Here is a 115,343-nt window from a genome sequence, read left to right on the forward strand (position 1 = left end):
ATCATTAAGAGAATTGAAGAACAACTTGTGTGGATTTTTACTGGTTGATTAATCGAAATAATTTTCATTGATTGATTGGTTTAAATTACTCGAAGTTTATTTGAGCGAAATTTAAGTCAGTAATTGATGAGCCAGAATTGGTACCTTGTCTTTAAATAAGGTACAAAATGATTTTAACTGAAGAGTTTGATCATGGCTCAGATTGAACGCTGGCGGCAGGCTTAACACATGCAAGTCGAGCGGAGAGAGGTAGCTTGCTACTGATCTTAGCGGCGGACGGGTGAGTAATGCTTAGGAATCTGCCTATTAGTGGGGGACAACATCTCGAAAGGGATGCTAATACCGCATACGTCCTACGGGAGAAAGCAGGGGATCTTCGGACCTTGCGCTAATAGATGAGCCTAAGTCGGATTAGCTAGTTGGTGGGGTAAAGGCCTACCAAGGCGACGATCTGTAGCGGGTCTGAGAGGATGATCCGCCACACTGGGACTGAGACACGGCCCAGACTCCTACGGGAGGCAGCAGTGGGGAATATTGGACAATGGGGGGAACCCTGATCCAGCCATGCCGCGTGTGTGAAGAAGGCCTTATGGTTGTAAAGCACTTTAAGCGAGGAGGAGGCTACTTTAGTTAATACCTAGAGATAGTGGACGTTACTCGCAGAATAAGCACCGGCTAACTCTGTGCCAGCAGCCGCGGTAATACAGAGGGTGCAAGCGTTAATCGGATTTACTGGGCGTAAAGCGCGCGTAGGCGGCTAATTAAGTCAAATGTGAAATCCCCGAGCTTAACTTGGGAATTGCATTCGATACTGGTTAGCTAGAGTGTGGGAGAGGATGGTAGAATTCCAGGTGTAGCGGTGAAATGCGTAGAGATCTGGAGGAATACCGATGGCGAAGGCAGCCATCTGGCCTAACACTGACGCTGAGGTGCGAAAGCATGGGGAGCAAACAGGATTAGATACCCTGGTAGTCCATGCCGTAAACGATGTCTACTAGCCGTTGGGGCCTTTGAGGCTTTAGTGGCGCAGCTAACGCGATAAGTAGACCGCCTGGGGAGTACGGTCGCAAGACTAAAACTCAAATGAATTGACGGGGGCCCGCACAAGCGGTGGAGCATGTGGTTTAATTCGATGCAACGCGAAGAACCTTACCTGGCCTTGACATAGTAAGAACTTTCCAGAGATGGATTGGTGCCTTCGGGAACTTACATACAGGTGCTGCATGGCTGTCGTCAGCTCGTGTCGTGAGATGTTGGGTTAAGTCCCGCAACGAGCGCAACCCTTTTCCTTATTTGCCAGCGAGTAATGTCGGGAACTTTAAGGATACTGCCAGTGACAAACTGGAGGAAGGCGGGGACGACGTCAAGTCATCATGGCCCTTACGGCCAGGGCTACACACGTGCTACAATGGTCGGTACAAAGGGTTGCTACACAGCGATGTGATGCTAATCTCAAAAAGCCGATCGTAGTCCGGATTGGAGTCTGCAACTCGACTCCATGAAGTCGGAATCGCTAGTAATCGCGGATCAGAATGCCGCGGTGAATACGTTCCCGGGCCTTGTACACACCGCCCGTCACACCATGGGAGTTTGTTGCACCAGAAGTAGCTAGCCTAACTGCAAAGAGGGCGGTTACCACGGTGTGGCCGATGACTGGGGTGAAGTCGTAACAAGGTAGCCGTAGGGGAACCTGCGGCTGGATCACCTCCTTAACGAAAGATTGACGATTGGTAAGAATCCACAACAAGTTGTTCTTCATAGATGTATCTGAGGGTCTGTAGCTCAGTTGGTTAGAGCACACGCTTGATAAGCGTGGGGTCACAAGTTCAAGTCTTGTCAGACCCACCATGACTTTGACTGGTTGAAGTTATAGATAAAAGATACATAACTGATGATGTAAGCTGGGGACTTAGCTTAGTTGGTAGAGCGCCTGCTTTGCACGCAGGAGGTCAGGAGTTCGACTCTCCTAGTCTCCACCAGAACTTAAGAGAAGTTCGGATTACAGAAATTAGTAAATAGAGATTTCGGTCTTGGTTTATTAACTTCTGTGATTTAAGTATCACGGTATTAAGCATGACCTGACGAAGGCGTGTTTATTCATTAACAGATTGGCAAAATTGAGTCTGAAATAAATTGTTCACTCAAGAGTTTAGATTAAGTAATTAATCTAGATGAATTGAGAACTAGCAAATTAACTGAATCAAGCGTTTTGGTATATGAATTTAGATTGAAGCTGTACAGTGTTTAAGTACACAGTACTCTAAACTGAAATGTTGAAGTTACTAACTTGTAGGTAACATCGACTGTTTGGGGTTGTATAGTCAAGTAATTAAGTGCATGTGGTGGATGCCTTGGCAGTCAGAGGCGATGAAAGACGTGATAGCCTGCGAAAAGCTCCGGGGAGGCGGCAAATATCCTGTGATCCGGAGATTTCTGAATGGGGGAACCCACCTACTTTAAGGTAGGTATTGCAACATGAATACATAGTGTTGCAAAGCGAACGAGGGGAAGTGAAACATCTCAGTACCCTTAGGAAAAGAAATCAATTGAGATTCCCTCAGTAGCGGCGAGCGAACGGGGATCAGCCCATTAAGTTATGTGTGTTTTAGTGGAACGCTCTGGGAAGTGCGAACGTAGAGGGTGATATTCCCGTACACGAAAGGGCACACATAATGATGACGAGTAGGGCGAGGCACGTGAAACCTTGTCTGAATATGGGGGGACCATCCTCCAAGGCTAAATACTCCTGACTGACCGATAGTGAACCAGTACCGTGAGGGAAAGGCGAAAAGAACCCCTGTGAGGGGAGTGAAATAGATCCTGAAACCGCATGCATACAAGCAGTGGGAGCCGACTTGTTCGGTGACTGCGTACCTTTTGTATAATGGGTCAGCGACTTATATTCAGTAGCGAGGTTAACCGTATAGGGGAGCCGTAGAGAAATCGAGTCTTAATAGGGCGTTTAGTTGCTGGGTATAGACCCGAAACCAGGCGATCTATCCATGAGCAGGTTGAAGGTTGGGTAACACTAACTGGAGGACCGAACCCACTGTCGTTGAAAAGCCAGGGGATGACTTGTGGATAGGGGTGAAAGGCTAATCAAGCCTGGTGATAGCTGGTTCTCCCCGAAAGCTATTTAGGTAGCGCCTCGGACGAATACCATAGGGGGTAGAGCACTGTTTCGGCTAGGGGGTCATCCCGACTTACCAAACCGATGCAAACTCCGAATACCTATGAGTACTATCCGGGAGACAGACTGCGGGTGCTAACGTCCGTAGTCAAGAGGAAAACAATCCAGACCGCCAGCTAAGGCCCCAAAATCATAGTTAAGTGGGAAACGATGTGGGAAGGCATAGACAGCTAGGAGGTTGGCTTAGAAGCAGCCACCCTTTAAAGAAAGCGTAATAGCTCACTAGTCGAGTCGGCCTGCGCGGAAGATGTAACGGGGCTAAAACTATGTGCCGAAGCTGCGGATTTGACATTAGTCAAGTGGTAGGGGAGCGTTCTGTAAGCCGATGAAGGTGTATTGAGAAGTATGCTGGAGGTATCAGAAGTGCGAATGCTGACGTGAGTAACGACAAAACGGGTGAAAAACCCGTTCGCCGAAAGACCAAGGGTTCCAGTCCAACGTTAATCGGGGCTGGGTGAGTCGACCCCTAAGGCGAGGCCGAAAGGCGTAGTCGATGGGAAATTGGTTAATATTCCAATACTTCTGTGTAATGCGATGAGAGGACGGAGAAGGTTAAGTCAGCCTGGCGTTGGTTGTCCAGGTGGAAGGATGTAGGTATGTATCTTAGGCAAATCCGGGGTACTCTATACTGAGATCCGATAGCAAGCTGTACTTGTACAGTGAAGTGGCTGATACCATGCTTCCAGGAAAAGTCTCTAAGCTTCAGTTACACAGGAATCGTACCCGAAACCGACACAGGTGGTCAGGTCGAGTAGACCAAGGCGCTTGAGAGAACTCTGCTGAAGGAACTAGGCAAAATGGTACCGTAACTTCGGGAGAAGGTACGCTGTTGTTGGTGATGGAACTTGCTTCCTGAGCTGATGACAGCCGCAGAAACCAGGCCGCTGCAACTGTTTATTAAAAACATAGCACTCTGCAAACACGAAAGTGGACGTATAGGGTGTGATGCCTGCCCGGTGCTGGAAGGTTAATTGATGGGGTTAGCGTAAGCGAAGCTCTTGATCGAAGCCCCAGTAAACGGCGGCCGTAACTATAACGGTCCTAAGGTAGCGAAATTCCTTGTCGGGTAAGTTCCGACCTGCACGAATGGCATAATGATGGCGGCGCTGTCTCCAGCAGAGGCTCAGTGAAATCGAAATCGCTGTGAAGATGCAGTGTACCCGCGGCTAGACGGAAAGACCCCGTGAACCTTTACTGCAGCTTGACACTGAACTTTGACCTTACTTGTGTAGGATAGGTGGGAGGCTTTGAAGTTGGAACGCTAGTTCCAATGGAGCCGTCCTTGAAATACCACCCTGGTAATGTTGAGGTTCTAACTCTGTCCCGTTATCCGGGACGAGGACCGTGTCTGGTGGGTAGTTTGACTGGGGCGGTCTCCTCCTAAAGAGTAACGGAGGAGTACGAAGGTGCGCTCAGCGTGGTCGGAAATCACGCGTAGAGTATAAAGGCAAAAGCGCGCTTAACTGCGAGACCCACAAGTCGAGCAGGTACGAAAGTAGGTCTTAGTGATCCGGTGGTTCTGTATGGAAGGGCCATCGCTCAACGGATAAAAGGTACTCTGGGGATAACAGGCTGATACCGCCCAAGAGTTCATATCGACGGCGGTGTTTGGCACCTCGATGTCGGCTCATCTCATCCTGGGGCTGAAGCAGGTCCCAAGGGTATGGCTGTTCGCCATTTAAAGAGGTACGCGAGCTGGGTTTAGAACGTCGTGAGACAGTTCGGTCCCTATCTACCGTGGGCGCTGGAAATTTGAGAGGATCTGCTCCTAGTACGAGAGGACCAGAGTGGACGAACCTCTGGTGTACCGGTTGTGACGCCAGTCGCATCGCCGGGTAGCTATGTTCGGAAGGGATAACCGCTGAAAGCATCTAAGCGGGAAGCCTACCTCAAGATAAGATTTCCCTAGGAATTTATTCCTCTAAAGAGCCGTTCGAGACTAGGACGTTGATAGGTTGGATGTGGAAGCATAGTGATATGTGAAGCTGACCAATACTAATTGCTCGTGAGGCTTGACTATACAACACCCAAGCAGTTGTATATAAAGCATCAATCGATTCATAAATCTACAAACAAACTTGATTTAGTTACTTCACTAGATAAAATGAACAAGTCAGATTCAATCAGCCCAATCTGTAAAGATTTGGAAAACGCTTCGGCAATCAATAAGACCAAAGCAAGTATCCATAAACAGTTGTGCTGGCGACCATAGCAAGAGTGAACCACCTGATCCCTTCCCGAACTCAGAAGTGAAACCTCTTAGCGCTGATGGTAGTGTGGGGTTACCCATGTGAGAGTAAGTCATCGCCAGCTCATTATTCAAACACCCCGGTCTCGAAAGAAACCGGGGTGTTTCTTATTGCGCGGAAGAAAATAAAACTCACTTCCAAAACCAAATTTGCATAGTTGTCCTGCTTCAGCGATATGTGGATATTAAAGTGCAAAGTTAATTTGATTAAACAACTCATCTTTTTTGGTTGTTAAAATAGATTTTTAGAAGAATAAATTAATAATTTTCTCATGAAATTCTCAGTCAATATATAGGATAAAACTTGACTATATGCTATAAATAATAAATAGGCATGATTTTTGCTTGTTTATTGGAAAGAGAAATATATGAAATTATCTGTTGGATTGAAAGTTGCGAATTCATTATCGTTAACGCCTCAATTGCAGCAGGCAATCCGATTACTGCAGCTCTCAAGTTTAGAATTAGAGCAAGAAATTCAAATTCAATTGGATAGTAATCCATTACTTGAAAAAGTGGAAGATGAATCACTAGTCGAAAGTTTATCTACTTTAGAAAACAAAGAAAGTAATGATCTTACAACGGAGTTAAATGCAGATCATTTACCTGATGACTTACCTGTGGATACTGAGTGGGATGATATCTATACACATCAGTCGACGGCTTTAGGTACTCCTGAGTTTGAAGAGCGTGAAGATAATCGCCAAGTTCAGATGACACTAAAAGAACATATGTTAGAGCAAGTGAACTTGCTGCATTTCTCAAAAATAGATCAGTTGATTGCTTATTGTATTATCGATGCTTTAGATGATAAGGGCTTTTTAGATGCTGAATTACAAGAAATTATTCTCGCTGTACAACATCTATTAAATGATATGGATATTGAGGAAGAAATTGAAGAAGACGAAGTCTTAGTTGTTTTAAAACATATTCAGCGTCTTGATCCAATTGGAATAGGATCCCGTAATCTTGCTGAATGTTTAAAAATCCAATTGGATTTTTTGCCAAAAGGAACTGAATATTTAAAAGAAGCACAAAGTTTACTCCAGTATTATGAGTTATTAATTGCAAATGATTTAAATAAATTATTAAAACAAACAGGCCTATCGAAAGATGAATTAAAGCTTTCGGTTGACTTATTAAAAACATTAAAGCCTTATCCAGGTATGGATTTTCAAAAGCAAGAATCGGAATATCAAATCCCTGACGTCGTGGTTGCTAAAAAAGATCTACATTGGCAAGTCCAATTAAATCCGGATATCATGCCAAAATTAAGAATCAACTCTTTCTATTCGAGTATGATTCGCAGAGCTGATCAAAGCGATGATAATTTATATCTGCGTAATCAAATGCTTGAAGCTAAAAACTTCATAAAAAGTATCGATGAACGGCATAAAACTTTATTAAAAGTTGCTACTTGTATTGTTGAACACCAAAAAGCATTTTTAGAGATAGGTGCTGAGGCAATGAAACCCTTGGTGCTAAGGGATGTGGCTGAAGAAGTGGAGCTTCATGAGTCTACTGTTTCACGTGTCACTACAAATAAGTACATGCTGACACCACGTGGGCTTTTTGAGTTGAAATACTTTTTTTCTAGTCATGTGGGGACAACCACGGGAGGAGAAGCTTCTTCTACTGCAATTAGAGCTATGATTAAAAAATTGGTTTCTAATGAAAATCCACGTAAGCCATTGTCTGATAATACTATTGCGGCTTTATTAAAGGATGAAGGGATAGAAGTGGCTAGAAGAACTGTAGCAAAATATCGTGAATCGTTACATATTCCATCGTCATCCGAAAGAAAAGTCTTGATCTAATTTTTGAAGTATGACTATTCTAGATGTTCATTATGACGAAATAATGAAATTTCAATTTCACCAAGAGGAGCTGCTAAAATGATTTAATTGTCCAAAGTCATCTTTTTTAGATCACATTAAATCGTTTTAGTTCTTCTTTATTAACCCAAAAAGGTGAGGGATAGAATTATGCAAATAACGATTCGTGGACATCATTTAGCAATTACACCAGCTATAGAAGAAAATATTAAAGCAAAATTTAATCAGTTAACGAAACATCTTGATCAGGTGAATAGTATGCAGATTAAATTAACGAAAGATCATCAGATTGATAAGCGCTCACATAAGGGCAGCTCGAATCATGTGGCAGAAGCAATAGTTCGCTTACCTGGGATTGAACTATTTGCTCAAGCAGCAGCAGATGACATGTATACATCTATTAAAAAGTTGACTGAAAAATTAAAAAAACAATTGTTAAAATATCGGAAAATGCAATGTACTTATTCACAAGTTGCTGTTTCTATTTGATAAGTTTTTAATAATTGAGAGAGGCTTGAAATATAGCCTCTTTTTTATTGATAAAATATAAACACGTACTGAATTCTTGGAAAAAGTTATAGTAAAATACTTCGTTTTACACCGTAGGTTGTGCCAGAGGTCTTTGCAATGAATAGTGAACAGCTCACTCAAATTTTAAAAGAAGCTTTTCCTGATGCGGAAGTAGCAGTGAGCGGACAGGCTGGAAAATTTGACCTCCGTATTGTGGATGATCAATTTGAAGGTAAGCGTACTGTTGCTCGTCAACAAGCAGTTTATGCACCATTAAATACTTATATTGCAAGTGGCGAAGTTCATGCCGTAACAATTCGTGCGATGACCAAAGACGAATGGCGCAAAGCAAGCCTTTTCGGAGCTTAAATATTAATGGATAAATTTTTAATTACGGGCGGTGTTAAGCTCGAAGGGGAAGTACGCATTTCTGGTGCTAAAAATGCGGCTTTACCATTACTTGCAGCAATGATTCTTGCTGATTCACCTATTACTTTAACCAATGTTCCAAATCTTAAAGATGTAAATACCTTGGTAAAATTAATTGGTGGATTAGGCGTCACAATTAGTTATGAAAATGACACAGTTAAAGCAGATACCTCTACTTTAGATAACCAGTTTGCTCCTTATGAACTGGTAAAAACCATGCGCGCATCTATTTTGGTGTTAGGACCATTATTGGCACGTTATGGAAATGCTAAAGTTTCGTTACCAGGTGGATGTGCGATTGGATCTCGACCAGTAGATCAACATTTAAAAGCCCTAGAAGCATTGGGTGCACATATTGAAGTTGAAAATGGGTATGTCCATGCCACTGTAGATGGTCGTCTCAAAGGCGGTGAAGTGATTTTTGATATGGTCACTGTAGGGGGTACTGAAAATATTTTAATGGCGGCTGCTTTAGCGGATGGTGTAACTACAATTCGTAATGCAGCACGTGAACCTGAAATTACTGATCTTGCTCAAATGCTTATTAAAATGGGCGCAAAAATTGAAGGTATAGATACAGATACACTTGTTGTTACTGGTGTTGAAAGTTTACATGGCTGTGAATATGCAGTTGTTGCAGACCGTATTGAAACAGGTTCGTACTTAGCTGCTGCGGCAATTACAGGTGGTCGCATTAAAACTACTCATACAGATCCATCGTTACTTGAATCTGTTTTAGATAAGTTTGAAGAAATGGGTGCGGAAGTCACTCGTGGTGATGACTGGATTGAATTGGATATGATGGGCAAGCGCCCTAAAGCGGTAAGTTTTAGAACATTACCTCATCCAGAGTTTCCAACCGACATGCAAGCGCAAATTATGGCCGTAAATGCAATTGGTCGCGGTTTTGCAACGATCTCCGAAACTATTTTTGAAAATCGGTTCATGCACGTTCCTGAATTGTCACGTATGGGTGCTAATATTCAGGTCGAAGGTCATGATGCTGTGGTGACTGGAGTTGAAAAATTGCAAGCTGCTCCTGTAATGGCAACAGACTTACGTGCTTCATTCTCTTTGGTCTTAGCGGCTTTAGTTGCTGAAGGTGATACATTAATTGATCGTATCTACCATATTGACCGTGGTTATGAGCATGTCGAAGAGAAACTTCAAGGTTTAGGTGCCCAAATTAAGCGAGTAAGTTAATGAATGACGTAAGAAACGATGATCCTAATTTTGATGTAATGGGTAATTTTGATCATGGTTTGACCTTAGCACTCAGTAAAGGGCGTATTTTAAAAGAAACTTTACCTTTACTTGCAACAGCAGGTATTAACTTGCTTGAAGACCCAGAAAAATCTCGTAAGTTGATTTTTCCTACAACACATAAGCAAGTTCGTATTTTGATTTTACGTGCGTCTGATGTGCCGACCTATGTTGAAAATGGTGCTGCAGATTTAGGTGTAGCAGGTAAAGATGTACTCATGGAACATGGTGCTCAGCATGTTTATGAGTTATTGGACTTACAGATTGCAAAATGTAAGTTAATGACTGCTGGCAAAGTTGGAATGGAACGTCCAAAAGGCCGTTTAAAAATTGCAACTAAGTACGTCAATCTAACGCGTCAATACTATGCAAGCTTAGGTGAGCAGGTAGATGTTATTAAGCTTTATGGTTCTATGGAATTAGCACCACTTGTCGGTTTGGGCGATTATATTGTTGACGTCGTTGATACTGGAAATACTTTACGAGCAAATGGGCTTGAACCATTAGAAGAAATTTGTAAAGTATCCTCACGTCTTATCGTTAATAAAGCGAGCTTTAAGCGTAAGCAAGTTTTATTAAACCCAATCATTTCCCAACTTGAACAAGCTGTTCAATCACGTTAAAAGTAATTTCCTATCATGCTTTTGCGATAGTTGTAGATATGATGCCCACAAGGCCTTAGAAAAAGAGTAAACTTGGTTTTTCTTTTTCGCCTTGTGGGTAAATTGATGCGACGTTTATCGACTCAAGATCAGAACTTCAAACAGATTTTTGCAGAGCTTTTAGCTTTTGAAACTGTTAATGATCCTAATTTAGTTCAAACAGTAGATCAAATTATTGCTGATGTTCGTCAGCATGGTGATGATCATGTTTTAAAACTTACTCAACAGTTCGATCGACATCCAGCGCATCAATTTTCCGATCTAGAATTGTCTCAACAACAACTTAAAGCTGCATTTGATGGCTTAAATCAAGAAATTCGTGAAGCCCTGCAACTTGCGGCTAATCGTATTCGTACATTTCATGAAGCCCAGAAACAAGATAGCTGGACTTATATAGATGATTTGGGGAATACACTAGGACAAAAGGTGACACCACTTGACCGAGTTGGTATTTATGTACCTGGTGGACTAGCCTCTTATCCTTCATCTGTGCTTATGAATGCAGTACCAGCTCATGTGGCCGGCGTACCTGAAATTATTATGGTAGTACCTGCACCAAATGGTGAATTAAATCCACTTGTTTTGGCTGCTGCTTATCTAGCTGGTGTGAGTCGAGTATTTACTATTGGTGGGGCGCAAGCTGTTGCAGCTCTAGCTTATGGTACTCAAACTGTTCCACCTGTAGATAAAATCACTGGTCCTGGAAACCGATTTGTAGCAGCTGCTAAACGTGCTGTATTTGGTCAAGTCGGTATCGACATGATTGCTGGGCCTTCTGAAATTTTAGTATATGCAGAAGGGGTGAATAACGCTGAGTGGTTAGCGATGGATGTATTATCTCAAGCTGAACATGATACGGTTGCCCAAGCTATTTTTATAACTCCAGATGAAGCTTTGCTAGAAGCCGTAGAGGCAGCAATTGAAAAGCACTTAAATGACTTGCCTAAAGCTGATATTGCACGTACGTCTATTGAAAATCGTGGGGCTTTAGTTTTGGTAAAAGACCGTGCAGAAGCTGTTGATTTGATTAATCAAGTTGCACCAGAGCATTTGGAGCTATGTTTAGATGATGCCGAAGCAATGAGCGAAGACATTCGTCATGCAGGTGCAATCTTCATGGGACGTTATACACCTGAAGCAATTGGTGATTACTGTGCTGGTCCAAACCACGTATTGCCAACATCCGGTACAGCGCGCTTTTCATCACCACTTGGTGTATATGACTTTCAAAAGCGCTCTAGCTTGATCATGTGCTCAAAAGAGGGCGTAAAAACATTGGCTAAAACCGCTGATATACTTGCTGTTCAAGAAAATCTTGATGCTCATGCGCGCTCGGCTCGTTATCGTTATCAATAAGCTTTAAGCCTTTCAGTATTTTAAATGATTATTCAGGGCTGATTTTCAGCCCTTTTTTGAGATAAGACTATGACTGTATCTACAGCACAAATGCGTTTTTGGAGTCCTGAGGTTCGTGAATTAGAGCCTTATGTGCCAGGTGAGCAACCGAAAATCCAAAATTTATTAAAGTTAAATACTAATGAAAATCCGTATCCGCCATCACCAAAAGTAGTAGAAGCGGTTCAAGCTGTGCTACATGATCAAGCTGATGCACTGCGCTTATATCCAGATCCAGATGCAACTGCCTTAAAACAAGCGATTGCTACGCAACAGAATATGGATGTATCTCAAGTTTTTGTAGGTAATGGTTCCGATGAAGTGCTTGCTCATATTTTTAAAGCATTTTTCCTTCAAGATGAACCTATTTTATATCCGGATATTACTTATAGCTTTTATCCAGTTTATAGCCAATTTTTTGGAACAAAAACAAAAGAAATTCCACTTAATGAGAATTTCGAGATTGATGTTAAAGATTATGCACAACCTAATGGTGGCGTGATTATTACCAATCCTAATGCACCAACAAGTATTGCACTCAGCTTGGCAGAGATTGAACAAGTACTACAGGCAAATCCAGATCGCGTAGTTGTGATTGACGAAGCTTATGTCGATTTCGGTGCTGAGTCTGCTGTAAGTTTGGTAAACCGTTATGAAAATCTTGTGGTATGTCAAACAACTTCAAAATCTCGTTCTTTGGCAGGTTTACGTGTCGGATTTGCTGTTGCTCAGTCACACTTGATTGCAGCACTTGAAGCGGTAAAAAATAGTTTTAATTCATATCCAATTGATCGCTTTGCTATTGCTGCGGCTGTTGCTTCTTTTGAAGATCAGGCTTACTTTGAAGAACAGTGTCAAAAAGTTATTACGAGTCGAGAAAAGCTGGTTAGTGATTTAACTGAACTTGGTTTTAATGTTTTACCATCAAAAGCGAATTTTATTTTTGCTTCACACCCACAACATGAGGCTGGGCAACTAGCGCAGGAATTACGTGCGCAGGGTATTATTGTTCGCCACTTTAATAAGCCTCGCATTAATCAGTTTTTACGTATCACAGTTGGAACTGATGAGCAAAATGCACGTTTAGTTCAAACTTTGAAGCAAGATATTCTTTAAAAATTATTCTGCTGTGCTGTTCATTAAGTTCAGCATAGCAGAGATTTTATCTAAGCTTTCTTGATATTCGGCCTCAGCTTCTGAGGCAATCGTAATACCACCACCTGCCCAAATAGAAAGCTGGTTTTGATATTGTTGAAAACTACGAATAAGAATATTCCAACGACCAGTACCATCAAAATTAAAATATCCTAAAGTACCGCAATATGCTCCTCGCGGTGAACCTTCTAACTCTTCAATAATTTGCATTGCGCGAATTTTAGGAGCGCCAGTAATTGAGCCACCTGGTAAAGCACTAAGCAACATTTGCATAGGATTAATATCATTTTTAAGTATAGCCGTGACTTCACTTACCATATGATGAACTTGATTAAAGCTTTCAATTTCGAATAACTTTGTCGTTTTTACCGAACCTGTATTGGCATAAATACTCAAATCATTACGTAATAAATCAACAATCATGACATTTTCTGCCTGATCCTTTGGCGAGTTTTTTAATGTTTGCTTTGAAATTAAATCTTGTTCTTTATTTTCATATCGAGGCATCGTGCCTTTGATTGGTCTGGTTTTAATTTGTTTGTCTGTACTGAATTCAATAAATAATTCAGGAGAGCAGCTTAATAACTCAAAGTTATTTAATTTTAAATAACCTGAATAAGGTGCATTGGTTAAACTCCATAATTCTTCTGCTTTATTTAATAAAGCTCCTGTAAAAGTTGTATTAAATTCTTGCGTAAGGTTAATTTGATAGCAGTCTCCTGCTTTAATATAATCTTGTATTTTGTGAAAAGCGGTCAAATATTCATTTTTAGACCAACGGGGATAAATATTTTTATCTAGTTTAAAAATATTTTTTCTTAAATGATCAGAAGATCTATGTAGTAATTCTGTAATGTAATTAAAAATTTCTGAACTATTTTTTCCATCACTAAAAAAATACCATTCATTATTTATTTGTTTTAGAAAAGAGTGGTAAGAACCTATAAATAAGGAGGGTTGTTGGTGTGATTGATTTTTAATAAATTGATGTGCAGAAAAATCATAACTAATGAATCCAATATATCCACCATTAAAACTAATATTTTTATTTTTTGATTCTTCAGTATGAAATTGAGTGAAGTCTAAAATACTTTCTACATTAGGTGAGTTTATATACTTATTAAGGGTATCTTGCTCGAATATAAAATTTTGATGACCTTGAGTAACTAGATATTTTTTTGGCAGAAAGCCAATAATAGGATTGTTATCATCATAAAGATATACAAGTCCAGTTAAATCTTCTAATTTTTTTAAAATATCGGCAGCTGATAGAGTACTTTCTAAAGAGATTTTTTTCTTTAACTGAGACATTTTAAACATGACAAGTTTGGAAGAGGTCGCCTAGTTTACTACAACTTATAGTTCATCAGTCATCTAGGCGGTAAGAGTTTAACTTTTCGTCGATAAAATCATCTATTTTTTCGTTACAACTTAAGCATAATTGGTTTGCATATTTAAGAAAGTGTGACCCTTGTACCGTTTATCGGGTAATTGGCAAAAAATGCATTACAGTAGTTGAACAAAAATTAACGTAGCTGTAATTTAGTAATTGCTAAGCAAAACTACTCAAGGATTGGAAGTTTCGGTTGCCATAAAAGAAAAATGCAACTTGAGACAGTAAGAGTGGTTAAGTCAAAAAATAAATGCTCTTGGGAGAGTGCTCAATGAAAATGTTCACTAAACTTGCTTTAGTTTCTTCTTTAGCTATCAGTGCAAATGCAATGGCAATGCAGTCAATGGACGATGCAGCGCTTAGTGCAGCTACAGGTCAAGATGGTATTAATATCGGTATTGCTTTAGGTTCTGGTGGTATTTCTATTGATAAACTGTATTTACACGATAATGATGGTTTAGCGTCAGCGACTGGCATTACTGGTGCTTCAGGTACTGCTGGTGCAATTGCGATTAGCGGTGTTACTGTAAAGCAACAAGGTACTGGTAATCTTTTAGATTTAAAAATTGATACAAATGGTGCTTCAGGTTCAAATGGTGCTTTCTTAAACGTTGCAGCAACAGTAGGTGCTGTTGATGTACATGTAGGTTCAATTGGCGTGGGTACTTCTGGTACATTAAATACGACTACTGCTGTACGTGGTATTACTGAAACAGCTCCGACTGAGATTATTTCAGGCTTAGATTTATCTTTAGGTCAAATTTCTGCGAATGTTCAGTTAGGTTCTACTCCGCAAGGCGCGATGATTAAAGTGAACTCTAGCCTGCAAGGTGGTTTAACACTATCTAACTTCGGTATTAATGATGCTGCTGGTGGTGGTAAAATTGTCCTAGACAAAGTAATGGTTCGTGGCTCAGGTAATACAACTGGTGATATGAATATAGATGCTAACATTTCTGTTGTTCCTACAGGTTTACGTATCCAAAATAACAGTACACAAGGTATGAACGTTTATGCACAAGGAATTCACCTAGGTGCACAGACTAATGCTTCAATTGGTGATTTAGAAATTCAAGGTTTAAATGTAGGAACGTCTACAATTACTATTTCTGGCCACTAATTTAAAGATTGATAAAAAAGCGCGTTTATACGCGCTTTTTTATTTCCATAATAAAACTTAACTTCATTTTTTTATATTTAAATCATATTAATTTATATAATAAAAAAGAATGTAAAAAACAAATGAGAATTAATTATCAGTTTATAAATGTAAAACTATGCATTCATCAAAAAGATTAAAAAAAAGCTGTTTTTTACAGAAAAAAAAGGTATCTTCAACACACAGGGATGTAGAGCTATTGCTCTAAGAATAAAATGAATAAGGCCGGTTAGGCCACCATTTAGACCAAGTGCTTATGTTAGAGATAGTTTTAGGCTCAGCATTGATGTATTACTTTGCGACAGAAGCCTTCGAAATAGAAAAAAAGCCGCCGGGAACTGTTTATTATACAGAGACTGCCGATTCACGTAATTTATCGTTTCATCGAAATCATATCGAACCAGTTCAGATTAAACCAGCTGTGGAAGATCAGTTTCGTGGCATTGTTCGACAAGCTTATGATTATAGTTGTGGGTCTGCTGCGCTTACAACTTTATTAAATGGTTATGTAGGAACCAATTTAACTGAACAGCAAACAATGAGTGGTTTGCTACAGTATGGTGAATATCAACGTATTATTGAGCGTCGAAGTTTCTCATTACTTGATATGAAGCGCTTTGTCACAGCGATTGGTTTAGACAGCGGGGGGTATCGTGGTGAGTTTTCCGATTTAGTTAAACTTGGACAACCCGCAATTGTGCCTATTTCATATGCAGGCTTTAAACATTTTGTCGTATATAAAGCTTATAAAGATGGACGAGTGTATGTAGCTGATCCGGCTTTAGGGAATATCAGCTTTGACGAAAATCGTTTTAAACAAATTTGGGATAATAATACTTTATTTGTTATTTCTGTTCCTGAATCACAGCGTAAAGATTTATTGGCATTAAAAGAGTCAGATATGCGCCATGTCGAAGATGCAACAGTCAATAAATATGCTTTTGTTGATGTTCAATATCCAACATTTAACTTTGATCGTTTAGCAAATAAAGCTTCGACCATGAGGCGTGTATTGGATAGTGATAATAAATCTCCAACATATGGGCAGCCGATAGAAACCTATATGCGTCTTTATTACAAGCGTAAATAGTCAAATTTAAAGTTAGTAAAATAAATAAATTGGGTGGGAAAAACATGAATAATCGATGGATGAAGATGAGTGTGTTGGCCTTAAGTATGAGCGCCATTACAGGGACAATCTATGCCGAAGATCAAGTACAACAACTGCAAGTAGAGGGAGCACAAAGCTCTGGGTTTACTGATGCGGCAAGTTCTAGTTCTGCAACAACAGATGCTAGCACACAAACGTCGAGTGTAGCTGATGCTAATAGTGTAGCTCCTGCAGCTAATACTGATGCACATCAAGCTGCAAGTGCTTTACAGAAAAAAGAAGGTGATGCTAGCCAAGAGACTAATTTACAAGAAGTATTTACTTCAAATGAACGTCAATATTCTTTAATCAAGAAGGGCGTAATTTCTTCTTATTATGACCTTGATTATACTTATTATCGTGACAGTATATTAGACGTGGCATTAGGAGACGATAATTCTCGCATTAGTCGTTTAAGAATTAGGGAAGATGCTCAACATACTTTGACAAATAGTTTTACGGCGCAATATGGCGTTTTAGATAATTTAACACTTTCAGCAACATTACCTTTTGTTGCTAAATCTGATATTGCTAGTGATTCAACCACAGCGGGTTTAGGTGATATTTCTTTGGGAGCACGTTGGGAACCTTTCCCATTAAAGCAAGGGCGTTTACCACTCGTGCTTTTTGGTAGTGTCTCAACTAAAACAGGTGATAGTCCTTATGAGGTGGGTTTAGATGAGCTGTCAACAGGTAAAGGTTATTACTCAGTTGGAGTAGGGGCAAGTACTCGTAAATATATTGATCCTGTTGTGCTATTCGCTTCTGTTTCTGCCAATTATGGCTTTAAAGAAAGTGGTCTTAACCAAGCACGCGGTTCACGTATTTTAGAATCTTTTGATCCAGGGATTAGTGGTGGTTTTTCATTTGGTTTTGCGTACTCATTTAACTATGACGTGTCTTTGACAATGTCTTATCAGCAAAGTTTTAACTTTAATTCTGAGTTCCAATTCAATAATGGTGAATCTTATAAATCACCAGACCAAAGTAGCGCAATGATGGCTTTTGCTTTAGGCGTACGTGTTTCGCCAGATACCATTGTTAACGGTACGGTTGGCTTTGGTTTAACTGAAGATGCACCTGATGTTTCACTTGGTTTGTCGTTCCCGTTAGATATTTTAGGTTTTAATAAAAAACGAAAATAAGGAGATAAGCAGGTGAAATATCCTAAATTATGTCCTTTAACGGCGGCAATTGTTATCTCCGGTTTTTCTAGCTTTGCCAATGCTCAATTAGGACAAAACTTAGCTGTTGATATTCGTTCACTAGCGATGGGGAATGCTGTAACTGCAGATCCTCCTGGTATTAGTGCGGTTCATTTTAACCCTGCGGCCTTAGCAAAAATTGATGGGCTACAAACCGATGTACAGGGGATTTTGGCTAACTTTGATATCCAGCGTGAATTTTCAGCTCCTCCTGGCTATAACATTTTTGGTTATTCCGATGACCCCCTTGTTTGTAATGATGGTCCGGAAGTTTCCGCCAATATTTGTACAGATTTCAAAGGGACTGTGCATGGTGATGTGGAATACGCAAGCCTATATGTGCCGATTCTCAAAAAAATGGTTGATCTCGGGCCAGGGTATCCTTTAGTTGCACCTACAGCCGGAATTGCCTATAAACCACCTGGTTCAAAAGTTACTTATGCAACAGCAGTATATGCACCATTGGTCGCTGGGTTTGGGGCAGAGAATGGTAACCCTGGCAACTATATGGGCCAGCAAGTTGCAGTAGAGCGAATCACTTATTTATCACCATCTTTTGGTTATCAAGTAAATGACCATTTATCACTTGGTGCTTCTGTGGGGATGTCTTACAACGCAATCGCACTGAAAACTGATCTACGTTTTCCCAATGAGATGATTGGTGTATTGCGTATGGTTGATGAAGTGGTATGTGCGCCTTTTAAAAATAATAGTGACATGATTACGGACTTACTGTTATTTGGTATGTGTAATGCCCAAGAAGGCATGAATCCATTTAATAAAATGGGCGCATTACAAGTTTCTTTAGAACAATCATTAAGTCCAAGCTATAACTTAGGTTTACTCTGGGAACCAACTGATGACTTTGGCTTTGGTATGGTTTATCAAAGTTCTGCCAAAATGCGCTTAAAAGGCAAGTACATGATTGATAATGCCAGAGCACCGCAAGAACTTATCAAGGGTCTTAACTCATCTGCTACAGGACAAATTTTAGCTGCAATTCTTGGTTTACCTAGCAATATCCCTAATATTGAGTCTGGATTAGTTGCAATGGATCTTGAATATCCGGCACATTTCCAAGCGGGGATTAAGTATAAAATATTACCTGATTTGCAAGTAAACTTTGACGTTGGATGGACGGATTATTCGGCTTGGGATAAATTTAAATTCGAATTTGATCGCCAAATTTCGTTATTAAAAGTAGCTAAGCTTTTATCTAATGACGTTACCGATAATTCATTGGCACTACCATTGAAATTTACTTCGCCGTGGAGCTGGGGAATTGGTCTTGAATACTCAGCAACCGATCGTTTGAAATTGCGAGCTGGTTATGAGCCTCGAGCTAGTTCGATACCTGATGATAAACGTAATACTATGGTTCCAATCAATAATGCGCAATTATTCGGTCTTGGTTTAGGTTATCGTTTCGATGCAGATACAGATCTAGATCTTTCAGTAGGTTTTTTACGTAGTCGTGACAATATTCCTGCCTGTTCGAGTACATTATCCAACAAGTGTGGTGTCGATAATATTTTATTAAATCCTTATTCGGGCCTAGATGTAAAAACGAATACTAAAGTTACAGTACTTGGTTTGAGCTATAGAACAAAATGGTAAAACAATATAAATCGATGTTTCGACCTAAATTTGCTATCTCGATTTTATGTATTGCGGTAGCTAGTATTTCTGTATCGTATGCAGATGGTTTCTATACAATCATTGGTCCTGATGGCCGTCCAATGATTGTACCCAGTAAAAAAGTCGAACAGAAGCAATCAAATATTAGAGTAGAAGCACCGAAACAAGTTGTACAGCCGCGAGTAGATGCTAAACCTGTTCAAGAAGCACCTAAAGAAAATATTCAAAATTCAAAAGTGCCCCAAAAGTTTGAACCACACGTTAATAAAAAATTAAATACTGCACCGACTGCACCGACTGCACCGACTGCACCGACTGCACCGACTGCACCGACTGCACCGACTGCACCGACTGCACCGACTGCACCGACTGCACCGACTGCACCGACTGCACCGACTGCACCGACTGCACCGACTGCACCGACTGCACCGACTGCACCGACTGCACCGACTGCACCAGAGCGTCCTGTAACGGTTACTGAAGCTCAGAAGAATGAAGTTAAAAAGCAAAGTAGTACTGTTAAAGAACAAAGTACTCCAGTTAAAACTCCTCCATCTGTAGCAAGTACTTCACAAGCTATTTCTACTCAAAATTTATCAAATGATCCATCTAAGTTTACGACTGTTGATGGCGTAGAGTATGTAAATAATGAGTATTTAGAAGATCAAGAATTTAATCTTGAAGGAAAAAAACGCTTTTATGTGATGCCCGATGGTTTAGGGCGAACAGAGTTTATTGAACGGAAAAAGGGGGTGAGTAAATCCACTTTAGAACAATTCTTCAATAAACAATCTCAAGATGATCAAGCAGCAATTATTTTAGCACCAACTTATATACGACTATCTCAAAAAGACTTAGAAACGACTTTTGAACAAGATAAGTGTTTTGTTCAAGGCTACAAAAAGTCAATCAAAGTACTTGGTGATAAAAAAGACGTAAATTTATGGCCTCGAAAGCCATTAAAAGAAAAGTTTGAATATGAGTTGGTAAAATTAGATCCATCTGTACAACATTTACAGCTGATGTCTTTTGCAGCGAGTAATTCGACACCTCTATATTATTGGCCTTTAGCTATATTTTTAGATGAAAAAGGTTGCATTTTAGAGGGAGCAAGTGGTTTTAAGAGTAAGTCTTATCCTTCTACAATATTACAACATGCATCAATTCAGGGGACTTTAAAAGTACCACCTCATGCACGTTATATGATGTTAACTCCTTTATCTTCCTCTGTAGATGTAGAGGAACATGAATTATCTAATCAGGGACAGATTCAAATTTCGGTATTACGCTAAAAATTAAGTAAGAATGGGTAGAGTATCTAATGAATAAAAAATTATTATGGCCTTTTGCATTAACCACGTTAGCAATCATGTTGAATGGGTGTGGTGGCGGTAGTTCAACAATTAATGAAGATCCTACAAGTGGGTCTGGTAGTTCAAATGCAAATGGAAGTTGTGATGTATCAAATAGTGACTGCTTACAGTTTTCACTCGATTATCCGGTTGCTGGCCTTAATTTTACCTGTAGTAGTGTTGCAAATCAGAGTTTTGTCACTAAAGCATCAGGCAATAGTGTTGTGGGTACATGTAAACTTGGTGATACAGCAAACTTCTTTTTACAAGGTACTCAAACAAAAACTAAAATTGACTTGGGTTCTGTCAGCTTAGATAACATTTCAAAAATTAAGGTAGTTGTTCCACCACGTTTGAAAATTATGGATATGGCAACAGCTTTAACGGGTGTTGCACCAGTTTCATTAAGTCAAGATGATCCAACCATCGGTGTAGCCATGGCTTTGGTTAAACTTTTTCAAAGCGTTGGTTTAGAACGTGGTGATAATGTAATTGGGGATATACAGCCAACTCAAGTTACAGAAGATAAGAAAAACACATTAAATGTTGTACTTCAAAATATTACTGCTACTGAATGGAAAAGTGGAGCATATGCCAGTATTTTGAAACCTTGGTTAGATGTTAGTCAGATTGATAATAATCAAGCTTTTGCTCTAGTAACGCAATTGGCTCATTTAAGTTTAGTTGGTTTATATCAGTCGGATTACTTGACCTTAGCTCAACCAAACTTAATTTCAGAAAATTTTTATGGATGTAATTTAGCTAATTTAGCCGATTGTCCAAAAAATGCTGCTAATACGCAGCATGTTATAGGTAATTTATTCTTACTTTCAGATCGTCAAGGCTATACATTTGGTTATGGCTTACAGTGGAAAGGTACGAGCACGACTACAAATAATTCAACAGTTACAGCTGTTATGGAAGTATTAACTAAATCTAAGCCAGCTCAACTTACAGCAAATGCTCAAACCACATGGCTTGATCCATTACAAGCTGAGATTAAGTCAACACAACCATTCCATTTAAAAGCTTCAGCTAATAGCAGTGAAGATTTACTGATTTATCAAGGTAAATTATTAAATGATTCATTTATTGCTGGTCGTGAAAGTTTGTATTTAGGGGCAATAAATAGTAAAACACCAAATCCTCAGCACTATGCGCTTTGGCGTCAAAGTATTGGGAATCAAAGCTATAATGGTTCTCTAGATATCTATAAAGTGACTCCAGCAAGTTATCTTGCAAAAGATATCTTTAGAACTTCTAAAAATGTGAGCGCTGGGCAAACTTATATTTTCCCGTTATATGGTACTTTAAATATTAAATTTGATACCGCTGGAATTTCACCAATCGATTTAGGTATTGTGATTGATGAAAATGGTGATATTCGTACTGATATTAAACCTAATGCAACAGCAACGGATATGTCTGGTCAGTGCGGTGTGGTTTCAGATAATACTTTAATTGATAACAATGGCATTCAACAGTACCGCATAGGAACAACAGGTGGTACTGAGTCTGCTTCAAATGATAAATCAATTACAGTAAAAATGATTTTTGCTGAACCGAAGCTAGGCAATCTCAATGGTATTTTGGCGGGGTTAAACTCGAACGTTGTTCAAGGTACTACTGCAACTGGTAGTCAAACCTTAATTGTAAGTGGGGCAAAAATTAACGTTGCTAACTTATTACAAGGACAGGTAAATGGTATTAACCTTACAACTTATGATAACAAGACAGTTTCGTGGTTAAATCCATATGCCTTCTATCAACGAGTCTATAATAATATTAAGGATGTGAGCCCTGCTCCTACAGAAGATGATAAAGCTTTAGCTCAGAGGATGAGTGGGACGATAACGATTCGGACGGCTGATTGTTATCAAATTAAGACAAAATAAGAACCTGAAAAAAGACCGCTTTTGCGGTCTTTTTTTTATTATCTAATTTATTAACCTGTATGGTCTAAACGAGTTCCTAACGTTTCTAAATGGGTTGGAAAAACTAGTTTTTTACGATCTTCAAAATAATGTTTGAGTGTGTGTTCGACACTCGGGAAAGCTAGTTCTCCCCATGGAATTTCATGCTCTTCAAACAGGCGACTTTCTATACTTTCTTCACCTGCACCAAAAACTCCATCTTTTAACTGCGCTTTAAAAAGTACATAAATTTGCCCAATACGAGGAATATTGTACATACAATAGAGTTGTTCTATTTCAATCTCCGCTTCTGCTTCTTCACGTGTTTCACGTGCCGCACCTTGTTCCATAGTTTCGAACAGTTCCATATAGCCAGCAGGCAATGTCCATAAACCATAACGAGGTTCGATAGCTCGACGACAGAGTAGTACTTTGTCTTCCCATAACGCTAAGGCACCGCAGATTACTTTGGGGTTTTCATAGTGAATATTGCCACAATGAGTACAAACACGGCGTACTTTATGATCACCTAAAGGAATTTTTTGTTCGGTTTTATGCCCACACGCTACACAGAAACTCATAATTATCATCGAGTATAGAGATGACTCAGCATAACTGAATTTTTAGACTTACGCATCAACTCTATTCCCTAAGTTTTATTTTCAGATATGATGAAAAGAGAGACAGAATAATAGGTGAAAGGTATGGAAGAGCACTTGCTAACACAAAAGTTACAGCAAAGATTGCGCTTTTCCACCCGCATACAAGAAGCACAAGCAGCAGTACTGATTGCGATTACAAATGAAAATGATCCCAAGGTACTACTCACACGCCGTTCAATACATATGAACAACCATGCGGGGGAGGTTTCTTTTCCGGGTGGAAAGCGTGACCCCAGTGATACCAGTAATATTGTTGTAGCGCTAAGAGAAGCTCAAGAAGAGACAGCTTTAAACCCTTTTGATGTACAGTTATTAGGTGATTTGCCAATGCAGCGCGCAAGAAGTGGTTTGTCTGTAAAGCCAATTGTTGGGCTTATTCCACCAGAGGTTCACTTAATACCTCAGCCTACTGAAATTGATCGAATTTTCTTTGTGCCATTACAGCAACTTATAGAGACGCGTCCGACACCCTATGAAGTTCGATATGCCCATCAGTCTTTGTATTTTCCAAGCTTACAGATTGATAATGAAATTATCTGGGGCTTAACTGCGCGTATGTTGGTAGCTCTATTTAAATATGGTTTAGGCTATCAAAAGGAATGGCCATTTTTACTCAACTCACCAACGTTTGGAATGCCAAAATTTTCTCATAAAAAATAAAGATCAGGATTGATAAATTATGATGTATAGCTATCAAGGACAGCACCCAAAAGCATTACATGAACCATGGGATGGCTGGGTTGCTCCAACAGCAACGCTCATTGGACAAGTAGAATTAGGCCGTCAGGTCAGTATTTGGTTTGGTGCGGTAGTACGTGCTGATAACTGTGTTGTTCGGATTGGTAATTTTTCTAATATTCAAGAAAACTCGGTATTACATACCGATGCAGGCCTTGAATTGAACATTGGTGAATATGTCACAGTCGGACATAAAGTCATGCTGCATGGTTGTACGATTGGTGATAATAGCTTGATTGGTATGAACGCCGTCATTTTAAATCGAGCTGTAATTGGTAAAAACTGTATTATTGGTGCTAATGCTTTAATTCCTGAAGGGAAGGTGATTCCAGATAATTCAGTGGTGATGGGTTCACCTGGCAAAATTGTCAAAACTCTAGATGAAGAAGGTGCTGCAAAAATACGCTTGAGTGCCCTACATTATGCTGAACACTTTAAAAGCTATGCAGATTTAAAAGAATTTCACTTTTAAATTTTCAGTAAGATATTTTCAATGCCAAGCACTCGCTTGGCGTTTTTATTTAGATAGGAACAACTCGCCTATCAGGGCCGAGTGGGGTATCATAACTTCCGTTTTTAATCTGATTGAATACTAAGGTTGTGCATGAAACTGCTGGCGTTGGAAACTGCAAATGAGCAATGTTCCATTTCATTAATTGATGAAACCCAAGAACTATTTTTCCAACTCGATACGCGAGCGAAAGCACAAACCCAGACCATTTTGCCAATGATTGAGCAGGGCTTACAGCAAACTGGACTAGACGTTGCTGGTTTAGATGCAATTGCCTTCAGTCGTGGGCCAGGTTCTTTTAGCGGTGTTCGAATTAATGCTGCCGTTACTCAGGCTTTAGCTTGGTCACAAGATCTACCTGTGGTTCCAGTTTCTACCTTGCAAGCTCTCGCGCAAGCGGCTTACCGACTTGAAGGTTTAGAGCAGGTGACTGCGGTACTCGATGCCCGTATGAATGAAGTTTACATTGCAAGTTTTGTTCTAAACGAACAAGGTATCATGCAGTGCATTGATGAAGAAAAATTAATGAACTACGAGCAAGCCGCTGCTTATGTAAAGCATTGCTTAATTGGTTCAGGTGCTAAGCTTCTTCAAGCCGATGCAGAGCATCAAACTATCACAGCTACTGCACAAGACATTGCTTCGATTGCACGTGTCTATGCTGCTCAAAAACAGTGGGTTGATGCAGAACATGCTTTACCGGTTTACTTGCGTGATGATGCGTGGAAAAAAATAGCAGATCAGGGTAAAGCAAAGTAAAGGCAGTACTCATGCATATATATTTTGAAGTGGATTTTCAGGAGCAAGCACAGCACTACCAAGCTGTGCTTTGTTCTAGAGGTGTGACTACTGACTTACAACCCATTGAAAAACTCAATGCTCGTTTCTTACGTTTAAACCCTGACTTAGCACTTTGTGTAAATGAAAATGGGCTTTGGTTGTCTGCAAATGGTATGAAAATGCAGCCTGACTGGAAAGCGGAAATTCCGCGTTTAAAACGTGCCAGTCTTAAATCTGAGATGATTGCTCGAGCTTGTCAGCTGGGCGAAAAACCAGTAATTGTAGATGCTACTGCAGGTTTGGGTCACGACAGCTTACTTATGGCGTATTTAGGTGCTCAAATTCAGCTTGTTGAACGCCATCCGATTTTATTTACTTTACTTGAAGCTTCAAAAGCTCAAGCACAGCACGATTCATTTTTAAATCAGTTTATAGATCGTATTGAACTGGTGTTTGCTGACTCTGCAAGCTATTTACAGCAATTAGATCAAGAAGCAAAAACGGTTGATGTGGTTTATTTAGACCCGATGTTTCCACAGCGTGACCAGAACCAACAAGCGATTAAAAAACAAGCCCAAGTCAAAAAACAGATGCAGCTTTTGCATTTACTTTTACCAGAAGATGGTGAAATGGATTTAGGTGATAATTTGCTTGAGTTAGCTAAGAAAGTTGCCAAGCGTGTGATTGTGAAACGCCCACGACATGCGATTTTTTTAGCAAATCAAGAGCCAGCCCATCAGTGGCAGGGAGATGCTTGTCGTTTTGATGCTTACTTTCAGTAAGCTTATGTAAGGTTAAGTTTTATTGCTTGAATAATGCACAAATATATGTGATATAGTTCAAAAGCATGATTGCTAAAATTCTTAGCAGGCATACACTTATGGTGCCTGACAAAAACGAAATTTTTGAAACCTTTTTATGATTGATCTCAAACCTTCCATTAACTTTTGGCATGATTTTAAAAGTAACCAGCTTGCCGGAATGTGGTTATTTTTGGGGTCAAGACGTTCCTTACAGATCGTACATCCTTCTATTCTTCAGCTTATTGTTTGGGGGATATTAGGTGGATGTACCAACTCGCTTTATAGCTGGCTTGTTGCTGGTCAAACGGGTGATTTCAACTCGCAAGGTTTAATTGGGTACGCACTTTGGCCTTTTATCGCGCTTATTGTTGGTATTTTTCTATCACAGCGTATTAATCAGCCACGTTTAATGTTAGTTCCAGCTTTGCTCTGGCTGGTTTTAGATACCAATATTTTATTAATTCAATGTTTAATTCAATATTTGGGTTCTAACGGTTATCTAAACTTCATTCCCGATGCCATTTATAACGGTATTCTACCAAGCCTATTTGTGGCACTTTTTGTATGGCAAAGTTTAGCTGTCATTTGGGTTTTCTCACGTGAGTTGAAATGGCCTTGGTGGGAGCGGGCATTGGTTATGGTTGCAACTATTGCGACCATGGTGGTCTGGCAGCTTTCTGTAAAAGATCAGCCTATTTGGAAAGTAGAAGACTCTCCACCTACGTTTGCCGAAGATGCTTTTTATGCACAAAGTAAGTTACTTCATGATGCTTTAGAGCAAGTCCAATATGGTGAGATAGCTAAAAGTCATTGGTATTTTTTGGGTGTTGCGGGCGATAGTTACCAAGACGTTTTTAAATCGGAAGTGGTTCGTATTAAAGAACAATTCGATACGCGTTTTGGTACAGTTGGGCGTTCAATGATGCTGGTCAATAACCCAGATACCCGAACCGAAATCCCGATTGCATCTAAAACCAGTATAGAGTTGGCTCTACGCCGTATGGGCCAACAAATGAACCGCGATAGTGATGTACTATTTTTATATATGACATCGCATGGTGAGCAAAACCATTTTGAAATTGAAAATGCTCCTCTAGATTTGGGACAGGTCGATCCGAAATGGTTACGTGAAACGCTCGATAAAGCTGGTATTCGTTGGCGCGTGATTGTCATTTCTGCTTGTTATTCAGGAAGTTTCATTCCCGCTTTGCAGTCACCAGATACTTTAATTATTACGGCATCTGCGGCAGACAAAACTTCTTTTGGTTGTAATAACGAAGCTGATTACACCTATTTTGGACGAGCTTTCTTTGACTTGGCGATGCGAGAGCAGTCTTCTATGAAAGATTCTTTTAATGCTGCCAAGCAAACCGTGACCAAATGGGAAGTGGCTCAAGGAGTAGACCCTTCAGAACCGCAATGGGTGATTGGTAAGAATATGGAACTTATGCTACCTCAGTTGGAAAAATATCTTTTCCCACAGCAAAGTACAGGTAGTGTAAATATTGCTCAAACACAAACAGAGGCTAAAAACGATGCAACTCCTGCAAAAAAACCGTTGCTTTGAGGGTGAGCAGCGCATTTACCAGTTTGATTCTCAATTATTAAAAGGCTCTACTAAGTTTGGTGTTTATTTACCACCAGCAGCTTTGGAAGGGAAAGCCTGTTCAACTTTGTTTTATCTCGCTGGGTTAACGTGTACGGAGGAAACCTTTGCCATTAAAGCACATGCGCAGCATATGGCAGCCCATCTTGGTCTGATATTGATTACGCCTGATACTTCACCTCGTGGCGAACAAGTCGCAGTAGGTGACAATTGGGATATAGGACAAGGTGCGGGCTTTTATATTAATGCCACACAAGCACCTTGGTCTGAACATTATCAGATGGAAAGTTATTTAATTGATGAGTTATATCCACTCATTTTAAAAAGTTTTCCAATAAATGCTCAACAAGTTGGTATCTTTGGGCATTCTATGGGGGGCCACGGCGCACTAACTTTGGCTTTTAAATATCCTGAAAAGTTTAAGTCAGTTTCTGCTTTTGCACCGATCTGTGCACCAAGCGAATGTGCATGGGGCGGAAAAGCATTTAGCCATTATTTAGGCGCAGATCGTGAGAGCTGGTTGGACCATGATGCCACAGCTTTAGTCTCAAAAAATGGTGCAGTTTTTAGCGAAATTTTGGTTGATCAGGGATTAGATGATCAATTTTATGAACAACTTCACCCTGAAAAATTTAAGCAAGCATGTTTAAAAGTAGGACAGCCTTTAACTTTAAGACAACATGCGGGCTATGATCATGGTTATTACTTTATCCAGACCTTTATGGATGAGCACTTACAGTTCCATGCGATCCAATTAGAAAAGGTCGCTGGCTAATTAGTGTTGCCATTCCACCTCAAATTCTTGTTGAGCCATACGGTTTAGATGATCAAGGACAACTTTTTCCAAGTGGTCGTGGTCATCTAACTGACTATCAATAGCAACATTTAACTGCTCTGTTTGAGGTGCAAGTGTAATGGTTGCTGTAGGCATTAAGATTTTAAAGTCTTGCTCAGTTTCTTGTACTTCAAACTTATGTTTCCAATGGTTAACGAGACGTTTTGCAATGCGTTTTCCATCATTTGTTAATAGATGAGTCGTACTTTTCATTATCAATCCTCACATTGGTTTAATGTGCCTTAACAAATTCGTATGGCACTTGGCATTCTATAATAGCAACGTTACGTTGCAAGCTTGAAATGTTGTGATTTAGGCAAGGAAGAGCGGGTCAAGGAGGTTCTTTTTTGTTATAATTTTCAGCCTCTCCTTAAATTTCTAGCCAGGTCATCCACCTATGTCCAAGCCTTATTTGATTGCTCCTTCTATTTTATCTGCCGATTTTGCTCGTTTAGGCGAAGATGTAGACAAAGTGTTAGCTGCAGGTGCAGATGTAGTGCATTTTGACGTGATGGATAATCACTACGTTCCAAACTTAACTTTTGGTGCTGGTGTATGTAAGGCTCTAAAAAACTATGGTGTTAAAGCTCCAATTGATGTGCATTTAATGGTGTCTCCAGTTGACCGTATTATTGGTGATTTCCTAGAAGCTGGTGCAGATATCATTACGTTTCATCCAGAAGCATCTGACCACATTGATCGTTCATTACAACTGATTAAGTCTGGTGGTGCTAAAGCAGGTTTAGTCTTTAACCCAGCAACGCCGTTACACCATTTAGATTATGTGCTTGATAAAGTAGATCAAATTTTAATAATGAGTGTAAACCCTGGCTTTGGCGGACAAAAGTTCATTCCAATGACTTTAGAAAAATTACGTGCAGCGCGCAAAATTATCGATGCAAGTGGCCGTGATATCCGTTTAGAAGTAGATGGTGGTGTGGGCCCAGCAAATATTCGTGAAATTGCAGAAGCGGGTGCAGATATGTTTGTTGCTGGTTCAGCAATTTTTGGTCAACCAGATTATAAAGTCGTGATTGATCAAATGCGTGCAGAGCTTGCTAAAGTAGGGACGAAAGAGGTTTAACAGCTTTTTTGTGCTTGGATAAGGTGAGATGTGTTTTTCGCCACTCACAGCATAGCTGTTCGTCTTGCGCTTGGGAAAGTGTGGTTAATCTTCGCCACTCACAGCACAGCTGTTCGTCTTGCGCTCAGGCAAAGCAGTGCTTTCCTTATCTTCGCTCATGTGGATAACTTTGTTTATAACTGTATGGATAACTGTGTTGATAACCGTATGGATAAGATGTTGGTAAAATAAACAAAATTAGATCAACCGTTTATTCTCTAGACAAAAGCTATGAAAAAAGAACGTTTTGGCGTTCTTTTTTTACGCATATTGAATATTTTATTACCTGATTTTTTATTGAGCTTTACTAAAAAATAACCTGTGCAAAAAACGAGATAGAGCTGTGTAAAGCTTTTAAAACATAATAGATAGAAAACTGTAAAAGTGTCATGAAAAGTAAAGCTAAATTTGCTTTAATAAGTTTTTAGTAAGAGATCTTGATAATTAATGTCGGTAAAAATTTTAGCGGTAGATATGGATGGGACTTTTCTTAATTCTAAGAAGCAGTACAACAAAGCACGTTTTTTAAAACAGTATGAACAACTAAAACAAAATAATATTCATTTTGTGGTGGCCAGCGGTAACCAACTTGCAAAGCTTGTGACCTATTTTCCAGAAATTAATCATGAAATTGCTTTCATTGCAGAAAATGGGGCACATGTTGTTGATGCAGGGCAAGAAATTGCTTTTGCCCATTTAAGCAAAGAACAGTTTGGTAAGATTCTAAAAGCGATTGACTCTGTGTATACCTCGACTATGGTGATCTGTGGAAAACAGAGCGCTTATGTACATAGGAGTATGAATGCAGAGGACTACGCTAAAGTCGCTCGATATTTTGAGAAGCTGACAGTTATCGATGACTTTTATACGTTAGATGATCTGGTGTGTAAAATTACTTTTACTGCTCAGGAAAACGAAAGTTTTGCAATTTTTGAACATTTTCAGAAGCAAAGTTTTGTGGCAGATAAAATATTGGTTCCTGTTTCAAGTGGTTTTGGTTTTATCGATTTGATACTTCCGGACCAACATAAAGCACATGGTTTGAAGCTATTATTGCAAAAATGGCAGATTGAAGCTAATCAAGTGGTTGCGATTGGCGATAACAATAATGATATTCAGATGATTAAAGCAGTTGGTTATGGGTTTGCGGTTGAAAATGCTATTGAAGCTTTAAAAGCAGTAGCACCTTATACAACGGTAAGTAATGAACGAGAAGGTGTATTAGAAGTGATTGATTTAATTCTTCAGCATCAAGCTCCGTTTGCTTAATGACCATAAAAACAATCAATTAAAATGTAAAATTGTATCTGTTTTAAAACTTGGTTATGCTTATATCCCATAGGTAAATGGATTGCTCAAGGCAATAAATGATGACGCTGCAACACTTACGCAAGTATGCTTGGTTTGTGTTCCTAATGACTTTGGTCATTGGGTGGAGTGGCGTGTCTGTTGCTCAGATGCCTATGCAGCATGATCTTCATACAATGCCATGCCATAGTCAACAAATGACACATCACACGATGCATGTTCAAGCTGATGATCAGGCGATATGTCATCAATCTATGGTTAAAGTTTCTCATCAACATGGTGAACACTGCCAAGACTGTAACCCAGTCCATTGCCAAATGGTGAATCTGGCTTTACAGCAAGCTGTACCAGATATTGAAACATCATTTATTCCTATTTCATCTCAATTTAGTAGTATTTATCAGGCTCAACATTTAGCCGGATACTGGCAAGAAATCTTACGTCCTCCAAAAGCTTAATCCTTTCTTACTTATTTTTTAGTTCAAAGGATTACAGCAATGTCTCATAAAACAATTAGCAGCCTCGTCGCTGTATTTGGTCTATTGGTTTCACCATGGACCCTCGCGGCAATTAAGGAATATCACCTTAATATTAATGAACAACAGGTCAATGTTACGGGTCAGCCGCTCAAGCGAATTACCGTAAATGGCAAGTTTACAGCACCACTCCTTGAGTTTGAGGAAGGAGATGAGGCTGTTATTCACGTTCATAACCAATTAAAGAATCAAGATACCTCTTTACACTGGCATGGCTTATTACTACCTGGGTTAATGGATGGTGTACCGGGTTTCAATGGTTTTAAAGGAATCGCGCCAAACGGAGATTTTGTTTACCGTTTTAAGGTGAAACAAAATGGCACATATTGGTATCACGCCCATAGTAAAGGCCAAGAGCAAGATGGTTTATATGGCCCGCTCGTGATTTATCCAAAAGGAAAAATACCCGTAGCGGCGCATGAAAAAGCTGACCGTGATTATGTGGTGATGCTTTCAGATTTTCATAACTCTTCTAGTGATAGTATTTTAAAGAATTTGAAGAAATCTGCTGAGTATTATCAAAACCGCCGTGAAACCGTATCTGATGTTTGGAAGCAAGTTAAAGCACAAGGCTTAAAGGCAACTTGGCAAGATCGTTCGATGTGGAATCAGATGCGAATGTTAAAAACAGATATATCTGATGTGACGGGTTATACCTTCTTAGTTAACGGCAAGACACCAGTGCAAAACTGGACAGGTAACTTCAAAGCTGGCGATAAGGTTCGATTACGATTTATTAATGCATCGGCAATGTCTTTTTTTGATGTCAGAATTCCAAATTTAAAAATGACAGTCGTGAGTGCAGACGGACAGCCAGTTAAACCTGTTGCAATTGACGAGTTTCGTATTGGCACAGCGGAAACTTACGATGTCATTGTAGAACCTAAACAAGCAAATTATCAGATTGAAGCAGAGTCTATTGACCGTAGTGGTTTCGCTATCGGTACTTTGCATGATGAAAATACGCAGGTTGTTGGGCCAATTCAAATACCACAGCCGCGTCCGCGTGCTTTGTTAACTATGGACGATATGGGCATGAATCATGGTGGTAAAAGTGATCAACATGCTGACCATCAAATGACTATGCAACATGACATGTCATCAATGCCTAAAATGAAAAAAGAGGCGGTTCAAGATAGTGTTAACCATCATCATGACATGAAAAATATGTCATCTGAAGAACATGATCACTCTATGATGCAAATGAAGCATGACATGTCAGCGATGCCTCAAATGAAACATGATATGCAGGCAATGTCGTCTAGCGAACATGACCACGCGATGATGAATATGAAGCATGAGATGCCTGCGCAATCTGAGAATAAGCCTAAAAAGGATGAGCCCGTTTATGGCTGGGCAAATGCTTCAACACCAGAGGATATGAAAGCGCTGCAATATAGTGATTTGCAATCTTTAACACCTCAGCCAGACACACGTGCGCCAGAACGAGAGCTTGTTATTCGTTTAGGCGGCAACATGGAGCGTTATATCTGGACCATTAATGGCAAGAAATTTAGCGAAGCTGAGCCATTGCAAGTTAAGTATGGCGAACGTATTCGCTTGAAGTTCGTGAATGACAGCATGATGGCTCATCCAATGCATTTACATGGCATGTTCATGCAATTGGAAAATGGTCAGCAAGCTGAAAACTTGCCAAATAAACATACCGTTATTGTTCCACCAGGAAAGACAGTTACTGCGTTATTAACAGCCGATGCTTTAGGAGAATGGGCGATTCATTGCCATCTGCTTTATCACATGAGTGCAGGGATGATGAATAAGTTGATTGTGGCTCAAGTGAATGATGGAGCAGTAGATGCATCTCAAGCACCTGTTCAATCTGAAAATGAAAAAGGAGCTAGTCATGCGCATCACTAAGTTATTTTCTCAAATGATCTGTTGCGGTGCTTTCTCTAGTGTACCGGTTCTTGTTTTGGCACAAGAACCCTTAACGCATGATCATTTACGTGAACATGGTGGACAGGTTTATCAAGCAACAAAAATTGATACTGGCTGGACTCAAAATGAAGAAGGGGAAGGACGTTTTTCGTCTGAATTAGAAAGCTGGGTAGGGACTGATGAAAACAAATTATTCATCAAAGCCCACGTTGAAAAAGCCGAGTCAGAAGATGCTAATTATGGTGGTTCAGTACTTTATAGCCGCAATGTTGCCGATTATTGGGATGTACAGGCTGGTGTAAATTATGAACGTTTACAAAGAGAAGCTGGAAATCAAGATCGCTGGGCAGGTGTAGTGGGTTTACATGGCATGGCGCCTTACTTTTTTGAAACCGATGCCTATCTTTATGCAGGTGAAGACCAGCTATGGAAGTTAAGCTTAGAGACTGAAAGAGACTTACTCTTTACTCAAAAGTTAATTGGTAAACCTTACTTAAAAGCAGATGTTGTATTACAGGATGAGTCTCGCTATGCCATTAAAACTGGTCTGTCGAGTTTACAAGCCGGTTTTCAAACCCGTTATGAAATCAATAAAAAGGTCATGCCATTTGTTGATGTCGGTTACAGTTATGAAAAAGGTTTTAAACAAACTGCTTGGCAAACAGGAACCGACTCTGAACATGGTTGGTATTATGGAGCTGGGTTAACACTTAAGTTTTAATTGCCGAACAAAAATTAAGCTTAATGACATGCCATTGGTTTATACTGATGGCATTGTTTTTTGTGTCAGTTATGGTGCAAAGATGGCTTTAGAAAAACAAGAGAATCAAATAAATGTAAATAAAAGCTGCTCAAGCTGTGGGTGCTCAAGCGTAGCAACTCAGGACTATTCTATGCCGAGTGAACCTATGGTGAATAAAATCCAATGGGTGAGTTATTACCATATTCCTCACATGGATTGCGCAGCAGAAGAGCAAATGGTGCGAATGGCTTTAGCACCTTATGCTGAACATATTCAAGAACTTGAATTTGATTTACCTACTCGTCATTTAGCGGTATATCACAGTACAGAAGCTGAAAAAATTACCCAAAGTCTGCAACGCCTAGGTTTAGGGGCAGAGTTACAGCAAACTCAACCTCACTATGAACCCGTTGAAAAGCCTAAAAAGGTACGTGTTAGCTCTTCAGCCAATGCAGCACAAAAACAGGTTTTACAATGGTTGTTACTTATTAATGCAGTGATGTTTTTTATCGAATTTATGGCAGGCATCATTGCGTCATCAACAGGATTAATTGCTGACTCACTCGATATGTTTGCCGATGCGGCAATTTATGGAATTGCTTTATTTGTGGTGGGTAAAAACCTCAATGCTCAATTAAAGGCTGCATATATTTCCGGATGGTTTCAGTTTGGCTTAGCCATGATTGTGTTAGTTGATGTATTACGTCGTTTTATATACGGCAGTGAACCTGTTTCAATTCTCATGATTTTAATTGGTGGTTTAGCGCTTGCAGCCAATGTTAGTTGTCTTTATTTAATGAGAGATCATAAGGAGAGTGGGGCACATATGAAGGCGAGTTATATATTCTCTGCCAATGACGTCATCGTAAACTTAGGTGTCATTATTGCGGGAATATTAGTTGCAATCACTGGCTCTCGTTATCCTGATTTAATTATTGGATTGATTATTGTTTTGTTTGTTTTAAATGGTGCTCGGAAAATTCTACAACTCAAAAATGTATAATATTTTCTGATAAAGGCAAGCTTGAGTTCGGGTTTGCCTTCATTTTTTATTTTAAAGTAAACTGAGTCTTCACATAAGGAGGAACGACCTCCCCCATAATGGGTAATCATGTCGGGACGACCTGACACTATAAAAATTAGTGAATGTTATGGCTTGGGCTATTTTAATTTTAGCAGGTGTATTTGAAATCATTTGGGCATATTCTATGAAAATGTCTGAAGGTTTTACACGTTTAACCCCTAGTGTTATTACCGTAGTTTTTATGATTTTGAGTGTAGTTCTACTTTCAATATCAATGAAAACTTTACCTCTTGGTACTGCTTATACGGTTTGGACAGGCATAGGTGCAATTGGATCATTTTTAGTGGGTATATTTTTTCTTCATGAGCCTATTGGTGCAATGAGAATGATTGCCGCTGTACTGATTGTATCGGGACTGGTTCTAATGAAAATTTCGTCTCCATCTTAAAAGGATAAAGTATGTTGCTGTCTTATAAGTATATCAATTCGCCTGTTGGGCAATTAAAACTAGTTGCGAATGAAAATGCTTTGGTGGCAGTACTTTGGGACAATGAAAATCCAAAACGTGTTCGACTGGCAGAGCTGGTCGAACAAGCTGAGCATCCGGTTTTATTAAAAACTGAGCAACAGTTAAAAGAATACTTTGAAGGCAAACGCCGTGAATTTACATTGCCATTAGATTTTGAAGGTACACCATTTCAAAAACAGGTATGGACCGCATTACTCAGCATTCCTTATGGCGAAACAAGAAGTTATAAAGAGATAGCTGTTCAAATTGGCAATGAAAAAGCAGTACGAGCAGTAGGGGCTGCCAATGGTAAAAACCCGATTTCAATTATTGCACCTTGTCACCGAGTCATTGGCGCGGGTGGTGCTTTAGTGGGTTTTGCTGGTGGTCTTGATAAGAAAGATATTTTATTAAAATTAGAGCAAAAATAAGCTATTTTTAGCGCTCGATTTTTTCAGGCTTTTCTAATAAGCTGTCAATACTGATATTTCATATAAAGCGGGTTTTATGACCTCGCTATTTTCTGAAATATTGATCTTTTCATAACAAACTCTGGATGTTCTAAAAATGGCTGTCGGCGACGTAACAATGCCACAAATGCATGTGGTAAAAGGTGTAAAAATTGGCTCAACAGAAGCATATGTACGTTACCAAAACCGACGAGATTTAGTCATTTTTGAGTTTGCAGAAGGTTCAAATGTTGCGGGTGTATTTACTCAAAACGCCTTCTGTGCAGCACCTGTTCATGTCTCTAAAGCGCATCTTGCCCAAGGCAATCCTCGTTATTTAGTAATTAATACAGGTAATGCCAATGCGGGTACTGGACCTACAGGCTTAAAAAATGCTCAAGCTACTTGCGCGAAGTTAGCTGAGCTTGCTGGTGTGAACAGTTTTGAAGTACTTCCGTTTTCTACAGGGGTGATTGGTGAGCAGCTTCCAATGGAACGTTTACTTGCTGGTCTTCAACCTGCATTAAATAGCGTACAAGAGGCTGCTTGGAATGATGCAGCAACTGGCATTATGACGACAGATACAGTTCCTAAAGGTGCATCTGAACAATTTGAACTTGATGGCATTACTTATACCATGACCGGTATTAGTAAAGGTGCTGGAATGATTCGTCCAAACATGGCAACCATGTTGAGCTTTGTTGCTACAGATGCGCCTATTAGCCGCGATTTAGTCCAAAAGCTATTAAAGACAACGGTTGAGCATTCATTTAACCGTATTACCATTGATGGTGATACTTCAACAAATGACTCTTGTATTTTTGTGGCGACTGGTCAGGCTGGTGGCACTGAAATTACATCAGACAGCGATGTGCGCTACGCAAAAGTATTAGAAGTGCTTGCTCGTGTCATGAACCGTTTAGCACAGTTAATTATACGTGATGGCGAAGGTGCGACCAAGTTCATTACTGTTGCTGTAGAGGGTGGTGGTAATACTCAAGAGTGTTGTGACATTGCGTATAGCATTGCACATTCTCCACTCGTTAAAACTGCACTGTTTGCATCTGACCCGAACTGGGGACGTATTTTAGCGGCAATTGGCTATGCTGGAGTGAAAGACTTAGACGTGTCTAAAATTCAGGTATGGCTAGACGACGTACAAATCTGTAAAGATGGTGGTGCAGCCGAGGACTATACTGAAGAAGCGGGCGCACGTGTTATGGCACAAACCGAAATTACCATTCGTGTTGACTTAGGTCGCGGACAAGCCAAAGATACAGTCTACACATGCGATTTATCTTACGACTATGTCAAGATTAATGCAGATTACCGTTCGTAAATATTCAGTTATAATCAAGCCTCGACAAAGAGGCTTTTTTATTAGCCCCAACTTTTGATATTAAATGATTCAATCTATTAAATCATTTAAGCAGTAACGTTATATGCGAGCAGGTATGCCAGCATAAAGGATAGAGAAGACGTTTTATGAGTGATGCGACTTTAATTGCCAACGATGCAAAAAACATTGTACAAGCGCATTTAGACCGTTTAGGTGAGCCAAAAGACAATCGCTTAAGTGAAGAAGCAAAACAACAAAAGTTTGCACAGATCGAAGCAGAGCTCAAAAAACGTGATGCTGTCCTTGTTGCTCATTACTATTGCGACCCTGAAGTACAAGAGCTTGCTGAAAAAACAGGTGGATGTGTTTCTGATTCTTTAGAAATGGCCCGTTTTGGACGCGATCATGCTGCTTCTACACTGGTTGTGGCTGGTGTAAAGTTTATGGGAGAGACAGCTAAAATTCTATCTCCTGAAAAAACAATTTTAATGCCGACACTTGAAGCGACTTGCTCACTCGACTTGGGCTGTCCAGTTGATGAGTTCACAGCATTTTGTGATCAACACCCTGACCATACTGTAGTTGTTTATGCAAACACATCGGCTGCTGTTAAAGCACGTGCAGATTGGGTCGTAACTTCAAGCTGTGCGGTTGAAATTGTTGAGCACCTAGACAGCTTGGGCGAAAAAATTATTTGGGCACCAGATCAGCACTTAGGTCGCTATATTCAAAAGAAAACCGGTGCTGATATGTTGCTTTGGGATGGTGCATGTATTGTGCATGAAGAATTCCGTGCACGTGGTATTGCCAGCATGAAAGCACTGTATCCAGACGCTGCTGTATTGGTACATCCAGAGTCGCCAGAATCGGTTGTAGAAATTGCCGATGCGGTAGGTAGTACGTCTCAACTCATTAAAGCTGCACAGACTTTGCCAAACGAAAGACTCATTGTGGCAACAGACCGCGGTATTTTCTACAAAATGCAGCAAGCAGTACCCAATAAGATTTTAGTTGAGGCGCCAACAGCGGGTGAGGGGGCAACTTGTCGTTCATGTGCTCACTGTCCGTGGATGGCAATGAATGAACTTGACGGAATTTTAGAAGTTTTACAAAAAGCTGATCAGGAAATACACGTCGATCCAGCGCTAGCTGAACGTGCCAAAATGCCTTTAGATCGAATGTTAGCCTTTAGTGCATCGTTAAAACGTTAAAAAACCTCAAAATGCTTGTTAAATATACATTTGATAAGGATTTTTAACTTTTTTTTAGAATAGGTGTTGACGTCTGAGGGCGTCGCGCCTAGAATGCACACCGTACCGCACGATGTGCGATACAGCAAAAGCTGAGATAGATCGGAGCATAGCACAGCCTGGTAGTGCACCTGGTTTGGGACCAGGGGGTCGTAGGTTCGAATCCTACTGCTCCGACCACTTAAAATAATATTTTAAGATCGGCGAAGTATCGCATGATAAGCATCATCGGTTAAGCGCCTGTAGCTCAGTTGGATAGAGCATCCGCCTTCTAAGCGGATGGTCACAGGTTCGAATCCTGTCAGGCGCGCCATTTGGTAGCTTGGTACATAGAACTTATTTGATGGTGGATGTAGCTCAGTTGGTAGAGCCCTGGATTGTGATTCCAGTTGTCGCGGGTTCGAATCCCGTCATTCACCCCAATTTCGGAGCATAGCACAGCCTGGTAGTGCACCTGGTTTGGGACCAGGGGGTCGTAGGTTCGAATCCTACTGCTCCGACCATATTTAAAAGCGTTCAAGCTTTGAAAATATCCCAAATATTAAAAACAATTTCTTCTAGCCTTAAAGGTGGAAGGATTTTTTTTTGTTTTATATATCTAAATTTAATTCATACACGCTCCAATATTTGAACTTATTTATATAAGCTCTGTTCTCTGTTATTGATATTTCTGCCTTAACTCATCTTTTTCTTGATCTGACAAAAATGCGATTTTAAGACCATTTTCTTGAGCTGTATAAATTTGCTCAGGGCTTAAACCAGCTAAAGGGGCAGCAGTTAAATATTCATGTTGTATCTCAATGCCTTCAACCGCTGGATCATCCGTATTAATAGTGGCAAGTACACCATGTTCTAAAAAATTCTTTAATGGGTGCTCTGCTAAAGAAGATACTGTGTTGGTTTGAATATTTGAGGTGAGACAAGACTCAATCCCAATCTTATGTTTCGCTAAATAATCTAAAAGTTTTAAATCTTGAACTGCTTTAACGCCATGTCCAATTCGTTCGGCACCTAATTCTTCAATAGCTTGCCAAATACTTTCTGGGCCGGCAGCTTCACCTGCATGTACCGTAATGTGCCAACCTGCATCACGTGCTTTTTTAAAGTGTTCAATAAATAAATTGCCCGGAAAACCAAGCTCATCTCCGGCAAGATCCAACGCTTTAATATCATTTTTATGGGCAAGCAGGGCATTTAATTCTTTTTCGCAGGCTTCCTGACCAAAAGTACGGCTCATAATGCCAATTAAATTCGCTTTTACCCCGTAAGCTTGACTGCCTTCTTTTACGCCTGCAATAACTGCTTCAACAACGCCTTCAAGTGGAAGTTGATGTGTCATTCCCATATAACCCGGTGAAAAACGTAGTTCTACATAGTCTAGGCCTTGTTGTGCTGCATCTTGCATGTTTTCAAAAGCAATACGTTTGCAGGCATCTAAACTGGCTAATACTTTTACGCCCCAATCGAGCTTAGATAAAAAACTTAATAAGTCTGGTTGGTTATCCATCACTTGTACGTGTGGTCGTAAAGTTTCAATGTCGTAAGCAGGCAAATCTAAATGGTATTGTTGGCCTAATTCTAAAATGGTTTGAATGCGGATGTTGCCATCAAGGTGGCGGTGTATATCTGTAAGGGGGAGTGTTTTTGTAATCATAGACTTCTTCTTATCTGTTCGTATCAGTTCATCATGCCCGTTTAGAGCTGCTGTTAAAAGTTTGGATTTGCTATGTTTTTGTGAAAAGCATTGAGTTGAGTTTTTTGAACTTACTATATTTGTATAAGTTTTAATTTTGATGACATTGTTCTGGCCTAAGAAGACAACGCAGTCTGTGTAAGATACAAGCACCAAGATTTTTATTGTTTTTAATTTCGCTGAGCCTGTTTTGTTGACTCTTCAAGAGTGGATTGGCTGAAGAATGGTCATTGGTATTTTGCCTTTTAGTTGTAAAGATGAATAAAGGCTTGCTAAAGACCAAACCGATAAAGCGATTAATTTATCTGTAGAAATCTATTTCTGGCAAGTAAATGAAAAAGAAGAAATAGGAAGCACTCAAATGAAGTCGGTACTTTGTCATCAAGCAACATTACAAGTCGTGGATCAACCGAATTTAACACCTGCAAAAGGGCAAGTTTTATTGGAAGTGGTGCGATGCGGGATCTGTGGTTCAGATTTACATATGCAGCACCACTGCGACCACATGCATGATTTGGCTGCACGTGTAGGGTTTAATGGTTTAGCGAAGTCCACAGACCCGTTTGTACTAGGACATGAGTTTTGCGGCAAGGTTTTAGACTACGGTCCAAAAACACGTCATAAATTTAAAGCCGACACACTCGTTTGTGCAATGCCGCTTTTAAATGTAGATCAGCATGGTTATTTGTCTACAGGACTTTCCCCAAATGCTTCGGGCGGTTATGCTGAGCAAGTATTGGCTCAATCGAGCTTGATGTTTGAAGTACCGAATGGTCTAGATGCAGATAGTGCTGCCATGACTGAACCTATGGCGGTTGCATTGCATGCTGTTCGTCGTAGCCGTGTGAAAACTGGTGAACCTGCGATTGTAATTGGCTGTGGTCCTGTTGGGCTAGGTGTCATATTAATGCTTAAAGCAGCTGGGGTTAAAACTGTAGTTGCCAGCGACTTTTCTCCAAACCGTCGTAAGCTTGCCGAGCAATGCGGTGCCGATATTGTGGTAGACCCTAAAGAGACATCGCCATTTGCTAACTGGAAAGAGTTTGGTTTACTTGGCAATGTTTCGGATGCTATTAACATGGGCATGGGGTTGTTTGATAAGTTACAAGCGACTCGCTTACCTTGGTGGCATGGATGGCGCATGATTGATAAATTAGGTGCTTTGCCAAAACGTCCTATTATTTTTGAGTGTGTGGGCGTACCGGGTGTTTTGCAGCAAATTATTGAAGGAGCACCTTTGTTTTCCCGAATTGTTGGGGTGGGCGTCTGCATGCAAAGTGATAAAATAGAACCCGCACTTGCAATTAATAAAGAGTTAGAAATTCAGTTTGTGTTGGGCTATACACCGCTTGAGTTTCGAGATGCGCTGCATATGATTGCAGAAGGTAAAGTGAACTGCTCACCGCTCATTACCGGTGTTGTTGGTTTAGAGGGTGTTACTAGTGCATTTGAAGCATTACGTGACCCTGAACAGCATGCCAAAATCTTAATTGACCCGAAACGTAGCGGTTCAGATATTCAATTAATGAAATATTAATTTCAAAGCCATTAACGCTTAACTAAAAAGGTTGTGATTTGATTAATCACAACCTTTTTTTGTGAGTATTGGGCGTAAATGAAAGCTACTGAGCTAATTCGTATTAGTCTTTAGTTGTTCTAGTTCTTGGTAAATCCACTCAACAAATTTTTGAATAGTCGGTGAGATGTCTTGGCTCGAATGGATGAGGTAGTACTTTCGGCTGCCTTTTAATTTTTTATTGGAAACAATCACCAGTTCCTTTTTTTGTAGTTCAGACTCAATCAACATTTGTGGAATTAAAGCCATTCCCATGTCATGACTCGCAGCAACCGCAAGCATTGAAAATAACTCATGGCGTTGTCCATCAAAAGGTTTCGGGTGTTGCATCTGATGAGTCAGAAACCATTCTTGCCAAATACTAGGCCGAGTGGTTTGTTGCAGTAGGGGAATTTTCAGCAGATCTTCAGAGCTTAAATCATAGGTATTTTCATTAATCATCACAGCATCTGGAAAATACTTTTCGATGAGTCTTGGTGAGCATACAGGTACAATTTCTTCATCCATTAAATAATGCGCTTGTATGCCGGGCCAGTGGTCAATTTGCTGCTGCGTACCTGCAAAAATCGCAGCATCAAAAATATTGTCATTAAATAAAAAGGGCTTGGTACTGGTTTCTAAATGAACCGTAATTTCAGGGTGTTTTTGATTTAAAAGATGGAGTTTGGGTAATAACCATCGCGTTGCGAAGGTAGGAACTACACCTAACTTTAATGTTCCACCTAAACCTTTATGAGAAATCACATCGGCCGTACATTTCTCTAGCCCTAATAAGTAGGGTTTAATACTTTTAAAGTATTGTTGTCCTGCAATGGTGAGTTCAACACCATGCCGAGTACGTATAAAAAGTTCAACACCCAAGAAATCTTCTAATTGCTGAATTTGGCGAGATACCGCGCTTTGGGTAATACATAACTCTTGCGCAGCGTAGGTATAACTTAGATGTTTTGCTGCACTTTCAAAGCAAATCAGGCCCTGAATAGACGGGATGCTTCTTCGCATAAATAAAATCCTTTTATTTGTCGTCATATTTCAAAACAGCATATGACCTACATGCAGATATCAAAGTTTAGTATAAAAATAAGCCATTTTTAATGAAATACAACGAATTAAATATCTAAATTTAAACCTTCTTATTTTAAATATGCGTAAGTCGCATATCTGCATGAACATTTATCGTTTGATTACTGCATTTTTCACGCATAACATCGAGTTAAATAAAGAAGATCAAATCAAGCAGAGGATGCGATGAATCACATGGTGATAACAAAAAAAGCAAAAGTTCAATTTAACTGGCAAGACCCATTTTTAATTGAACAACAGCTTAGCCCAGATGAGCGCATGATTCGTGATGCGGCTCATGCCTATTGCCAAGAACGCTTGCAACCACGTGTACTTGAACAATTCCGTCATGAAAAAACAGATCCATCTATTTTTCGTGAAATGGGAGAGCTTGGCTTACTGGGCCCAACCATTCCTGAGCAATATGGCGGTGCTGGTTTGAACTATGTGAGTTACGGTTTAGTTGCGCGTGAAATTGAATATGTCGACTCGGGCTACCGCTCTATGGCGAGTGTGCAAAGCTCATTGGTGATGGTTCCGATTCATGAATTTGGTACCGAAGAGCAAAAGCAAAAGTACTTACCTAAACTAGCTACTGGTGAATACATTGGTTGTTTTGGTTTGACCGAGCCTGATCATGGTTCAGACCCGGGCAGTATGATTACCCGTGCTAAAAAAGTTGATGGTGGTTACCGTTTAAGCGGCGCAAAAATGTGGATTACCAACAGTCCAATTGCCGATGTATTTGTTGTTTGGGCAAAAGAAGTTTCTGCTGAAGGTAATGTCGGTGATATTCGCGGCTTCATTTTAGAAAAGGGCTGGGAAGGTCTATCTGCACCTGCCATTCATGGCAAGGTCGGTTTACGTGCATCGATTACAGGTGAAATCGTGATGGATAACGTATTTGTACCTGAAGAGAACGCATTCCCTGAAATTCGAGGTTTAAAAGGCCCATTTACCTGTCTAAATAGCGCCCGCTATGGCATTGCATGGGGGGCAATGGGTGCTGCCGAGTTCTGCTGGCATACCGCACATCAATACACCATGGACCGCAAACAATTTGGTCGTCCGTTGGCCGCCAATCAGTTGATTCAAAAGAAACTGGCAGATATGCAAACTGAAATTGCGTTGGGTTTGCAAGTGGCTTTACGTTTTGGCCGTATGAAAGATGAAGGCATTGCATCAGTTGAAGGCACATCTTTAATTAAGCGTAATAACTGTGGGAAAGCGCTTGATATTGCCCGCATGGCGCGTGACATGATGGGTGGAAACGGTATTAGTGACGAGTTTGGCGTGGCACGCCATTTGGTCAATCTTGAAGTTGTGAACACCTATGAAGGTACACATGACGTTCATGCTTTAATTCTAGGTCGTGCACAAACAGGCATCGCAGCATTTAGTAACTAACTCATTCATTTAAAAGATAGAGGTGTTCTTTCGAGAACGCCTTTAGGGATTTTTACGCAAAAATTTATGGATAATGACAAGATTCATCGTAAGGATACTCATGTAAAGATACGCCTCTGTGTACTTAAAACTAAATGTAAGATTATGAAAAGTATAGAAGATTAAGTCATACAGAAAACATAAGTAAGCTATCGATGACTCATTTGGGAAAATGAGGAACTAAAGATGAACAATGACGTTCAAGTAATATCGAAAGAATTAAGAAATACATTTCCAAGTAACCTTGGGACATACGAAAAGATTGGACCAAATACATGGAAATGGGCGTTGTTATTTGCCTATTTTGCAATGGTGGTCGATGGCATAGATATTATGCTGTTGTCTTATAGCTTGACCAGTTTAAAGGCAGAGTTTGGTTTAAGTACCTTTCAAGCGGGTGCCTTAGGCAGTGCTTCTTTGGCTGGGATGGGTATTGGCGGTATTTTGGGTGGTTGGGCATGTGATAAGTTTGGTCGCGTACGAACCATTGCCAACTCAGTAACCTTCTTTTCTGTAGCGACTTGCTTATTGGGTTTTACGCAAAGCTTCGAGCAATTTATGGCTCTACGTTTTATTGGTGCTTTAGGAATTGGAGCGCTTTATATGGCATGTAATACCTTAATGGCTGAATATGTGCCAACCACGTACCGTACAACGGTATTGGGCACATTACAGACGGGTCAGACCGTAGGTTATATTGCTGCGACGTTATTAGCTGGCGCAATTATTCCAGATCATGGCTGGCGTGTTTTGTTCTTCCTGACTGTGGTGCCTGCTTTTGTTAATATTTTCCTGCAACGCTTTGTACCAGAGCCAAAATCTTGGCAGCTCACCAAAATTGAAAGCTTGCAAGGCAATAGACAATCTAAAGAAAGAGTGGTGGCTGAAAAGCCGAAAAGTAGCAGTATCTACAAACAAATCTTTAATAATTTTAAGCACCGTAAAATGTTTCTGTTGTGGATGACCACAGCATTTTTCTTGCAGTTTGGTTATTACGGCATTAACAACTGGATGCCAAGTTATTTAGAAACAGAAGTGCATATGAACTTTAAAAACTTAACCAGTTATATGGTGGGTTCATATACTGCAATGATTTTAGGCAAAATTTTAGCGGGTTATCTTGCTGATAAATTTAACCGCCGTGCTGTTTTTGTGTTTGGAACAATAGCCAGCGCAGTGTTCTTGCCAATCATTATTTTCTTCAATACCCCTGACAATATTCTGTATTTATTAATCACTTTTGGCTTCTTATATGGCATTCCATACGGTGTGAATGCGACTTATATGGCTGAAAGTTTTTCAACCGATGTGCGCGGAACAGCCATTGGCGGTGCTTACAACATTGGTCGTGTCGGGGCAGCGATTGCACCAGCTACCATTGGTTTCTTGGCATCGGGCGGTACGTTTACCATGGCCTTTATTGTGATGGGCGCTGCGTATTTTGTGGCGGGTGTATTGCCGGGATTATTTATTAAAGATCGTCAGTACGATCCGCAAAAACAATCATAAACAATGACAAGAAGGTGCGTTGAGTGCCTTCTAAAAGATAAGGGTATCGTTATGGGTGCATTACAAGGAATTCGGGTTTTAGATTTAAGTCGTGTGCTTGCAGGGCCGTGGTGTGGGCAAATCTTGGCAGACCTTGGCGCGGAAGTGATTAAAATTGAACGTCCTCAAGTCGGTGATGACACCCGTATGTGGGGGCCACCATGGATGCCCGATCAAGATGGAAACATGACTCGTGAATCTGGTTATTTCCAGTGTACCAACCGCAATAAATATTCGGTTGCGGTAGACATAACCACACCCGAAGGTCAGGCCTTAATTTATGAAATCGCCAAGACTGCGGATGTCGTCATTGAAAATTATAAGACAGGGTCTTTGGCTAAATATGGTTTGGACTACGCTTCCTTAAGTGAGCTAAACCCAAATATTGTTTATTGCTCGATTACTGGTTTTGGACAAGATGGCCCACGTGCAGAAGAACCCGGTTATGATTTTATTATTCAAGGTATGTCCGGCTTAATGAGTATTACCGGCGAGCCTGATGATGTGGCAGGCGGTGGTGCACAAAAAGTTGGTGTGGCTGTGGTAGATATTCAAACGGGTTTATATTCCACCATCGCGATTCAGGCCGCATTGATTGCGCGTTCGCACACGGGGCGCGGTCAGTATATTGATATGTCACTCCTTGATGTACAGGTCGCGGCACTGGCAAATCAGGGAATGAACTATTTAGCTTCAGGTAAAGCCCCGCAGCGCATGGGTAATCAACACCCGAGTATTGTGCCGTATCAAACTTTTAAGGCTAAAGATAAAGAATTTATTATTGCTTGCGGTAACGATAAACAGTTTAAAGATTTGTGTGTTGCGATTGGTTATCCAGAGTTACTCGAAAATGAAAAATTTGTGCGCAACCAAGACCGCGTCAAATATCGAAATGAACTGATTCCTTTATTGTCGGAGCACTTTTTGCATAAAACTGCTAAAGAGTGGGTTGAGATGATTCATGCGCTTAAAGTACCCGTAGGTGTTATCAACTCTATTGAAGATGCTTTGGCTGAACCACAAATCGTACATCGTAATTTGGTGGTGAATATTCCTCATCGTTTGAATGAAAGCTTTCAAACGATTGGTTCACCCATCAAGTTGTCTGATACTCCAGTTGAATATCATCATGCACCGCCAGAGCTAGGTGAACATACCGCTCAAATCTTATCGAGATTTAAAACAGCAGAAGAGCTTGCTGCATTAAAGGAAAAGGGCATTATTGATGGGAAAATTGCTTAAGCTATTGCCGTTTTTACTGTGATTCAATTTAAATAAAACTGTGATTTGCCATAAATCACAGTTTTTTATTAGAAACTAAGAGTTTTAATATTTAAAAATAAGCGGCAGCTCTGGTCTGAAATCATGAATCATTCCTTGAGGTTCATGATCAAAACTAATTTCCATTAAATGCTCCGATCCATCAGTCACTTCAAAATCATCAAGCGAATTGAACAGCAATGAAGTAGGGTGCTTTTCAAGGTTTGGAATAGAAAGTTTAATCGCAGTGATTTCTGATAAATCTTTGCTATGAACAAGTGGTTGTTGTTTTTCTTTTGCAGCAAGGTCTGGTCGTGAAGCAAATGAAAGGAAGAACCACATCGGTTCAGTTACCACAGAATCTTTGGCAACATTTACTTCTAAGCTGGCTGGTAAATAGCTTGGCTTGTAAACCCAATTAGGAAATTTTGCACCGTTATCATCTTTATTTTTAGGGCGAAAACAAATACCAAAAGGGGACGCAATATTATTTTGAGCACTTAGTCGTTCAAAAAGCAGAGTCGGTTTTGTGAGATCACTTGAAGCTTCTTCTGGATTATTTAAAAAGATTAATTCGATAAAGCTATTTTTAAAGAAAAAGCGTCTGTTTTCGGTACCTTGATCCGGGTGCTTGTTGGATGAACCTTCTGTTAGACCGAATTTTTTTAAAGTTTCAGCTTCTGGAGCGCCTGATTGTACACAAATAAAAATATGGTCCACTTCCATTTTAAGTTCTCATGCTAATGTTGATGAATATTAAATAATTGATTAATAGAATTTTTCATGTTTATTGCAAGTGTTTCATCGAAACCATCGACTAAAAAGCGGCTAATTAAGCCTTCAATCACCGTATAGATCAGCTCAGATAAAGCTTCACCATTGGGTATATTGCAGTTTTCCGCAATCAACACTTTAATCCATTGTTTATGGGCTTTAGAAATAGAAATAATGTCTTGATCATCTTGGTTAGATTCAGCGACTGCTCTTACAAATAAACAGCCTTTAAAAAAATCTTGTCTAAACCAATTGGTGTGCCAATCCAGAATCTTATTGATGGCCTCTAACCCTGTTGCATCTCCAACATAACCCAAAAGGCTTTGCTTAAACCGTTCATCACGTGCAACGAGCACAGACTTAACCAGTTGATTTTTATTTTTATAGTACGTGTACATAGTGGTTTTAGAGCAACCAGATTCATCGCGAATCAAGTCAACGCCAACCCCGACAAAACTATTTTCATTAAATAACTTCTCGGCTGTATCTAATATTTTTAAGGCAGATTTTGACATAAAACTTTTCCAAAAAATAAAATAGTACAGATCTGTACTATTTGAAATTTTATCTATATGCTTTTTAAAAAGCAATGTCTGTTTAAGGAATAAAACCATGTTCTCGATCTTTTATGGCAAAGAAAAACTCGCTCCATCGCCCACTAAAGTTGATGTTTTAAGAAGCCTTATTGGGGGGACGCTCAGTATTTTTATACTTTTGTGGTTGAGTAAGCTCACACACAATATCTTCATCATGGCGCCGTTTGGTGCGACTTGTGTGTTGCTCTATACCGTGTCGCAGTCACCTTTGGCACAACCGAGAAATATTATTTTTGGGCATCTTATCTCGGCTTTTGTGGGTTTGTTTTTTCTAAAATTTGTCGGTGTTTCTATTTTTACAATTGCTTTATCAGTGGGCTGTGCAATTGCACTCATGCAAGTATTTAAGTGTGTTCATCCACCTGCTGGGGCCAATCCTTTGGTTATCTTACTTACCGCAAGCAGCATACATTACCAGTGGAGTTTCTTAATTTTCCCTGTTTTGGTCGGTGCAGTGTCTTTAGTTTTGGTAGCGATGCTGATTAATAACATTAAAGCGAGTACCAAGTGGCCGATTTATGGCTTGGGAATTTTAAATAGTAAAAAGTAGGCAAGCTATGAAGGATTTTGAGCTTAAAATAATGAAAGTATTCACTACGGCAAGATAGTGAATACTTTTGAATGAAATTATGATTTTTTAGAAATACGTTCTTCGATGGCAAATTTGAGTAAAGAGGCGCTGCGGTAAAAACCGTGTGCGAACTTTCCAAATGGCATGGTAATAAAAAACGTCATGACCGTGGCTAAATGGAAAATCAGTAAAAGTGCCATGTATGGAGAATTACGAAATACCATGAGAGCTAAGCCTGAAGCACTGACTAAAATTAAAAGGAAAATAAAGCCTCGATCTACTGGTTTTTGCTCGCGGTCACCATGTAATGGATGGCGTTTAATGTTTAAATAGAGCAAGCCAGATGGTCCAATCACTAAGCCAAACCCACCCAACGTACCCAAAATAACAGGCAAGCTAAAGATAGGGTACGGCGCATGTAGGTTAAGGAAATAGTGATATAAAGTCGCTACACCTGTGGCAGCAAAGCAGAGCATAAAGCCATAAAAGGTGAGGTGATGGAACACGCGGCGAATTTGTGTATAACGGTCATCTTGTTCATTACAGCCTTTGCCATGCCCACCATCTAAATATTTAAGCGTTAACACATTTTGAGAGGCTTGAATAAGGTCTGGTTTCTCAACTTTGCCGTGAATAACTTTAGAGGTCTGTCGCCAGAATTTACTAATTCCAATACCGAGTAAAACAATCGCAACTGTAAAGGTCGCTCCAAATAGTAGAGCTAGAAAGTTATGCGGGAAAATCGCATAGAAATTACCTTGATAGCCTGCAAATACGTCGGTGCCCTTGTACCACACCACAGCTAACATGCATAAGAAGAAAATAACTGATAACGCCGAAACAAAAGGAATCCCGACAGACTTATAAAGTCGACCTAAAGGTTGAGGTGTCGCAAACTCTTGGTAAGTTTCTAAACGTACTTGTGCCATCGCTTTTGGAATGTTTACACCAAACTCGTGCGGTGGGGCATATTGGCAAGCGTGTAAACATGCACCACAGTTATGGCACAGGTTTGCGAGGTAATGAATATCGGCTTGATTAAACTCAAGACGCTTGGTCATCGCCGCAAATACAGCACAAAATGACTCACAGTAGCGACAAGCATTACAAATTTGTAGGGCTCTTTGAACTTCCTGCTCATGGTCAGAGAGCTGAACAACTGGAATTAGGGCTTTAGTACTAGCATTCATGTTCAACTCCTTGTGAAAGTGCATAGTGGGCTGCATTTTTTCCGGCAATGCGTCCAAAGGTTGTGCCAATCGACATGCCGACCCCTGCGGTATAACCCTGACCAAGTACGTTACCTGCCATCATTTCGCCTGCGACAAACAGGTTGCGGCTTGGCTTATTGTTAAAACGTACAGCAGCATCGTCTTCGACTTTTAAACCTAAATAGGTAAAGGTAATACCGGGTTTAAGCGCATAGGCATAGAAAGGTGGCTGATCGAGAGGAACGGCCCAATGGGTTTTGTTGGGAACAATATTTTCGGTGGTGCAGTCGTCTAAAACCGTGTGGTTAAAGGTGCCGTGCACACAAGCTTGGTTAAATTCTTCTACGGTGTGGCAGAAGGTTTTTGCATCTAGTCCGATTTTTTCGGCCAGTTCTTGAATGCTATTTGCTTTTACACCCGCAAACACAGGTGGCATAAAGCGCCCAATGGCTTTTGAGTCGATAATCGAATAGGCAATTTGCTGTGGCTGTTTGGCAACAAGACGGCCCCAAATTGCATAACGTTTTGGCCAGAAGTCTTCACCTTCATCGTAAAAACGTTCGGCTTTGTTATTGACCACAATACCTAATGAAACGCAATCAATACGGGTACAGATGCCGCCATCATATAACGGTGCACGTGCATCTACAGCGACGCAATGTGATTGCGATGGGTCACCAATAATATCGGCGCCTTGATCTATCATAAATTTAAGTAAGTTGCCTTGGTTAAAGCGGGTTCCGCGAATAATGAAATTATCGGCAGGCCATTCGCCGTTTTCATTTTGTCCCCATGCTTCTCTTAACCATTCTAAATTTGACTCAAAACCACCTGCGGCCAATACACAGCTTTTTGCTTTAAATACACGACCATCTTCCGCAATTGCGGCTTCAAAATGTCCTTGGTTTAACTTTAGATCTTTAATTTTTGTGTTGTATAAAATTTCAATGCCAAGTTCTTGGGCACTACGGTAATACGCATTAATAAGAGCTTTACCACCACCCATAAAAAAGGCATTGGTACGTGCAACATGCAAAGCACCCGATAGTGGTGGCTGAAAATTCACACCATGTTTACGCATCCAGTCACGGCAAGTCGCGGTGCTACGAATAACCAGACGAGCTAAGTGCTCATTGGTTTTGCCCGCAGTGACTTTAAGTAGGTCTTGCCAATATTCTTCTTCCGGATAGGCATCGACCAATACATCTTGAGGAGCATCATGCATGCAGCGAAGGTTACGGGTGTGTTGTGAGTTACCACCACGCCATTCTTTAGGTGCTGCTTCTATGACAAGCACAGAAGCGCCGCTTTCTTTTGCCGTGAGCGCGGCACACAGTGCGGCATTCCCACCACCAATCACAATTACATCATGCATGGATTTCTCCCTTTCTCAGCTAAGGTTAATGTAGCTTTAAAAGGGAAGATGCAGTGAGAGGCTAAACTTGAATGGGTGTTTAGTAAAAATAAACACTAAGCGCTTAAGTATTTATGAGTTCCGCACCGGGCCAGCGCTTTTCATTAATTAAGTTAGTTACACAAGCACGAATCACTACTTTCGTGGCTAAAGTAGCAGGCGAGAGTTCTTCTTCAGACAGACTAATTAAATAGTTAATGCGTTCAATGGCAGGTTCTACAATGCGCAGTAAACAGAGGTCTTGCCGTGAGTTTAACGATGCACCTGCGGGTTGAATGGTTGCCATTTCGAGTTGGCTAATGCTTTCCATTAACAAATGCAGCCCATCAATTTCATAAGCCACTTTAAGTTGATGAATTTTCTGTTCGAGTAACAAACGCAGTCCATGTCGTTGACTCGGTAAAATCAGCGGAAGTTCTTTTAGCTGTGTATGCGTAATGGTTTGAGTGTCGATACAGCTTTCAAGGTGGTACTGACTCAGTACTTCTTTAGGCGAGATTAAAAACATTTGCTCTTTGACTAAAGGCTGTATGGCCCACTGTGGGTCGACATCGTCACTAAAGATGATGGCAACATCGAGCTGCCTTGCATTCACCAAGGCTTTGAGGTCACCCGATAAGCCTTCAATGAGACGGACTTTAATATCGGGATAACGGTTTCTCATGAGTTTTAAAAAATGAGTACCAATAACCGACGCGACACTTGGCGAAAAACCGACGGTAACATGACCACTTAAACGTGAAGAGTGTGCAGAGTCTACAGCATGGTCTAAGTGTCTAAGTGCCAGTTGAACTTGTTGAAAAAAAGCTAAACCCGCAGGGGTGGGAACCGTACCCAAAGCAGTACGTTGTAAAAGGCGAATAGAAAGCTCGCTTTCTAATTTTGAGATTTGCTGACTTAATGCAGAAGTTCCAATATCGAGATTTTTTGCAGCTTTACCTAAGCTTCCAGACTCGATCACTGCAATAAAATATTTTAATTGTTTGAGTTCCACGGCAAATACTACATTGTCCTTTGTTCATTATTCTACACTGGTTTATTGCTCTACATTTTGTTCTATTGTGCTGTGTAAACCGCTCAAAGAGTAAAGGCAACATCCTCTCAAAATGCTGCCTTTTAGAGCTTTTATTGTTTAACCTGCTCAAGACCCTGTTCTTCAATAATTTGTGTCGCTTGAGGCGATTTCACGAATTGAATAAGTTCTTTTGCGACTTTTGCATGTTCCGAGTTTTTACCAATACCAGCAGCAAACACGGTGACTTTTTGGTAAGGCGCAGGAATTGGGCCGACTAAATCAACCTGACCATATTGGCCAGTAAAAGGTTTGATTTCACTAATTTGTTGGAAACCAATATCAAACTGACCTTCGGCAATACGTTTTGCCACGCGGTCACCGACCACTTTTTCCGCTTTACCAGAAATTACTTTGTACTCGACAGGTGGGAAGCTTGGGAAAACATCTTTTTCAAGATGTGTACCGCTCGCACTTGCCGAATAGCCGATGTGTTTAGCATTTAATAAAACTTTTTCAAACTTTGCCGCAGAGCTAATGTCTGGCTTTGGCGCACCTTTAGGTACAGCCATGCCAATGCTTGAATTGACTAAAGCGCTTTGTGAATTTGGGTCGACATAACCTTTTTCTGCAAGCTTACTGAGTTCAGGAGCAGCCAAGACCACCATGTCAAAACGTTCACCACGATCGAGACGGTTTGGAATTGCAGTCGGTGATGCACCCATAGATGAACCAGACGAAAGGTGAACCGTGTGACCAGTTTGCTTTTCAAATATTGGAATGAGTTTTTCCATAGATGAATAGAAACCGCCAGAGCTAATCACTTCGAGGGTATCTGCATTAGCAAGCGTTGAACCTAAGCCTGCACTAGCTAGGCAGATGGTCATGAAGATAGGGGACTTTTTCATAGTATCTCACTTTTAATGATAGGAGAGCACAGTACGGCTGCAACATGCGCCGTACTATTCATTAAAATTTCAGGTTAAGTAGTTAGTTGTTTTAAGCGCTAACCTTTGCAGGTTCAGCAATCGCGTCAGATTTGTTCTGCTTAGAACCGCGACATAGGTATAAACTTGAGATGAGACTACATACCGCAGCGAGCATCAGCCAGAAAGCTGGTGTGCTTGCATTGCCTGTATTTTCCACAAGGTAAGTACATGCCATTGGCGTCATACCACCAAAAATAGCGGCTGCAAGACTGAACGCTAAAGAGAAGCCAACGGTACGAACACGTTTTGGCATTACTTCGGCAAGCGTTGCCACCATAGTCCCGTTGTACATACCAAAGAAGAACGAGAAGTAAGCAAGCGTGATCAGTAAGTTTGAAAAACTAATGTCGCTCACTAACCAGCTCAAAACTGGATAACTGGTAAAGATCGCAAGTGTCGTAATACCCACTAACACTGGACGGCGACCAATTTTGTCTGAAAGTAAGCCACCCATTGGTAACCAGAAGAAATTCGATAAACCCACAAATACGGTTGCTAAAAGGCTGTCTGTGACCGACATTTCTAAAGTACGTTTTGCATATACTGTGGTGTAAACCGTAATGAAATAGAACGTGGTTGTGGTCATGGCACTCATCATCATACCTGCAAGTACAATGCGCCAGTTGCTCGCCAGTGTGCTGAAAATTTCCTTGGTTGAAGGATGAGTTTTTTGCGCTTTAAATGCTTCAGTTTCCTCTAAAGTACGACGGAATAAGAAGATTAAAGGAATGATCAAACAACCAATTAAGAACGGAATACGCCAGCCCCATTCACTCACTTGTGCATGAGTTAAAACGGTGTTGAGCCAATAACCAAATAACGCAGCAAACACCACCGCAATTTGTTGACTACCAGACTGCCAGCTTGTGATAAATCCACGGTTTTTATCGGTTGCAATTTCTGCAAGATAAATAGACACACCGCCAGATTCAACACCTGCCGAGAAGCCCTGTAACAGACGTCCAATGACCACCAAAATTGGGGCCATAATACCGATGGTGTCATAACCCGGTACAAAGGTAATTAAGATCGTACCAATAGCCATGAGGCTTAAAGTCACAATTAAACCCTTACGGCGACCGATTCTGTCGACATAAGCACCCAAGAAAATAGCGCCGAGAGGACGCATAAGAAAGCCCGCAGCAAACACGGTAAATGTCATCATTAAAGAGACATATTCATTTTCAGAGTGGAAAAATTTTGCTGCGATATAAGTGGCATAGAAACCAAAAAGAAAAAAATCGTACTGTTCTAAAAAGTTGCCACTTGTTACATTTAATATTTTTTTAAAAGTAGCCCTACGGTTATTAACGACATCCATTGGAGACCTCCTTGGCCTGACAAAATGGAAACATTCACGATCTTCAAAGTTTGGACGTAAATTGATTCAATCAATAAACCTAAATAGGAAATGGGTTAGAGATGAGATTTAAAGGTGTCCTTGGTAGAAAATGTGATGCCTTGTTTCCAGTTAAAACTACACATCTATATTTCGATAAACAGAAAACCACTTATCATTCGTATAAAAATGTAATCTTAAAAAGCAGGGAGGAGTGAGAGGCGAAAATTAATTAGGTATTTAGAAAAATTAATGACCCTTTAAACAATAATTTCAGAACACGGCCAAATTTGGTTTTGAATTAACTCTTTTACACATGCCTTAATGGCTGACTTGGCAGCCAGTGCAGCGGGTGATAATTCTTCTTCGGCAAGGCTCACCAAGTAGTTAATTCGTTCCACTTCTGGGTCAATCACCTTAAGCAATTGCAGCTTATGTTTGTACTCTTGCAGGCAGGCACTTCCGGGACGCACACTCGCAAGGTCAAGGTGAATCAGACTGTCCATAAGTAAGTGTAAGCCATCAATTTCATAGACGACATTAAGCTGTCCAATCTTGTGTTCAAGCAGCTTTCGTAAGCTATGACGCTGACGTGGCAACACTAACGGAATATCGCCAATTTGCTGAGACTGAATAATTCCGCTTTTAATGCAATCTGCTAGACCGTATTTTTCGAGCACTTCTTTGCGTGCCATTAAATACATTTGCTCGCGTACCAAGGGCTGTATCGACCACTGCTTATCAATCTCATTCGTAAAAATAATGGCGATATCAAGCTGACGCGAGTTAATGTATTGAATCAAGTTACCTGACAGGGTTTCCACAATCTCTAAACGAATGTCTGGATAGCGTTCAGACATCAGTTTCATTAAAGGGATACCAATTAAAGCGGTAATAGTCGGTGGAAAACCAAGGCTGACATGACCAGATAGCCGCGCAGAATGCGCAGCATCTATGGCAAAATTTACCTGACGCAAAATAAGTTGCGAGTGCTTTAAAAAGGCAAGACCTGCTGGGGTTGGGGTCACGCCAAAAGCATTACGCTGTAATAAGCGAATGCTTAACTCTTGTTCGAGCTTACTAATTTGCTGACTAATCGCCGAAGCACCGACATCGAGTTTTTGGGCAGCTTTACCAATACTGCCCGATTCAACGACTGTCAAAAAATACTTTATTTGCTTGATTTCCATAATAAATGTATTCGCTCATCATCCTTGATTTATAGAGATATGAAGGATTGGAAAATCTATCATGTATTTTTATATTAACAGCAATGCATTAAAAAGGTTCTGAAAAATTAAGCGGCTCTACTGAAACTTAGTAAAAAGCAGAACCACACCCAACACACATAAAATTGAACCAATCACCTTATTAATTTGTACTTGCTTGGCTAACATTTTTTGTCTCAACAGCATGGATGAAAACAGTACAGCTACCAGTGAAAACCATACAAAATGGGCAAATGACATAAAAAGGCCATAAGCTATAAGAATGCTTTCAGGTGTGGTTAAACTCACAATTTGCGTATAGGTGCTAATTATAAATAGCGTGGTTTTAGGGTTCAGAGCATTGGTAAAAAAGCCGTATTTTATGGCTTGAAAACTGCCTATGGCATTTAAAGCCCCACTGTCTAAAACAGGTTTTTGAGTAAAAGTTTTATAGCCAATATAGATCAGGTAAAGCGCGCCAATATACTTCACAATATTCAAAATTTGTGGCGTATAAGTCATCACAAAGGTAACGGCAACTAACGTATAGGTCACATGTACCAACACGCCAAGCGATATCCCGAGTGAAGTTAATACACCTATTTTTCTGCCGTAAAGATAACTATTTTTGGTCACAATCGCGAAGTCAGCGCCGGGGCTAATCACCGCCAAAATCGTAATGAGAATAACCGCAATAAACTCTGCCATTATCTTATACCCTCACTGAAAATGAGGGAGTTCATCTGTACTTTTTGGAATGTATTTGAGAGGAGAACTGTTTTACTTAAAGCTGTTATTCTTTTCGTGAGAAAGATTAGGGCTTTACATTTCGGAAGATAGATATCGATATTCAATATGTTTTTCATCATCTAAAATAGGGTTTAATCAAGATGATTTTTATTTTGAACAGAAACCTAAAAATAAAAATCGATAAAAACGACTACATATCTATGAGTTTTTGGAATGATCGAAAGAATATCGCTGAATTCACTAAAATTTTTCTATTTTGTGGCTAAGTATGGCAGCGTGACTTTAGCTGCAAAGAAATTATTTGTGACGCAAAGTGCGGTCAGTAAACAGATTTATAATTTGGAAGAAGCTTTAAATACCACTTTGTTCGAGCGAAAAAATAAAACACTTGTGATGACTGAGCAGGGCGAAATTTTATTGAGTTGTTGCCATCAAGTTTTTGGTCAACTTGATGAATGTTTAATAGAGCTCAGCCAACCCAAAACTCACAGCAAGCAACTGGTTTTGTCGTGTGAACCGACTCTTTCCATGAAATGGCTCATTCCACGGCTCTCAAAATTTAAAAAGCTCGGGCATGATTTTGAGATTGTGCTACTCACAGCAGGCGGCGTGGTCGATTTTGAAAAAGATAATATTGATATCGCGATTCGCCGAAATGATTTTGATTGGGGAGAGCATATTTATAGCGAAAAGATTGCCGATGAATATATCGCTCTAGTTCAAGCAACCAAGCCATCGGAAACAAACGACGTACTCATCTCGACCTCTAGACCAAATTTTTTCAAAAATATGAGTCGCATTGCTGAGTTAAAGCAGTGTTTAAAAGGCTACACCAAAGTTGAACTCGAGCATTTTTATCTATGTTTAGAAGGCTGTTTGGCGGGACTTGGCGCGACGGTCATCTCAATTTATATGATTGAAAAAGAGCTTGAGTGGAATGCAATACAGAAAATTTCACCAATCGTTCAAGACGGTTCAGCTTATTTTTTACTTTCTCATAGTGCTTTTGAAGAAGATCCACGCAAAACTATATTTTTAGAATGGCTAAAAGCAGAGATGAGTGAGATTCAACATAAATTACTTTAGGTTGAGCAGTTTTATTTAAAGATAAATTGTTTAATTTATTGAAAATAATAATAAATTATAAAATTATAGGCATTAAAAATAGAGCGCCGTATGTCTCGTTTGTGCTCTCTAAAAACCCCGAAGATGAAAAATATTTAACTTCATACTTATTTATTAAACCCCAAACATGAATTTCACTCAGTTTTGAATGAGACTAAATCATTTTTATTCATGTTCTGATTGCGGTATAAATCTATCCATGCTCTGAAGCGCTCCAGTAATTCACTTTTGATAAGACCATAAGGCACAAATCTGACAAGTCTGGAAAGTTTAAAAAGAGCAAAAAGTTTTTATTTAGGTTTTATCTCAGAAATTAGGGTACTGATCACAATGAGTAAAGAATTTACATTTACGATTAAGAGTATTTGTTTCGATGAGAACTATCGTCCAGCAGACAATACACGTATTACAACCAACTTTGCTAACTTGGCAAGAGGGATGAGTCGCGAAGAGAATTTGCGCAATACATTGCAGATGATCGACAATCGTTTCAATGCCTTAGCTCATTGGGACAACCCTAAAGGCGACCGCTATGGCGTTGAACTTGAAATCATTTCAGTTGAAATGAACATTGATGCCGAAAACCGTACTAGCGGACTTCCTCTCATCGAAATATTGAAAACCAATATTGTTGATAAGAAAACCAATGAACGTATTGAAGGCATTGTTGGTAACAACTTCTCGTCTTATGTACGTGACTATGACTTTAGTGTGTTGTTGTTAGATCACAACAAAAACAAGTCTACGTTTAGCACGCCAGAAAAGTTTGGTGAATTGCACGGCAACTTGTTTAAGAGCTTTATTAACTCTGAAACTTACAAAGCCAACTTTAAAAAGGCACCTGTGATTTGCCTAAGCGTTTCGACGACTAAAGAGTACCACCGTACTGAAAATGAACATCCTGTTTTAGGTGTTGAATACAAGCAAGAAGACTATTCATTAACCGATGAATATTTCCAAAAAATGGGCTTAAAAGTTCGCTACTTCATGCCGCCAAATAGCGTTGCGCCGTTAGCGTTCTATTTTACTGGTGATTTGTTGAGTGATTACACCAACCTTGAGTTGATTAGTACCATTAGTACGATGGAAACCTTCCAAAAGATTTACCGTCCTGAAATTTACAACGCAAATTCAGTGGCTGGAAAGTCTTATCAACCAAGCTTGAAACACGAAGATTATTCACTTACTCGAATTGTGTATGACCGTGAAGAACGTAGCCGTTTGGCTATAGAGCAGGGGAAGTTTGTTGAAGAGCAATTTATCAAACCATACCAAGCGATTCTTGAGCAGTGGTCTGCTAATTACGCTCCTAATTAATCAACATACGGGTCATTTAACATGAAAAAATTATTACCGACTTCAACTGCTGGCAGCTTACCTAAACCGTCTTGGCTTGCAGAACCTGAAAAGCTTTGGTCGCCGTGGAAACTCGAAAACGAAGGTCTGCTTGAAGGTAAAAAAGATGCGCTACGTTTAGCGTTGCACGAACAGCGCCTTGCTGGCATTGATATTGTCAGCGATGGTGAACAAACCCGCCAACACTTTGTGACTACGTTTATTGAACACTTAAATGGCGTAGATTTTGAGAAGCGAGAAACAGTTCGAATTCGTGACCGTTACGATGCAAGCGTACCGTCTGTGGTTGGTGCGGTGTCTCGTCAAAAGCCTGTGTTTGTTGAAGATGCGAAGTTTTTACGTCAGCAAACTGATCAACCAATTAAGTGGGCATTACCTGGCCCAATGACCATGATTGATACGCTTTACGATGGTCACTACAAGAGCCGTGAAAAACTTGCTTGGGAATTTGCTAAAATCTTGAACCAAGAAGCGCGTGAGTTAGAAGCTGCTGGTGTAGACATTATTCAGTTTGACGAACCTGCATTTAACGTATTCTTTGATGAAGTAAATGATTGGGGCGTTGCGACTTTAGAGCGTGCAATTGAAGGTCTAAAATGTGAAACGGCGGTTCACATTTGCTATGGTTACGGCATTAAAGCCAACACTGACTGGAAAAAGACACTCGGTTCGGAATGGCGCCAGTACGAAGAAGCTTTCCCGAAACTGCAAAAATCTAACATCGATATCATCTCGTTAGAATGTCACAACTCACATGTGCCTATCGATTTACTTGAACTGATTCGTGGTAAAAAAGTCATGGTGGGTGCAATTGATGTTGCATCTAACCAAATTGAAACACCAGAAGAAGTGGCGAATACACTTCGTAAAGCGCTTCAGTTTGTAGATGCTGACAAGCTTTACCCTTGCACAAACTGCGGTATGGCGCCTCTTTCTCGTGAAGTGGCACGTGGCAAATTAAATGCTTTAAGTGCAGGTGCAGAAATCGTTCGCCGAGAACTCACTGGTTTTGAACTTACTGCTTAATACTTACCAATAAGTGGTATAAAGGGTTACTTTTTTGATGGTAGTTGATAATCAAACAAGTAACCCTCATTTTACTTACTACATGTCGTTCTACTCAGAACGCATGTCGATAGTACCTTCCTGATGGAGTTGGGCGGTATAGCAAACACACAGGACAAGGTACGGTTCAATTTAGGAATAATGTCATGGTTCAAGCAACAGACTTTAGAAATGCAATGTCTTTACTCACAAGTGCGGTTAGTGTTGTGACTACGGCAGGCATGTCTGGCCGTTTTGGATTTACTGCCTCTGCTGTTTGTAGTGTGACTGACACACCGCCGACATTATTGGTGTGTATGAACCAATCTGCGAGTTCGCATGCACATTTCCTAGATAACAAAATCTTAACTGTGAATGTGTTAGGCGCACACCACGAACATATTTCAAAAGCATTTTCATCTAAGCTCACACCAGAAGAACGCTTTAAACATGGCGAATGGATTGAGTTAGAAACGGGTTCACCTGTGTTAGATGATGCTTTGGTAAGTTTCGATTGCGAGATTGAACAAATTCAACAAGTTGGCACACACACGATTTTTATATGTCCGATTGTGGCGATTAAACAAAGCCAACATGACCAAAGTTTGGTTTACTTTAACCGTGCTTATCACCAAGTGGGGCAGACTGAGATTGTTTAAACCCACTTTTATGCGAAATTTTTATTCTTTGGTATGAGTACAAAAATTAAAATACTGTAATAAGACAAATTTGAGTGTTAAAGTACTGATAAAGTTAATTTATATTTTAATAAATAGTTAAATTACACGGGAAATTTAAAGATATGATTTTTATTTGGCAAGGACTGGGGTTTTTAGCTATTGTTGTACCATTCCTAGTAGTACTACTAGTGAATATTGTGGTAGATCAAATATATGGTACTGGGTATTATTCATCACATCACATATTTGCAGCTGGTGGTTTGATTGTTTCAGCCGTAGTTATTTGGTTTTTAGGCATGAGGTTAAATAATAAAAAACATGATCGAATATTGCTTGATCAAGTAACTGGTGAAACAGTTATCCTTAAAAAGAAACATACTTTTTTTTGGATACCGTTACAATATTTCTCGATAGTTCTTATAGCATTTGCAGTGTTTTTTTTAATGGATAAGTCTTAAATATCCTAGCTTTTATTTTAAAGTTAAAGTTCTGCGCCTGTGAATTATTACCTTCACTAATTAATGTTAGATTACCCAGCTTATGTAAAAATTTTGATGACTCTCGACATCGCACTTATCTGTCCAATAAGAATGAGCGCTTTTCGTGGTAATCTACATCTTATCTGGATAGTTTTATTTTGGCTGCAATTACGAAAACAAAGAGTATATGATCTAAATTTATTGTCATGATGATTAATCATCTTAAATCTATTAAAAATACAATTAAATATAATATCTAAAATAATAATTAAGTTAATCTAATGAAAAACAATAAGATATTTAATCACTTGTCATAAAAGCTACATTGACACCTATCAACTCTCGAATTATGCTTTGCGTGCTGGCCTACATTGCCAGCTGGCTTTGACAGGCCAGAACCTAAGTACATTGAAAAAACTTGTTTTTTTAATGTAGACTCGTTCGTCCCCCTTTTTTTGTTGCGGTAGGACGGAAGGGGGACACCCTCGGGTGTGCTGATTCTTAGGTTCAGTCTGTCAACCCTCTTTCGTTCTACCACCATTATTTGACAGTAATGCGGTAGGACTTCTTTTACCTAAGGAGTCGCTCATGCGCAACATTTCTATTTTATTGGCAACCATTGCCAAGCCTTTTATTCCGATATCCTTTAGCTCATCTTTAAAACTGTTTAATTGAAAATACGTTTTAAAGCTTTAGCTCGTCACGACTAAAAACTTATATCAACAATAAAACTTGAGATGTGCCAAGCACCGTCTTACGGCTTTGCTGTGCCTTTTTTTCTCCCAGAAAGGGCACAGGCTTTTTATCTCATGAAGAAACAACAAGAATTTAAAACGGTAAAACTATGCGAAATTTAGAAACTTCTTCCAAAAAATTACTGGCTGTTCAAACCACCATACAACTCATTACAACGCATGGGTTCCACAATGCAGGCATCGACCTGATTGCTAAAGAAACCAAAATCGCCAAAGGTACGCTATATAACTATTTCCACTCGAAAGAACGCTTAATTGAAATGTGCATCGCCTTCCAAAAAAGCCTGCTGAAAGAAGCAGTGCTCTCCATCATTTACTCAAGCCGTTACTACACGTCAAAAGATAAAATCAAAGCAATTATTGTCTTACATACCAATTTGATCAGCCTGTATAACCTTTTACTTAAAGCTATTTTTGAAATAAAACTGCTTTACCCGAAGGCTTACTGTATGGCGGTTGAATACCGAAAGTGGCTGCGCCATGAAATTTTTGACTTGATTTTTAGCGGGGAAACTCGTGAGCCAAAATTCGATGCCAATATGGTGGTAAACCTGATCGATGGTTTGCTGTTACAGGTTTTAAGCTCTAACAGTTTAGATGAACGGGATGAGGTGTTGGAGTGGTTTTGGTAGGGGGTAAAGAATTATAAGATAAAATTTTTTAAATTAAATAAATTATTTATATCAACAAGATATTATATTAGAGCAAATTTTAATGTTGCTCTAATATATTTTTACTTTTAATCAATATTTTCTAGACATATTTGGGTTATAAATTCCATAAAATTAATAAATTTTGGTTGAATTTTTTGTCTACGAATTTCATTTTCTTCAAATGGTTTAGAAAACATAAATTGTACAAGATTTGATATTTTTTCTTTTTGATCTGGAGCTCCTCCTACTACTATTTCAGAAGAAACATGCAGAGTATGTCTACGAAATAATACTTTACTTAAAGTTTCATCCAAAGATTGACCTATAAAAAAATGCGTAGCCTTTCTTTCATATTGGCTACATACATCACATATCTGAAAAATATCAATATCACCTAATCCTTGTAGGGTAATTTTTTTCCTAAATTTATTTAATTTTGAAAATAGAATAGATAACTCACCACTTGAAATAGGCATTGCATTTGGATTATGTTTTGATTGGTTAATAATATATTGTTCAACTCTTCCAGATAGAACCAAATGTACATACCAGGGGTCAAAATATTTCAGAGGAGGTAGTGTTGGTAATGATTTTGCTGCAATACTTATTGGTATTTTTACTCCCCTAGGAGCTGCTAAGTCAGTTTTCCAAGATACTTTATCAATATCTTTAATATATTCAGTCAATATTCTCTCATCATGAACTATATTTAAAAGAATCGGGTATAAAGACTTAGCATCACGGAAATTGATATATCTAATTTCTAACCCAGTGGAGGACAAAATACTATTAAGTTCAATAAGGGTATTGTGTACTTCGGATAATGTGGGTGGTACTTTCCTTCCAAGATGTTCATAAATAGCCATAGGAGATATCGCTAAGTAAGTAGCTCTATCGCTCCAATATTTCACAAAGTTACAAAATGTAAGATATGCCTCTGCTTGGACAGCTCTATGAGGTTGACTTTTTCTATGCTTAATTGCTTGTATTATACAATTATCTAAAACTAAATATATTTCACCCTCAAGTTCATAGCTCATTACATAATGTAAAGCAAATTTTTTTATTTCGAGAAAATATGTGAAAATATCTTCTTTAGATTTACCTTTTAAAAATAAATCTATATATTTTTTTAATAATTTAAAAGTTTTTTCATCTGGCATGGGACTAACTCCATAATTTAAAGATATCTAAGTTTTTGAATTTTTATTGAAATTAGAAGTAGTTTTTCTAAAGTAATAAAATCAATATAAGATTATTTGCTAATTAGTATAAAATAAGGATGTTGTGGATATAAATAATATTTTTTAAAGGTGCGACACAATATGTCGTTTAGATTTTTATTATGCTTTTTATTTAAATTTTTCTAAAATATTTTATTTAATTTGTTTTTTATTCTTAATAATTAAAATATCAGTCTATTCTTAGGGGTGAAAAAGTCTTAGATATTAATAAGTATAATAAAACTACTATAATAGAAAATTTTATTAAGATTATATAATTAAACTTATTAAAGAGTTAATTTCTTAATTGGTTGTTTATATGGAAAAAATTCACCACCTCTATAAAGATTTCTCATACTCCACATACCCATCTTCAATTGCAGGAATAATCTCTACAAACTCAAAGTAGGGCACTGTACAAAACTCAGAGTCTCGAATCGCATCAATCACAAAATAATAATCTTGCAGAGATGTCGTCTCAAACACAGCAATATCACTGGCTTTAGTGCTAAACGCTTCAACGTCATACCAGCGAACTTTTACAGTTGGGTACTTCTCAAAAATAGGTTTAAGCTTCTGTGCACTAAACTCAGCCCGCTTTTCACGAGGTAACGCCAACCAAGCAGGCAAAGCTCTTAAATGAATAAAAAAAGTATAGGTTCTAGACATAACTACTCCATGACTGGGCCGAGTTATAGCTCAATTGAAAAGACTGCATTTACTTGTCATATCAACATGACTCAGTCAGTATATGAGTGATTACTCACATTAAATACTCGTATTTCGGCCCATGTCAGAAACACTCTCAGACCCACGCAAACGCCCGCGTCAAGCACGCTCAGTGGCAACTTTTGAAGCTATTTTAGAGGCGGCTGCTCGTATTTTAGAGTCTTTAGGCTTTGCTGGATTTAACACAAATGCTGTGGCTGAACTTGCTGGTGTAAGCATTGGTAGCCTATATCAATACTTTCCATCTAAAGATGCTTTAATCGTTGAGTTAATTCGACGTGAACGGGCTGAGCTTTCAAGTCATATTGTTGAAGCTATAGAGCAAAATGACACCGCAGACTTAAAAGAAAAATTAAAACTCATCATTCAGGCTGCTGTACAACATCAATTGAGCCGCCCACAGTTGGCACGAACACTAGAGTTTGCCTCTGAACTTATTGGTAAAGACATAGAGGAAAGTGAGCATCAGCATGAGCTTGAAACCATAATTTCTGGTCTGTTTATACGTTCTGGCATTTCACATGCGCAAATAGCTGCACAAGATGTGATTGCTTTAAGCAAGGGAATGATTAACGCAGCAGGTATAGCAAGGGAAAGTGATTTAAATCACTTACAGCAGCGAGTTGAAAAAGCTGTATTTGGGTATTTGGATTTGAGCTAGCGGACATAAGCCATGGTTTCTGTTTGTCATTTGACATATAAATTGTCATTTTCTATTTTAGCAATTCAAAAGTTTAGTAACTCTTACGACATATGAAGGATTTAGATTAGATATGTATCAGCTTTAGACTAATAGAGATTACATGAAATTGTTGAGAGTTGATCAATAAGTAATCCTGAAAGGTGAAAAATCATTAAAAAAGCCCAAGTACTATGAGTCGGGCTTTTTAAAAAAAAAGACTATGATTTATATCAGATAAAAATTACATTTCGCATAATGCCGTATTATGTTAATTTTAAGAAAATTTAAGCATCATTCTTTAGCTCAATTGTTTCTCTACAATTTTATATGCTTCGCTTGAGTAATCAAATTCCTTATATGTTTCCTGTGTATAGTACATTTCTGCATTAGGGTTGTTCTTAATATATGAAATTGCATATTTAATAAAAGCTAGTATATCAAATAAAACTAGTTCGCTTTCACAGTAGCCATAATCAAAATTATTTTCTTGTTCAAAATCTAGAGAGAGTTTTTCTTTTATATCTTCTTCAAAGCGATAATCACTCTTTATCCAATCTTTCTTTAGTTCAAGTATTAATATGTCTAATTGGTCTCCAAGTAGAGCTAGATTTTGTTTTGATTCAATTTTTATATGATTGTATATTTTAAATTGTTCAGGATAAATAAACTCAAAATCAGGATCACTATTATCAATTTTTCCTTTTTCTAATAAGTCACTAATTTTTGTAATTTGGATATCTTTGAAATCTTTACAATAAAAAATTTCACGTATTAAATCATCACACTTTTTTGTACTTAAATCTTCTGTAATAAATTTAATAAGACCAAGGTTGATGTTATCTTCTTTTGTTATTTTACTATATGCATATTTTATTTCGCCCCTAATTTGGTCATTATGAATGCTGATATTAAATTTTTTGTGTAAATTTTCTCGATTTTTATCAGTAAATAATGAAATTGAATAATCTGATTGGTGTGACATGTTATCCCCTTTGAAATTTATCAAAAATGTATTGTTTTCTTGCATAACTTTAGGCTTCTTGCAAAAGTTAAAATTTGAACAGTTCTAATGTTTATGAAATTACTAGAATGATGATCAGGTACTTCAACAAGAGACTGATTAAATATATAGCTGATATATTATTCAATCAAAAAAACGACTCCACTTAACATAATGGGCGTGATTTGAAAATTATATTTAAAAAATTGATTTAAATCAAATTCTTAAAATTTCTATTTACCATAAAAAAGAAAAATTCTTTTTTTGACATGAGTCAGCTTTTTATGAGAAGTTTTGATAGCTCCCGCCAATCATTTTGACTAAAATTACTCTGTATAACTTGAGTGAGATATAACTCGGTTTAACTTAAAATTTCTTTTTGAATTCAAAATTAAAATAAAAGCTAATTTTTATTACGACAGATATTCTTGTAGTTTTTTTGCTATTTATCTTAGCAAAACTATTAAAAAATTATGTAAAGCAAGAAAGAATATGGATCGTAAATTTTCTTGTATGTGTCAGTACTTTTAGTACAGGTGTTTTATTAGTCCCTGGCTTTTTTACTATTGTTTTATAGTGGGGATAGTTGTGATTTATAAACTTAAAATGTGGATCTCTAGGGAAGTGGTTGAGCCATTTTTTTCATTATATTCGTATATTTATAAAAATTTTGTTCTTGTCCTTTCCTTAAGTTTCTGTGTGATAGTACTGCTTTGTGCTCTTAACCCGAGTATAGTTTTTACACCTAGAAAAGAGAGTTTCGTTGTTTATGAGCCTGAATTTCATTTTAAAGATAGACGTATAAGGTCGTTAGTCGTAAACAGAGATAATAAAAATTTTGTTATTAATTGTGCATATTTTAGAAATGAAAATGGTTCATTTTGTGATTTATATAAACCTAGAAGATTGCTTAAATTAGAAGGAAGTTTTTTTCCTTATCCTTCAATATTTCTTGATGGTAATAAAATTGTAGCTAGTAGTGTTCGTTTTGAAAATGAAAAGGGGAGAGTAATTAATTTTTCAACAAGTGACGAAGAGGTTGCTTCTTGGTGGATTTGGGTTATGTTCCCCACCTTATTGATGAGGTATTTAATTTTAATCTGGCTAATGGTAGTTGCTTTAATATTACTTTTAAAACTAATTAAGTATAAGAAAGAAAACTAATTTTTATTTAAAAGTGGCTTTGCTTTCCTGTTGAGTTGAAAGGTAGATGTAAAAGAGGGCTGCTATTTTATTTTTAGACTTACTGCAAACTCATTTGTTGAGCTTGCAGTAAGTTTATCTTGTAAATATTACTGAAACAAAGCCAGCTTCAACTACTCATTCTGCCCACTGAGATGGCTTTTGTTTGAAATAATTTCAATTGTCACTTTTCTTCGATAATACTTAAACTTACCAGCTTAACGCACTACCAGTTTGGGAGTTAGGTACTGCATTTTAATTAATATTGAATTTAATTAGGGTTTTATTAGTTTTACTAATTAATTGCATGTGTGTTACTCATTTAATTAAAATAAATAATGATTATTTAGCAGAAGTAATACAATTGTAGTATTTCGTATTGCCATACCCATTACTATCATTAAGAAATATAACTTTAATTAATATAGATAACATTTAAAAATGCTAGACAAAACTAAATGCGACGCCTTTTCGGCCGTTGTTGAAACAGGAAGTTTCGAAAAAGCTGGTAAAAAATTATGTGTATCTCAGTCAGCGATTTCTCAAAGAGTTCGATTATTAGAGGAGAGATTAGGAAATGTATTATTAGTGAGAGAAAGACCATGTAAACCAACACCATTTGGAGCTGAGTTATTTGCTTATCTTCAGCGAGTGTCTTTATTAGAGAATGTTTTTTTAAAATCAGTCAATAATAATAAATTTAAGCCATTACCCATTGCTGCGAGTATCGGTACATTTGAGTCATTACTTTTCCCTATATTAGCCAAGTACTGTCTGTCTGAGGCTATTACAATAGACGTAAAGATTGATACGCTTTGTAATACCATTGAACTCTTAAAAAGAGGAGAGGTTCAGGCCTGCATTACTTCCGAATCTGAGATAATCAGAGGGTGTACAAGTGTATATTTAGGTAATATGGTTTATTGCCTAGTTGCCTCAGAGAATTTTATTAATAAATGGTTTAAAAATGGAATTAATAGAGAAAGTCTGCGTTTAGCTCCTTTAGTTTTATTTAATGAAAATGAAAGAATATATTTCGATTTTTTAGAATCTAACTTCGGACTCAAAAAATCAATGATTCCTTTTCATATTATTCCTTCAACTGACTCTTATATTTCTGGGCTTGCTTGTGATATGGGCTACGGAATAATGCCTATATGCAAGATAAATCAGGATTTATCGAATCAGGGCATAAAGGAAATTTCAAAGGAATATAGGATTAAGATTCCATTATACTGGCATCAGCTTTCTTATCTTTCTCCAGCAGTTTCAATAATGAATGATATTATTATTAAGCACTCAACAACAATCTTGGCTACCGTAGGGAATGAAGATGCTTAAGCATGAGGGTCAAAGTCCACTCGAGATATACAACTCTATGATTGATAATGGCGTTGTTCTTGCAGATCCGTCTCAGCGACAAGCTATTGAAACATTAAATGAGATTTGGAATAAAATTGAAAACCAGTCTAGTCATTTCTTTAGTCCCCAGATTAAAGGTCTATATATGTGGGGAAGTGTAGGAACAGGCAAGACATGGATTATGGATTTATTCTATAACTCTCTTAATTTTAAAAAGAAAATGAGAGTGCATTTTCATCATTTCCTAAAAGATGTTCACAAGCAGCTTATTGCCTATCGGGGAAATAAAGATCCTTTAAAGCTGATTGCTAATGACATAGCAAGCAACTATAAGCTCATTTGCTTTGATGAGTTTTTTGTATCAAATGTTGCCGACGCAATGATACTTTCAAATCTATTTAATCTGCTATTTTCAAAGAAAGTGATATTGGTTGCTACCTCGAATATTGACCCGGAAGATCTTTATAAAGATGGTTTAAATCGTGATAGATTTTTAGAGACCATAGATCATATCAATAAGAATTGCACAGTCTTGAAAATCGGTAATCAACTCGATTATAGAACCATCAAAGAAAGCAACGCCAATGACCATTTCTATAGATTTCCATTAAATCAAGAATCAGAACAATGGCTTCATTCGGTTTACCAGCAGCTTACAAATAACCAGAAAGAACTCAAGACGAGCATCATGATCAACCATAGATCAGTCGAGGTTAAATCTTGCTATAAGAATGTGATTTGGTTTGACTTTGAAAACCTTTGTCGAGAAGCCAGAAGCCCAGCTGATTACATTGAGATAGCAACACAATATGACTATGTGCTCATCAGTGGAATTGGTGATTTAACAGATAGAATTTATGATACCGTGAGACGTTTTATTTATTTGATTGATGAACTTTATGATCAAAAAATCAAACTATACTTTGCTGCTTCACAACCATTAAATCAATTATATAAAGGCGAGAGGCTTAAATTTGAATTTCAAAGAACGTATTCACGATTACAGGAAATGCAAAGCATAAGTTATAACAAGGAACTTCAGGAGCCTGCTTGAATATATAACGATGCTTTGCATGACTAACACGCAGTTGGATTAAGCAAAAAAGTACGATTTTTCTGGAAATTTTGACTTATATCCATTCTGCAAAAATACTTCTAATGCTTGAATTATGTCGGCTTGTTCCTCGTTACTAATTTCCTTTTTTCTATTGTTTTTAAAGTCTTCAATAATATATTGAATGTCAGCGTTATAGTCCTTAATAAAAATATCTGAACTCAGTCGAGTTTTAGGTTCAATATTGGCAAGTAGTGGTTCTATTTCTTCAATATTTTTAAAAAATTCAATACTAAATTCTCCAATTTGAAGAATGATATAACGGCTTTCAACCTCAATATCTTTATTTGCAAATCTGTGTCTAACATTGGGGGGAATTTGAAAAAAGTCACCCTGATTAACAATATATTTCTGCTGCAAATCTGGTAACTCAACCTGAATAGCACCTTTTGAGCAGTACACAAGATCGGGGATATGAGTATGCTTATGAAACGGAAACAGGCTATCTTTTAAATTGCACAGCACTATCCTAATATCGCGGTCATAACAAAACTGATGCATTTCCATTGATCATTTTCCTTGTCCGATTAACTAATTTTATAAAGTTGTTCTGGCGTAAATATGGGTTCACTGAAATGCTTTTGAAACAATTCAACCCAATCAGTCGAGACAGAATCAGCCGCATCAACAATCGCTTTGGAAAAGTTACGTTCATTCTGCCAGTATCGGGTAAGCACACCAAAAGAGTAAAAATACTCCGAGGGTTTTATAGTCCCTCTACGGTTTTCCATCAGTTTGTAGGTCTCGAAGCCATCCAGCATTAAACCTCCAGTGTTATATTCATCCTCCATATTCGGGACAATATTCTTTTGCTCTAACAATGATTTAACCAATGCTGAGGGATGTTTATAGATATCAAAATCTTGACTGATCGTATTCACCACAAGATCAAAATCAAATGAATGCCCTAGATCATCAGTGAGCTGTACATGGCTATCCATTATTTTTAGAGGTTTACTGTTATAGCCAAGTTTGAGTGATTGAAGTAGACCAGCTTCAAATAGGCATTTCAGCTTTTGTGCATTTTCCAGTGGGATTGGTACGGCAAGGCGAATGAATAAGTGATCAAATTCTTGGTCATAGCGTTTTTTATCATGACTGCTTAAATAGCGGTAAAACTTCATTCTTCGTACTTTAAGAATGATCATATTAATTAAGTCATTAAGCTCTTGGTGTTCCAGATCATATTTCAACTTTTCATAAGCATTGGCAAATTTCAAGTTGCACAAATCATTGAATGACACTTCACCGTTCGTTGCATTTTTAAGCTCAAGATCAAGCAGATGAAGAATATCATCTAGTGATAAAACCTGATTTAAGTGCTGCTGCAACTCAGGGAAAGATTCATGAGTGAAATACTTAAAGTCATAGTTAGGTTTATTGCCTCGTACTGCAGGGAAGTATCCTGAACGACTGACAACATAGGCTTTGAAGTTTTCATCTGTCACGGCCTTCTGATAGCTTGAGAAGGCTCCATTTTCATTTACAAACGATCCTTCGCTAAATAGAGTGATGACGGTATCAACACCACTAGGCCCCATACCGCGAACAAGAACATTTGGCTTATGATCTTGTCTTATAATGTCATTAAGTCTGATTAAGACTTTTTGAAAAGGGTAGGGTTTTACGAATAAACTTTTTTCGGAGTCTAAACGACTTGCAGTCCAGTGTCCGAGAGTGAGTAACAGCTTAGAAAACCCTTTTAATTCAATGGTTCGGTTTGAGTTTTGATTCTTAATAACTAAATTATAACCGCCTTTAGCCTCGTAGCCATCGATAGCTTCATAGCCATTGTAAACTTCAACTTTTATACGATTTAATTTGGCTAATTCTAGGTATTTCTTGAATCTATCATTGAGATAGATACCAAACAAAGCTCTAGGATAAAAAGCGTTAGGATCGGGGAAGACTTCCGATTCACCAGCCAAAGATTTCTTATAAACTAGGTGGGGGTAATGAGTCATCAGATGGTTTTTATTTTCTGCCATCCAATCCACAAAGTCGTTATCCCAAAGCGACATTGAATGGGCAGGGTTATTACACAAATGGCCAGCCAATAATTCATCTTTGTCGTATGGATTCCCATGTCCAAGAGATTCACGCATTTCAACAAGAGTAATAGAGCATGACTTATGATTAATCTCTTGATTTAGTAATTTTTTTACAAAGCTGATGAAGGTACACGTACCTGAGAATCCCATTCCAATGATACAGAACTTTTTCAAAGTAATATCGTCCATAAAAATGTAAATTCAGGAAGTTAAAAATTAACTTCCTGAATAATATGAGTTAGTTCAATTTCTGAAGGGCTTCTTTAATACGTGCTGCGGCTGCCTTTAGAGTCACTGGATCACGTCCACAATTCATGCGAATGTAATGTCGGAGGCTATCGATGTTTTCACCAAAATGCATGCCTCCAATAGAAGCAACTTTTGCTGTTTCCAAAAGATATTGATCGGCTGAATCAAATCCTAGCTTTTGGATTTTGTCGCCATACTTTGACAAGTCCAAGAATAAGAAAAATCCACCTTCAGGCTCAGTCACTTCTAAACCAGTGCAGCTTTTCAAGTCTTCAATGAATGTCTGCATGTTCTGTCTGGCAACTACCGCACGTTTCTTTGCAACGTCATCCATGTATTCTTGCATTGCTTCATGTGTCGCAATTTGGGCATAAGTCGAAGCAAATGAGTTTAAATTCACCTGTACTTTTTCCATAACTTTAATCAGTTTATCCGAAGCACAAATATATCCAGATCGGTCGCCGTGCATTCCATAGGTTTTACCGGGACCAGTGATATAAATGGTGTAGTCCCACATAGAGTGTGTTTGGTCTTTAAACTGCTGGGTAATATTTGAAATGTTTGCTGGTTTAGTATTCAAAATATGTGATTCATACGGACAATCAAAAAGCACATAGATTGGACTTAGACCTTTTGATAAACGTTCGGCATTGGCAGTCAAAATTACCTTCGAAATCGACTCTAATTCATCACGAGTATAAATTTTGCCAGAAGGGTTTAGGCAGTCACCAAGAATGATAATTTTGGTCTTATCAGTAATGGTTTTTTCTAACTCAACTACATCAATCGCTTGGTTATAAAAGTCTTTGACATAGATTGGTTTAGCTTTACCTAAGTGCAATTCAATCATGTCTGCGTAATGAGGCCAGTTTGGTACTGGGTAAATCACTTCATCATCTGGATTTAGAAGTGTATGAAATACCACGGTGATAGCACCTTTAATACCGCCAGGAGTGACCATGATTTCAGTATCTGGATTGAAGCTGATGTCTCGTAAACGCTTCACACGCTCAGCAATAGCCTTTCGTAAGAAAGGGAAGCCTTTAACTGGGGCAAACTCATGGATAATTGCAGCATTATTTGAAATATAACTCTTAACTGCATCATCAATGCCGCTATTTGTTTTTTCATCCAAAGTACCAATACTTAAATCAATGACCTGATCATCTGCGCTAGACTTTTTATTTAACTCTAAAATTTTTGCCTTAGTTCCGTGTGTAATTGATTCACGTAAATTCAAGGCTGCTTGTGAAATACCTAAGTTTTGCATTATGAAATCTCAAAATCCGTTTTAATTAAAGTGATACAGCTTGATCAAACATTGCATTCCACATCTTAAGCTGGGCTTTCAATGTTTCATTTGCACCAAACTTAATCTCATCAAGGTCTTCTTGGTTATTACAGTTGTTATGTACACACTGTTTAGCATCTTGAGCATGACGATCTTCGACGCCATTTTCGATATGGGCGTTGAAATAGACCTCAACTTTCTTAATGAATTCACTTGGATCAAGGTTTTTGTTATTGAATCGGAATGCTTCACGGAATACGGTAAGCATCTTATCAGCATGGTTTTCTAGGGCCATGACTGCCCCCAACATGCGAGGATAACTACCCGTAATCAAACCTTGGATAGTATCTCGATACTGCAATGTCTCTGCGATGATTCGATCACTATTCTTAGCCTGTTGAACCTTCATCTCTGGAAGATTGTATTCTGCGGCGCCAAATACATTCAGCGCATTCTCCATAAAGATTTCATGGCATTTGGCTTTTTCACCCATACCAGTTTCTTCACTTAAGATGTGAGTGAATAGCACTAGAGTGTCCATATCATTTTCAAAAGCAGATCGCGAACATACATGAGCAATCCCTTTTACGGTTAGCTCAGTACGATAGAAGAAATTGTCACGAAATAAGATATATGATTCTGGCGTCCATGAAGTAGAAGTCAAATGCTTGAAATAATTGTTTTGGAAAATTTCATGATCATCCATTTTAGTAATGAATTCATCTAACTCAGCACTAATCGTTTCTTTACAATCAACATTTCCATTGATGATTACTTTAGAGTTCATTCTTGAATTATCCTTTTATAATGAAATTTATTTTTTACAGCGAAATTTTTATAACAAAGAAATAATCAAAAAAAATGAGTATTAAATATTTTAATGTTTGATAAAATTATCTAATATTTATGTGATAATTTATATTTTAGTGTAGTTTGGCTTGGTTAAAAATCAAAAATGGAATTTTAAATGTATCTTTTAGAAGATTTTTCAGTACTGCAACTTTCAATAATGTTAATAACAATAGTATGCTCTTATATTATTTTTGGAATGGTGGGTTTTGGAACTGCATTAATTGCGAGTCCTGTATTACTTAACTTTTTGCCTCTCTCACAAATTATTCCACTATTAGCTTTACTAGATATGTTCGCTGCCATTTCAAATGTCATTAAAGATGGTAAGAAGGCAGACTTTTCTGAATTAAAATTTCTAATACCACTTATGTTTGTCGGTAGTTTTCTTGGCTTTATACTGCTGATGAGAGTTAATGCAAGTTACGCACTGCTAGCATTTGGTATATTTACTCTTTTATATGCGATTTACTCATTAAGTGGTTTTAAGCCACAGAAAAAACTAGAGAAAAAATTTGTTTTTCCTTTTGGCTTATCTGGTGGTTTCTTAGGGGCTATGTTTGGTAGCGGTGGGTTTTTATATGCAATTTACCTCAATGGGCGAATCGAAACTCCAGAAAAAATCCGTGTCACTCAAACAACATTAATTGGATGCAGTACGGTTTTTCGAGTCATTCTATTTACTACAGCAGGTGTGTATTTTTCTGATAACTTATTGTCACTTGCACTTCTGTTTATCCCATCGATGTTGATAGGTGCATTTATTGGCAAGCGAATTACACTCAAATTGTCTAAGCAGCAATTCTTGAAAATTATTAATTTTATTGTACTGCTATCTGGAATATCGATTATTGTTAAATACGCTTTAACAGTATAGATCCATTATTATGGGTACCTAAACTAATTGATTTAGATATTAATAATTTTACTCTTGAATTTATTTTATTTTTTAATAATGAAGGATGAAATACATATACTGCTTGATAGAAAATATTAATCAATACATTGATATCTGTAGTGGAATAAAATCAATTAATATCAATTTATAAAATTTAATAGAGTGATAGTGGATTCTGAAAAAAGTAACTATAGAATCAGTAAAGTTTTCATTAAACTCATTTAAAATTAATTTGAGTGAAAACGTGGTAAGGAATACATATAGAAGCTGGCAATTTAATAAGATTGCTGAAATTCTGCATATATATGATCAAGACTTAGCATCTTGAAAAAAGTTTAATAAATACAAGCCAAGAAAAAACCGCTAATAGATAGCGGTTTTTTCTTAATTAACTAAGTCGAAACTTACCAGCTTAACGCACCACCAGTTTGGTAGTCAGTTACGCGAGTTTCAAAGAAGTTCTTCTCTTTACGTAAGTCCATCATCTCAGACATCCACGCAAATGGATTGGTTACACCAGCAAATTGCTCTGGTAAACCTAACTGAGATAAACGACGGTTACAGATGAATTTCAAGTATTCTTCCATCATGCTTGCATTCATACCCAATACACCGCGTGGCATTGTGTCACGTGCATATTCGATTTCAAGCATAGTACCTTCAAGAATCATTTGAATCACTTCTTGTTGGAACTCGGCAGTCCAAAGGTGAGGGTTCTCAATCTTGATTTGGTTAATCATGTCGATACCAAAGTTCAAGTGCATAGACTCATCACGCAAGATGTATTGGAACTGTTCAGCAACACCGTTCATCTTGTTACGACGGCCCATACTCAAGATTTGAGTAAAGCCACAGTAGAAGAAGATACCTTCAAGTACACAGTAGAATGCGATCAAGTTACGAAGTAAACGTTGGTCGTTCTCAGGAGTACCAGTGTGGAAAGTAGGGTCACTTAAAGATTGAGTGTACTTAAGACCCCAAGATGCTTTACGTGCAACAGATGGAATCTCGCGGTACATGTTGAAGACTTCGCCTTCGTCCATACCTAAAGATTCGATACAGTATTGGTAAGCGTGAGTGTGAATTGCTTCTTCAAACGCTTGACGCAAGATGTACTGACGGCATTCAGGGTTAGTAATGTGACGGTAAATCGCCAATACTAGGTTGTTTGCAACCAAAGAGTCCGCAGTCGAGAAGAAACCTAAAGAACGCATAACAATAGTACGCTCATCTTCGGTTAAGCCATTTTCAGACTTCCAAAGCGCGATGTCATGGTTCATGTTAACTTCTTGTGGCATCCAGTGGTTTGCACACCCGTCAAGATACTTCTGCCAAGCCCATTCGTATTTAAATGGAACAAGCTGGTTCAAGTCAGCGCGACAGTTAATCATGGCTTTGTCGTCAACCTGAACGCGTTGCGCGCCCATTTCTAGCTCTTCAAGGCCAGGAGCAACGTCTAAATGTTCTAAGGCTGCAGAGGCTCTAGCCATTGTATCGGAGGCAACTGTTGGTCGCACGGAATGGGTTCCAGCGGATTGTGGAGCTGCCACGCTCGGCGATGATGGCTGCGCAGTAGATACATTCTGCGAATCTGGCGTTTTTTCCGGTTGGATGGCCGCAGACTTGTGTTCAGGTGCAGCCGGTTTTTGCGAATCATCTTCAAAATCGTCCCAACTAAGGATAGACATTTTTGTTCTCTCTTCGTTGTATATATCTATATTTGACATCTCTTAAACGAAGATGTCCCTACTATACGCTTTTAATGTGTAAACAAAATTAAGTTTTATTAAGGTATGACCAAATTTTGGACCTTTGGTCTCTACTCACTACAACTTATTTTGCTTACGCTGTTGCTTACGTATCGTAATGAATGCGTAAACCATCGGCATATAAAAGAAAATAAAGGCAAAGATTAATACTCCAACACCAAGCATATAATTATGGCTGAGATGAGAAAGCATAATCTTTACCTCTTTTAAAATTGCTCTTTAGTGAAAAAGAGCAATTTTATTGAATGTTATTGGCAAGCTTCACAATCAGGGTTGTCGATTGAGCAAGCAATTGGTACAGGAGCTGCTTGGGTAAAGCCTTCTTCTTCAACCGCTGCTTCTGGTTTCTTCGCTTCTACAACAGGGGCAGCAACTGGAGCTGCTTCAACAGTCGCAGGTTTAACTGCGTTTAAAGCACCTGTGTTAATTGTAGATTTTTCAGCAGAAGTCGCACCTAAAGCTCGGAGGTAATAAGTTGTCTTAAGACCACGTAACCATGCCATCTTGTATGTGATGTCAAGTTTCTTACCGTTTGCACCAGAGATGTAAAGGTTAAGTGACTGAGCTTGATCAATCCATTTTTGACGACGTGATGCAGCATCAACGATCCAACGTGTATCTACTTCAAACGCAGTAGCAAAGATTGCTTTTAATTCTTCAGGAATACGAGCAATTTTTTGTACTGAACCTTCAAAATGTTTAAGGTCGTTAACCATTACTGTGTCCCAAAGACCACGGTCTTTCAAGGCACGAACAAGGTAAGGGTTAATAACAGTGAACTCACCAGACAGGTTAGATTTCACATATAAGTTTTGGAATGTTGGCTCAATAGACTGAGAAACACCACAAATGTTAGAGATGGTTGCCGTTGGAGCAATTGCCATCACGTTTGAGTTACGCATACCGTCTTTTTGAACTTTGGCACGTAAAGTGTCCCAGTCTAAACGTTGAGTACGGTCAACTTCGAACATGCGCTCTGGACGAGATTTCGCAACAATTTCTAAAGAGTCGATTGGAAGGATACCTTGATCCCACAATGAACCTTTGAATGTTGAGTAAGAACCACGTTCAACAGCCAAGTTGCTTGAAGTTTCAATCGCGTAGTAGCTAATCACTTCCATTGATTCATCTGCAAAATCAACAGCAGCGTCTGAACCGTAAGCAATACCCATCTCGTATAGCGCATCTTGGAAGCCCATGATACCCATACCTACAGGACGGTGTTTCAAGTTAGAGTTTTTCGCTTGAGGTACAGCATAGTAGTTAATGTCGATAACGTTATCGAGCATACGTACTGCTGTTTTGATTGTGCGAGCTAACTTCTCACGGTCTAACACACCACCTTGAACGTGTTGTACAAGGTTAATCGAACCCAAGTTACATACTGCAATTTCGTCTTGATTTGTATTCAAGGTAATTTCAGTACATAGGTTAGATGAGTGAACTACACCAACGTGTTGTTGTGGTGAACGTAAGTTACATACATCTTTGAACGTGATCCAAGGGTGACCAGTTTCAAACAACATAGAAAGCATTTTGCGCCATAAGTCTTTAGCACGTACTTTCTTGTGTAGCATGTTAGTTTCTTTCGCTACAGACTCATAGTAAGCATAACGCTCAGCAAATTCAGCACCAGTTAAGTCGTGCAAGTCTGGAGTTTCAGAAGGGGTAAAGAGTGTCCATTCACCATCTTCAAATACACGTTGCATAAACAAGTCTGGAACCCAGTTCGCAGTGTTCATGTCGTGTGTACGGCGACGGTCATCACCAGTGTTTTTACGAAGCTCTAAGAACTCTTCGATGTCTAAGTGCCAAGTTTCTAGGTATGCACATACAGCACCTTTACGCTTACCACCTTGGTTTACGGCAACAGCAGTATCGTTCGCAACTTTCAAGAATGGAACAACACCCTGAGACTTACCATTTGTACCTTTAATATAAGAGTTCAAGGCACGTACAGGTGTCCAGTCATTACCTAAACCGCCAGCCCATTTAGAAAGCATCGCGTTATCACGCATTGCACCATAAATGTCATAAAGGTCATCGCCAATCGTTGTTAAGTAACAACTTGAAAGCTGTGGACGTAATGTACCTGAGTTAAACAGGGTAGGCGTAGAAGCCATATAGTCGAAGCTAGACAATAAGTTATAGAACTCGATTGCACGCTCTTCTTTATCTTGCTCATTGAGTGCAAGACCCATTGACACACGCATGAAGAATAATTGTGGTAATTCGAAGCGAACGCCGTTTGAGTGAATGAAGTAACGGTCAAATAGAGTTTGTAAACCTAAGTAGGTAAACTGATTAGAGCGTTCTGGTTGAATTGCTGCTGCTAGTTTTTCTAGGTCGAAGTCAAGCAAGTCAGGTGAAAGCAAATCAAGCTCTACACCTTTTTTCAAGAATGCTTCGAGTGCATTGTTTTCAGCAGTATCAGTTGGTAGACCTAAGAAAGCTAAACCTGTACCCACTAATTCATTACAGAGCAAACGTGCAGTTACGTAAGTGTAGTTTGGTTCTTGTTCAATACGGGTACGTGTTGCCATCATCATGGTCGTAGCAATATCGCTTTCTTTTACGCCGTTATATAAGTTTTTAACGGTTTCATCCACGATCGCTTGAACGTCAATACCTTCCAAACCTTCAGCTGCTTTAGAAACTGTAGCTTGTAATGCACTTAAATCAAGTGGCTGAAGCTGACCGTTCGCGTCAGTAACTTGTAAAGTAGGGTGGTGGTTTGAGTTTGTTTGCTGACGAGCGTTAGCGCGTTGTTCACGGTAAATCACATAAGCGCGGGCAACTTTTTGTTCCCCAGTACGCATTAAAGCAAGTTCTACTTGATCTTGAATTTCTTCAATGTGGATCGTACCGCCCGATGGTAAACGGCGAGTAAATGTATTTAAAACCATTTCCGTCAACTGGGTAATACGGTCGTGAATACGGCTAGAATCCGAACTCTGTTGACCTTCCACAGCAAGAAAAGCTTTACCAATCGCAACAGAAATTTTATCTGCATCAAATGCAGCAACATCTCCAGTGCGTTTAATCACCTGAATTTGACCGGGAGTCGAAGTAATTACGCTCATGCCAGCATAGCTCCATTGTCACTTTTGTTATGTTTATAGACCGTTTGAACCGAGCAAAAAACATGCCACGATATTTGAGGGATAAACACAAGACTTAGTAGTTAAAGTTTATTTTCAACACAAGATACGGGATTTTTTAAGCTAGATCAATCTTGACTTTTTAGTAATTTTTTATCTGTATGATTTGTCGGGAGATAGCATAGCAAAGCTATTAAAAAACGCTTATAGATAACTTTGTGGATAACTCAAAAAACAAGCACTTGAATGAATTTAAATTCCGCCAAGAAATAATTTGTTTAATATTCATACATAGGAAATATGAATAGATTATGACTTTTAATAACAATAAATAGATATTAAAAATACTTGGAAATTCAAAGATTAATAAAATGCAACAAAACATGGTTGTCATGTATCAGTTTGGTGAACGCCTACTTGTTTACAATGTAAACGTGTGTATATTGCAAATGATAAACGAATGTATCTGCAAGATTTTTAAGATGCATGTAATGAGATTTATAGGGGCAATGATATGAGCCAAGAAGAAAAGTTACCAAAGATTCTGATCGTTGAAGATGACGAGCGTTTAGCACGATTAACTCAAGAATACTTAATCCGCAACGGCTTGGAAGTTGGCGTGGAAACTGATGGTAACCGTGCAATTCGTCGTATTATTAGTGAACAACCAGATCTTGTGGTCTTGGATGTCATGTTGCCGGGTGCCGATGGTTTAACCGTTTGTCGTGAAGTTCGTCCACATTACCATCAACCTATTTTAATGTTGACTGCACGTACTGAAGACATGGACCAAGTACTTGGTCTGGAAATGGGTGCTGACGATTATGTCGCTAAGCCAGTTCAACCACGTGTATTGTTAGCGCGCATTCGTGCACTATTACGTCGCACGGATAAAACTGTTGAAGATGAAGTTGCACAACGTATTGAGTTTGACGACCTTGTCATCGACAATGGAGGCCGCTCTGTAACCTTAAACGGTGAACTTGTTGACTTTACAAGTGCTGAATATGACCTGTTATGGTTGCTTGCATCAAACGCTGGTCGTATCTTATCGCGCGAAGATATCTTCGAACGTTTACGTGGTATCGAATACGATGGTCAAGACCGTTCAATCGATGTACGTATTTCGCGTATTCGTCCAAAAATTGGCGATGATCCTGAAAATCCAAAACGTATTAAAACTGTACGTAGTAAAGGTTACTTGTTTGTTAAAGAAACCAATGGATTGTAAAATCTGATTAAACTTCCTATAAGGTTGGTCGAGTGTTTAAACACAGTATATTCCTGCGAATATATGCGGGGCTGGTAATTCTTGTTGTTTTGGTGGCTGTTTTTGGGTATTTACTGGTACAAATTATCAACTACCAACGCGCACAAGAATACCGAGAATCTTTAACTGATGGTATTTCTTATGTCATTAGTGAAGGGGTCGCTCGACAACCTGGGAAGCAGCAAAAGATAGATTGGATTTCTGACGCATCTGATTTGCTCGAACTTCCAATTTATTATACCGATGCAAGTAAGGTTGAACTCTCTCGGACCGAGAAAAAGCGGATCGAAGCACAAAAATCTGTAGTTCGTTACGATGCAAGTAATAGCATTGCTTATGTGATTATTGGCTTACGTGACGACCCGCAGCATTATCTATCTATAAAAGTCGACAAAATTAGTGAACGCCAAATGAAGGCTCTTCCTATTTTTGTACTCGACTACCTCATGTTTTATCCGGGTCAGGAACAAGAGTATCTTGCCAAGATTCAAAAACATTTCTCATATCCAATCAATATTCAAAACATTCAAGATATAAATCTGGATTCTGAACAGATTGGACGTTTACGCCAAGATCAAAGCGTGATGTTGTACAAAGATAGTGCAACAGTACGTGGTACAACTATTTCGATTGTCTCTCCAATTCCGAACCATCCTACGCAAGTTTTGGTGTTAGGCCCTGTTCCAATGTTTAACTGGATGCCTTTACAGCTTTCTGCGGGTATTACCTTATTTAGCTTGTTCTTATTAAGTTTAGGTGTTTATGGTTTGATTTTGCCGTTAGAGCGCAAAATTCGACAAGTGCGTTATGCATTAAACCGTATGAAATCGGGTGATTTGTCATTGCGTGTTCCTATTGAAGGAAGTGACGAAATGGCAAACTTGGCTTCAAGCTATAACAATATGTCTGATCATATTCAGCGTTTAATTGAAGCTCAACGTGAGTTAATGAGAGCTGTATCTCATGAACTGAGAACGCCAGTAGCACGTATACGCTTTGGTACGGAAATGTTGGCCGAAGAAGATGACTACAATCATCGTATGCATCAGGTCGACATGATTGATAAAGATATTGAAGCACTCAATACCTTGATTGATGAAATCATGACTTATGCAAAACTAGAGCAGGGCACACCTTCGTTAGATTTTGCAGAAATTGTGCTGTTTGAAGTGTTGGATCAGGTTGCTGTTGAAACTGAAGCTTTAAAAACGCAGAAAGAGATTGAGCTCGTTCCACCACCTTTATATGTCAAGGTGGATGCAGAGCGTCGTTACCTTCACCGTGTTGTACAAAATTTGGTTGGAAATGCGGTTCGTTATTGTGATAATAAAGTGCGTATTACTGGTGGTATTCACAGTGATGGCATGGCTTTTGTCTGTGTTGAAGATGATGGGCCGGGTATCCCTGAACAAGACCGTAAGCGTGTATTTGAAGCCTTTGCGCGTTTAGATGACAGCCGTACGCGTGCCTCTGGTGGTTATGGTCTGGGACTTTCAATTGTAAGTCGTATTGCTTACTGGTTTGGTGGTGAAATTAAAGTTGATGAAAGCCCAAGTTTGGGTGGGGCACGTTTTATTATGACTTGGCCTGCACATCGATTTAAACAACCCCCATTAAAAGCCAATAAAAAAGCACCTGCATAAGGTGCTTTTTTATTGGTTGATTTATAGTTGAGTCGCGTCAGGCTCCAAAATCGGTTTGCCGCTTCTTAGACTGTTGAGAGCATCGGTATTAAAGTCAATTAACAGCGAATTATTTTTAGCATCAATTTGATATTTTTGAATAAGAGGTTGGTCTCCATTCAAAGTTTCAACTTTATATGAATCTGCAATATGTAAAATGCCTTCTAGGTTTGTCGTGGTTGACGCGAAATCTTGTCTAAAAATTTCATAGACATCTCTCAAGTCAAAAATGGCATTATCTGCATCTGGATGTTTTTGAATATAGCTTTCTATATGTCGCACGAGTAATTGCGCGAACAAGTAATAGTCTGGTTTATGCGTATATTCTAGATTCATACATTTTTCTCCTTATTATCTGTTATTAGCATACATGGCAAAAACAGAAGTTATTGTATAAAATTCATTACACTAGATGATGACTTTAAAATATTACAAAGAAATAAAAACCCGATTACGTCCTTGGCGTTTAGCTTGATAGAGTGCGTCATCGGCTTCTTTAAACAGGCTTTCAATAGAGCGATGGTGATTTGGTGAATATAGACTTATACCAATACTGACCTGTACAAAAATAGGTAATTTCCCATAAACATAAATCGGTTGCTGACTAATCTTGGTACGTATTCTTTCAGCGAGTTCAAAAGCGGCTTCTTTATTAGTATCAGGAATAAAAATTGCGAACTCTTCTCCACCAAAACGTCCTAGTAAATCATGAGGGTGCAAAATATTTTGTATAGTGGTTACACAGGTTTGTAAAGCTCTATCTCCAATTAAGTGGCCATAACTATCATTTACTTTTTTAAAATGATCGACATCCAGCATAAAAAAAGCAGATGTTTTATTTTCCTTTTGAACTTTTTCTTGAAGTATACGAACTGATTGTAAAAATTGACGTCGAGTTAAACTAGATGTGAGCTCATCATGGGCAATAGCATGTTGGAGTTTTTGAATTAACTCAGAGTGAAGTGCACTAATACTAGAAACAGTCAGAGGTGCAAGCGTCATCATAATTAAGCCAATACGAATTGAAATGGTATTGCTTAAGTATTCATTTGGATAAAGTAATAAATAATGACCAGAGACATGGTAAATAATATAAGCACTGGTAAATGAGGTAATTAGGGCGACTACAATAGGTTTGTAGCGTATAGCACACCAAACTAAAGCTGCGATTGGATAGAGTAAAGAACCTGGCCCAGAGTCGTAATAACTTACTGTAATTGAAATTAATACAGCTAAAAAAGGCAATAAGTCGATAATGCTTATATGTTCCCGATGACCATTAAAGTAACGTTTTATTTGGGAGTAAGCAGGGATGTTGAGCAGTATAGGAAGTAAGAGTAGGGCATTTTGTAGTTCTGATGTCATCCAGTAACCAAACTCAGCCCAAAAGCTGCCAAGCATAAACTTGGTATTAAACATAGGCACAAAAGTCGCGGCAAATAAAGCGCCAACTAAACTGCCTATGCCACATAACCCGAATAAAAAAAGGTAAGAATAACCACGATGAGCAGATCTAATGTGTTGACTTAAACATAGATATAGCACTAAAGAGGTAACAACATAAATATAGTTAGATGTTGTTAGGATAATAGTCAGTAAAAATGGTGTGCCTTGAATAAGGTCGGCAATAACATATCCAGTATATGCACCAAGAAAAGTACTGAGCTTACGTGTTTGAGGATAACGGACCAGTAATCCTAATAAAACTGAATTGGCCGGCCAGAAAAAAGCCAGAAAACTAAGGGGCCGAGATGCAATTCCAATAAAGCAGCATATCGAAACAATGATCGTAAATAGAAAGAAGAATTTCAGGAAGGAAGAAAATGAAAGTTCACGAAGTGAGTATGGCATCAGCTGCCCTTAATGATAAATACCCTTATCCAAGAGTAATAAATATTATGCATGATTAAACATTCATCATAATTCAGAGCAGAAGATGAATACAATAAAAAACCACTTAATATTATAAAAAAGTAAGTTGTTTAATTTGACCAAATGAGCGATTGTTCAAATAATATTAAAAATCAAAAAATGAAAAAAATCATCACAAGCATAAAAACTATCAAATAAACCGATTGTAAACGGTGAAACCCCCTCTACAAGACATAGATGAATACTTTTGATTAGAAAATCATCCAAAAGACTAAGACGCTTCAACTAGCATGCGAAATTAGAAATCAGGTACAATTGGCGGGATTAATTTTGTGTTTGGTGTATTCAAAGGCCAATACATACATTCTTTGTTAAATAATAGGCCTGCCAGGAGTTATCCCCGCATGAGTGCCATTACTCCATACGACTGGGCGATTATCGCCTTCGTGATCGGCGTTACATTTCTTTGCGTCTTTATGCTCACAGTTCCCTTACTCCTCGGGGGAAAATCGTGGGGACGTGCTAAGCAAGAGCAGTTTGAATCAGGTGTCGTGAGTGCTGGTGGCGCTCGCATTCGCCTGTCTGCAAAGTTCTATTTAGTTGCAATTTTCTTTGTTGTATTCGACTTAGAGGCACTTTACCTCTATGCATGGTCTACTTCTGTGCGTGAAGTAGGGTGGTTGGGATATACCACTGTTGTGATCTTTGTCGTTGATCTATTGATTGCGCTTGTTTATGCCTTCTCTGTAGGTGCCTTAAGTTGGTCACCAGCAGATCGTCGTAAATCAGCAGGTGAAAAGATCAAAGTTGGTTCACCAACAATGAATATTGCTGAAATTACACGCTTTAACTCTATTGAAGAGCTCGTAACTGACCCTACAGGCCAGATTCCAGCCCAATCATCAGGTCGTGTTAAGTCAAAAACTACACCTGCATTGTCATCTGAAAAGGAGTAAGTCGGGATGAAATATACTCTGACCCGCGCGAATCCGGATGCTGATCAATACCCATTGCAAGAACGTCAAATTGTGACTGATCCGCTTGAAGAGGAAGTGAATAAGAATGTATTCATGACTCGTTTAGAGGATGTCTTGCATACAGCAGTAAACTGGGGACGTAAAAACTCTTTGTGGCCATTTAACTTTGGTACCTCATGTTGTTACGTTGAATATGCAACGACTTTAACAGGCGTGCATGACTTGTCCCGTTTCGGTGCAGAGGTTATTCGTGCTTCACCTCGTCAGGCTGACTTGATGATTGTTGCAGGTACCTGCTTTGTAAAAATGGCTCCGGTTATTCAACGTTTGTACGAACAAATGTTAGAACCTAAGTGGGTTATTTCAATGGGTGCTTGTGCAAACTCTGGAGGTATGTACGACATCTATTCAGTAGTACAAGGTGTAGACAAAATTATTCCTGTTGACGTGTACGTCCCAGGTTGTCCACCTCGTCCTGAAGCATTAATTCAAGCATTAATGCTTTTGCAAGACCAGATTCAATTAGAGCGACGCCCGCTTTCTGCCGTGATTGGTGATGATCTTCAGCCAGTGTATAAGCCAAAGATGATGCCAGAACGTGATCGTAAGAATGCGCAGCGTATTGCCGTTAAAAACTTACGCTCTATGGATGAGATTAAATAATTTTTGACGGTGTTTTGACATGTCTAACCGATATGTTCATCGAGAAAATTGACAGAATTTGTATTAAATAGGAAGCCAAGCCAATGGCTGAAACTGACATTGCTATGCCAGAGTCAACACCAGTTGATTCACGCCCAGCATTTGCAATCGTAGAAGAGCTCAAAACCAAATTTGGTGAGAACTTCTATGTGCAGGCGACTTTTGAAGAGTTTCCAACAGTCTGGGTTGAGCGCGCACGCGTGCAAGAAGTCCTCATGTTCCTGCGTAAAGTGGAACGTCCTTATGTAATGCTGTTTGACTTATCAGCGATGGATGAGCGTTTGCGTCAACATCGTGATGGTTTACCAGCATCTGACTTCACTGTGTTCTATCATTTATTATCGCTTGAGCGTAATAGTGACATTCGTATCAAGGTTGCCTTGAACGAAAATGATCTTAACCTCCCGACAGCGACAAATATCTGGCCAAATGCCAACTGGTATGAACGTGAAGCTTACGATATGTTCGGTATCAATTTCGAAGGGCATCCAATGCTCCGTCGTATTTTGTTGCCAACTTATTGGGAAGGTCACCCGCTTCGTAAAGAATATTCAGCACGTGCGACAGAATATACGCCGTACATGCAAGACAAAGCGAAGCAAGATTTCGAACAGGAACACTTACGCTTTGTACCTGAAGATTGGGGTCTTAAGCGTGGTAACGCTGACGAAGACTTCATGTTCTTGAACTTGGGTCCTAACCATCCATCTGCGCACGGTGCGTTCCGTGTTGTATTGCAGTTAGATGGCGAAGAAGTGAAGGACTGTGTACCTGATATCGGTTATCACCACCGTGGTGTGGAAAAGATGGCTGAACGTCAAACATGGCATTCTTTCATTCCTTATACTGACCGTGTTGACTACTTAGGTGGTTGTGCTCAAAACATGCCGTATGTAATGGCTGTAGAGCAAATGGCAGGTATTAAAGTTCCTGAACGTGCGCAAGTGATTCGTGTCATGTTGAACGAATTGTTCCGTATTAATAACCACTTGTTATTCTGTGGTACGGCAATTCAGGATGCCGGTGGTATGACACCAGTATTCTATATGTTCGCAGACCGTCAAAAAGTTTACGACATTGTTGAGGCAATCACGGGTTACCGTATGCATCCAGCATGGTTCCGTATTGGTGGTACAGCACACGACCTTCCAAACAACTGGCAAAAACTTGTTAAAGAGTTGCTAGAGTGGATGCCTAAACGTTTGAACGAATACTACACAGCTGCACTTAAAAACTCTGTGTTTATTGGTCGTACACGTAATGTTGCTCAATACGATGCAAAATCTGCGCTTGCGTGGGGTGTAACTGGTACTGGTTTACGTGCAACAGGTATTGATTTCGACGTACGTAAATATCGTCCATACAGTGGCTATGAAAACTTTGATTTTGATGTGCCAGTTGAGTATGAAGGCGATGCATACGCTCGTGTACTTGTTCACTTCCGTGAAATTACTGAGTCACTCAAAATTATCAAACAGTGTTTGGATAACATGCCTTCTGGTCCATATAAAGCGGATCACCCATTGGCTGTTCCACCACCAAAAGATAAGACATTACAAGACATTGAAACCTTGATTACGCACTTCTTGAGCGTGTCATGGGGTCCTGTTATGCCTGCTGGTGAATCATCATTCATGACCGAAGTTGTGAAAGGTGCAAGTACTTACTACTTGACTTCAGATAAAGCGACCATGAGTTATCGTACTCGTATTCGTACACCGACGTTTACTCACTTACAGCAAATGCCTTCAGTGATTAACGGAAGTTTAGTATCTGACTTAATCATTTATCTGGCGACCATTGACGTGGTTATGGCTGACGTGGATCGCTAAGAGGTAACACATAATGATGATTTTGACTGATAAAAAACCACGTGTGAATGTTGAAGGAATTTTGACTGCGGAAGAAATTCACGACATCGAACATCACATTGGTCACTATCCGTACCCACGTGCAGCCTCTTTGGATGCTTTGAAGTGCGTACAGCGCCGTAATGGTTGGGTAGATGACGCTCAAATGAATGCCATCGCACAGTTGTTGTCGATGAGTGTTGCTGATTTGGAAGGTGTTGCAACATTTTACAACCGTATCTATCGCCATCCGGTAGGTCGTCACGTAATTTTGCTTTGTGACTCAATTGCTTGCTTCTTAATGGGTGCTGAAACACTTGCTGAAGCATTCCAGCGTGAATTAGGTATTCAGTATGGTCAGACGACACCAGATGGTCGTTTTACACTGCTACCAATTTGCTGCCTAGGCAATTGTGACAAAGGCCCAACGTTAATGATTGATGAAGATACTCACGGTTTAGTGGAAGTGACATCAATCAAACAGTTATTGGAGAAGTATGTATGAATACCGAACCAAAACCAATTTATGGCGACGGTAATCCGGAAACTCATCCACTGACTTGGCGTTTAAGCAAACAAGAAGCAGTACGTAGCGCTGACGATTACGAAGCACTTGAAGGTTATGCAGGCTTTAAAAAAGCATTAGGTATGAAACCTGCTGAAGTGTTAGATGTCATTAAAGCTGCAACTGTAAAAGGTCGTGGTGGTGCAGGCTTCCCAGCAGGGATCAAATGGTCTCTTATGGCACCAAATGATGGTGGCCCACGTTACTTAATCTGTAACGCCGATGAGATGGAACCGGGTACCTTTAAAGACCGTTTGTTGATGGAAAAACTTCCTCACCAATTGATCGAAGGTATGTTGATTGCAGGTTATACCTTAGAAGCAACTCAAGGTTATATCTTTATTCGTGGCGAATACATCGAGGCTGCACAATACCTAAATGAAGCGCTTGAGCAAATTCGCGCTAAAGGTTACTTAGGTGACAACATTTTAGGTTCTGGCTGGAACTTCGAGTTACACGTGCATACAGGTGCAGGTCGTTATATCTGCGGTGAAGAAACTGCATTGATTAACTCACTTGAAGGCCGCCGTGCTAACCCACGTACGAAACCACCATTCCCGCAAGTTGCTGGTGCATGGGGTCGTCCTACGATTGTGAACAACGTTGAAACTTATAACAACTTGCCAGCAATCATGCTTCGTGGTCCAGAGTGGTATATCGGTTTATCAGCTGGTAAATCAAAAGATCCAGGCACTAAGATTTATGGTGCGTCAGGTAAAGTTAAATTCCCTGGTCTTTGGGAACTTCCATTTGGTACGACTGCTCGTGAAGTAATTGAAGATCATGCCGGCGGTATGCGTGAAGGCTTAAAGCTTAAAGCATGGTTACCAGGTGGTGCGTCTACTGACTTTTTACCTGCAGATACTATTGATTTACCAATGGATGCAGACACTATTATGAAAGCAGGTTCTCGTTTGGGAACATGTTTGTTGATGGTGGTAGACGAAACTCAATGCATGGTATCGCTCACTCGTAACTTAGAAGAGTTCTTTGCGCGCGAATCATGCGGTTTCTGTACACCATGCCGTGATGGTTTGCCATGGGCTGTTAAAGCGCTTAAAGCACTTGAGACAGGTGAAGGTAAGAAAGAAGATATCGATCATTTACAAGAGTTAACTCGTAAATTGTGGATTGGTAAAACTTTCTGTGCCCACGCACCAGGTGCGATGGAGCCGCTTATGGGCGCACTCAAACATTTCCGTGGTGAGTTTGAAGCGAAAGTGACGAATCGTCCTGTCGTGCAAACCAGCAACGTAGAACAAGCTTAAGGAATTCGACTATGGCTACAATTCATGTCGATGGAAAATCGTATGAAGTCAACGGCTCGGAAAACTTGCTACAAGCATGTTTGAGTCTGGGCATCGACATCCCATATTTTTGTTGGCATCCATCCTTAGGTTCGGTTGGTTCTTGCCGTCAATGTGCCGTAACTCAGTATGCAAATCCTGAAGATACGCGCGGACGTCTTGTGATGTCATGCATGACGCCAGCATCTGACAATACCTATATCTCGATTGAAGACAAAGAAGCTACGGATTTCCGTGCGTCTATTGTTGAATTCTTAATGACGAATCACCCTCACGACTGTCCAGTATGTGAAGAGGGTGGTCACTGTCATTTACAAGATATGACTGTAATGACAGGTCATGACCGTCGTCGTTATCGTTTTACAAAACGTACGCACTATAACCAAGAACTCGGCTCGTTCATCGCGCATGAAATGAACCGTTGTATTGCTTGTTATCGTTGTGTTCGTTACTACAAAGACTATGCTGGCGGTACGGACTTTGGTGTATATGCGAATGCATCACGTGTTTACTTTGGTCGTCCAGAATCAGGTACTTTAGAGTCTGAATTCTCTGGTAACTTGACTGAAGTATGTCCAACAGGTGTATTTACCGATAAGACTCATTCAGAGCGCTATAACCGTAAATGGGATATGCAATATGCACCAAGCGTGTGTCATGGCTGTTCTTCAGGTTGTAATATTTCTCCGGGTGAGCGTTATGGCGAAATCCGTCGTGTAGAAAACCGCTTCAATGGTTCGGTTAACCAATACTTCCTTTGTGACAAAGGTCGTTTTGGCACAGGTTATGTCAACCGTGCAGATCGTCCGCGTCAACCTCAATTCCGCAATGGTGAAACAGTAGCAACTGTTTCAGTTGACCAAGCTTTAGATCAAGCAATTGCGAAACTTGAAGGTAAAAAGGTTTTAGGTATCGGTTCACCACGTGCAAGCTTAGAATCAAACTATGCATTACGTGAACTTGTAGGCCAAGCAAACTATTCAACAGGTGTTGCACAAAAAGAGCAAAATCTTGTTGAGCTTGCAGCTTCAATCATGCAAACAGAGGGTATTTACAACCCGAACATGCGTGAAATTGAAGGCTATGATGCAGTATTAATTTTGGGTGAAGATTTAACTCAAACTGCACCTCGTATGGCATTGTCAGTTCGTCAAGCTGCAAAAAACAAAGCTCGCGAAATGGCTGCAAAAACACGTACGCCAGATTGGTTGGCTGAGCCTGTACAACGTATTGGTCAAGAAGCGAAGTCTCCGATCTATATCTTGGCTGCAACTCAAACTCGTCTTGCCGATGTTGCAACTGGTGAAGTGGTTGCATCTCCAAATGACATCGCGCGTTTAGGTTTTGCAGTTGCTGCAGCAGTTAAAGGTGAAGTTGTAAGTGGTTTAGATGACGATGCAAAAGCATTTGCACAAACTATTGCCGACACTTTAAAAGCAGCAAACAAACCGTTAATTATTGCGGGTACGAGCTTGCAAGATGCTTCAATTATGGAAGCTGCGGCAGAGTTAACGCAAAACCTTGGTTCAAAAGCTGGTTTAAGCCTTGTTGTTCCTGAAGTGAACTCTATGGGCTTGGCATTGTTTGGCGGTTTAAGCCTTGAACAAGCATTTGCTCAAGACTACGACACACTTGTGATTGTTGAAAATGACTTGTTCCGTCGCTTACCGGCTGCTCAAGTTAAAGCAGCACTTGATAAAGCTGAAACAGTAATTGTGCTTGATCACAGCGAAACAGAAACTGTGAAACAGGCTGATATTGTACTTTCAGCATCAAGCTTTGCTGAAGGTGATGGTACTGTTGTAAGCCAAGAAGGCCGTGCACAGCGCTTCTACCAAGTTTACGATCCAAGCTACTACAAGCCTGAATACGCGATTAAAGAATCTTGGCGTTGGTTGCATGCCATTGAAACTGGTCTTAAAGGTAAGCCAGTTGATTGGACATTGCTTGATGACGTTATCGAAACTATCGTTAAAAATGTTCCTGTGCTTGAAGCAATTCAAGACGTTGCACCAGATGCAGGCTACCGTGTACATGGTTTGAAAATTGCGCGTGAACCACGTCGTTATTCTGGTCGTACAGCAATTCGTGCACCTTTATCGGTTCATGAACCTAAACAGCCAACAGATCCAGACTCAGCATTAACATTCTCTATGGAAGGTTATGTTGGTCCACAAAATGCATCTTCACTTGTACCATTTGCGTGGGCTCCGGGTTGGAACTCTCCACAATCTTGGAACAAATACCAAGATGAAGTGGGCGGTCACTTAAAAGGTGGTGATTCGGGCGTTCGTTTATTCGATCGTTTAGCAAAACGTCCAGCACGTAGCTATGTTGCTCCAACTGCTGTAGTTGCAAACCCTGAAAGCTTCCGTCTTGTGCCAATGCACCACATCTTTGGTTCTGGTGAATTCACGATTAAAACACCTGCAATGGAAACTCGTATTCCAGAAGCTATGTTTGCAGTTGGTGAGCAAGATGCAGCGCGTTTGAATTTGCAAGAAGGCCAACGCATTACAGTTAAAGCAGGCGAAACTAGAGTGAGCTTGCCTGTACAAGTAATTGAATACTTACCTACAGGTTATATCGGTTACCCAGTTGGTTTAGCACCAACAGTATCGTTAGCTGAGCCTGTTTCAGTGGCATTAGGAGTGTAATTCATGAATCAAGAAATTATACGTCAAACGCCACTTTGGGCTGAGAACTGGCCAATTGCTTATGCAGTTGTTCAAGCAGTTGTGATTTTGCTTGTTGTTGTTCTTGTTGCTGCGTTGATGTCTTTTATTGAGCGTCGTTTACTTGCTTGGTGGCAAGACCGTTATGGTCCAAACCGTGTTGGTCCTGGTGGTATGTTCCAGATCGTTGCCGACATGCTCAAGATCATGTTCAAAGAAGACTGGACACCAAAATTTGCTGATAAATTAACTTTCCGTTTAGCTCCGGCAGTTGCGATGGCAACTGCGGTGCTTTCGTTCATGGTTATCCCGGTGAGTCCTTCACTGGGTGTTGCCGACATGAGCATCGGTTTGTTGTTCTTTATGGCAATGGCTGGTATTGCAGTCTATGCAGTCTTATTTGGTGGATGGGCTTCAAATAACAAATACTCATTGCTTGGTGGCTTACGTTCAGCTGCTCAAACCATTTCTTATGAAGTGTTCTTGGGTATCTCGTTAATGGGTGTGGTTGCAATTGCAGGTTCATTCAACCTTCGTGAAATTGTTGAAGCACAACGCGATGTTTGGTTCGTTATTCCACAATTCTTAGGTTTCTTGATTTTTGTGGTTGCTGGTGTTGCGGTAACTCACCGTCATCCATTTGACCAACCAGAAGCAGAACAAGAATTGGCTGAAGGTTACCATGTTGAATATGGCGGTATGAAATGGGGTATGTTCTTCGTTGCTGAATATGTAAACGTTGTACTTATCTCTGCATTAATCGTGACTTTATTCTTTGGTGGCTGGTTAGCGCCATTCAATTTAGAAATTCCATTTGTTCCACCAGTATTCTGGTTCGTGATTAAAACAGCATTCTTCGTAATGATGTTTGTATTGGCGCGTGGTTCTTTAATGCGTCCACGTTATGACCAAGTCATGAACTTTGGTTGGAAAATTTGTTTGCCATTGGCGTTGGTCAACTTGTTAGTGACTGGTGCTGTGATTCTGATGAATCAGGCCTAGGACAGCAGGGAGTACAAAATGTATAAATTTCTAGCTGGATTCGGATCGATTGTACGTTCGTTGTTTATGGTATTTAGCCATGCAACGCGTAAACGTGACACGATTTTATATCCAGAAGTACCGGCTGAACAGATTGTGCCACCACGCTTTCGTGGTCGTATTGTGTTGACGCGTGACCCAGATGGGGAAGAACGTTGTGTGGCATGTAACCTTTGTGCGGTTGCATGTCCAGTTGGCTGTATTTCACTACAAAAAGCAGAAAAAGAAGATGGGCGTTGGTATCCGGAGTTTTTCCGTATCAACTTCTCTCGTTGTATTTTCTGCGGTATGTGTGAAGAAGCATGTCCAACGACAGCGATTCAAATGACTCCAGATTTCGAGTTAGGCGAATACGTACGTCAAGACCTTGTATATGAGAAAGAAAACTTACTCATTTCAGGTCCAGGTAAATACCCAGACTACAACTTCTACCGTGTAACTGGTATGGCTGTTAGCGGTAAAGAGAAAGGTCAAGCACAAAAAGAAAGTGCACCAATCGATGTACGGAGTCTATTACCATGATGTGGCCGTTTTATTTGATGGCGCTCGTGGCCATCGTTTCTACGGTTCGTGTAGTTACTAACACGAACCCTGTACATGCATTGCTTAGTCTGATTGTTTCATTACTTGCAGTTGCTGGTATTTTCATGATCGTAGGTGCGCCGTTTGCTGGCGCCCTCGAAATCATTGTTTATGCTGGTGCAATTATGGTCTTGTTCGTATTCGTGGTGATGATGCTTAACTTAGGGCAACACACTGTAGAACAAGAGCGTAAATGGCTTTCTTCAGATGCTTGGGCATATCCAGCACTCATGAGCTTTTTACTTGGCTTACTTTTAGTTTGGATGCTTGGTGGTGAATATACAACCATCTCTGCACCACTTGGAGCACAAGTAATTGGACCAAAAGTTGTTGGTCAAGCGCTCTTTACTCACTACTTATTATTGGTTGAAGTTGCCGCGATGTTATTGCTAGCAGCCCTTGTTGCAGCATACCACTTAGGTAAACGTGAACCAGGTGCAGAAGAGGAAAAAGAATAATGGGCCAGATCCCTTTAGAACATGGTTTGATTGTTGCAACCATTCTTTTTGCACTCGGTTTTTACGGTGTAATGGTGCGACGCAACCTACTATTTATGTTAATGAGCCTTGAAATCATGATGAATGCTGCTGCGTTAGCATTCGTTCTTGCGGGTAGCGTATGGGCACAACCAGATGGACAAGTGATGTTCATTCTGATTTTAACCCTTGCTGCGGCAGAGGCGTGTATCGGTCTTGCGATTGTCCTTCAGTTCTATCATCGCTTCCATCATTTGGATGTGGATGCTGCTAGTGAGATGCGCGGATGAGTTATTTATATCTAACAGTATTATTTCCGCTAATCGGTTTTATTTTATTGGCGGCAGGGCGTGATAAGCTCTCTGAAAATGTTGCAGCAATTATTGGTGTGGGTTCTGTAGGTTTATCTGCATTATTTGCATTGATTGCTGGTATGGCATTTACAAGTAGCGGCCAGCAGGTTTTTGTTCAAAACCTTTGGACATGGTTCAATGTTGGTGGTTTCGCTCCTGGCATTAGCTTACATTTAGATGGCTTATCTTTACTTATGATGGGCATGATCACTGGTGTTGGTTTCCTAATCCACATCTTTGCATCATGGTACATGCGTGGTGAAGAAGGTTATGCGCGTTTCTTTTCTTATTTCAACCTATTCGTTGCAAGCATGCTTGTGCTTGTATTGGGTGACAACTTAGCGTTGCTATTCTTAGGTTGGGAAGGCGTAGGTCTTTGCTCTTACTTGCTCATCGGTTTCTATTATGCAAACCCTGCAAATGGTTGGGCAGCGATCAAAGCATTTACAGTTACCCGCGTAGGTGACGTATTCTTACTTATCGCTTTATTCTTGCTTTACCAACAATTTGGTACGCTGAATACTCAGTACATCGTTGAACATGCAGCAGAAGTAATGACGAAGAGTTCGTCACTTACCATCTGGACTGCATTAATGTTGTTCTTGGGTGCTGCTGGTAAATCTGCTCAAATTCCATTGCAAACATGGTTGGCAGATGCGATGGCAGGTCCAACACCTGTTTCTGCATTAATCCACGCAGCAACAATGGTAACGGCTGGTGTGTACTTATGCTGCCGTCTATTCAGCGTATTTGAGCTTGCACCTGAAGTGATGCAATTCATTTCGGTAACAGGTGCTGTAACTTTATTAGTTGCAGGCTTTGCTGCTCTTGTGCAAACAGACATCAAACGTATTTTGGCTTACTCAACAATGAGTCAGCTTGGTTATATGTTTATGGCTGTTGGTGCAGAAGCTTACCAAGCTGGCTTGTTCCACATGTTGGCTCACGCATTCTTCAAAGCATTATTATTCTTGTCTTCTGGTGCAGTTATTCTTGCTTACCATCACGAACAAAATATTTTCAAAATGGGCGGTTTGTTCTACAAAAACAAATTCCTATTTGCATGTTTCGCGATTGGTGGCGGTGCATTAGCAGCGATTCCATTCTTAACAATCGGCTTCTTCTCAAAAGATGCGATTCTTGGTGAAGTTTGGGTTCAAGGTCAATCAGTTGCTCTATACCACACCTTATATTGGGCTGGTGTAGCAGGTGCGTTCCTGACTTCAATCTATACCTTCCGTTTAATCTGGGTTGTATTCTTCGGTAAAGAAAATACACATTACCATGAGATTAAAGGTGCAACTTACTGGGCGCCATTAGGTATCTTGGCAGTATTGTCTACTTTTGTGGGCGCTGCACTAAAAGGTCCTGTAGCTGGTATTTTAAATACAGCGAAAATTCCTGAATTCCACGTTGCTGAACAGTTTGTAGAAGGCATGCATGGAGCAGAGCATTTAGCTGTAGGTATCGCGCTTGTTGGTTTAGCAGTTGGTATTGGTCTGTTTGCTTTTGCTTACGGTGCAGTAAAATCGTTTGCTCAAACAAGTCTTGGTGCTGGCTTAGCTCATATCTGTCGTACTGCATTTGGTTTCGATGCGTTGTATGACATCGTTTTTGTTAAACCTTATTTATTCTTCGCCAAACTATTTGGTCGTGATCCAGTTGATAGCTTGTGGCTTGTGCTTCCTGCACTTGTTAAAGGCGGAAACAGTTTTACAAGCTCACGTCAAACAGGTTCATTGCGTGAATACGCATCAAGCATGTCACTCGGTGTAGTGGTGTTATTGATGATCTTGATCGTTATTCAGGTAGTGGGGAAATAAAATGGAAAACAATTTAATTTTACCCGCGCTGATCCTTGTTCCGTTCATTGCAGGTTTTGCTTGTTGGTTAGTCGATAAACTCGACAAAACTTTGCCACGCTGGATTGCCTTAATCGGTATGCTCATTACTTTGGGCTTAGGTCTTGCACTTTGGCAAAGTGGTAGTTATACGTACGAGTTGGGCTCAAAAGTCCCAACTTGGTCAGCTGAGTTCTATTTACCGTGGATTAAATCTCTCGGTATTGGCATTCACTTAGCAGTGGATGGCTTGTCTTTACTCATGGTGTTGTTAACAGCTTTACTTGGTGTACTTGCTGTTGGTTGTTCATGGGGCGAGATTCAAAAGAACGTTGGTTTCTTCCACTTAAACTTATTATGGAGTTTAGGTGGCGTTATTGGCGTGTTCTTAGCAATCGATTTGTTCCTATTCTTCTTCTTCTGGGAGATGATGCTTGTACCAATCTACTTCTTGATTGCGTTATGGGGTCATAAAGGTTCAAACGGCCGTTCACGTGTTTACGCTGCAACTAAGTTCTTCTTATATACGCAAATCGCTGGTTTAGTGATGTTAATCGGTATCCTTGGCCTTGTGGTCTATGGCTACATGATGACTGGTATGATCGGTTTTGATTACAACTATTTATTAGCTGTAGCGAATCGTTTACCTGCTGGCTTCGCGTATGGTTTCATGATCTGCTTCTTTATTGGTTTTGCAGTGAAGTTACCAGTTTTCCCATTGCACGGCTGGTTACCAGATGCGCATGCTCAAGCTCCTACAGCGGGTTCTGTAGACTTGGCTGGTATCTTGATTAAGACAGCAGCGTACGGTTTGCTCCGTTTTGTAATTCCATTCTTCCCAGCAGCTTCTGCACAGTTTGCAGATATTGCAATTATTTTCGGTTTGATTGGTATTTTCTACGGCGCTTGGTGTGCTTACCAGCAAACTGACATGAAACGTTTACTTGCGTATACGTCGATTTCACACATGGGCTTCATTTTACTTGCAATATATGCAGGTAATATTTTGACCTTCCAAGGTTTAATGATCATGATGTTGGCACATGGTTTGTCATCTGCTGCATTGTTCATTATGTCTGGTCAAATCTACGAGCGCTTGCATACACGTGATTTGCGTTTGATGGGTGGTCTTCGTGGTCAACTCCAATACTTACCATTCTTCTTAATGTTCTTCGTAGCTGCTCTTGTTGGTGTGCCAGGTTTAGGTAACTTTATTGGTGAATTCCTGATTTTGATGGGTTCATTTAATAAATATCCTGCCTTCACGATTCTTGCTTCTATCAGCCTTGTATTTGCAGGTTTATATGGCTTGATCTTGATTCACCGTGCTTTATTTGGTGAGCCAAACCCTGAACAAAAGCAACATTACACTAGTCCATTAAAAGACTTATCTGCTCGTGAAGTTGTTATTTTGATGATTTGTGCGATTGGTCTCGTTTGGCTTGGTATCTTCCCACAAACATTCTTGGATGTATCTCATTCAAGTATGCAGTGGTTGGTCAATAGTTATGTGCCAGTACAAGAAGTCGTTGAAACTGTTCAGCAAACAGCTACTCAACTTGACCATGTGGAGATCCAATAATCATGAACTTCACAGTATCATTCTCTACGCTTATGCCATTAGCACCTGTGATGATTGTTGCTTTGACAACAGTCGTCGTCATGTTGCTTATTTCAATTAAGCGTAACCATAATTTAATCGCAACAACTTCTGTTGTCGGTTTAAACCTTGCTGCACTTTATATCTTGTTAGAACTGTTTGGCGGTAAATTTGTACCGGCAAATGTGATGGGCATGTTTATGGTTGATCCATTTACTTTGTTCTATCAGTTCATGATTTTAGTTGCATCATTGGCTTGTTGTACTTTGTCTCATGCTTACATCGAGACTTATAAAGACAACCGTGAAGAACTCTATCTTTTGTTACTTGCTTCTGTAGCAGGTGCAATGTTGATGGTTGCAAGTTCTCACTATGCATCTTTCTTCATTAGCCTTGAGTTAATGTCGATTCCTGTATACGGCTTACTTGCGTATACATATCAACGTAGCCAATCGCTTGAAGCGGGTATTAAGTACCTTGTACTTTCTGCAACAGCTTCTGCGATGTTGTTGATGGGTATGGCGTATATCTACGCTTACACTGGTTCGCTTTCATTCTATGATTCTGTTCAAGCTTTATTTGGCGCAATCAAACAGCCAATGGTGTTATTAGGTTTAGCACTTATTATTTTCGCTGTTGCATTCAAATTATCGCTTGCACCGTTCCACAAATGGACACCAGATGTATATGCAGGTGCTCCAGCTCCAATGGCAACTTTCTTAGCGACTGCTGCTAAGGTTGCAACTATTGGTTTGTTCGTACGTTATTTGCTTGCTTCTGGCGCAATCATGGTGAACTCGCTAGTGACTGTTTTGACAATCATTGCTGTATTGTCAATTTTAGTCGGTAACTTGCTCGCTGTTCGTCAAGTGAACTTAAAACGTATTTTAGGTTATTCATCTATTGCTCACTTTGGTTATTTGTTAATTGCTTTAATCAGCATGACATATGCGAGCTTAGGTAGCGTAACTGTATATGTGGTGACTTATGTATTAACCACTATTGGTGCCTTTGGTGCAGTAGCGTTAATGTCTAGCCCATATAACAACGTAGATGAAGCTCAAAGCCTTGCAGACTACCGTGGTTTGTTCTGGCGCCGTCCAGTACTTACAGCAACATTAACAGTCATGATGTTATCTTTGGCTGGTATTCCATTAACAGCAGGCTTCATTGGTAAGTTCTTAGTTGTTATGGCTGCTGTAACGACTCAACACTGGTTCTTAGCTGCAATGATTATTGTGGGTAGTGGTATTGGTTTGTATTACTACTTACGTGTGATGGTTGTGATGTATATGACTCCACCTGAAACTCCTCGTATTGATGCTGATGCACATTGGGGACAAAAAGTGGGTGGTTTGATGGTATTAGCTGCTGCTGCATTAGTGATTATTTTGGGTGTATATCCAGATCCAATGATTAATTTGGCGTTAAAAGCAGAAATTTTATCTCCATTACATTTCATGCTTTCACAACAGCAATAATTCTTGTGTACAAAAAAGCCTCCAAATATGGAGGCTTTTTTTTATTGATAGTTAAAAAAAGATTATAATAAATACGTTTTTATATTTTTAGGTAACATCTGTGGCCATTCAAGAAATTCGTCACCCACTTATTCGTCATAAATTAGGTTTATTACGTCGTGCTGACATCAGTACTAAGAATTTCCGTGAGCTTGCTCAAGAAGTGACTATGTTATTGACATATGAAGCAACGAAAGATTTACCTGTTGTGGATTGCGAAATTGATGGATGGGCTGGAACTGTTACTACTCAGCGTATTGCTGGTAAAAAAATAACGATTGTACCGATTTTACGTGCTGGTATTGGTATGCTTGATGGCGTGCTTAATCTGATTCCAAGTGCAAAGGTAAGTGTATTAGGTCTTGAGCGTAACGAAGAGACTTTGGAAGTACGTACTTACTATAAAAAGCTAGTTCCAGATGTGGCTAACCGTATTGCAATGATTATCGATCCAATGCTGGCAACAGGTAACTCTTTGGTTGCTGCAATTGATGTGTTAAAGGCAAGTGGATGTAAAGATATCCGTGTTATGGTATTGGTTGCAGCTCCTGAAGGAATTGCAAAAGTTGAGGCAGCACATCCTGACATTCAGCTTTATACCGCATCTATTGATGATGGCTTAAATGAACAAGGTTATATCGTTCCTGGTTTAGGCGATGCTGGTGACAAGATTTTTGGTAGTGTTCAAAAAGATTAATTTTTGAAATAGTCATAAAAAAGAGACTTCATCAAACCGTATTTTTAACAGCGGAATTGAAAGTCTCTTTTTATTTACAGCAACGATTGGATAGGAAAAATAGGGGAAAGATCATGAAACAAGAGTTTTATATTGGAAGAGTAAAACAATATAACGCCGATAAGGGGTTTGGTTTTATTTCAACCACTGAAGGAGATATTTTCTTTCATATTTCTGACTTTCCTGCATCAGAAGGTGAGCCGAAAAGAAATGAGAAAGTGAGATTTCTTGCGGCTGACAATCAAGGGAAATTTAAAGCGATCAAAATTGAGCGTGTTGACACGAATCCTGCGAAAACCAAAAAAAATAAAATTGCGGATCACAATAAAGCGATCACGAGTGAGTTATTGTCAAATTTCCGACGTTAATAATGAGTTAGATGTAATATATTAAAAACACTTAAATAATGAATGTACTAGACAATTGTTTTGATGCGTTCAGAAAGATTAAGTGATTTAGAATTAAGGGAGATATTAATTTCCCTTAATTTTCTTAAAAATGAATAATAAGATAAAGAATGGGGAAATATGGTTCAACGGGGAAAAATTAAACGCAGCAAATTCAAGCTGAGTTCACGTGAGTACATCAGTATATTTATCGTTGGCATCTTGGTTGTTGTTGCGTGTGTGACTTTTATTGTATTGCACTATCGTCAACAGGCTCAGCAGCGTGCATCACATGAAAAAGTACAATTATTAATACAGCAACAGAAGCAGATTATTAAGGAACAGCGTGCAGCTTTGGGTAAATTGCCAGATATACAACTTTCTGAGAAAACGAAAAAGGCTTTAGCATTTACTCCTCAAACAGTTGCTTCTCAAACAGCCCCAGCTCCGAAACGAGTAAATGATGAAACATCGGCTTTTCATTGTGATGGGCGTGAGCATTGTTCGCAAATGCATTCTTTAGAAGAGGCACGTTGGTTTGTAAGAAATTGCCCGAACACTAAAATGGATGGAGATCATGACGGTGAGCCATGTGAAAATGATTCACGATGGCATTAGAAGATCAGGCTTTAAGCCTGATCTTCATCGCAGAATTTTAAAAATGCTTTAAGTCCTGGGCCTTGATATTTTTGGCGATGTACCAGCATATAAAGCGGACGGGTCAGTTGCCAAAATGGTGTATCTAAAATAACGAGTTGACCTTTCTCACTTAAAGGTTCAATCGCTAATCTAGAAATACAAGACATCCCTAAACCACCTGCCACTATTTTCAAGATTGCTTCATTATGACCAAGCGTTAAGCGAATGTTTGCATCTGGTAGATCTTGCAAAATTGCATTATCAAAGACTTCACGCGTACCAGATCCTTCTTCACGTAAAATCCATTCTACATCATGAAAATCTTGAGGCGTAAGTGGACGATTTAAACGAGTTAAAGGATGATCTGGTGAACAGCATACTGCTAACTCATCATCACGCCAATGAATACATTGGAGTTGAGGTAAGTGACAAGAACCTTCAATTAAAGCTAAATCTAGTTGGAACTGATTTACTGCTTCAATCATTTGGCGTGTATTGCCCACTTGAAGTTGTAAATGTGCTTGCGGATGACGTTGTAAAAAGTTAGCCATTAAATCAGGCATTAAGTAGTCGCTAATGGTTAAAGTCGCACCGATACGTAAATCGATACTTTGTAATTCACCCTTGGCAGCTTGTTCAAATGCTTCACAACGTCCTAATATTTCTAATGCTTGAGGAAGTAAAAAACGTCCAAGATCATTAAGCTGTAAGCGCTTACCTAAACGATCAAATAAAGGAGCACCTAAGCCGTCTTCTAAATCGGCTAAAGCCATACTAGCTGCACTTTGCGTCAGTCTGACCGCATCACTGGCTTTAGTAACGGTTCCTTCTTGGGCGACTGCTACAAAAACAGCCAACTGGCGTAATGTCATCCGCATGTTTAAAAAGCCTTAACGTTTAAAAGTATTCATTATTTCGGCTGTCATGCTAACATGAGCGCACTATTTCATGCCACGTTGAAATCATGTCAATTGAAAAATTTAGCGTAGAAAAAGTTTTATCAGTTCATCGTTGGACCCCAACACTTTTCAGCTTTACCATGACTCGCCCTTCGCATTTTAAATTTACCGCAGGTCAGTTTGCGCGTATAGGTTTAAAGGTAGGTGACGAACTTGTTGTTCGTGCTTATTCGGTGGTGTCTTCTCCATTTGATGAAACGCTAGAGTTCTTCTCAATTGTTGTACCAGACGGTGCTTTCACTTCGAATCTACAGCATTTGAAAGTCGGTGATGAGCTATATTTAGAAAAAATTCCCTATGGATACCTGACTTTGGCGCGTTATCAGCAACCTTTACCGCATGATTTATGGTTATTAGCAACAGGTACAGGTTTGGCTCCATTTTTGTCGATGCTACAAGACTTTGAAACTTGGTCTAATTATCAAAAGATTAATTTGGTTTATAGCGTCCGTACGGCAGATGAATTGGCATATGTCGATCGTATTCAAGAGATTGCTGAAACGTTTGGGGAAGGGCATAACGGCTTTAAATTTATTCCTATTATTACCCGAGACTCATCAGCGCCGTTGCATGAGCGCTTACCGGTTTTAATCGAAAATGGTGAGTTAGAAAAAGCAGCAGGTTCGGAACTTAACTCAGCAACTAGTCACGTCATGTTATGTGGAAACCCACAAATGGTTGATGATACCAAAGAGGCTTTAAAACGCCGTGGTTTGACAATGAATCGTCGTGGTGAAGGAAATATTGCGGTAGAAAATTATTGGTAAAAACCGAAAATAAAATATTTTAAGAAAACTTTTATGGATATGTTTATTAATGGACAAACATATCCATAAATTCACGAATTTCTGAAATCGCGCTGTCGACATCTGTTGAAAGCCAAGTTGGTTCAAACAGACCTGCATAATATTCAAGACGATCTTGAGGAACAACCAAGCGAACAGGGCAGTCTTCTTCAAGTAAACGCCACGGTAAAATCGGGACTTCATTATCCAGAAATACATTGATATTACGAATATCAACAATCATCGCATTAACACATTCAGGGAATGGCATGACCGAGAACTCTTCGGTACGGCGACGGAAATACTCAAGATCACCCCATTTTAACTGGAAGCTTGGTTTATTAAATTCAATAATACCAATGAGATGCTCATCTCTTGTTTGATGCAAATAACATTGATGTGTGACGTCAGTGTCGAGATCAAGAGTTACGCTTTGCTGACGATACATCATAAAATTGAGTAGCTTTAAAACAAGGGGGCTTATTATAGCCTATTTTATAAAAAGTAAGCGCTAAAACATATTGTATTACAAATCGAGTTTTAAAGAAGGTGATGAATAAAATGAGATTATATTTTTAATAGTCAAAATTAATGTGGCTAAATTTTATACTAAATTTATTATTTTAAAAGTAGAGTTTTGCAAACCTAGTCACCTACGCATAATGCTTTTTCACACAATGCAACAAATCAAATTGTTATGATGATTATAAAGTTAATGATAATAGAAGAGGGGAAAGAAGATGCATGATTTTTCAAAACCACCTCATGTGACGAGTCCTGAAGAAACTGCGAAAAAAAGAAGATTGCCAGTTTATATTTTAATTATTGTTGGGCTTTTTCTTATTGCACTCATCGTCTACATGGTTGCTGATCATAGCAAAACGCCTAAAGAAGAAGGAGCTTTTCAACATGAGACCACACCACATGTCATGATGGGTAGTCCTGATTTGAAGACTTACAAAGGATAGTAAGCCCAACAGTATATCTTGATAGAAAGCCTTTAGGATGTGCCCTGAAGGCTTTTTTTGCAATCTTTTGCATCAATTTGTTGTATTTATGCAGAAGGTTGTTGATTGAAAAATATTCAAAACATAAGGTGACATAGACCGCATTTATCGTCATTTTTTACAACGAACTGGTGTTTTTCATTTATTGATAACACTGAAAAGAACATAACAATTGAGGACATAACAATATGAATGAATTTTTTAATGGGCCTCGCGGCGCTCAGTTTGATGCGATGTATTACTGGGATCAGTTTCATCCTATTTTGGCTGCAATTGTCATCTTACTGGTTGGCTGGATAATCGCTTTAGTGGTAGCAGCAGGGGTAAAAAAACTTCTGCAAAAATTAAATACCAATGCCAAATTATCTTCAGCTACAGGGCGTACTCCCAATATAGAAGGTCTCGTCTCCAAAGTCATATTTTGGTTTATTTTGATTCTTGCTGTTGTTGCTGCTTTAAATGTACTCAACATTAGTGGAGTAAGTGGTCCATTTAGCAATATGGTGAATCAGGTACTTGTTTACATTCCAAATATTATTGCTGCGGTGGTGGTGGGCTTTATTGGCTGGATTGTTGCTCGACTGGTGCGAGCAGGGATCACCAATGTGCTATCTAGAACGCAACTTGATGATAAATTAAGTAGTGAAGTAGGTGTAGGAGGAATCAGTCAGAATATCGGTGAAATTCTTTACTGGCTTGTACTATTACTTTTCCTTCCTATTGTTCTGTCAATCTTGGGATTAACAGGTTTACTTATTCCTGTTCAAAACATGGTGAATGAGGCGATTGCCTTCTTACCAAATATCTTCATTGCTGGTGTCATCGTTTTTGTTGGTTATATCTTGGCAAAAATTGTGCGTGGTATTGTTGAAGGTCTAATCAATAGCTTAGGTGTTCAAGCTCAAGCTGAAAAAATTGGTCTTTTCAAAAATTCAAATGTAGGCAAATTCTTAGGTTCATTTGTTTTTGCCATTATTATCATTACGACATTGATTGTGGCATTTGAAGCTTTGGGTATTCAAACCATTTCTCAACCAGCGACAGCAATGCTCAATGAAATCTTGCAAGCGATTCCGAATATTATTGCTGCTGGTTTAATTCTACTTGTTGCTTATATTGTTTCTCGTTTTGTTGGACGCTTGGTTGCTGAACTTATTGCAGGAACAGGTGTTGATGAAATTCCAGCAAAATTAGATGTACAACGCTTTTTAGGTCAAACTAAAGTCTCTGGTGCTGTTGGCTGGTTAATTGTGTTCTTTACGATGCTCTTTGCAGTTTCTGAAGCTGCTGACCGTCTTGGTTTTGAACAGATTAGTGGTCTAATTGCAATGTTTATCCATTTCGGTGCAAACATTCTATTGGGCGCTGTGATTTTGGTGATTGGTTTCTGGCTTGCAAATGTTGTAGCGAACGTAGTTCAACGCGGTGAATATAACAGTTCGCGTTGGTTAGGTAGTTTGGTCCGTGTTTTAATTATTGGCTTAGTTCTTGCGCTTGGTTTAAAAGCGATGGGTATTGCTGATTCGATTGTGAACCTTGCATTTGGTTTAACTCTAGGCGCAGTTGCAGTTGCTTTCGCACTTGCATTTGGTTTGGGTGGTCGCCAACCAGCAGAAAGATTGCTATCTGATTTGCTTGATAAAGCGAAAAAAGAAGCAAATCATCCAAATCCTTTATATCAACCACCTACTACAACAACAGCGAGTACGTCTTCAACTCCAACTTCATCAACTACGACAACTCCACCGTCAGCGGTTCCATCTGATGCAAAACCAGCAGATTCTGCACAGGTAAACCCAGCACAACCACCTGTAAATAAACCATTTGGCTCTACGGGGGAAAATGATGAAATTTAGTGAGTGAACTAATTTTCAGATAAACCGTACAAAAAATCTTTGATTTTTGTGATAAGTTCGACCACTCTATATGAGTGGTCGTTCTGTCTTTGACAGCTATAAAAACAAATAAGTGAGGAAAATACGATGAAAAAACCTGGTCGTTTTTTAGCACCTGTTGTAATTGCTGGGATTACCGTTGGTTTTTTAGCAAGTGCTTATAAATTTGTATTTAGCAAATCTGACTCATCAAAACAGGCAACAACGCATACACGTGATGCTGAAAAATCACCAAGTGAGTCTAAAGCAGCAAATTAGCTTATTCCGCATTTAAACATATTGTGCTGCTGCATAAGCAGAAGACCAAGCCCATTGGAAGTTGTAACCTCCTAAATGGCCGGTTACATCAAGTACTTCTCCAATAAAGAACAGTCCTTTCTGCTTTTTGCTTTCGAGTGTTTTAGATGAAACTTCGGTTGTATCAATTCCACCTAAGGTCACTTCGGCAGTACGGTATCCTTCAGTGCCAGATGGTTTAACCGAAAAACCATGTAACTGCTCGGCAATATGCTCTAGCTGTGCATCACTAATATTACCAATCGCCGTTTTGCTATGCTCTGGCCATATGAGTTGTTGTAGCTCTTGTACAATACTTTTCGCGGTAAATTCATTCAGAAGGGTACGCAATAAAACTTTCGGCTGTGATTTCTTTTTGTCTTTTAAATAAGTTGTTAAATCTTGACTTGGAAAAAAGTCAATTTTAAAACTTTCTCCAGTATTCCAATAGTTAGAAAGCTGTAAGGAGCTTGGTCCACTTAAACCACGATGGGTAAATAATAACGCTTCAGTAAAGCTATTTTTTGAGTTGCTTAAAGTCACATCTAAAGCATTACCACTTAAGCGTGTGGTGACTTCTTTAATATGATCTGAAAAAGTAAATGGAACTAAACCAGCACGGGTAGGGAAAACTGTATGTCCAAATTTTTGTGCCAGTTCATAGCCAAATCCAGAACCACCCAAAGTCGGAATGGATAAGCCGCCTGTAGCAACGACTAATGACTCACAGCTAAAACGACCTTGTTTGGTGTGTACAGAAAAACCGCCTTGTTCTAATGGATCGATCTGCCCAACTTCACAATGGGTTTGTATTTCAACATTGTTGGTTTTATTACACTCACTCACCAACATCTCTAAAATTTCTTTAGCGCCGTTTAGCGTAAATAATTGCCCGTGTTTTCGTTCTTCATATGCAATTTTGTAGTCACATACCAAACCGATAAAGTCCCAGTTGCTATAGCGTGACAGGGCAGAAATGACAAAGTGTGGATTATGAGAAATATAGTTGTCAGGCTCTACATAGAGGTTGGTAAAGTTACATTTCCCACCGCCCGACATTAAAATCTTTTTACCAACTTTGTTGGCTTTTTCTAAAATTAAAACCGAGCGCCCTCGTTTAGCAGCATGTGCAGCCAACATGAGTCCAGAAGCGCCTGCACCTAAGACAATGACATCGACATGACTGTTAGACATAAGAGATTCTCGATTAATCGTGAAAATTAAAAAGGGGCATATACTACCATGTCAGCACTTACTCGTGCTAAAGACATTTATTGCCGTAGATAAAACCTTAACTAAAATGAGTAAATTATTGGTGCGATTTATTTCTTATATCTGCCTGTAAACCACCAGAATGAATAGCCAGAATACGAGTTCCTTCAGGAAAGTAATGATTCTTTATAAGGTCAAACAGACCGAACATCATTTTTCCCGTATAGATCGGTTCAAGAGGCACGGCATATTTCGCTTCAAAACTCTCAATAAATGCAAATAGTTCAGGTGACGTTTTGGCATAACCTCCGCAGCAATAAGCATCTGTCAGAGACCAATTCTGTTTTTTAGTCCACTGTTGAATTTCTTGTTGTAAAAAGTCACCTTTTAAAGCCGAAAACCCCATAACTTTTTGATGTGCTGAACTCCTTTCAATAAGACCTGAAATCGTTCCGGCGGTTCCCACTGCACAGCAAATCACATCGTATTGCTCTAAATCATACTCACTAAGAATTTCCTGACAACCTTGAACTGCTAGCTGATTGGTGCCGCCTTCTGGAATAATAAAAGTTTCAGGAAACTGATGACCTAGCTTTTGAAGATAATTTGCGTCATCTCGCAAGCGATACTCATTGCGTGAGACAAAATGTAGCTGCATTCCCAGACTTTGGGCTTTTGCCAAAGTGGGGTTAAGAGGCTTACTCGCTAACTCTTCACCACGAATAATTCCAATACTATGTAAGCCAAAAAGATGAGCTGCATAAGCAGTTGCAGCAATATGGTTGGAATAAGCCCCACCAAAAGTCAAAATAGTTGATAGACCTTGTTGTTTTGCGGCAAGCAGATTGTATTTTAGTTTGAAAAATTTATTGCCCGAAATTTGAGGATGAATTAGATCTATCCTTTTAATGTCGAGATGAACAGATGAGGGGAGTTCAATGTGCTGGTAGGAAATCGGTTGGGCAATGTGATCAAACATTAGAAATTGAGAAAAATAATGAATGATCACATTGTAGCTTTTTAAAGAGAACTTTAAAAAGCTGATTAAGAACTTGTATCGACAGAAGTAATTACTGACATACCAGGGCGTAAGTGTTCCATTCCTTCCTGATTCGGGTCTATGGTGATGCGTACAGCTATGCGTTGCACAACTTTAGTAAAGTTGCCTGTCGCATTGTCTGGCTTTAACACACTGAACTCTGAACCTGCAGCAGGTGAGATTTGCTCAACATGGCCTGTAAATTTTTTGTGGTTCATGGCATCGACAGTAAACCATGCTTTTTGACCAATTCGCATATTGGCAATTTGGGTTTCTTTAAAGTTAGCAATCACCCAAGTTTGCTGTGGAATTAAGTAGAGTAACTGTGAGCCTGCCGCGACATATTGTCCAACACGAGGGTTTACTTCACCCAGTTGACCATCCATTGGAGCAACAATAACGCTATAGTCTTTGGTGGTCTGTGCTTGATCTAACTGTGCTTTAGCACTTGAAACTTGTGCTTCTAAGCCAGCTTCTGCGACCTGTGCGGTTTTCAAAGCCTCTTTAGCAACTAAAACATTCGCTTCTGCCTGTTTAAGTGCTGCAAGGTTATTTTCAGCATCGGCCGCGGCTTTATCTTGCTCAGATTTAGAGGCTGCACCACTATTTCCTAGCTGTTGGTAACGTCTAAGCTGAGCTAAAGAGAGTTCGTATTGAGCTTTTGCTTGATCGACTTTAGCTTGCGCCGCCACAATATCAGCTTGCTTCTGAGCAATGGATTGGGTTTGGTTGGCTAAAGTATTTTTAGCTTGTTCAACCCCAGAAGCTGCCTGAGTTACTTTTTGGTCATAAGTGGTTGCATCAATGTGCATTAACACTTGACCCTTTTTAACGTGATCAAAGTCTTTGACTAATACATCTTTAATGTAGCCATTAATTTGTGAAGATAAAACAGTGGTTTTACCTTTGACATAACTATTGTCAGTTTGCTGGACACTCGTTGCAAAAGGACCAATTCTCCATGCCCATAAAATTACTAAAATACCGATAATAAGGACTCCCAACATCCAGAACAGAGTTGAGCTTTTTGTCGGAATCAATTTACTTGCAGGTGCAGGTGCAGGTGTTGGCTCGTTGGCAGGAACCTGAGCAGGTGATTGTTCCGGTTTGTTTTGATCATCTGACATATATCAATCTCAATTTCTATTTCATCAATAACAAAAGCCTTTAAGGACGGCTAATTCCTCTACGTTGTAGATATTTACTACGCGCAATGTTAAATCCACCCCATAAGAGCAGTGCGATAGCAAAAATACCGTTTAACGCAATAACATCATTGTAGGCGCGCACTTGGGCTTCACGGGTGACTACTTGATTGAGTGTGCGCATGGCCTGAGTCGTTTGTAATGCTGGGTCATTTGTTGTGATGGTTGCACTACGTTGATAGGTGGAGAGCCTTTGAGAAACTAACGGATCTGATTGTTCTAAATCTTTAATAATCTCGACTTGATAGTTCTGTGTGCGGTGTTGTTGATAGGTCGAGAAGAAAGAAGACCCGACCAGACCACCAAAGGTTTGAGTTGCAGAGAACAGCACAATAAAAGTCACCACATACGAAGGGCCTTTAGCCAAAGTCTGTGCGAAACCAATGAGCAGTAAAGGTCCAATAAATAAACCACCTGCGAAGCCTACTAAGAACTGACTTGCAAAGAAGTTCACAGGCCGAACATCACTGGTTAAGTGGTAATCTAGTCCGCATGCAACCAGAATTAAGAACTCTGCGAAAAGTAAGTGGAAGATAATTCGTTCACGTGAAAAAGTCAGTGCACTAAACAGCGTTCCGCTTAAAATCCCGATGAATATCACTACATAAAGAGGTACAAACTGATCAGGCCCCATTCCCATAGCTTTTAAGAAGTTAACAGCAGCATAGCTTTGCTCTGACATTAGAAGTCGAATAGCAAAAGCACCAAAAATGAAACGCAAGGTCGAAGCAGTACCTAACCAACGTGTCATAATTAATGGATTGGCACGATAGTGTTCATAGAGCAAACCAAGAACAACCAAACTAAAGCCAGCAATTAAAACGTAAGCAAGCCATTCACTGTTAAACCACCATAAAATTGGGCCTTGTGTAAGCACAATACATAAGCATGCAAAACCAGGAGCCAGTAAAGCAAAGGTAAAGAAATCCTGCTTCTCAAATACATAAATACGTAAGCTTCGTGGTAGTTTCAATGAAACAACCATGGCTAAACAACAAAGTGCTAAACCTAGCTCAAAGGTGTAAAGAACAGACCAGCTGTCTGTACTGACAAGAAATGGAGAAATAATCCAAGCGACGGGAACCCCTAATTGTTGAAAACCGAAAGCGATATAGATGCCTTTTGCCATATCTGCTTTTTTAAAAGCTTGCATGGTGTAATACATACCTAAAGAGCTGAGAGGTGCTCCCGCTAAACCCGCTACAACTCGAGCAAACAGGGCCATTTCGTAGGTATGAACAAAAATATGTAAAACCAGCACAGCAATAAAAATAACCAGTCCTATTTCCGAAAATACTCTCAGGCCATACTGTTGTCTGGCTTTAAACAAAATCAGGTTTGAGCTGACATTTGCCATGACATAAGCAGCAGGGAGCCAAGCAGCTTCAGAAGGTGTCAGTCCATATTCACCTTGAATTAAAGGTAAATTTGCCGTAATAAAACCATTACTTAAACTTGCCGAAAGGGCGATAAATAAACCAATAAAAAAGTAAATAAACCGCTTAGGTACAGAGTGTGCAATCGCTGCTGGTGAACCAGGCAAAGTCGGTTGCTCGTCTGGTGTCCAGTCGGGTGGTGTTTCTAAATAACGAGGCGTTTTACTCATTCTATCCCTCGAATTTTTGTACTTGAATACCATTAAATAGTAATTCAATTGCTCGTTTTGCTAAGCGAGTCTGTTCTTCTGGCTCATGTCCTTGAAATGAAGAACCTAACATTGCAGTGACCATTGCATAGTCATTGGCAGTGAGATCAGCTCGACACAGTTTTTGTTCTATGGCATTTTCAATCAGTGGTTTAAGTGCATTATTTCGCCGTTCATAAATTTTTAACATAATTGGATCTTGTCGATCAATCACTCTCCAAAAATCTTGCAAAATTGCAAGCTTAGGAAGTTGTGCAATATGTCCTTCAATTAAACGAAATAAACCATCTTCGAATTGTTGAAAATGAGCTGCTTTTTGCTCTAACTGTGTAATTGCACGCTCTAAAAGGGCGCTAATTAAAGCCTTACGATCACAAAAGTTGCGGTAAAAAGTTGCTCTACCTACACCTGCATGGTCAATCACAACCTGTAAGGGGACATTAATGCCATGAATACGAAAACATTCTTCGGCAGCATTGAGTAATTCATCCCGATTATGGGCAGCAATTTTTTGGCGGGTACTCATGTTCTTGGTTTTGAGAGTTTTAAAGACCGATATATTTAACGGACATTTTTGTCCGTTGTGAAGATATAAATTGTAAAAACATGAAAATTCAATTTTCATCATTTATATGTTTTCCATTTTTATATGTGACATAAAAAGCTGTTAGAATACCGCGCAATTGCGTAATGCTAGGTCAATACAATGTTTGAGTCCCTTATTCCTCTTTTTTCAATTGCGATGGCATTGATGCTTGGAGCAATAAGTCCTGGGCCAAGCTTTATTTACGTAGCACAAAATTCAATTTCTAAATCACGTAAACATGGTTTGTTTACAGCTTTAGGTACAGGTACAGGCGCAGCTCTTTTTGGTTTTCTAGCTGTTATGGGGTTGCAGGCAGTTTTATTAGCAGTGCCTTCTGCTTATTTAATCTTAAAAATTGGTGGTGGGCTGTATTTGCTTTGGCTGGCTTTTAAAATTATTAAACACGCTAAAGAACCAATTGCCATGGAAAATGATGGCAAATCAAAAATGACTTATAAACAGGCATATCGTTATGGCCTGATTACCCAGTTAAGCAACCCGAAAATTGCAGTCGTTCTAGCGAGTGTATTTACTGCTTTATTGCCAAAAGAAATTCCAAATTACTACTACGTTGCATTGCCAGTGATTTGTTTTATGATTGATGCAGGGTGGTATTCATGTGTTGCAATGCTGCTCTCTTCAGAGAAGCCTAGAACAATGTACTTAAAAGCAAAAACTGGCGTTGACCGAGTGGCTGGAAGCATTGTGAGTTTATTGGGTTTAAAATTAATTTTCTTCAAATGATAAGCCTTTAATTAAAATATCTAAAAAATACAAAGCCAGCTATTTAAAGTCTGGCTTTATTTTTGAGTAAAATATATACAAATTGAAATATCTTTTTTTATACTTAAATATTTAAAAAGTGGTAACTTAATAAATAAAACAAAAAGAAATGAGGATCACGTTATGAAAAAACTAATGGTGAGCATTTCTGTAGTTTTTCTCATCTTAACTACAGGGTGTGAGATGAAAACAATGAGTAAGCCACAACCAGCAAATGAGCGGACCATGAGCATTGTTGGTACACCTGTTCATGAAAAAGATTACAAGATTTCCGATTTACAAGCCAATAATCATGAGCAATCCAACTATTAAGTTACTCACAGCTTGCATCACTTACTGTATGTTAAATGTAGTAAGTGCATGTGAGCCTGCATCCTTGGATTGGAAGCTTTTTCAGGAAAAATATGATTTAAATCATGATGGAATGTACAGCTTAAAAGAATTTGAACGTGTCCAAGATTTCTACCCGTATAACTGGCCTACGGATAAGCGTTTTCAGGGAGAGAATAAGCAAACAGAGCTATTTCATTATTTAGATGAAAATAAGAATGGCTATTTAACAAATGAAGAGTTGGGGAATATACACGTTTTATTTAGTAACCCTTGTGAAGGGCGGCCATGGACATAATTTAAATCTTCTTATAGATGTTTCTAGAAAATTTATAGTTAAAAAAGCTCCCAAGTTAGGGAGCTTTTTTATTAAGGCAAATTAAGAAACTTTATCGCCAGGTTTTGCACCGCTATCTGGTGAAATAATGAAAATACCTTCACCATTTCCAGCAGCAAGTACCATTCCGTTTGAAATACCAAAACGCATTTTACGTGGTGCAAGGTTAGCCACCATGACAACCAACTTACCTTTTAGGTCTTCTGGCGCATATTGACTGCGAATACCACTAAACACATTACGTGGTTCAGCTTCACCAACGTCTAACGTCAGTTGAAGTAATTTATCTGAGCCTTCAACCGTACCCGCTTCAAGTACTTGAGCAACACGTAAGTCAACTTTTAAGAAATCTTCAATACCGATAATTTCAGCTTCACCCACTGCTGGGGCAGGAGTTGCTTTTTTTTCGGCAGATTTCTCTTTTTTCGCAGCTTTAGTTGCTTGTGGAGCAGGGGCACCTAAAGACTCTTTAGAAGCATCGACCATTGCAGCAACAGCTTTTGGATCAACACGTTGCATCAATGGCTGGAACTGTGCAATCTCATGACTTACAAGAATT

Annotated in this window: 106 protein-coding genes, 6 tRNA genes and 3 rRNA genes (1 of these 115 running past the window's edge); 80 read left to right on the plus strand and 35 right to left on the minus strand. The window is 39.3% G+C overall.

Going from position 1 to position 115,343, the window contains the following annotated elements; genetic code table 11:
- Positions 1–174 precede the first annotated feature (174 nt).
- From ACLCEG_RS15985 to hisC, 12 genes are all read left to right on the plus strand, one after another.
- Positions 175–1,712 (plus strand): 16S ribosomal RNA (locus ACLCEG_RS15985).
- A 59-nt stretch (positions 1,713–1,771) separates the two neighbouring features.
- Positions 1,772–1,848 (plus strand) — tRNA-Ile (locus ACLCEG_RS15990).
- A gap of 55 nt (positions 1,849–1,903) precedes the next feature.
- Positions 1,904–1,979: transfer RNA gene (locus tag ACLCEG_RS15995), tRNA-Ala, on the plus strand.
- Between the two features lie 340 nt (positions 1,980–2,319).
- Positions 2,320–5,210: ribosomal RNA gene (locus ACLCEG_RS16000) — 23S ribosomal RNA — on the plus strand.
- Between the two features lie 178 nt (positions 5,211–5,388).
- Positions 5,389–5,503, plus strand: a 5S ribosomal RNA gene (gene rrf, locus ACLCEG_RS16005).
- Together the 16S, 23S and 5S rRNA genes with 2 tRNA genes alongside form the textbook arrangement of a ribosomal RNA operon.
- Positions 5,504–5,806: 303 nt before the next feature.
- The gene (locus ACLCEG_RS16010) at positions 5,807–7,255 is read left to right on the plus strand and encodes an RNA polymerase factor sigma-54 (protein ID WP_410568294.1); all 1,449 of its coding nucleotides are present in this window, start codon (positions 5,807–5,809) and stop codon (positions 7,253–7,255) included.
- A 168-nt stretch (positions 7,256–7,423) separates the two neighbouring features.
- On the plus strand, positions 7,424–7,762 hold the full coding sequence (gene hpf, locus ACLCEG_RS16015; RefSeq protein WP_019456521.1) for a ribosome hibernation-promoting factor, HPF/YfiA family: 339 nt from the start codon (positions 7,424–7,426) through the stop codon (positions 7,760–7,762).
- Between the two features lie 138 nt (positions 7,763–7,900).
- Positions 7,901–8,152, plus strand: coding sequence for a BolA family iron metabolism protein IbaG (gene ibaG, locus ACLCEG_RS16020; RefSeq protein WP_004703799.1), 252 nt, complete (start codon positions 7,901–7,903; stop codon positions 8,150–8,152).
- A gap of 6 nt (positions 8,153–8,158) precedes the next feature.
- The gene (gene murA, locus ACLCEG_RS16025; RefSeq protein WP_039255534.1) at positions 8,159–9,415 is read left to right on the plus strand and encodes a UDP-N-acetylglucosamine 1-carboxyvinyltransferase; all 1,257 of its coding nucleotides are present in this window, start codon (positions 8,159–8,161) and stop codon (positions 9,413–9,415) included.
- Positions 9,415–10,098: an ATP phosphoribosyltransferase gene (gene hisG, locus ACLCEG_RS16030; protein WP_068934120.1), complete on the plus strand. Its 684-nt coding sequence runs from the start codon at positions 9,415–9,417 to the stop codon at positions 10,096–10,098. Before murA ends, hisG begins: the two co-directional genes overlap by 1 nt.
- A 105-nt stretch (positions 10,099–10,203) precedes the next feature.
- Complete coding sequence (hisD, locus tag ACLCEG_RS16035) at positions 10,204–11,493, plus strand: histidinol dehydrogenase (protein WP_151741925.1); 1,290 nt, start codon at positions 10,204–10,206, stop codon at positions 11,491–11,493.
- Between the two features lie 69 nt (positions 11,494–11,562).
- Complete coding sequence (hisC, locus tag ACLCEG_RS16040; protein WP_410568296.1) at positions 11,563–12,648, plus strand: histidinol-phosphate transaminase; 1,086 nt, start codon at positions 11,563–11,565, stop codon at positions 12,646–12,648.
- 3 nt (positions 12,649–12,651) lie between these two features.
- On the opposite strand, the gene ACLCEG_RS16045 is transcribed toward hisC, so the two are convergent.
- Complete coding sequence (locus ACLCEG_RS16045; RefSeq protein ID WP_410568298.1) at positions 12,652–13,998, minus strand: anthranilate synthase component I family protein; 1,347 nt, start codon at positions 13,996–13,998, stop codon at positions 12,652–12,654.
- 353 nt (positions 13,999–14,351) lie between these two features.
- On the opposite strand from ACLCEG_RS16045, the gene ACLCEG_RS16050 reads away from it, so the two are divergent.
- The 6 genes from ACLCEG_RS16050 (at position 14,352) to ACLCEG_RS16075 (ending at position 22,479) form a co-directional block, all read left to right on the plus strand.
- Complete coding sequence (locus ACLCEG_RS16050; protein ID WP_410568300.1) at positions 14,352–15,200, plus strand: DUF6160 family protein; 849 nt, start codon at positions 14,352–14,354, stop codon at positions 15,198–15,200.
- A 295-nt stretch (positions 15,201–15,495) separates the two neighbouring features.
- Positions 15,496–16,329, plus strand: coding sequence for a C39 family peptidase (locus tag ACLCEG_RS16055; RefSeq protein WP_077166087.1), 834 nt, complete (start codon positions 15,496–15,498; stop codon positions 16,327–16,329).
- A gap of 44 nt (positions 16,330–16,373) precedes the next feature.
- Positions 16,374–17,534, plus strand: coding sequence for a transporter (locus ACLCEG_RS16060; protein ID WP_410568302.1), 1,161 nt, complete (start codon positions 16,374–16,376; stop codon positions 17,532–17,534).
- A 12-nt stretch (positions 17,535–17,546) separates the two neighbouring features.
- Complete coding sequence (locus ACLCEG_RS16065) at positions 17,547–19,211, plus strand: OmpP1/FadL family transporter (RefSeq protein WP_077163889.1); 1,665 nt, start codon at positions 17,547–17,549, stop codon at positions 19,209–19,211.
- A gap of 14 nt (positions 19,212–19,225) precedes the next feature.
- Positions 19,226–20,524 carry a putative pilus assembly protein FilE gene (gene filE / locus ACLCEG_RS16070; RefSeq protein WP_410568445.1) on the plus strand — a complete coding sequence of 433 codons (1,299 nt, stop codon included), beginning with the start codon at positions 19,226–19,228 and terminating at the stop codon, positions 20,522–20,524.
- Between the two features lie 29 nt (positions 20,525–20,553).
- A complete protein-coding gene (locus ACLCEG_RS16075; RefSeq protein ID WP_410568304.1) occupies positions 20,554–22,479 on the plus strand; it encodes a protein FilF in 1,926 nt (641 codons plus the stop codon).
- A 50-nt stretch (positions 22,480–22,529) separates the two neighbouring features.
- On the opposite strand, the gene ACLCEG_RS16080 is transcribed toward ACLCEG_RS16075, so the two are convergent.
- A complete protein-coding gene (locus ACLCEG_RS16080; protein WP_410568306.1) occupies positions 22,530–23,078 on the minus strand; it encodes an NUDIX hydrolase in 549 nt (182 codons plus the stop codon).
- A gap of 114 nt (positions 23,079–23,192) precedes the next feature.
- Between ACLCEG_RS16080 and ACLCEG_RS16085 the strand changes: the two genes are divergently transcribed.
- The 6 genes from ACLCEG_RS16085 (at position 23,193) to fghA (ending at position 28,372) form a co-directional block, all read left to right on the plus strand.
- Positions 23,193–23,819 carry a CoA pyrophosphatase gene (locus tag ACLCEG_RS16085; protein ID WP_100290452.1) on the plus strand — a complete coding sequence of 209 codons (627 nt, stop codon included), beginning with the start codon at positions 23,193–23,195 and terminating at the stop codon, positions 23,817–23,819.
- A gap of 22 nt (positions 23,820–23,841) precedes the next feature.
- Positions 23,842–24,369 carry a gamma carbonic anhydrase family protein gene (locus ACLCEG_RS16090; RefSeq protein ID WP_077166004.1) on the plus strand — a complete coding sequence of 176 codons (528 nt, stop codon included), beginning with the start codon at positions 23,842–23,844 and terminating at the stop codon, positions 24,367–24,369.
- Between the two features lie 132 nt (positions 24,370–24,501).
- Complete coding sequence (gene tsaB, locus ACLCEG_RS16095; protein ID WP_410568308.1) at positions 24,502–25,167, plus strand: tRNA (adenosine(37)-N6)-threonylcarbamoyltransferase complex dimerization subunit type 1 TsaB; 666 nt, start codon at positions 24,502–24,504, stop codon at positions 25,165–25,167.
- 11 nt (positions 25,168–25,178) lie between these two features.
- Positions 25,179–25,970 carry a class I SAM-dependent methyltransferase gene (locus ACLCEG_RS16100; RefSeq protein ID WP_410568310.1) on the plus strand — a complete coding sequence of 264 codons (792 nt, stop codon included), beginning with the start codon at positions 25,179–25,181 and terminating at the stop codon, positions 25,968–25,970.
- A gap of 136 nt (positions 25,971–26,106) precedes the next feature.
- The gene (locus tag ACLCEG_RS16105) at positions 26,107–27,558 is read left to right on the plus strand and encodes a C13 family peptidase (protein WP_004703777.1); all 1,452 of its coding nucleotides are present in this window, start codon (positions 26,107–26,109) and stop codon (positions 27,556–27,558) included.
- Positions 27,527–28,372: an S-formylglutathione hydrolase gene (gene fghA / locus ACLCEG_RS16110; RefSeq protein WP_410568312.1), complete on the plus strand. Its 846-nt coding sequence runs from the start codon at positions 27,527–27,529 to the stop codon at positions 28,370–28,372. Before ACLCEG_RS16105 ends, fghA begins: the two co-directional genes overlap by 32 nt.
- Here fghA and ACLCEG_RS16115 read toward each other — a convergent pair whose 3' ends face one another.
- Positions 28,373–28,645 (minus strand): DUF2218 domain-containing protein, encoded by a 273-nt coding sequence (locus ACLCEG_RS16115; RefSeq protein ID WP_004703774.1) that lies wholly within the window; start codon positions 28,643–28,645, stop codon positions 28,373–28,375.
- Between the two features lie 184 nt (positions 28,646–28,829).
- Between ACLCEG_RS16115 and rpe the strand changes: the two genes are divergently transcribed.
- From rpe to ACLCEG_RS16185, 14 genes are all read left to right on the plus strand, one after another.
- Positions 28,830–29,516 (plus strand): ribulose-phosphate 3-epimerase, encoded by a 687-nt coding sequence (gene rpe / locus ACLCEG_RS16120; protein WP_077169953.1) that lies wholly within the window; start codon positions 28,830–28,832, stop codon positions 29,514–29,516.
- 486 nt (positions 29,517–30,002) lie between these two features.
- On the plus strand, positions 30,003–30,824 hold the full coding sequence (locus tag ACLCEG_RS16125) for a Cof-type HAD-IIB family hydrolase (protein WP_134262072.1): 822 nt from the start codon (positions 30,003–30,005) through the stop codon (positions 30,822–30,824).
- A 101-nt stretch (positions 30,825–30,925) separates the two neighbouring features.
- Positions 30,926–31,321 (plus strand): hypothetical protein, encoded by a 396-nt coding sequence (locus ACLCEG_RS16130; RefSeq protein ID WP_025469204.1) that lies wholly within the window; start codon positions 30,926–30,928, stop codon positions 31,319–31,321.
- A gap of 39 nt (positions 31,322–31,360) precedes the next feature.
- The gene (locus ACLCEG_RS16135) at positions 31,361–33,277 is read left to right on the plus strand and encodes a copper resistance system multicopper oxidase (RefSeq protein WP_410568315.1); all 1,917 of its coding nucleotides are present in this window, start codon (positions 31,361–31,363) and stop codon (positions 33,275–33,277) included.
- Positions 33,264–34,019 carry a copper resistance protein B gene (locus ACLCEG_RS16140; protein WP_198071606.1) on the plus strand — a complete coding sequence of 252 codons (756 nt, stop codon included), beginning with the start codon at positions 33,264–33,266 and terminating at the stop codon, positions 34,017–34,019. Before ACLCEG_RS16135 ends, ACLCEG_RS16140 begins: the two co-directional genes overlap by 14 nt.
- Positions 34,020–34,047: 28 nt before the next feature.
- Positions 34,048–35,043, plus strand: coding sequence for a cation transporter (locus ACLCEG_RS16145; protein ID WP_410568317.1), 996 nt, complete (start codon positions 34,048–34,050; stop codon positions 35,041–35,043).
- A 148-nt stretch (positions 35,044–35,191) separates the two neighbouring features.
- The gene (locus tag ACLCEG_RS16150; protein WP_002115842.1) at positions 35,192–35,512 is read left to right on the plus strand and encodes a DMT family transporter; all 321 of its coding nucleotides are present in this window, start codon (positions 35,192–35,194) and stop codon (positions 35,510–35,512) included.
- 11 nt (positions 35,513–35,523) lie between these two features.
- Complete coding sequence (locus tag ACLCEG_RS16155; RefSeq protein WP_004710459.1) at positions 35,524–36,003, plus strand: methylated-DNA--[protein]-cysteine S-methyltransferase; 480 nt, start codon at positions 35,524–35,526, stop codon at positions 36,001–36,003.
- Positions 36,004–36,139: 136 nt separating this feature from the next.
- Positions 36,140–37,360 carry a bifunctional glutamate N-acetyltransferase/amino-acid acetyltransferase ArgJ gene (argJ, locus tag ACLCEG_RS16160; protein WP_410568319.1) on the plus strand — a complete coding sequence of 407 codons (1,221 nt, stop codon included), beginning with the start codon at positions 36,140–36,142 and terminating at the stop codon, positions 37,358–37,360.
- Between the two features lie 146 nt (positions 37,361–37,506).
- Entirely contained in the window at positions 37,507–38,571 is a 1,065-nt protein-coding gene (gene nadA / locus ACLCEG_RS16165; RefSeq protein WP_410568321.1) for a quinolinate synthase NadA, read from the plus strand.
- A 142-nt stretch (positions 38,572–38,713) separates the two neighbouring features.
- Positions 38,714–38,790 (plus strand) — tRNA-Pro (locus tag ACLCEG_RS16170).
- A 56-nt stretch (positions 38,791–38,846) separates the two neighbouring features.
- A tRNA-Arg gene (locus ACLCEG_RS16175) sits at positions 38,847–38,923 on the plus strand.
- Positions 38,924–38,956: 33 nt separating this feature from the next.
- Positions 38,957–39,032, plus strand: a tRNA-His gene (locus ACLCEG_RS16180).
- A gap of 4 nt (positions 39,033–39,036) precedes the next feature.
- Positions 39,037–39,113, plus strand: a tRNA-Pro gene (locus ACLCEG_RS16185).
- Positions 39,114–39,268: 155 nt separating this feature from the next.
- Here the strand turns inward: ACLCEG_RS16185 and add are convergent.
- Positions 39,269–40,264, minus strand: a complete 996-nt coding sequence (gene add, locus ACLCEG_RS16190) for an adenosine deaminase (protein ID WP_410568323.1) — start codon at positions 40,262–40,264, stop codon at positions 39,269–39,271.
- 400 nt (positions 40,265–40,664) lie between these two features.
- Between add and ACLCEG_RS16195 the strand changes: the two genes are divergently transcribed.
- On the plus strand, positions 40,665–41,840 hold the full coding sequence (locus ACLCEG_RS16195) for a zinc-binding dehydrogenase (protein WP_410568325.1): 1,176 nt from the start codon (positions 40,665–40,667) through the stop codon (positions 41,838–41,840).
- Positions 41,841–41,933: 93 nt separating this feature from the next.
- Here the strand turns inward: ACLCEG_RS16195 and ACLCEG_RS16200 are convergent, their stop codons facing one another.
- Entirely contained in the window at positions 41,934–42,881 is a 948-nt protein-coding gene (locus ACLCEG_RS16200; RefSeq protein ID WP_001254613.1) for a LysR substrate-binding domain-containing protein, read from the minus strand.
- 246 nt (positions 42,882–43,127) lie between these two features.
- Here ACLCEG_RS16200 and ACLCEG_RS16205 point away from each other — a divergent pair, with 246 nt between their 5' ends.
- The 3 genes from ACLCEG_RS16205 to ACLCEG_RS16215 all read left to right on the plus strand — a co-directional run bounded on the left by ACLCEG_RS16205 (position 43,128) and on the right by ACLCEG_RS16215 (position 47,177).
- On the plus strand, positions 43,128–44,348 hold the full coding sequence (locus ACLCEG_RS16205; RefSeq protein WP_410568327.1) for an acyl-CoA dehydrogenase: 1,221 nt from the start codon (positions 43,128–43,130) through the stop codon (positions 44,346–44,348).
- Between the two features lie 225 nt (positions 44,349–44,573).
- On the plus strand, positions 44,574–45,896 hold the full coding sequence (locus tag ACLCEG_RS16210; RefSeq protein WP_410568329.1) for an MFS transporter: 1,323 nt from the start codon (positions 44,574–44,576) through the stop codon (positions 45,894–45,896).
- Positions 45,897–45,947: 51 nt separating this feature from the next.
- Complete coding sequence (locus ACLCEG_RS16215; protein ID WP_410568331.1) at positions 45,948–47,177, plus strand: CaiB/BaiF CoA transferase family protein; 1,230 nt, start codon at positions 45,948–45,950, stop codon at positions 47,175–47,177.
- Between the two features lie 84 nt (positions 47,178–47,261).
- Here ACLCEG_RS16215 and ACLCEG_RS16220 read toward each other — a convergent pair whose 3' ends face one another.
- A complete protein-coding gene (locus ACLCEG_RS16220; protein WP_410568333.1) occupies positions 47,262–47,921 on the minus strand; it encodes a VOC family protein in 660 nt (219 codons plus the stop codon).
- Between the two features lie 14 nt (positions 47,922–47,935).
- On the minus strand, positions 47,936–48,484 hold the full coding sequence (locus ACLCEG_RS16225) for a TetR/AcrR family transcriptional regulator (protein WP_014208449.1): 549 nt from the start codon (positions 48,482–48,484) through the stop codon (positions 47,936–47,938).
- 97 nt (positions 48,485–48,581) lie between these two features.
- Here ACLCEG_RS16225 and ACLCEG_RS16230 point away from each other — a divergent pair, with 97 nt between their 5' ends.
- On the plus strand, positions 48,582–49,115 hold the full coding sequence (locus tag ACLCEG_RS16230; RefSeq protein WP_100290463.1) for an HPP family protein: 534 nt from the start codon (positions 48,582–48,584) through the stop codon (positions 49,113–49,115).
- A 77-nt stretch (positions 49,116–49,192) separates the two neighbouring features.
- Here ACLCEG_RS16230 and tcuB read toward each other — a convergent pair whose 3' ends face one another.
- The 7 genes from tcuB to ACLCEG_RS16265 all read right to left on the minus strand — a co-directional run bounded on the left by tcuB (position 49,193) and on the right by ACLCEG_RS16265 (position 57,017).
- Positions 49,193–50,326: a tricarballylate utilization 4Fe-4S protein TcuB gene (gene tcuB / locus ACLCEG_RS16235; protein WP_410568335.1), complete on the minus strand. Its 1,134-nt coding sequence runs from the start codon at positions 50,324–50,326 to the stop codon at positions 49,193–49,195.
- The gene (gene tcuA / locus ACLCEG_RS16240; protein WP_410568337.1) at positions 50,316–51,722 is read right to left on the minus strand and encodes an FAD-dependent tricarballylate dehydrogenase TcuA; all 1,407 of its coding nucleotides are present in this window, start codon (positions 51,720–51,722) and stop codon (positions 50,316–50,318) included. The genes tcuB and tcuA overlap by 11 nt, the downstream gene beginning before the upstream one ends.
- Before the next feature lie 103 nt (positions 51,723–51,825).
- Entirely contained in the window at positions 51,826–52,755 is a 930-nt protein-coding gene (locus ACLCEG_RS16245) for a LysR family transcriptional regulator (RefSeq protein ID WP_107973170.1), read from the minus strand.
- 131 nt (positions 52,756–52,886) lie between these two features.
- Positions 52,887–53,681: a substrate-binding domain-containing protein gene (locus ACLCEG_RS16250; RefSeq protein ID WP_410568339.1), complete on the minus strand. Its 795-nt coding sequence runs from the start codon at positions 53,679–53,681 to the stop codon at positions 52,887–52,889.
- Between the two features lie 91 nt (positions 53,682–53,772).
- Positions 53,773–55,083 carry an MFS transporter gene (locus ACLCEG_RS16255; RefSeq protein ID WP_004703623.1) on the minus strand — a complete coding sequence of 437 codons (1,311 nt, stop codon included), beginning with the start codon at positions 55,081–55,083 and terminating at the stop codon, positions 53,773–53,775.
- Between the two features lie 278 nt (positions 55,084–55,361).
- On the minus strand, positions 55,362–56,291 hold the full coding sequence (locus ACLCEG_RS16260) for a LysR family transcriptional regulator (RefSeq protein ID WP_004703620.1): 930 nt from the start codon (positions 56,289–56,291) through the stop codon (positions 55,362–55,364).
- 117 nt (positions 56,292–56,408) lie between these two features.
- Positions 56,409–57,017, minus strand: a complete 609-nt coding sequence (locus ACLCEG_RS16265; RefSeq protein WP_410568341.1) for a LysE family translocator — start codon at positions 57,015–57,017, stop codon at positions 56,409–56,411.
- A 255-nt stretch (positions 57,018–57,272) separates the two neighbouring features.
- On the opposite strand from ACLCEG_RS16265, the gene ACLCEG_RS16270 reads away from it, so the two are divergent.
- The 5 genes from ACLCEG_RS16270 (at position 57,273) to ACLCEG_RS16290 (ending at position 61,722) form a co-directional block, all read left to right on the plus strand.
- Positions 57,273–58,145: a LysR family transcriptional regulator gene (locus tag ACLCEG_RS16270; protein ID WP_410568343.1), complete on the plus strand. Its 873-nt coding sequence runs from the start codon at positions 57,273–57,275 to the stop codon at positions 58,143–58,145.
- A 369-nt stretch (positions 58,146–58,514) separates the two neighbouring features.
- A complete protein-coding gene (locus ACLCEG_RS16275; RefSeq protein WP_000031350.1) occupies positions 58,515–59,501 on the plus strand; it encodes a DUF1852 domain-containing protein in 987 nt (328 codons plus the stop codon).
- Between the two features lie 21 nt (positions 59,502–59,522).
- The gene (locus ACLCEG_RS16280) at positions 59,523–60,566 is read left to right on the plus strand and encodes a methionine synthase (RefSeq protein WP_068934185.1); all 1,044 of its coding nucleotides are present in this window, start codon (positions 59,523–59,525) and stop codon (positions 60,564–60,566) included.
- Between the two features lie 185 nt (positions 60,567–60,751).
- Positions 60,752–61,243 (plus strand): flavin reductase, encoded by a 492-nt coding sequence (locus tag ACLCEG_RS16285; protein WP_032014964.1) that lies wholly within the window; start codon positions 60,752–60,754, stop codon positions 61,241–61,243.
- A 143-nt stretch (positions 61,244–61,386) separates the two neighbouring features.
- Positions 61,387–61,722 carry a hypothetical protein gene (locus tag ACLCEG_RS16290; protein WP_019456722.1) on the plus strand — a complete coding sequence of 112 codons (336 nt, stop codon included), beginning with the start codon at positions 61,387–61,389 and terminating at the stop codon, positions 61,720–61,722.
- On the opposite strand, the gene ACLCEG_RS16295 is transcribed toward ACLCEG_RS16290, so the two are convergent.
- Positions 61,682–61,837, minus strand: a complete 156-nt coding sequence (locus tag ACLCEG_RS16295; protein WP_081400261.1) for a DUF1524 domain-containing protein — start codon at positions 61,835–61,837, stop codon at positions 61,682–61,684. The genes ACLCEG_RS16290 and ACLCEG_RS16295 overlap by 41 nt on opposite strands.
- Before the next feature lie 750 nt (positions 61,838–62,587).
- On the opposite strand from ACLCEG_RS16295, the gene ACLCEG_RS16300 reads away from it, so the two are divergent.
- Positions 62,588–63,130, plus strand: coding sequence for a TetR/AcrR family transcriptional regulator (locus tag ACLCEG_RS16300; RefSeq protein ID WP_410568345.1), 543 nt, complete (start codon positions 62,588–62,590; stop codon positions 63,128–63,130).
- A 107-nt stretch (positions 63,131–63,237) separates the two neighbouring features.
- On the opposite strand, the gene ACLCEG_RS16305 is transcribed toward ACLCEG_RS16300, so the two are convergent.
- Together ACLCEG_RS16305 and ACLCEG_RS16310 are read right to left on the minus strand one after the other, a co-directional pair.
- Complete coding sequence (locus ACLCEG_RS16305; RefSeq protein WP_410568347.1) at positions 63,238–64,314, minus strand: hypothetical protein; 1,077 nt, start codon at positions 64,312–64,314, stop codon at positions 63,238–63,240.
- A gap of 399 nt (positions 64,315–64,713) precedes the next feature.
- Complete coding sequence (locus ACLCEG_RS16310) at positions 64,714–65,043, minus strand: darcynin family protein (protein ID WP_410568349.1); 330 nt, start codon at positions 65,041–65,043, stop codon at positions 64,714–64,716.
- Between the two features lie 121 nt (positions 65,044–65,164).
- Here ACLCEG_RS16310 and ACLCEG_RS16315 point away from each other — a divergent pair, with 121 nt between their 5' ends.
- Complete coding sequence (locus ACLCEG_RS16315) at positions 65,165–65,764, plus strand: TetR/AcrR family transcriptional regulator (protein WP_410568351.1); 600 nt, start codon at positions 65,165–65,167, stop codon at positions 65,762–65,764.
- A 319-nt stretch (positions 65,765–66,083) separates the two neighbouring features.
- On the opposite strand, the gene ACLCEG_RS16320 is transcribed toward ACLCEG_RS16315, so the two are convergent.
- Entirely contained in the window at positions 66,084–66,767 is a 684-nt protein-coding gene (locus tag ACLCEG_RS16320; RefSeq protein ID WP_410568353.1) for a hypothetical protein, read from the minus strand.
- A gap of 606 nt (positions 66,768–67,373) precedes the next feature.
- On the opposite strand from ACLCEG_RS16320, the gene ACLCEG_RS16325 reads away from it, so the two are divergent.
- The 3 genes from ACLCEG_RS16325 (at position 67,374) to zapE (ending at position 70,383) form a co-directional block, all read left to right on the plus strand.
- Positions 67,374–67,949, plus strand: coding sequence for a hypothetical protein (locus tag ACLCEG_RS16325; RefSeq protein ID WP_410568355.1), 576 nt, complete (start codon positions 67,374–67,376; stop codon positions 67,947–67,949).
- Positions 67,950–68,408: 459 nt separating this feature from the next.
- A complete protein-coding gene (locus tag ACLCEG_RS16330) occupies positions 68,409–69,308 on the plus strand; it encodes an ArgP/LysG family DNA-binding transcriptional regulator (protein WP_410568357.1) in 900 nt (299 codons plus the stop codon).
- Positions 69,301–70,383, plus strand: a complete 1,083-nt coding sequence (gene zapE / locus ACLCEG_RS16335; protein WP_077163841.1) for a cell division protein ZapE — start codon at positions 69,301–69,303, stop codon at positions 70,381–70,383. Before ACLCEG_RS16330 ends, zapE begins: the two co-directional genes overlap by 8 nt.
- Before the next feature lie 39 nt (positions 70,384–70,422).
- Here the strand turns inward: zapE and ACLCEG_RS16340 are convergent, their stop codons facing one another.
- The 4 genes from ACLCEG_RS16340 to ACLCEG_RS16355 are packed head-to-tail and all read right to left on the minus strand — an operon-like array spanning position 70,423 to position 74,821.
- The gene (locus ACLCEG_RS16340) at positions 70,423–70,950 is read right to left on the minus strand and encodes a cupin domain-containing protein (protein WP_151741364.1); all 528 of its coding nucleotides are present in this window, start codon (positions 70,948–70,950) and stop codon (positions 70,423–70,425) included.
- A gap of 20 nt (positions 70,951–70,970) precedes the next feature.
- A complete protein-coding gene (locus tag ACLCEG_RS16345; protein WP_410568360.1) occupies positions 70,971–72,683 on the minus strand; it encodes an FAD/NAD(P)-binding protein in 1,713 nt (570 codons plus the stop codon).
- Positions 72,684–72,732: 49 nt separating this feature from the next.
- Positions 72,733–74,013 carry a pyridoxal phosphate-dependent aminotransferase gene (locus tag ACLCEG_RS16350; protein WP_151741362.1) on the minus strand — a complete coding sequence of 427 codons (1,281 nt, stop codon included), beginning with the start codon at positions 74,011–74,013 and terminating at the stop codon, positions 72,733–72,735.
- 25 nt (positions 74,014–74,038) lie between these two features.
- On the minus strand, positions 74,039–74,821 hold the full coding sequence (locus tag ACLCEG_RS16355) for an iron-containing redox enzyme family protein (RefSeq protein WP_004703554.1): 783 nt from the start codon (positions 74,819–74,821) through the stop codon (positions 74,039–74,041).
- Positions 74,822–75,001: 180 nt separating this feature from the next.
- Between ACLCEG_RS16355 and ACLCEG_RS16360 the strand changes: the two genes are divergently transcribed.
- Positions 75,002–75,760, plus strand: a complete 759-nt coding sequence (locus ACLCEG_RS16360) for a sulfite exporter TauE/SafE family protein (protein WP_004703552.1) — start codon at positions 75,002–75,004, stop codon at positions 75,758–75,760.
- 425 nt (positions 75,761–76,185) lie between these two features.
- Here ACLCEG_RS16360 and ACLCEG_RS16365 read toward each other — a convergent pair whose 3' ends face one another.
- From ACLCEG_RS16365 to ACLCEG_RS16375, 3 genes are all read right to left on the minus strand, one after another.
- The gene (locus ACLCEG_RS16365; RefSeq protein ID WP_004703550.1) at positions 76,186–77,469 is read right to left on the minus strand and encodes a ribonucleotide-diphosphate reductase subunit beta; all 1,284 of its coding nucleotides are present in this window, start codon (positions 77,467–77,469) and stop codon (positions 76,186–76,188) included.
- 138 nt (positions 77,470–77,607) lie between these two features.
- Positions 77,608–77,742, minus strand: a complete 135-nt coding sequence (locus tag ACLCEG_RS16370) for a hypothetical protein (protein WP_002120013.1) — start codon at positions 77,740–77,742, stop codon at positions 77,608–77,610.
- Positions 77,743–77,798: 56 nt separating this feature from the next.
- On the minus strand, positions 77,799–80,633 hold the full coding sequence (locus ACLCEG_RS16375) for a ribonucleoside-diphosphate reductase subunit alpha (RefSeq protein ID WP_410568362.1): 2,835 nt from the start codon (positions 80,631–80,633) through the stop codon (positions 77,799–77,801).
- 353 nt (positions 80,634–80,986) lie between these two features.
- On the opposite strand from ACLCEG_RS16375, the gene ACLCEG_RS16380 reads away from it, so the two are divergent.
- Genes ACLCEG_RS16380 through bfmS form a run of 3 tightly spaced genes read left to right on the plus strand, consistent with a single transcriptional unit; the run spans position 80,987 to position 83,564 of the window.
- Positions 80,987–81,169 carry a hypothetical protein gene (locus tag ACLCEG_RS16380; RefSeq protein ID WP_228269885.1) on the plus strand — a complete coding sequence of 61 codons (183 nt, stop codon included), beginning with the start codon at positions 80,987–80,989 and terminating at the stop codon, positions 81,167–81,169.
- Positions 81,166–81,882 (plus strand): response regulator transcription factor BfmR, encoded by a 717-nt coding sequence (bfmR, locus tag ACLCEG_RS16385; protein WP_000076440.1) that lies wholly within the window; start codon positions 81,166–81,168, stop codon positions 81,880–81,882. Before ACLCEG_RS16380 ends, bfmR begins: the two co-directional genes overlap by 4 nt.
- Positions 81,883–81,914: 32 nt before the next feature.
- Entirely contained in the window at positions 81,915–83,564 is a 1,650-nt protein-coding gene (bfmS, locus tag ACLCEG_RS16390) for a sensor histidine kinase BfmS (RefSeq protein ID WP_019457084.1), read from the plus strand.
- Positions 83,565–83,585: 21 nt separating this feature from the next.
- Here bfmS and ACLCEG_RS16395 read toward each other — a convergent pair whose 3' ends face one another.
- Positions 83,586–83,939 (minus strand): hypothetical protein, encoded by a 354-nt coding sequence (locus ACLCEG_RS16395; RefSeq protein ID WP_004703515.1) that lies wholly within the window; start codon positions 83,937–83,939, stop codon positions 83,586–83,588.
- A 93-nt stretch (positions 83,940–84,032) separates the two neighbouring features.
- On the minus strand, positions 84,033–85,454 hold the full coding sequence (locus tag ACLCEG_RS16400; RefSeq protein ID WP_410568364.1) for a GGDEF domain-containing protein: 1,422 nt from the start codon (positions 85,452–85,454) through the stop codon (positions 84,033–84,035).
- 425 nt (positions 85,455–85,879) lie between these two features.
- Here ACLCEG_RS16400 and ndhC point away from each other — a divergent pair, with 425 nt between their 5' ends.
- The 16 genes from ndhC (at position 85,880) to ACLCEG_RS16480 (ending at position 102,704) form a co-directional block, all read left to right on the plus strand.
- Positions 85,880–86,431 (plus strand): NADH-quinone oxidoreductase subunit A, encoded by a 552-nt coding sequence (gene ndhC, locus ACLCEG_RS16405; protein ID WP_004703510.1) that lies wholly within the window; start codon positions 85,880–85,882, stop codon positions 86,429–86,431.
- A 6-nt stretch (positions 86,432–86,437) separates the two neighbouring features.
- Positions 86,438–87,115, plus strand: coding sequence for a NuoB/complex I 20 kDa subunit family protein (locus tag ACLCEG_RS16410; RefSeq protein WP_002050353.1), 678 nt, complete (start codon positions 86,438–86,440; stop codon positions 87,113–87,115).
- Positions 87,116–87,198: 83 nt separating this feature from the next.
- A complete protein-coding gene (gene nuoC, locus ACLCEG_RS16415) occupies positions 87,199–88,986 on the plus strand; it encodes an NADH-quinone oxidoreductase subunit C/D (protein ID WP_004703507.1) in 1,788 nt (595 codons plus the stop codon).
- 13 nt (positions 88,987–88,999) lie between these two features.
- A complete protein-coding gene (gene nuoE / locus ACLCEG_RS16420) occupies positions 89,000–89,509 on the plus strand; it encodes an NADH-quinone oxidoreductase subunit NuoE (RefSeq protein WP_003653477.1) in 510 nt (169 codons plus the stop codon).
- On the plus strand, positions 89,506–90,837 hold the full coding sequence (nuoF, locus tag ACLCEG_RS16425) for an NADH-quinone oxidoreductase subunit NuoF (RefSeq protein WP_004703505.1): 1,332 nt from the start codon (positions 89,506–89,508) through the stop codon (positions 90,835–90,837). The genes nuoE and nuoF overlap by 4 nt, the downstream gene beginning before the upstream one ends.
- An 11-nt stretch (positions 90,838–90,848) precedes the next feature.
- Positions 90,849–93,533, plus strand: coding sequence for an NADH-quinone oxidoreductase subunit NuoG (nuoG, locus tag ACLCEG_RS16430; protein ID WP_410568366.1), 2,685 nt, complete (start codon positions 90,849–90,851; stop codon positions 93,531–93,533).
- A gap of 3 nt (positions 93,534–93,536) precedes the next feature.
- On the plus strand, positions 93,537–94,553 hold the full coding sequence (nuoH, locus tag ACLCEG_RS16435; protein WP_004703499.1) for an NADH-quinone oxidoreductase subunit NuoH: 1,017 nt from the start codon (positions 93,537–93,539) through the stop codon (positions 94,551–94,553).
- Between the two features lie 18 nt (positions 94,554–94,571).
- Positions 94,572–95,114 (plus strand): NADH-quinone oxidoreductase subunit NuoI, encoded by a 543-nt coding sequence (nuoI, locus tag ACLCEG_RS16440; RefSeq protein ID WP_004703498.1) that lies wholly within the window; start codon positions 94,572–94,574, stop codon positions 95,112–95,114.
- Positions 95,114–95,632 (plus strand): NADH-quinone oxidoreductase subunit J, encoded by a 519-nt coding sequence (nuoJ, locus tag ACLCEG_RS16445; RefSeq protein WP_014205902.1) that lies wholly within the window; start codon positions 95,114–95,116, stop codon positions 95,630–95,632. Before nuoI ends, nuoJ begins: the two co-directional genes overlap by 1 nt.
- Positions 95,632–95,940, plus strand: coding sequence for an NADH-quinone oxidoreductase subunit NuoK (gene nuoK / locus ACLCEG_RS16450; RefSeq protein WP_000529822.1), 309 nt, complete (start codon positions 95,632–95,634; stop codon positions 95,938–95,940). The genes nuoJ and nuoK overlap by 1 nt, the downstream gene beginning before the upstream one ends.
- Complete coding sequence (gene nuoL, locus ACLCEG_RS16455; RefSeq protein ID WP_410568368.1) at positions 95,937–97,826, plus strand: NADH-quinone oxidoreductase subunit L; 1,890 nt, start codon at positions 95,937–95,939, stop codon at positions 97,824–97,826. The genes nuoK and nuoL overlap by 4 nt, the downstream gene beginning before the upstream one ends.
- Before the next feature lies 1 nt (position 97,827).
- Positions 97,828–99,426, plus strand: coding sequence for an NADH-quinone oxidoreductase subunit M (gene nuoM, locus ACLCEG_RS16460; protein ID WP_410568370.1), 1,599 nt, complete (start codon positions 97,828–97,830; stop codon positions 99,424–99,426).
- 2 nt (positions 99,427–99,428) lie between these two features.
- Positions 99,429–100,925 carry an NADH-quinone oxidoreductase subunit NuoN gene (gene nuoN, locus ACLCEG_RS16465; protein WP_002050422.1) on the plus strand — a complete coding sequence of 499 codons (1,497 nt, stop codon included), beginning with the start codon at positions 99,429–99,431 and terminating at the stop codon, positions 100,923–100,925.
- A gap of 100 nt (positions 100,926–101,025) precedes the next feature.
- Positions 101,026–101,661, plus strand: a complete 636-nt coding sequence (gene upp / locus ACLCEG_RS16470; protein ID WP_004703485.1) for a uracil phosphoribosyltransferase — start codon at positions 101,026–101,028, stop codon at positions 101,659–101,661.
- A gap of 113 nt (positions 101,662–101,774) precedes the next feature.
- Positions 101,775–102,068 (plus strand): cold shock domain-containing protein, encoded by a 294-nt coding sequence (locus ACLCEG_RS16475; protein WP_004703483.1) that lies wholly within the window; start codon positions 101,775–101,777, stop codon positions 102,066–102,068.
- Positions 102,069–102,227: 159 nt separating this feature from the next.
- Entirely contained in the window at positions 102,228–102,704 is a 477-nt protein-coding gene (locus tag ACLCEG_RS16480) for an excalibur calcium-binding domain-containing protein (protein ID WP_410568371.1), read from the plus strand.
- Positions 102,705–102,715: 11 nt separating this feature from the next.
- On the opposite strand, the gene gigC is transcribed toward ACLCEG_RS16480, so the two are convergent.
- Entirely contained in the window at positions 102,716–103,603 is an 888-nt protein-coding gene (gigC, locus tag ACLCEG_RS16485; RefSeq protein WP_004703480.1) for a LysR family transcriptional regulator GigC, read from the minus strand.
- A gap of 86 nt (positions 103,604–103,689) precedes the next feature.
- Here gigC and ACLCEG_RS16490 point away from each other — a divergent pair, with 86 nt between their 5' ends.
- Positions 103,690–104,451, plus strand: a complete 762-nt coding sequence (locus ACLCEG_RS16490; protein ID WP_304591754.1) for a ferredoxin--NADP reductase — start codon at positions 103,690–103,692, stop codon at positions 104,449–104,451.
- A 46-nt stretch (positions 104,452–104,497) separates the two neighbouring features.
- On the opposite strand, the gene ACLCEG_RS16495 is transcribed toward ACLCEG_RS16490, so the two are convergent.
- The gene (locus tag ACLCEG_RS16495) at positions 104,498–104,917 is read right to left on the minus strand and encodes a hypothetical protein (protein WP_171057774.1); all 420 of its coding nucleotides are present in this window, start codon (positions 104,915–104,917) and stop codon (positions 104,498–104,500) included.
- A gap of 292 nt (positions 104,918–105,209) precedes the next feature.
- Between ACLCEG_RS16495 and ACLCEG_RS16500 the strand changes: the two genes are divergently transcribed.
- The 3 genes from ACLCEG_RS16500 (at position 105,210) to ACLCEG_RS16510 (ending at position 107,629) form a co-directional block, all read left to right on the plus strand.
- The gene (locus ACLCEG_RS16500; RefSeq protein WP_004703475.1) at positions 105,210–105,437 is read left to right on the plus strand and encodes a hypothetical protein; all 228 of its coding nucleotides are present in this window, start codon (positions 105,210–105,212) and stop codon (positions 105,435–105,437) included.
- Positions 105,438–105,664: 227 nt separating this feature from the next.
- Complete coding sequence (locus ACLCEG_RS16505) at positions 105,665–107,332, plus strand: mechanosensitive ion channel (protein ID WP_019457075.1); 1,668 nt, start codon at positions 105,665–105,667, stop codon at positions 107,330–107,332.
- 126 nt (positions 107,333–107,458) lie between these two features.
- Entirely contained in the window at positions 107,459–107,629 is a 171-nt protein-coding gene (locus tag ACLCEG_RS16510; protein ID WP_410568373.1) for a hypothetical protein, read from the plus strand.
- A gap of 12 nt (positions 107,630–107,641) precedes the next feature.
- Here the strand turns inward: ACLCEG_RS16510 and ACLCEG_RS16515 are convergent, their stop codons facing one another.
- The 5 genes from ACLCEG_RS16515 to ACLCEG_RS16535 all read right to left on the minus strand — a co-directional run bounded on the left by ACLCEG_RS16515 (position 107,642) and on the right by ACLCEG_RS16535 (position 113,274).
- On the minus strand, positions 107,642–108,841 hold the full coding sequence (locus ACLCEG_RS16515; RefSeq protein WP_410568375.1) for an NAD(P)/FAD-dependent oxidoreductase: 1,200 nt from the start codon (positions 108,839–108,841) through the stop codon (positions 107,642–107,644).
- Positions 108,842–108,956: 115 nt separating this feature from the next.
- Positions 108,957–109,838, minus strand: a complete 882-nt coding sequence (locus ACLCEG_RS16520) for a 1-aminocyclopropane-1-carboxylate deaminase/D-cysteine desulfhydrase (RefSeq protein WP_151741210.1) — start codon at positions 109,836–109,838, stop codon at positions 108,957–108,959.
- Positions 109,839–109,903: 65 nt separating this feature from the next.
- Positions 109,904–111,025 carry an HlyD family secretion protein gene (locus ACLCEG_RS16525; protein WP_410568377.1) on the minus strand — a complete coding sequence of 374 codons (1,122 nt, stop codon included), beginning with the start codon at positions 111,023–111,025 and terminating at the stop codon, positions 109,904–109,906.
- Positions 111,026–111,065: 40 nt separating this feature from the next.
- On the minus strand, positions 111,066–112,709 hold the full coding sequence (locus ACLCEG_RS16530; protein WP_174740009.1) for an MFS transporter: 1,644 nt from the start codon (positions 112,707–112,709) through the stop codon (positions 111,066–111,068).
- Between the two features lies 1 nt (position 112,710).
- Entirely contained in the window at positions 112,711–113,274 is a 564-nt protein-coding gene (locus tag ACLCEG_RS16535; RefSeq protein ID WP_004703463.1) for a TetR/AcrR family transcriptional regulator, read from the minus strand.
- 180 nt (positions 113,275–113,454) lie between these two features.
- On the opposite strand from ACLCEG_RS16535, the gene ACLCEG_RS16540 reads away from it, so the two are divergent.
- From ACLCEG_RS16540 to ACLCEG_RS16550, 3 genes are all read left to right on the plus strand, one after another.
- Complete coding sequence (locus ACLCEG_RS16540) at positions 113,455–114,078, plus strand: LysE family translocator (RefSeq protein ID WP_049066979.1); 624 nt, start codon at positions 113,455–113,457, stop codon at positions 114,076–114,078.
- 162 nt (positions 114,079–114,240) lie between these two features.
- Positions 114,241–114,429, plus strand: a complete 189-nt coding sequence (locus ACLCEG_RS16545; protein ID WP_019457069.1) for an NF038215 family lipoprotein — start codon at positions 114,241–114,243, stop codon at positions 114,427–114,429.
- The gene (locus tag ACLCEG_RS16550; protein WP_086496331.1) at positions 114,410–114,745 is read left to right on the plus strand and encodes a calcium-binding protein; all 336 of its coding nucleotides are present in this window, start codon (positions 114,410–114,412) and stop codon (positions 114,743–114,745) included. Before ACLCEG_RS16545 ends, ACLCEG_RS16550 begins: the two co-directional genes overlap by 20 nt.
- A gap of 81 nt (positions 114,746–114,826) precedes the next feature.
- Here ACLCEG_RS16550 and metG read toward each other — a convergent pair whose 3' ends face one another.
- Positions 114,827–115,343: the 3' portion of a methionine--tRNA ligase gene (gene metG, locus ACLCEG_RS16555; RefSeq protein ID WP_216133818.1), read on the minus strand. Its footprint extends 1,547 nt past the window's final position; only the last 517 of its 2,064 coding nucleotides appear in the window; its start codon lies beyond the right edge, outside the window — the gene reads right to left on this strand; the stop codon is at positions 114,827–114,829.

Origin of the sequence: Acinetobacter sp. H1(2024), assembly GCF_046557555.1 — a bacterium.
GTDB lineage: Bacteria > Pseudomonadota > Gammaproteobacteria > Pseudomonadales > Moraxellaceae > Acinetobacter > Acinetobacter seifertii.

Excerpts from the sequence above, each read along its gene's own strand:
- fghA (WP_410568312.1), top strand. The coding sequence starts at position 27,527 with ATGCAACTCCTGCAAAAAAACCGTTGCTTTGAGGGTGAGCAGCGCATT.
- tsaB (WP_410568308.1), top strand. The coding sequence starts at position 24,502 with ATGAAACTGCTGGCGTTGGAAACTGCAAATGAGCAATGTTCCATTTCA.
- ACLCEG_RS16340 (WP_151741364.1), bottom strand. The coding sequence starts at position 70,950 with ATGGAAATGCATCAGTTTTGTTATGACCGCGATATTAGGATAGTGCTG.
- ACLCEG_RS16330 (WP_410568357.1), top strand. The coding sequence starts at position 68,409 with ATGCTAGACAAAACTAAATGCGACGCCTTTTCGGCCGTTGTTGAAACA.
- ACLCEG_RS16375 (WP_410568362.1), bottom strand. The coding sequence starts at position 80,633 with ATGAGCGTAATTACTTCGACTCCCGGTCAAATTCAGGTGATTAAACGC.
- ACLCEG_RS16355 (WP_004703554.1), bottom strand. The coding sequence starts at position 74,821 with ATGAACTCTAAAGTAATCATCAATGGAAATGTTGATTGTAAAGAAACG.
- ACLCEG_RS16535 (WP_004703463.1), bottom strand. The coding sequence starts at position 113,274 with ATGAGTACCCGCCAAAAAATTGCTGCCCATAATCGGGATGAATTACTC.
- ACLCEG_RS16290 (WP_019456722.1), top strand. The coding sequence starts at position 61,387 with ATGATTTTTATTTGGCAAGGACTGGGGTTTTTAGCTATTGTTGTACCA.
- ACLCEG_RS16205 (WP_410568327.1), top strand. The coding sequence starts at position 43,128 with ATGAATCACATGGTGATAACAAAAAAAGCAAAAGTTCAATTTAACTGG.
- ACLCEG_RS16515 (WP_410568375.1), bottom strand. The coding sequence starts at position 108,841 with ATGTCTAACAGTCATGTCGATGTCATTGTCTTAGGTGCAGGCGCTTCT.
- ACLCEG_RS16285 (WP_032014964.1), top strand. The coding sequence starts at position 60,752 with ATGGTTCAAGCAACAGACTTTAGAAATGCAATGTCTTTACTCACAAGT.
- hisD (WP_151741925.1), top strand. The coding sequence starts at position 10,204 with ATGCGACGTTTATCGACTCAAGATCAGAACTTCAAACAGATTTTTGCA.
- ACLCEG_RS16525 (WP_410568377.1), bottom strand. The coding sequence starts at position 111,025 with ATGTCAGATGATCAAAACAAACCGGAACAATCACCTGCTCAGGTTCCT.
- ACLCEG_RS16480 (WP_410568371.1), top strand. The coding sequence starts at position 102,228 with ATGGTTCAACGGGGAAAAATTAAACGCAGCAAATTCAAGCTGAGTTCA.
- ACLCEG_RS16400 (WP_410568364.1), bottom strand. The coding sequence starts at position 85,454 with ATGCCATACTCACTTCGTGAACTTTCATTTTCTTCCTTCCTGAAATTC.
- ACLCEG_RS16200 (WP_001254613.1), bottom strand. The coding sequence starts at position 42,881 with ATGCGAAGAAGCATCCCGTCTATTCAGGGCCTGATTTGCTTTGAAAGT.
- ACLCEG_RS16510 (WP_410568373.1), top strand. The coding sequence starts at position 107,459 with ATGAAAAAACCTGGTCGTTTTTTAGCACCTGTTGTAATTGCTGGGATT.
- ACLCEG_RS16140 (WP_198071606.1), top strand. The coding sequence starts at position 33,264 with ATGCGCATCACTAAGTTATTTTCTCAAATGATCTGTTGCGGTGCTTTC.
- nuoF (WP_004703505.1), top strand. The coding sequence starts at position 89,506 with ATGAATACCGAACCAAAACCAATTTATGGCGACGGTAATCCGGAAACT.
- ACLCEG_RS16350 (WP_151741362.1), bottom strand. The coding sequence starts at position 74,013 with ATGCAAAACTTAGGTATTTCACAAGCAGCCTTGAATTTACGTGAATCA.
- ACLCEG_RS16520 (WP_151741210.1), bottom strand. The coding sequence starts at position 109,838 with ATGTTTGATCACATTGCCCAACCGATTTCCTACCAGCACATTGAACTC.
- ACLCEG_RS16225 (WP_014208449.1), bottom strand. The coding sequence starts at position 48,484 with ATGTCAAAATCTGCCTTAAAAATATTAGATACAGCCGAGAAGTTATTT.
- add (WP_410568323.1), bottom strand. The coding sequence starts at position 40,264 with ATGATTACAAAAACACTCCCCCTTACAGATATACACCGCCACCTTGAT.
- ACLCEG_RS16045 (WP_410568298.1), bottom strand. The coding sequence starts at position 13,998 with ATGTCTCAGTTAAAGAAAAAAATCTCTTTAGAAAGTACTCTATCAGCT.
- ACLCEG_RS16215 (WP_410568331.1), top strand. The coding sequence starts at position 45,948 with ATGGGTGCATTACAAGGAATTCGGGTTTTAGATTTAAGTCGTGTGCTT.
- nuoG (WP_410568366.1), top strand. The coding sequence starts at position 90,849 with ATGGCTACAATTCATGTCGATGGAAAATCGTATGAAGTCAACGGCTCG.
- ACLCEG_RS16155 (WP_004710459.1), top strand. The coding sequence starts at position 35,524 with ATGTTGCTGTCTTATAAGTATATCAATTCGCCTGTTGGGCAATTAAAA.
- murA (WP_039255534.1), top strand. The coding sequence starts at position 8,159 with ATGGATAAATTTTTAATTACGGGCGGTGTTAAGCTCGAAGGGGAAGTA.
- nuoL (WP_410568368.1), top strand. The coding sequence starts at position 95,937 with ATGAGTTATTTATATCTAACAGTATTATTTCCGCTAATCGGTTTTATT.
- ACLCEG_RS16345 (WP_410568360.1), bottom strand. The coding sequence starts at position 72,683 with ATGGACGATATTACTTTGAAAAAGTTCTGTATCATTGGAATGGGATTC.
- nuoM (WP_410568370.1), top strand. The coding sequence starts at position 97,828 with ATGGAAAACAATTTAATTTTACCCGCGCTGATCCTTGTTCCGTTCATT.
- ACLCEG_RS16360 (WP_004703552.1), top strand. The coding sequence starts at position 75,002 with ATGTATCTTTTAGAAGATTTTTCAGTACTGCAACTTTCAATAATGTTA.
- ACLCEG_RS16275 (WP_000031350.1), top strand. The coding sequence starts at position 58,515 with ATGAGTAAAGAATTTACATTTACGATTAAGAGTATTTGTTTCGATGAG.
- nadA (WP_410568321.1), top strand. The coding sequence starts at position 37,507 with ATGAGTGATGCGACTTTAATTGCCAACGATGCAAAAAACATTGTACAA.
- ndhC (WP_004703510.1), top strand. The coding sequence starts at position 85,880 with ATGAGTGCCATTACTCCATACGACTGGGCGATTATCGCCTTCGTGATC.
- nuoN (WP_002050422.1), top strand. The coding sequence starts at position 99,429 with ATGAACTTCACAGTATCATTCTCTACGCTTATGCCATTAGCACCTGTG.
- ACLCEG_RS16395 (WP_004703515.1), bottom strand. The coding sequence starts at position 83,939 with ATGAATCTAGAATATACGCATAAACCAGACTATTACTTGTTCGCGCAA.
- tcuB (WP_410568335.1), bottom strand. The coding sequence starts at position 50,326 with ATGAATGCTAGTACTAAAGCCCTAATTCCAGTTGTTCAGCTCTCTGAC.
- zapE (WP_077163841.1), top strand. The coding sequence starts at position 69,301 with ATGCTTAAGCATGAGGGTCAAAGTCCACTCGAGATATACAACTCTATG.
- ACLCEG_RS16145 (WP_410568317.1), top strand. The coding sequence starts at position 34,048 with ATGCCATTGGTTTATACTGATGGCATTGTTTTTTGTGTCAGTTATGGT.
- ACLCEG_RS16050 (WP_410568300.1), top strand. The coding sequence starts at position 14,352 with ATGAAAATGTTCACTAAACTTGCTTTAGTTTCTTCTTTAGCTATCAGT.
- ACLCEG_RS16305 (WP_410568347.1), bottom strand. The coding sequence starts at position 64,314 with ATGCCAGATGAAAAAACTTTTAAATTATTAAAAAAATATATAGATTTA.
- ACLCEG_RS16495 (WP_171057774.1), bottom strand. The coding sequence starts at position 104,917 with ATGTATCGTCAGCAAAGCGTAACTCTTGATCTCGACACTGACGTCACA.
- ACLCEG_RS16260 (WP_004703620.1), bottom strand. The coding sequence starts at position 56,291 with ATGGAAATCAAGCAAATAAAGTATTTTTTGACAGTCGTTGAATCGGGC.
- ACLCEG_RS16265 (WP_410568341.1), bottom strand. The coding sequence starts at position 57,017 with ATGGCAGAGTTTATTGCGGTTATTCTCATTACGATTTTGGCGGTGATT.
- ACLCEG_RS16210 (WP_410568329.1), top strand. The coding sequence starts at position 44,574 with ATGAACAATGACGTTCAAGTAATATCGAAAGAATTAAGAAATACATTT.
- ibaG (WP_004703799.1), top strand. The coding sequence starts at position 7,901 with ATGAATAGTGAACAGCTCACTCAAATTTTAAAAGAAGCTTTTCCTGAT.
- ACLCEG_RS16105 (WP_004703777.1), top strand. The coding sequence starts at position 26,107 with ATGATTGATCTCAAACCTTCCATTAACTTTTGGCATGATTTTAAAAGT.
- tcuA (WP_410568337.1), bottom strand. The coding sequence starts at position 51,722 with ATGCATGATGTAATTGTGATTGGTGGTGGGAATGCCGCACTGTGTGCC.
- ACLCEG_RS16135 (WP_410568315.1), top strand. The coding sequence starts at position 31,361 with ATGTCTCATAAAACAATTAGCAGCCTCGTCGCTGTATTTGGTCTATTG.
- ACLCEG_RS16550 (WP_086496331.1), top strand. The coding sequence starts at position 114,410 with ATGAGCAATCCAACTATTAAGTTACTCACAGCTTGCATCACTTACTGT.
- ACLCEG_RS16250 (WP_410568339.1), bottom strand. The coding sequence starts at position 53,681 with ATGAAAAAGTCCCCTATCTTCATGACCATCTGCCTAGCTAGTGCAGGC.
- ACLCEG_RS16490 (WP_304591754.1), top strand. The coding sequence starts at position 103,690 with ATGTCAATTGAAAAATTTAGCGTAGAAAAAGTTTTATCAGTTCATCGT.
- ACLCEG_RS16300 (WP_410568345.1), top strand. The coding sequence starts at position 62,588 with ATGCGAAATTTAGAAACTTCTTCCAAAAAATTACTGGCTGTTCAAACC.
- ACLCEG_RS16270 (WP_410568343.1), top strand. The coding sequence starts at position 57,273 with ATGATCGAAAGAATATCGCTGAATTCACTAAAATTTTTCTATTTTGTG.
- nuoK (WP_000529822.1), top strand. The coding sequence starts at position 95,632 with ATGGGCCAGATCCCTTTAGAACATGGTTTGATTGTTGCAACCATTCTT.
- nuoJ (WP_014205902.1), top strand. The coding sequence starts at position 95,114 with ATGTGGCCGTTTTATTTGATGGCGCTCGTGGCCATCGTTTCTACGGTT.
- ACLCEG_RS16195 (WP_410568325.1), top strand. The coding sequence starts at position 40,665 with ATGAAGTCGGTACTTTGTCATCAAGCAACATTACAAGTCGTGGATCAA.
- ACLCEG_RS16150 (WP_002115842.1), top strand. The coding sequence starts at position 35,192 with ATGGCTTGGGCTATTTTAATTTTAGCAGGTGTATTTGAAATCATTTGG.
- ACLCEG_RS16500 (WP_004703475.1), top strand. The coding sequence starts at position 105,210 with ATGCATGATTTTTCAAAACCACCTCATGTGACGAGTCCTGAAGAAACT.
- ACLCEG_RS16320 (WP_410568353.1), bottom strand. The coding sequence starts at position 66,767 with ATGTCACACCAATCAGATTATTCAATTTCATTATTTACTGATAAAAAT.
- ACLCEG_RS16230 (WP_100290463.1), top strand. The coding sequence starts at position 48,582 with ATGTTCTCGATCTTTTATGGCAAAGAAAAACTCGCTCCATCGCCCACT.
- ACLCEG_RS16475 (WP_004703483.1), top strand. The coding sequence starts at position 101,775 with ATGAAACAAGAGTTTTATATTGGAAGAGTAAAACAATATAACGCCGAT.
- ACLCEG_RS16255 (WP_004703623.1), bottom strand. The coding sequence starts at position 55,083 with ATGGATGTCGTTAATAACCGTAGGGCTACTTTTAAAAAAATATTAAAT.
- ACLCEG_RS16280 (WP_068934185.1), top strand. The coding sequence starts at position 59,523 with ATGAAAAAATTATTACCGACTTCAACTGCTGGCAGCTTACCTAAACCG.
- ACLCEG_RS16365 (WP_004703550.1), bottom strand. The coding sequence starts at position 77,469 with ATGTCTATCCTTAGTTGGGACGATTTTGAAGATGATTCGCAAAAACCG.
- ACLCEG_RS16370 (WP_002120013.1), bottom strand. The coding sequence starts at position 77,742 with ATGCTTTCTCATCTCAGCCATAATTATATGCTTGGTGTTGGAGTATTA.
- ACLCEG_RS16090 (WP_077166004.1), top strand. The coding sequence starts at position 23,842 with ATGTATAGCTATCAAGGACAGCACCCAAAAGCATTACATGAACCATGG.
- ACLCEG_RS16410 (WP_002050353.1), top strand. The coding sequence starts at position 86,438 with ATGAAATATACTCTGACCCGCGCGAATCCGGATGCTGATCAATACCCA.
- filE (WP_410568445.1), top strand. The coding sequence starts at position 19,226 with ATGTTTCGACCTAAATTTGCTATCTCGATTTTATGTATTGCGGTAGCT.
- nuoH (WP_004703499.1), top strand. The coding sequence starts at position 93,537 with ATGAATCAAGAAATTATACGTCAAACGCCACTTTGGGCTGAGAACTGG.
- ACLCEG_RS16530 (WP_174740009.1), bottom strand. The coding sequence starts at position 112,709 with ATGAGTAAAACGCCTCGTTATTTAGAAACACCACCCGACTGGACACCA.
- nuoC (WP_004703507.1), top strand. The coding sequence starts at position 87,199 with ATGGCTGAAACTGACATTGCTATGCCAGAGTCAACACCAGTTGATTCA.
- hisG (WP_068934120.1), top strand. The coding sequence starts at position 9,415 with ATGAATGACGTAAGAAACGATGATCCTAATTTTGATGTAATGGGTAAT.
- ACLCEG_RS16315 (WP_410568351.1), top strand. The coding sequence starts at position 65,165 with ATGTCAGAAACACTCTCAGACCCACGCAAACGCCCGCGTCAAGCACGC.
- ACLCEG_RS16080 (WP_410568306.1), bottom strand. The coding sequence starts at position 23,078 with ATGAGTTTCTGTGTAGCGTGTGGGCATAAAACCGAACAAAAAATTCCT.
- ACLCEG_RS16505 (WP_019457075.1), top strand. The coding sequence starts at position 105,665 with ATGAATGAATTTTTTAATGGGCCTCGCGGCGCTCAGTTTGATGCGATG.
- ACLCEG_RS16010 (WP_410568294.1), top strand. The coding sequence starts at position 5,807 with ATGAAATTATCTGTTGGATTGAAAGTTGCGAATTCATTATCGTTAACG.
- ACLCEG_RS16115 (WP_004703774.1), bottom strand. The coding sequence starts at position 28,645 with ATGAAAAGTACGACTCATCTATTAACAAATGATGGAAAACGCATTGCA.
- ACLCEG_RS16130 (WP_025469204.1), top strand. The coding sequence starts at position 30,926 with ATGACGCTGCAACACTTACGCAAGTATGCTTGGTTTGTGTTCCTAATG.
- ACLCEG_RS16075 (WP_410568304.1), top strand. The coding sequence starts at position 20,554 with ATGAATAAAAAATTATTATGGCCTTTTGCATTAACCACGTTAGCAATC.
- ACLCEG_RS16310 (WP_410568349.1), bottom strand. The coding sequence starts at position 65,043 with ATGTCTAGAACCTATACTTTTTTTATTCATTTAAGAGCTTTGCCTGCT.
- nuoE (WP_003653477.1), top strand. The coding sequence starts at position 89,000 with ATGATGATTTTGACTGATAAAAAACCACGTGTGAATGTTGAAGGAATT.
- ACLCEG_RS16055 (WP_077166087.1), top strand. The coding sequence starts at position 15,496 with ATGTTAGAGATAGTTTTAGGCTCAGCATTGATGTATTACTTTGCGACA.
- argJ (WP_410568319.1), top strand. The coding sequence starts at position 36,140 with ATGGCTGTCGGCGACGTAACAATGCCACAAATGCATGTGGTAAAAGGT.
- ACLCEG_RS16125 (WP_134262072.1), top strand. The coding sequence starts at position 30,003 with ATGTCGGTAAAAATTTTAGCGGTAGATATGGATGGGACTTTTCTTAAT.
- ACLCEG_RS16060 (WP_410568302.1), top strand. The coding sequence starts at position 16,374 with ATGAATAATCGATGGATGAAGATGAGTGTGTTGGCCTTAAGTATGAGC.
- rpe (WP_077169953.1), top strand. The coding sequence starts at position 28,830 with ATGTCCAAGCCTTATTTGATTGCTCCTTCTATTTTATCTGCCGATTTT.
- bfmR (WP_000076440.1), top strand. The coding sequence starts at position 81,166 with ATGAGCCAAGAAGAAAAGTTACCAAAGATTCTGATCGTTGAAGATGAC.
- nuoI (WP_004703498.1), top strand. The coding sequence starts at position 94,572 with ATGTATAAATTTCTAGCTGGATTCGGATCGATTGTACGTTCGTTGTTT.
- ACLCEG_RS16545 (WP_019457069.1), top strand. The coding sequence starts at position 114,241 with ATGAAAAAACTAATGGTGAGCATTTCTGTAGTTTTTCTCATCTTAACT.
- ACLCEG_RS16100 (WP_410568310.1), top strand. The coding sequence starts at position 25,179 with ATGCATATATATTTTGAAGTGGATTTTCAGGAGCAAGCACAGCACTAC.
- ACLCEG_RS16540 (WP_049066979.1), top strand. The coding sequence starts at position 113,455 with ATGTTTGAGTCCCTTATTCCTCTTTTTTCAATTGCGATGGCATTGATG.
- ACLCEG_RS16220 (WP_410568333.1), bottom strand. The coding sequence starts at position 47,921 with ATGGAAGTGGACCATATTTTTATTTGTGTACAATCAGGCGCTCCAGAA.
- hpf (WP_019456521.1), top strand. The coding sequence starts at position 7,424 with ATGCAAATAACGATTCGTGGACATCATTTAGCAATTACACCAGCTATA.
- hisC (WP_410568296.1), top strand. The coding sequence starts at position 11,563 with ATGACTGTATCTACAGCACAAATGCGTTTTTGGAGTCCTGAGGTTCGT.
- gigC (WP_004703480.1), bottom strand. The coding sequence starts at position 103,603 with ATGCGGATGACATTACGCCAGTTGGCTGTTTTTGTAGCAGTCGCCCAA.